The organism is Arthrobacter sp. 05T442, assembly GCF_056395945.1.
Genome location: NZ_JBFTKM010000015.1, coordinates 1 through 101,564, shown reverse-complemented (window position 1 = coordinate 101,564; position 101,564 = coordinate 1). Strand labels below are relative to the sequence as shown.

Annotated in this window: 94 protein-coding genes and 2 pseudogenes; 40 read left to right on the top strand and 56 right to left on the bottom strand. The window is 66.3% G+C overall.

Features of this window, described 5'->3' with window-relative positions:
* Positions 1-548: 548 nt before the first annotated feature.
* From rpsN to rpmB, 3 genes are read right to left on the bottom strand one after another with little or no spacing between them, the layout of a single operon-like run.
* Positions 549-854 (bottom strand): 30S ribosomal protein S14, encoded by a 306-nt coding sequence (gene rpsN / locus AC1DES_RS14550; RefSeq protein ID WP_268020102.1) that lies wholly within the window; start codon positions 852-854, stop codon positions 549-551.
* A gap of 4 nt (positions 855-858) precedes the next feature.
* Positions 859-1,026 (bottom strand): 50S ribosomal protein L33, encoded by a 168-nt coding sequence (gene rpmG / locus AC1DES_RS14545; RefSeq protein WP_013602737.1) that lies wholly within the window; start codon positions 1,024-1,026, stop codon positions 859-861.
* Complete coding sequence (gene rpmB, locus AC1DES_RS14540; RefSeq protein WP_011693744.1) at positions 1,026-1,262, bottom strand: 50S ribosomal protein L28; 237 nt, start codon at positions 1,260-1,262, stop codon at positions 1,026-1,028. The genes rpmG and rpmB overlap by 1 nt, the downstream gene beginning before the upstream one ends.
* A 481-nt stretch (positions 1,263-1,743) precedes the next feature.
* On the opposite strand from rpmB, the gene AC1DES_RS14535 reads away from it, so the two are divergent.
* The 3 genes from AC1DES_RS14535 to AC1DES_RS14525 are packed head-to-tail and all read left to right on the top strand — an operon-like array spanning position 1,744 to position 4,479.
* Entirely contained in the window at positions 1,744-3,180 is a 1,437-nt protein-coding gene (locus AC1DES_RS14535; RefSeq protein ID WP_476896418.1) for a ferredoxin reductase family protein, read from the top strand.
* Positions 3,177-3,707 (top strand): FMN-binding protein, encoded by a 531-nt coding sequence (locus tag AC1DES_RS14530; protein ID WP_476896417.1) that lies wholly within the window; start codon positions 3,177-3,179, stop codon positions 3,705-3,707. The genes AC1DES_RS14535 and AC1DES_RS14530 overlap by 4 nt, the downstream gene beginning before the upstream one ends.
* A 31-nt stretch (positions 3,708-3,738) precedes the next feature.
* Entirely contained in the window at positions 3,739-4,479 is a 741-nt protein-coding gene (locus AC1DES_RS14525) for an FAD:protein FMN transferase (protein WP_476896416.1), read from the top strand.
* 9 nt (positions 4,480-4,488) lie between these two features.
* On the opposite strand, the gene AC1DES_RS14520 is transcribed toward AC1DES_RS14525, so the two are convergent.
* Together AC1DES_RS14520 and AC1DES_RS14515 are read right to left on the bottom strand one after the other, a co-directional pair.
* On the bottom strand, positions 4,489-5,250 hold the full coding sequence (locus tag AC1DES_RS14520) for an SGNH/GDSL hydrolase family protein (protein WP_476896415.1): 762 nt from the start codon (positions 5,248-5,250) through the stop codon (positions 4,489-4,491).
* Between the two features lie 74 nt (positions 5,251-5,324).
* A complete protein-coding gene (locus tag AC1DES_RS14515) occupies positions 5,325-5,804 on the bottom strand; it encodes a MarR family winged helix-turn-helix transcriptional regulator (RefSeq protein ID WP_476896414.1) in 480 nt (159 codons plus the stop codon).
* 100 nt (positions 5,805-5,904) lie between these two features.
* On the opposite strand from AC1DES_RS14515, the gene AC1DES_RS14510 reads away from it, so the two are divergent.
* The gene (locus tag AC1DES_RS14510; protein ID WP_476896413.1) at positions 5,905-6,192 is read left to right on the top strand and encodes a YciI family protein; all 288 of its coding nucleotides are present in this window, start codon (positions 5,905-5,907) and stop codon (positions 6,190-6,192) included.
* A 13-nt stretch (positions 6,193-6,205) separates the two neighbouring features.
* On the opposite strand, the gene AC1DES_RS14505 is transcribed toward AC1DES_RS14510, so the two are convergent.
* The 4 genes from AC1DES_RS14505 to AC1DES_RS14490 all read right to left on the bottom strand — a co-directional run bounded on the left by AC1DES_RS14505 (position 6,206) and on the right by AC1DES_RS14490 (position 13,038).
* Positions 6,206-7,030 (bottom strand): SGNH/GDSL hydrolase family protein, encoded by an 825-nt coding sequence (locus tag AC1DES_RS14505; protein ID WP_476896412.1) that lies wholly within the window; start codon positions 7,028-7,030, stop codon positions 6,206-6,208.
* A gap of 124 nt (positions 7,031-7,154) precedes the next feature.
* Entirely contained in the window at positions 7,155-10,625 is a 3,471-nt protein-coding gene (locus tag AC1DES_RS14500; RefSeq protein WP_476896411.1) for an ATP-binding protein, read from the bottom strand.
* Entirely contained in the window at positions 10,622-11,563 is a 942-nt protein-coding gene (locus AC1DES_RS14495) for a DUF4194 domain-containing protein (RefSeq protein WP_476896410.1), read from the bottom strand. The genes AC1DES_RS14500 and AC1DES_RS14495 overlap by 4 nt, the downstream gene beginning before the upstream one ends.
* A gap of 2 nt (positions 11,564-11,565) precedes the next feature.
* Entirely contained in the window at positions 11,566-13,038 is a 1,473-nt protein-coding gene (locus AC1DES_RS14490) for a DUF3375 family protein (RefSeq protein WP_476896409.1), read from the bottom strand.
* Positions 13,039-13,191: 153 nt separating this feature from the next.
* On the opposite strand from AC1DES_RS14490, the gene AC1DES_RS14485 reads away from it, so the two are divergent.
* From AC1DES_RS14485 to AC1DES_RS14470, 4 genes are all read left to right on the top strand, one after another.
* The gene (locus tag AC1DES_RS14485; RefSeq protein ID WP_476896408.1) at positions 13,192-13,569 is read left to right on the top strand and encodes a PepSY domain-containing protein; all 378 of its coding nucleotides are present in this window, start codon (positions 13,192-13,194) and stop codon (positions 13,567-13,569) included.
* A gap of 188 nt (positions 13,570-13,757) precedes the next feature.
* Complete coding sequence (locus tag AC1DES_RS14480; protein WP_476896407.1) at positions 13,758-14,060, top strand: hypothetical protein; 303 nt, start codon at positions 13,758-13,760, stop codon at positions 14,058-14,060.
* Between the two features lie 63 nt (positions 14,061-14,123).
* Positions 14,124-16,124, top strand: a complete 2,001-nt coding sequence (locus tag AC1DES_RS14475) for an acyl-CoA dehydrogenase family protein (RefSeq protein WP_476896406.1) — start codon at positions 14,124-14,126, stop codon at positions 16,122-16,124.
* A gap of 208 nt (positions 16,125-16,332) precedes the next feature.
* On the top strand, positions 16,333-17,232 hold the full coding sequence (locus AC1DES_RS14470; RefSeq protein WP_476896405.1) for a hypothetical protein: 900 nt from the start codon (positions 16,333-16,335) through the stop codon (positions 17,230-17,232).
* A gap of 24 nt (positions 17,233-17,256) precedes the next feature.
* On the opposite strand, the gene AC1DES_RS14465 is transcribed toward AC1DES_RS14470, so the two are convergent.
* Entirely contained in the window at positions 17,257-17,697 is a 441-nt protein-coding gene (locus AC1DES_RS14465; protein WP_476896404.1) for a YchJ family protein, read from the bottom strand.
* Positions 17,698-17,925: 228 nt separating this feature from the next.
* Between AC1DES_RS14465 and AC1DES_RS14460 the strand changes: the two genes are divergently transcribed.
* The 4 genes from AC1DES_RS14460 to AC1DES_RS14445 all read left to right on the top strand — a co-directional run bounded on the left by AC1DES_RS14460 (position 17,926) and on the right by AC1DES_RS14445 (position 21,648).
* A complete protein-coding gene (locus tag AC1DES_RS14460) occupies positions 17,926-18,504 on the top strand; it encodes a hypothetical protein (RefSeq protein ID WP_476896403.1) in 579 nt (192 codons plus the stop codon).
* Positions 18,505-18,545: 41 nt separating this feature from the next.
* Positions 18,546-19,550 (top strand): aldo/keto reductase family protein, encoded by a 1,005-nt coding sequence (locus AC1DES_RS14455; RefSeq protein WP_476896402.1) that lies wholly within the window; start codon positions 18,546-18,548, stop codon positions 19,548-19,550.
* 5 nt (positions 19,551-19,555) lie between these two features.
* Positions 19,556-20,410, top strand: a complete 855-nt coding sequence (locus AC1DES_RS14450) for an SDR family oxidoreductase (RefSeq protein ID WP_476896401.1) — start codon at positions 19,556-19,558, stop codon at positions 20,408-20,410.
* A 122-nt stretch (positions 20,411-20,532) separates the two neighbouring features.
* Positions 20,533-21,648, top strand: coding sequence for a sulfite oxidase (locus tag AC1DES_RS14445; protein WP_476896400.1), 1,116 nt, complete (start codon positions 20,533-20,535; stop codon positions 21,646-21,648).
* Between the two features lie 3 nt (positions 21,649-21,651).
* Here AC1DES_RS14445 and AC1DES_RS14440 read toward each other — a convergent pair whose 3' ends face one another.
* The 6 genes from AC1DES_RS14440 to AC1DES_RS14415 all read right to left on the bottom strand — a co-directional run bounded on the left by AC1DES_RS14440 (position 21,652) and on the right by AC1DES_RS14415 (position 27,620).
* A complete protein-coding gene (locus AC1DES_RS14440; RefSeq protein WP_476896399.1) occupies positions 21,652-22,533 on the bottom strand; it encodes a cytochrome c oxidase assembly protein in 882 nt (293 codons plus the stop codon).
* A gap of 46 nt (positions 22,534-22,579) precedes the next feature.
* Positions 22,580-23,299: an SGNH/GDSL hydrolase family protein gene (locus AC1DES_RS14435; protein ID WP_476896398.1), complete on the bottom strand. Its 720-nt coding sequence runs from the start codon at positions 23,297-23,299 to the stop codon at positions 22,580-22,582.
* Positions 23,300-23,440: 141 nt separating this feature from the next.
* Positions 23,441-24,217 carry an SDR family NAD(P)-dependent oxidoreductase gene (locus tag AC1DES_RS14430; protein ID WP_476896397.1) on the bottom strand — a complete coding sequence of 259 codons (777 nt, stop codon included), beginning with the start codon at positions 24,215-24,217 and terminating at the stop codon, positions 23,441-23,443.
* Between the two features lie 82 nt (positions 24,218-24,299).
* Positions 24,300-26,126, bottom strand: coding sequence for a DUF4389 domain-containing protein (locus tag AC1DES_RS14425; RefSeq protein ID WP_476896396.1), 1,827 nt, complete (start codon positions 26,124-26,126; stop codon positions 24,300-24,302).
* A 112-nt stretch (positions 26,127-26,238) separates the two neighbouring features.
* Entirely contained in the window at positions 26,239-27,294 is a 1,056-nt protein-coding gene (locus AC1DES_RS14420; RefSeq protein ID WP_476896395.1) for a zinc-dependent alcohol dehydrogenase family protein, read from the bottom strand.
* Positions 27,291-27,620 (bottom strand): hypothetical protein, encoded by a 330-nt coding sequence (locus AC1DES_RS14415; RefSeq protein WP_476896394.1) that lies wholly within the window; start codon positions 27,618-27,620, stop codon positions 27,291-27,293. The genes AC1DES_RS14420 and AC1DES_RS14415 overlap by 4 nt, the downstream gene beginning before the upstream one ends.
* Positions 27,621-27,932: 312 nt before the next feature.
* Here AC1DES_RS14415 and AC1DES_RS14410 point away from each other — a divergent pair, with 312 nt between their 5' ends.
* Positions 27,933-29,453, top strand: coding sequence for an amidohydrolase (locus AC1DES_RS14410; protein WP_476896393.1), 1,521 nt, complete (start codon positions 27,933-27,935; stop codon positions 29,451-29,453).
* Here the strand turns inward: AC1DES_RS14410 and AC1DES_RS14405 are convergent.
* The gene (locus AC1DES_RS14405) at positions 29,440-29,949 is read right to left on the bottom strand and encodes a hypothetical protein (protein ID WP_476896392.1); all 510 of its coding nucleotides are present in this window, start codon (positions 29,947-29,949) and stop codon (positions 29,440-29,442) included. The two genes, AC1DES_RS14410 and AC1DES_RS14405, sit on opposite strands and share 14 nt — an antisense overlap.
* 518 nt (positions 29,950-30,467) lie before the next feature.
* On the opposite strand from AC1DES_RS14405, the gene AC1DES_RS14400 reads away from it, so the two are divergent.
* Entirely contained in the window at positions 30,468-31,085 is a 618-nt protein-coding gene (locus tag AC1DES_RS14400) for a uracil-DNA glycosylase family protein (RefSeq protein WP_476896391.1), read from the top strand.
* Positions 31,086-31,150: 65 nt separating this feature from the next.
* Here the strand turns inward: AC1DES_RS14400 and AC1DES_RS14395 are convergent, their stop codons facing one another.
* Both AC1DES_RS14395 and AC1DES_RS14390 read right to left on the bottom strand, forming a co-directional pair.
* Positions 31,151-32,392 (bottom strand): type II toxin-antitoxin system HipA family toxin, encoded by a 1,242-nt coding sequence (locus tag AC1DES_RS14395; protein WP_476896390.1) that lies wholly within the window; start codon positions 32,390-32,392, stop codon positions 31,151-31,153.
* Complete coding sequence (locus AC1DES_RS14390) at positions 32,389-32,658, bottom strand: type II toxin-antitoxin system Y4mF family antitoxin (RefSeq protein WP_476896389.1); 270 nt, start codon at positions 32,656-32,658, stop codon at positions 32,389-32,391. The genes AC1DES_RS14395 and AC1DES_RS14390 overlap by 4 nt, the downstream gene beginning before the upstream one ends.
* A 300-nt stretch (positions 32,659-32,958) precedes the next feature.
* Between AC1DES_RS14390 and AC1DES_RS14385 the strand changes: the two genes are divergently transcribed.
* The 7 genes from AC1DES_RS14385 (at position 32,959) to AC1DES_RS14355 (ending at position 40,899) form a co-directional block, all read left to right on the top strand.
* The gene (locus AC1DES_RS14385) at positions 32,959-33,915 is read left to right on the top strand and encodes an L-lactate dehydrogenase (RefSeq protein ID WP_476896388.1); all 957 of its coding nucleotides are present in this window, start codon (positions 32,959-32,961) and stop codon (positions 33,913-33,915) included.
* Positions 33,916-33,968: 53 nt separating this feature from the next.
* The gene (locus AC1DES_RS14380) at positions 33,969-34,664 is read left to right on the top strand and encodes a FadR/GntR family transcriptional regulator (protein ID WP_476896387.1); all 696 of its coding nucleotides are present in this window, start codon (positions 33,969-33,971) and stop codon (positions 34,662-34,664) included.
* Positions 34,665-34,720: 56 nt separating this feature from the next.
* Complete coding sequence (locus AC1DES_RS14375; protein WP_476896386.1) at positions 34,721-35,764, top strand: asparaginase; 1,044 nt, start codon at positions 34,721-34,723, stop codon at positions 35,762-35,764.
* Between the two features lie 8 nt (positions 35,765-35,772).
* Positions 35,773-37,188: an aspartate ammonia-lyase gene (locus tag AC1DES_RS14370; RefSeq protein ID WP_476896385.1), complete on the top strand. Its 1,416-nt coding sequence runs from the start codon at positions 35,773-35,775 to the stop codon at positions 37,186-37,188.
* Between the two features lie 13 nt (positions 37,189-37,201).
* Complete coding sequence (locus AC1DES_RS14365; protein ID WP_476896384.1) at positions 37,202-38,773, top strand: amino acid permease; 1,572 nt, start codon at positions 37,202-37,204, stop codon at positions 38,771-38,773.
* Between the two features lie 150 nt (positions 38,774-38,923).
* On the top strand, positions 38,924-40,240 hold the full coding sequence (locus AC1DES_RS14360; RefSeq protein ID WP_476896383.1) for an ATP-binding protein: 1,317 nt from the start codon (positions 38,924-38,926) through the stop codon (positions 40,238-40,240).
* 32 nt (positions 40,241-40,272) lie between these two features.
* Positions 40,273-40,899 (top strand): transmembrane-type terpene cyclase, encoded by a 627-nt coding sequence (locus AC1DES_RS14355; RefSeq protein ID WP_476896382.1) that lies wholly within the window; start codon positions 40,273-40,275, stop codon positions 40,897-40,899.
* Here AC1DES_RS14355 and AC1DES_RS14350 read toward each other — a convergent pair.
* Genes AC1DES_RS14350 through gluQRS form a run of 3 tightly spaced genes read right to left on the bottom strand, consistent with a single transcriptional unit; the run spans position 40,886 to position 43,452 of the window.
* A complete protein-coding gene (locus AC1DES_RS14350; protein ID WP_476896381.1) occupies positions 40,886-41,890 on the bottom strand; it encodes an NADP-dependent oxidoreductase in 1,005 nt (334 codons plus the stop codon). The two genes, AC1DES_RS14355 and AC1DES_RS14350, sit on opposite strands and share 14 nt — an antisense overlap.
* Before the next feature lie 2 nt (positions 41,891-41,892).
* Positions 41,893-42,546 (bottom strand): HD domain-containing protein, encoded by a 654-nt coding sequence (locus tag AC1DES_RS14345; protein WP_476896380.1) that lies wholly within the window; start codon positions 42,544-42,546, stop codon positions 41,893-41,895.
* A 9-nt stretch (positions 42,547-42,555) separates the two neighbouring features.
* Entirely contained in the window at positions 42,556-43,452 is an 897-nt protein-coding gene (gluQRS, locus tag AC1DES_RS14340) for a tRNA glutamyl-Q(34) synthetase GluQRS (RefSeq protein WP_476896379.1), read from the bottom strand.
* 325 nt (positions 43,453-43,777) lie between these two features.
* On the opposite strand from gluQRS, the gene AC1DES_RS14335 reads away from it, so the two are divergent.
* The gene (locus tag AC1DES_RS14335) at positions 43,778-44,236 is read left to right on the top strand and encodes an Lrp/AsnC family transcriptional regulator (protein WP_476896419.1); all 459 of its coding nucleotides are present in this window, start codon (positions 43,778-43,780) and stop codon (positions 44,234-44,236) included.
* A 30-nt stretch (positions 44,237-44,266) separates the two neighbouring features.
* On the opposite strand, the gene AC1DES_RS14330 is transcribed toward AC1DES_RS14335, so the two are convergent.
* Complete coding sequence (locus tag AC1DES_RS14330; RefSeq protein ID WP_476896378.1) at positions 44,267-44,722, bottom strand: Lrp/AsnC family transcriptional regulator; 456 nt, start codon at positions 44,720-44,722, stop codon at positions 44,267-44,269.
* A gap of 117 nt (positions 44,723-44,839) precedes the next feature.
* Between AC1DES_RS14330 and AC1DES_RS14325 the strand changes: the two genes are divergently transcribed.
* Positions 44,840-45,502: a LysE family translocator gene (locus AC1DES_RS14325; RefSeq protein WP_476896377.1), complete on the top strand. Its 663-nt coding sequence runs from the start codon at positions 44,840-44,842 to the stop codon at positions 45,500-45,502.
* A gap of 31 nt (positions 45,503-45,533) precedes the next feature.
* Here AC1DES_RS14325 and AC1DES_RS14320 read toward each other — a convergent pair whose 3' ends face one another.
* Together AC1DES_RS14320 and AC1DES_RS14315 are read right to left on the bottom strand one after the other, a co-directional pair.
* Positions 45,534-45,890 carry a nuclear transport factor 2 family protein gene (locus AC1DES_RS14320; protein ID WP_476896376.1) on the bottom strand — a complete coding sequence of 119 codons (357 nt, stop codon included), beginning with the start codon at positions 45,888-45,890 and terminating at the stop codon, positions 45,534-45,536.
* 95 nt (positions 45,891-45,985) lie between these two features.
* Entirely contained in the window at positions 45,986-46,978 is a 993-nt protein-coding gene (locus AC1DES_RS14315) for a tetratricopeptide repeat protein (protein ID WP_476896375.1), read from the bottom strand.
* Between the two features lie 25 nt (positions 46,979-47,003).
* Here AC1DES_RS14315 and AC1DES_RS14310 point away from each other — a divergent pair, with 25 nt between their 5' ends.
* Positions 47,004-48,527 carry a S10 family peptidase gene (locus tag AC1DES_RS14310; RefSeq protein ID WP_476896374.1) on the top strand — a complete coding sequence of 508 codons (1,524 nt, stop codon included), beginning with the start codon at positions 47,004-47,006 and terminating at the stop codon, positions 48,525-48,527.
* 15 nt (positions 48,528-48,542) lie between these two features.
* On the opposite strand, the gene AC1DES_RS14305 is transcribed toward AC1DES_RS14310, so the two are convergent.
* From AC1DES_RS14305 to AC1DES_RS14255, 11 genes are all read right to left on the bottom strand, one after another.
* Positions 48,543-49,037 carry a DUF456 domain-containing protein gene (locus tag AC1DES_RS14305; RefSeq protein ID WP_476896373.1) on the bottom strand — a complete coding sequence of 165 codons (495 nt, stop codon included), beginning with the start codon at positions 49,035-49,037 and terminating at the stop codon, positions 48,543-48,545.
* Between the two features lie 106 nt (positions 49,038-49,143).
* A complete protein-coding gene (locus AC1DES_RS14300; RefSeq protein WP_476896372.1) occupies positions 49,144-50,355 on the bottom strand; it encodes an NAD(P)-dependent malic enzyme in 1,212 nt (403 codons plus the stop codon).
* A 294-nt stretch (positions 50,356-50,649) separates the two neighbouring features.
* On the bottom strand, positions 50,650-51,237 hold the full coding sequence (locus AC1DES_RS14295) for a TetR/AcrR family transcriptional regulator (RefSeq protein WP_476896371.1): 588 nt from the start codon (positions 51,235-51,237) through the stop codon (positions 50,650-50,652).
* Between the two features lie 151 nt (positions 51,238-51,388).
* The gene (locus tag AC1DES_RS14290) at positions 51,389-52,747 is read right to left on the bottom strand and encodes an MFS transporter (RefSeq protein WP_476896370.1); all 1,359 of its coding nucleotides are present in this window, start codon (positions 52,745-52,747) and stop codon (positions 51,389-51,391) included.
* 340 nt (positions 52,748-53,087) lie between these two features.
* A complete protein-coding gene (locus tag AC1DES_RS14285) occupies positions 53,088-54,152 on the bottom strand; it encodes an Lrp/AsnC family transcriptional regulator (protein WP_476896369.1) in 1,065 nt (354 codons plus the stop codon).
* Positions 54,152-55,078 carry an alpha/beta fold hydrolase gene (locus AC1DES_RS14280; RefSeq protein WP_476896368.1) on the bottom strand — a complete coding sequence of 309 codons (927 nt, stop codon included), beginning with the start codon at positions 55,076-55,078 and terminating at the stop codon, positions 54,152-54,154. Before AC1DES_RS14280 ends, AC1DES_RS14285 begins: the two co-directional genes overlap by 1 nt.
* Positions 55,079-55,096: 18 nt before the next feature.
* On the bottom strand, positions 55,097-56,293 hold the full coding sequence (locus AC1DES_RS14275) for a M24 family metallopeptidase (protein WP_476896367.1): 1,197 nt from the start codon (positions 56,291-56,293) through the stop codon (positions 55,097-55,099).
* 12 nt (positions 56,294-56,305) lie between these two features.
* Positions 56,306-57,202, bottom strand: a complete 897-nt coding sequence (locus AC1DES_RS14270; RefSeq protein WP_476896366.1) for an ABC transporter permease — start codon at positions 57,200-57,202, stop codon at positions 56,306-56,308.
* Positions 57,199-58,161, bottom strand: a complete 963-nt coding sequence (locus AC1DES_RS14265; protein ID WP_476896365.1) for an ABC transporter permease — start codon at positions 58,159-58,161, stop codon at positions 57,199-57,201. The genes AC1DES_RS14270 and AC1DES_RS14265 overlap by 4 nt, the downstream gene beginning before the upstream one ends.
* A 50-nt stretch (positions 58,162-58,211) precedes the next feature.
* Positions 58,212-59,828: an ABC transporter substrate-binding protein gene (locus tag AC1DES_RS14260; RefSeq protein WP_476896364.1), complete on the bottom strand. Its 1,617-nt coding sequence runs from the start codon at positions 59,826-59,828 to the stop codon at positions 58,212-58,214.
* Positions 59,828-61,036: a dipeptidase gene (locus AC1DES_RS14255; RefSeq protein ID WP_476896363.1), complete on the bottom strand. Its 1,209-nt coding sequence runs from the start codon at positions 61,034-61,036 to the stop codon at positions 59,828-59,830. Before AC1DES_RS14255 ends, AC1DES_RS14260 begins: the two co-directional genes overlap by 1 nt.
* Before the next feature lie 171 nt (positions 61,037-61,207).
* Here AC1DES_RS14255 and AC1DES_RS14250 point away from each other — a divergent pair, with 171 nt between their 5' ends.
* Together AC1DES_RS14250 and AC1DES_RS14245 are read left to right on the top strand one after the other, a co-directional pair.
* Complete coding sequence (locus tag AC1DES_RS14250) at positions 61,208-62,218, top strand: ABC transporter ATP-binding protein (protein ID WP_476896362.1); 1,011 nt, start codon at positions 61,208-61,210, stop codon at positions 62,216-62,218.
* Positions 62,202-63,251, top strand: a complete 1,050-nt coding sequence (locus AC1DES_RS14245) for an ABC transporter ATP-binding protein (RefSeq protein WP_476896361.1) — start codon at positions 62,202-62,204, stop codon at positions 63,249-63,251. The genes AC1DES_RS14250 and AC1DES_RS14245 overlap by 17 nt, the downstream gene beginning before the upstream one ends.
* A 256-nt stretch (positions 63,252-63,507) precedes the next feature.
* On the opposite strand, the pseudogene AC1DES_RS14240 reads toward AC1DES_RS14245, so the two are convergent.
* A pseudogene (locus AC1DES_RS14240) lies at positions 63,508-63,582 on the bottom strand (DUF4193 family protein); the annotation flags it as partial.
* Between the two features lie 2 nt (positions 63,583-63,584).
* On the opposite strand from AC1DES_RS14240, the pseudogene AC1DES_RS14235 reads away from it, so the two are divergent.
* The 3 genes and pseudogenes from AC1DES_RS14235 to AC1DES_RS14225 all read left to right on the top strand — a co-directional run.
* Positions 63,585-63,731: pseudogene (locus AC1DES_RS14235) on the top strand (RraA family protein); the annotation flags it as partial.
* A 102-nt stretch (positions 63,732-63,833) separates the two neighbouring features.
* Positions 63,834-65,498, top strand: a complete 1,665-nt coding sequence (locus AC1DES_RS14230) for an MDR family MFS transporter (protein WP_476896360.1) — start codon at positions 63,834-63,836, stop codon at positions 65,496-65,498.
* A 223-nt stretch (positions 65,499-65,721) separates the two neighbouring features.
* Positions 65,722-67,173, top strand: a complete 1,452-nt coding sequence (locus AC1DES_RS14225) for a sugar porter family MFS transporter (RefSeq protein WP_476896359.1) — start codon at positions 65,722-65,724, stop codon at positions 67,171-67,173.
* A 102-nt stretch (positions 67,174-67,275) separates the two neighbouring features.
* Here the strand turns inward: AC1DES_RS14225 and AC1DES_RS14220 are convergent, their stop codons facing one another.
* The 5 genes from AC1DES_RS14220 to AC1DES_RS14200 all read right to left on the bottom strand — a co-directional run bounded on the left by AC1DES_RS14220 (position 67,276) and on the right by AC1DES_RS14200 (position 73,153).
* Positions 67,276-68,502 (bottom strand): MFS transporter, encoded by a 1,227-nt coding sequence (locus AC1DES_RS14220; RefSeq protein ID WP_476896358.1) that lies wholly within the window; start codon positions 68,500-68,502, stop codon positions 67,276-67,278.
* Between the two features lie 109 nt (positions 68,503-68,611).
* The gene (locus AC1DES_RS14215; RefSeq protein ID WP_476896357.1) at positions 68,612-69,058 is read right to left on the bottom strand and encodes a MarR family winged helix-turn-helix transcriptional regulator; all 447 of its coding nucleotides are present in this window, start codon (positions 69,056-69,058) and stop codon (positions 68,612-68,614) included.
* 182 nt (positions 69,059-69,240) lie between these two features.
* Positions 69,241-70,389, bottom strand: a complete 1,149-nt coding sequence (locus tag AC1DES_RS14210) for a mannitol-1-phosphate 5-dehydrogenase (protein WP_476896356.1) — start codon at positions 70,387-70,389, stop codon at positions 69,241-69,243.
* On the bottom strand, positions 70,389-72,365 hold the full coding sequence (locus AC1DES_RS14205) for a PTS mannitol transporter subunit IICBA (protein WP_476896355.1): 1,977 nt from the start codon (positions 72,363-72,365) through the stop codon (positions 70,389-70,391). The genes AC1DES_RS14210 and AC1DES_RS14205 overlap by 1 nt, the downstream gene beginning before the upstream one ends.
* Positions 72,366-72,424: 59 nt before the next feature.
* A complete protein-coding gene (locus tag AC1DES_RS14200) occupies positions 72,425-73,153 on the bottom strand; it encodes a TetR/AcrR family transcriptional regulator (protein ID WP_476896354.1) in 729 nt (242 codons plus the stop codon).
* Between the two features lie 173 nt (positions 73,154-73,326).
* Here AC1DES_RS14200 and ptsP point away from each other — a divergent pair, with 173 nt between their 5' ends.
* The 3 genes from ptsP to AC1DES_RS14185 all read left to right on the top strand — a co-directional run bounded on the left by ptsP (position 73,327) and on the right by AC1DES_RS14185 (position 75,845).
* Complete coding sequence (gene ptsP / locus AC1DES_RS14195; protein WP_476896353.1) at positions 73,327-75,012, top strand: phosphoenolpyruvate--protein phosphotransferase; 1,686 nt, start codon at positions 73,327-73,329, stop codon at positions 75,010-75,012.
* A gap of 63 nt (positions 75,013-75,075) precedes the next feature.
* Positions 75,076-75,498 carry a helix-turn-helix domain-containing protein gene (locus AC1DES_RS14190; RefSeq protein WP_476896352.1) on the top strand — a complete coding sequence of 141 codons (423 nt, stop codon included), beginning with the start codon at positions 75,076-75,078 and terminating at the stop codon, positions 75,496-75,498.
* A gap of 74 nt (positions 75,499-75,572) precedes the next feature.
* Positions 75,573-75,845, top strand: a complete 273-nt coding sequence (locus AC1DES_RS14185) for a hypothetical protein (RefSeq protein ID WP_476896351.1) — start codon at positions 75,573-75,575, stop codon at positions 75,843-75,845.
* A gap of 18 nt (positions 75,846-75,863) precedes the next feature.
* Here AC1DES_RS14185 and AC1DES_RS14180 read toward each other — a convergent pair whose 3' ends face one another.
* On the bottom strand, positions 75,864-77,084 hold the full coding sequence (locus AC1DES_RS14180; protein ID WP_476896350.1) for a PucR family transcriptional regulator: 1,221 nt from the start codon (positions 77,082-77,084) through the stop codon (positions 75,864-75,866).
* A 234-nt stretch (positions 77,085-77,318) separates the two neighbouring features.
* Here AC1DES_RS14180 and ald point away from each other — a divergent pair, with 234 nt between their 5' ends.
* A complete protein-coding gene (ald, locus tag AC1DES_RS14175) occupies positions 77,319-78,437 on the top strand; it encodes an alanine dehydrogenase (RefSeq protein ID WP_476896349.1) in 1,119 nt (372 codons plus the stop codon).
* A 103-nt stretch (positions 78,438-78,540) separates the two neighbouring features.
* Here ald and AC1DES_RS14170 read toward each other — a convergent pair whose 3' ends face one another.
* The 6 genes from AC1DES_RS14170 to AC1DES_RS14145 form a co-directional block, all read right to left on the bottom strand.
* Complete coding sequence (locus tag AC1DES_RS14170) at positions 78,541-79,596, bottom strand: Gfo/Idh/MocA family protein (RefSeq protein ID WP_476896348.1); 1,056 nt, start codon at positions 79,594-79,596, stop codon at positions 78,541-78,543.
* A 138-nt stretch (positions 79,597-79,734) separates the two neighbouring features.
* The gene (locus tag AC1DES_RS14165; RefSeq protein ID WP_476896347.1) at positions 79,735-81,441 is read right to left on the bottom strand and encodes an ABC transporter family substrate-binding protein; all 1,707 of its coding nucleotides are present in this window, start codon (positions 81,439-81,441) and stop codon (positions 79,735-79,737) included.
* Positions 81,442-81,483: 42 nt separating this feature from the next.
* Positions 81,484-83,754, bottom strand: a complete 2,271-nt coding sequence (locus AC1DES_RS14160) for an ABC transporter ATP-binding protein (protein WP_476896346.1) — start codon at positions 83,752-83,754, stop codon at positions 81,484-81,486.
* A complete protein-coding gene (locus tag AC1DES_RS14155; protein WP_476896345.1) occupies positions 83,751-84,725 on the bottom strand; it encodes an ABC transporter permease in 975 nt (324 codons plus the stop codon). Before AC1DES_RS14155 ends, AC1DES_RS14160 begins: the two co-directional genes overlap by 4 nt.
* A gap of 2 nt (positions 84,726-84,727) precedes the next feature.
* Positions 84,728-85,714, bottom strand: a complete 987-nt coding sequence (locus tag AC1DES_RS14150; protein ID WP_476896344.1) for an ABC transporter permease — start codon at positions 85,712-85,714, stop codon at positions 84,728-84,730.
* A 176-nt stretch (positions 85,715-85,890) separates the two neighbouring features.
* Complete coding sequence (locus AC1DES_RS14145) at positions 85,891-86,583, bottom strand: TetR/AcrR family transcriptional regulator (RefSeq protein ID WP_476896343.1); 693 nt, start codon at positions 86,581-86,583, stop codon at positions 85,891-85,893.
* Between the two features lie 126 nt (positions 86,584-86,709).
* Here AC1DES_RS14145 and AC1DES_RS14140 point away from each other — a divergent pair, with 126 nt between their 5' ends.
* From AC1DES_RS14140 to AC1DES_RS14130, 3 genes are all read left to right on the top strand, one after another.
* Positions 86,710-87,273 (top strand): NAD(P)H-dependent oxidoreductase, encoded by a 564-nt coding sequence (locus AC1DES_RS14140; protein WP_476896342.1) that lies wholly within the window; start codon positions 86,710-86,712, stop codon positions 87,271-87,273.
* Positions 87,274-87,425: 152 nt separating this feature from the next.
* Positions 87,426-88,718 (top strand): aminotransferase-like domain-containing protein, encoded by a 1,293-nt coding sequence (locus AC1DES_RS14135; RefSeq protein ID WP_476896341.1) that lies wholly within the window; start codon positions 87,426-87,428, stop codon positions 88,716-88,718.
* 73 nt (positions 88,719-88,791) lie between these two features.
* Complete coding sequence (locus AC1DES_RS14130; protein ID WP_476896340.1) at positions 88,792-89,223, top strand: universal stress protein; 432 nt, start codon at positions 88,792-88,794, stop codon at positions 89,221-89,223.
* On the opposite strand, the gene AC1DES_RS14125 is transcribed toward AC1DES_RS14130, so the two are convergent.
* Positions 89,220-90,836, bottom strand: a complete 1,617-nt coding sequence (locus AC1DES_RS14125) for an AMP-binding protein (protein ID WP_476896339.1) — start codon at positions 90,834-90,836, stop codon at positions 89,220-89,222. The genes AC1DES_RS14130 and AC1DES_RS14125 overlap by 4 nt on opposite strands.
* Before the next feature lie 220 nt (positions 90,837-91,056).
* On the opposite strand from AC1DES_RS14125, the gene AC1DES_RS14120 reads away from it, so the two are divergent.
* Positions 91,057-91,395: a hypothetical protein gene (locus AC1DES_RS14120; RefSeq protein WP_476896338.1), complete on the top strand. Its 339-nt coding sequence runs from the start codon at positions 91,057-91,059 to the stop codon at positions 91,393-91,395.
* A gap of 255 nt (positions 91,396-91,650) precedes the next feature.
* Here AC1DES_RS14120 and AC1DES_RS14115 read toward each other — a convergent pair whose 3' ends face one another.
* From AC1DES_RS14115 to AC1DES_RS14100, 4 genes are all read right to left on the bottom strand, one after another.
* Positions 91,651-93,177: a dihydrolipoamide acetyltransferase family protein gene (locus AC1DES_RS14115; protein ID WP_476896337.1), complete on the bottom strand. Its 1,527-nt coding sequence runs from the start codon at positions 93,175-93,177 to the stop codon at positions 91,651-91,653.
* A gap of 43 nt (positions 93,178-93,220) precedes the next feature.
* Positions 93,221-94,201, bottom strand: coding sequence for an alpha-ketoacid dehydrogenase subunit beta (locus AC1DES_RS14110; RefSeq protein WP_476896336.1), 981 nt, complete (start codon positions 94,199-94,201; stop codon positions 93,221-93,223).
* Positions 94,201-95,469 (bottom strand): pyruvate dehydrogenase (acetyl-transferring) E1 component subunit alpha, encoded by a 1,269-nt coding sequence (gene pdhA, locus AC1DES_RS14105; protein WP_476896335.1) that lies wholly within the window; start codon positions 95,467-95,469, stop codon positions 94,201-94,203. The genes AC1DES_RS14110 and pdhA overlap by 1 nt, the downstream gene beginning before the upstream one ends.
* A gap of 147 nt (positions 95,470-95,616) precedes the next feature.
* Positions 95,617-96,735: a histidinol-phosphate transaminase gene (locus AC1DES_RS14100; protein ID WP_476896334.1), complete on the bottom strand. Its 1,119-nt coding sequence runs from the start codon at positions 96,733-96,735 to the stop codon at positions 95,617-95,619.
* Positions 96,736-96,794: 59 nt separating this feature from the next.
* Between AC1DES_RS14100 and AC1DES_RS14095 the strand changes: the two genes are divergently transcribed.
* A complete protein-coding gene (locus tag AC1DES_RS14095; protein ID WP_476896333.1) occupies positions 96,795-97,223 on the top strand; it encodes a phage holin family protein in 429 nt (142 codons plus the stop codon).
* A gap of 10 nt (positions 97,224-97,233) precedes the next feature.
* Here AC1DES_RS14095 and AC1DES_RS14090 read toward each other — a convergent pair whose 3' ends face one another.
* Entirely contained in the window at positions 97,234-98,688 is a 1,455-nt protein-coding gene (locus tag AC1DES_RS14090; RefSeq protein WP_476896332.1) for a hypothetical protein, read from the bottom strand.
* Entirely contained in the window at positions 98,688-99,071 is a 384-nt protein-coding gene (locus AC1DES_RS14085; RefSeq protein ID WP_476896331.1) for a hypothetical protein, read from the bottom strand. Before AC1DES_RS14085 ends, AC1DES_RS14090 begins: the two co-directional genes overlap by 1 nt.
* A gap of 157 nt (positions 99,072-99,228) precedes the next feature.
* On the opposite strand from AC1DES_RS14085, the gene purB reads away from it, so the two are divergent.
* Together purB and AC1DES_RS14075 are read left to right on the top strand one after the other, a co-directional pair.
* A complete protein-coding gene (gene purB / locus AC1DES_RS14080) occupies positions 99,229-100,671 on the top strand; it encodes an adenylosuccinate lyase (protein ID WP_476896330.1) in 1,443 nt (480 codons plus the stop codon).
* The gene (locus AC1DES_RS14075) at positions 100,668-101,339 is read left to right on the top strand and encodes a histidine phosphatase family protein (protein WP_476896329.1); all 672 of its coding nucleotides are present in this window, start codon (positions 100,668-100,670) and stop codon (positions 101,337-101,339) included. The genes purB and AC1DES_RS14075 overlap by 4 nt, the downstream gene beginning before the upstream one ends.
* Positions 101,340-101,564 lie beyond the last annotated feature (225 nt).

The following is a 101,564-nucleotide window of genomic DNA, read 5'->3' as shown; positions in this document are numbered from 1 at the left end:
AACCTGGCCAATCCAACCAATTCAATACAATAAATTGGTATCAACAAACTTGGCACACTATTGAGTTCTCAAACAACAGACACACCCGGCACCACCACAACCACACGGTCGCGGATCGCTCCGGAGCAACTTCCCAAACTTACCCGGCCCCGGAAGTCTTTGCAAATCCGCATTCCTGCGCCTCACATTCCCCCGGGAAGGCCCCCACCCGGTAAACCGCACACACAAAGTGGGCCATTTTCCAGGCTGTTCAGAAGGGGGTCGGTCGCTATCTTTCCGCATCAGCGGCGGCGACTCGAATTACTTTACACGCGCCCGGCACCCCACGCAAATCCACCCCGGAAGGGGGCAAGATCCCCGGAAATCCGGGCCAAACCGCACCGCTAAGGGAGAAGGTGGCCCGCCGGCGTCGTAGTTGGTTTCTGTGTGGTGCGTCACCCTGCGGCGGGGAGCCAGCCGCTGCGCCTGAACGGCGGCTTAACGCAAGAAAAGCCGGCAACCATGTGGTTGCCGGCCCTTCTCAATCCGCTGGTTTCAGGAGTGCCGAATTACCAGGAAGACTTCGTGATGCCCGGGAGCTCACCGCGGTGAGCCATGTCGCGGAAGCGAACACGGGAGATACCGAACTTCTGGAACGTACCGCGGGGGCGGCCGTCGATGATGTCGCGGTTACGCAGACGGACGGGCGATGCGTTACGGGGCAGCTTCTGCAGGCCGAGGCGTGCAGCTTCGCGTGCTTCGTCGGTTGAGTTGGGGTCAACCAGGGCCTTCTTCAGCTCGAGGCGCTTTGCAGCATAACGCTCGACGATGATTTTACGCTGTTCGTTCTTAGCGATCATTGACTTCTTAGCCATGTGTTTAGCGCTCCTCTCGGAATTCGACGTGCTGGCGGATTTTGGGGTCGTACTTCTTCAGGACCATACGGTCCGGGTCGTTACGACGGTTCTTGCGCGTCACGTAGGTGTAACCCGTGCCCGCGGTCGACTTGAGCTTGATGATCGGACGTACGTCCTTGTCCTTTGCCACTAGAGCTTCACTCCTCGTGCCAGGATGGCGGCTACGACTACGTCGATGCCACGCACGTCGATGGTCTTGATGCCACGCGCAGAGACCTGCAGCGTGACGTTACGGCGCAGGGACGGAACCCAGTAGCGCTTCTTCTGGATGTTCGGGTCGAACCGGCGCTTGTTGCGTCGGTGCGAGTGCGAAATGCTGTGTCCAAAGCCCGGCTCGGCTCCGGTCACCTGGCAGTGTGCTGCCATGACGACTCTCCTCAAAATAAATGAAACGGTTGGCAGAGTTCCCGCTTAACCGTGCGTTAGGCAGCGTCCGCATCCGGTCCCACCCACCTCCGGTAAGTCCGCAGGAATCAGGCAGACGGCCAAAGACCGGTTGCTTTCCTCACTGCGGCGAAGATTGTGGGCCACGGGCACCGGGGAGCGGCTAGCTTGGGGCAAGCCACTACGAAGTGCCGGGATGCTGGGCGAATACAGGAGTGCACGCAACTTGAGCCCCTAACTACCGGCCGCCGGTACCGTCGATTTCTCAGACAGCTTCCGTCAACCGGAGCAATTGCGCATGCTCCGCGCCACCTAGCGCCTACCAAGTCTACGAGCTTGGCGAATTAAAGACCAATCCTGTAGCCCCGGGGTGTATAAGGCTTTCAGGACCCGACGGGAATGTCATACTCCCGCCGTAGCATTTTCACAGCGAAATAATAGGCAACCGGGACAGTCTAGAGCCATGAACACACAACTCCTGGCGGCCCGGCCCGCGGCTCCCCGCCGCGCTCCCGGAGCCAAGAACCCTTTCAGGGGGCAGCACCGCAGGCGGCTTTTGCGAGCCGATCTGCTCACGGTAGTTGCGTGGGCATCCGTGGCTGCAGCCCTCGCGCTGTGGCTGGCCGACGGCGGTGCCAGCGGCTTTTCGACGCCGGCAGGCGCCGTCACCGCGCTGGGAATCGTCGCCGGCCTGACGGGCATGGACCTCGTACTCCTCATGCTGCTTCTGGCCGCTCGCCTTCCGTTCATTGACGGGGCAGTCGGCCATGACCGCGCCTTGGAGTTCCACCGCAAGCTGGGCAAACCGGCGCTCTACCTCCTGCTGGCGCACGGTATTCTCATCGCCATCGGCTACGGCATGACCGATGGAATCAACCCCGTCAGCGAGGCCGTGAACTTGTGGGTCCAAGTCCCCGACATGTGGCTGGCCTACGTGGGAATGGCCCTATTCATCGCCGTCGTCGTGACTTCGCTGGTGGCCGTCCGGCGTCGATTCGCCTACGAATTCTGGTATGCCGTCCACCTGCTCACCTATGCTGTCGTGGTGACCTCCATTCCGCACCAGTTCAGCGTCGGAGGCCTCTTCGCCGAGGGCACATGGCAGCGCTGGTACTGGCTGGCTGCCTGCATCGGCACCGGCGCAGCACTCCTGCACTACCGGGTCCTGGAACCGATCGTGGCCACGACCCGGCACAAACTGACCGTCAGCCGCGTCGTGCAGGAAGCTCCCGGCGTCGTCAGTATTGAGATGACAGGGCACCACCTTGACGAACTCGCGGGAACCGGCGGCAGGTTCTTCATCTGGCGGTTCCTCGCCCCCGGCATGTGGTGGCACCCGCACCCTTTCAGCCTCTCCGCAGAGCCCCTCCAATACAGCGCCAGTGGCTCCCTGCGGATCACCGTCCGCAACCTCGGTAAGGGCTCGTCCCAGTTGGCCCGGCTGAAACGCGGCACAAAGGTAGCCATTGAGGGCCCCTACGGACTCTTCAGCACTGCGGCCCGGAGCCGGAACCACGTCGTGATGATTGGTGCCGGCATTGGGATCACCCCCATCCGGGCGCTGCTGGAAAGCACCCCCATCACCCCGGGCAACGCCACCGTGATTCTGCGTGGCCACAGCGAAAAAGAACTGTACTTGGGCAAGGAGATCCTGGACCTTTGCCAACGCCGCGGCGCAACGCTGTTCCACCTCACCGGGCGCCGCCCGGCGGGCGTCCAGACTTGGCTGCCCGCCGATGCCGCCCGCTCGGGATACCGGCTGGCGAGCTACGCACCAGACATCGCCGAGGCCGACGTCTACGTCTGTGGACCGGCAGCCTGGGCCCAAAACGTCCTCCACGACGCACGCGCGGCCGGCGTGCGGGAAGATCAGCTTCACTACGAAAGGTTTGACTGGTGAGAATCCGCGCAGCAGTTTCAGCAACCCTGGCTTCCGCCGGCATCCTCCTGGTCGGATGGCAGTCCGGCAGCCACGTGACTCCGGCGGCAGGTTCCTCCGTCGGCACCTCTGCCGGAACGAACGGCGCGTCCGCCGCGGCGGGTGGCACGTCCGGGGGTACTTCCACCGGCAGCACCTCGGGAGCGGCATCAGGAACCGGGACGGCCGGTTCGACGGGAACCACGAGCTCAACGGCCGCCTCCGGGAGTGGGGGCAGGACCTTCGCCGGCTCCGTGTCCCAGACCCGGTTCGGGAATGTCCAGGTGCAGATCACGGTCAGTTCAGGAAAGATCACCGATGTAACGGCCCTCCAGCTCACGGATGAAGACCGACGGTCCGTCTCCATCAGCAACCGGGCGGCGCCCTTGCTGAGGTCGGAAGTCCTCCAAGCCCAGTCTGCGAATGTGCAATCCATCAGCGGTGCCACTGTCACGAGCGACGGATACCTCACATCCCTCCAGTCGGCCCTCGATGCAGCGCATCTCTGAGCCTGCACTCCGGTCCCGGACTTTCGGCAGCATGGGAACGGCCGTCAGCCTCACCGTGCCGGCCGACCCACAATCCGGGGACGGCGTCGCGTTGGAGGCGGCAGCGGTTATCGTCGAACAGGTTTTCACGGCACTCGACCAGAGATTTAGCCTGTACCGCCCCGATTCCGAGGCCAGCAGGCTGGCGCGCGGTGAAGCCACGCTCCGGAACGCGTCGGCGGACATGCGGAACCGGTATGCGGAGGCCGCCAGCTGGCGGCTCCTGACCGAAGGTGCCTTCTCTCCCGAGCGGCCTGACGGTGTACTGGACCTGTCCGGAATCATCAAGGGCTTCGCGATCCAGCAGGCAGGCGACGCACTACTGGCACTGGGGATCGAGGACTGGTGCCTGAACGCCGGCGGTGACGTGCTGGTCGGCGGTTCGCCGATGCCGGGCTCCGGGGACCCCTGGCAGGCCGGAATCGTGGACCCCGGGGACCGCGAAGCGCTGCTGGCCGGACACCCGCTGGGCGGTTCCGGCTCTAAGCGGGCCCTGGCCACCTCCGGCTCCGCCGAACGGGGTGATCACATCTGGACCGTCAGCACCGGCGGCTCCGAGTTCCGCCAGGTGTCCGTTGCAGCGGCGGAGATTGTCACCGCAGACGTGCTGGCGACGGCGATCGTCGCTGGCGGCACTGCCATGTTGAACCGGGCTACAGCAAGGTGGGACATCGACGTGCTCGCCGTCCGCTGCGGCGGCGAACTGCTCGCTACGCCGGGATTCCGGGCCTAGCTTTCCGGCCTAAAGGTGTGTGAGCTGGCCGTACCGTGGCTGGAGTCCGTCGCCTGAGGACTTGCCGGTGACGCGCCGCACGACCCATGGGCCGGCGAATTCGCGCACCCAGCGGGCATTCGCGCGGATGGAGTCGGCCCGGCCCAGCTCCGGGACCGGAGTCATGGGCGGTACGTCGATCGAGTGCTCGTGTTCCAGGACCGTGAGGACGCGCTTGGCCATGTTGGCATGGCCGGCTGCGGACATGTGCATCCTGTCCGTGGCCCACATACCCCAGTCGTAGTACTCGCTGAAACGCCAGTAGTCCACGACGAGGGCGCCGTGGTCGCCCGCGATGCCCCGCACGAGTTCGTTGTAGATTGCGGTGCGGCCGCGCATGGTTCCGAAGATCTTGGAGCTCCGGGCGTCGAAGCCCGTGAACATCACCACGGTGGCGCCGGTGTCCTTGAGCTTGCGGATGGCGGCGTCATAGTCCACCAGCACGTCGTCGATGTCGATCCTGGGGCGGAGGATGTCATTGGCCCCCGCGTAAATGGTCACCAGGGTGGGTTTGAGTGCGACGGCGGCATCCACCTGCTCTGCCATGATCTGGCGCAACTTCTTGCCGCGGATGGCGAGGTTGGCGTAGCCGAAGGTCGGATCCGCCGCTCCCAGCTGCTCTGCCACCCGGTCTGCCCAACCGCGGACACCGTTGGGGCGGGCCGGATCGTCGTCGCCGACGCCTTCCGTGAAGGAATCGCCAAGGGCCACGAAGCGGGAAGTGAAATCCATGCACCAAGTCTGCCAGCAGTTGCCGCGGGCAACAAAGGCGGTCCGTGACGGCGGCCGGCGGGCCGTGACGGGGCTCAGCTGTCGCGCAGGATCCAGTGATCCTCGTCCAGGCGGCCCACGATCTTCTCGCTAATGCGCGCCAGGTCCGCGACGTCAGCCGGGCTCAAGGCGTCGAGAAACAGGGACCGCACCGCTTCGACATGGCCGGGGGCGAGTTTTTCGATGGTGGCCATTCCCGCGTCAGTGAGGTGTGCCGTGGTTACGCGCGCGTCGCCGGGGTGGGGCTGCCGTTCGAGCCATCCGCGGTTCTGCAGCTTGGTGACCACGTGCGACAGCCGGGACAGGGAGGCGCTCGTGCGCGCAGCGAGTTCGCTCATGGGCAGGAACCGGCCCTCGGCCTCGGAAAGCATCGCCAGGACGTTGTAGTCGAACAAGGAGAGCTTGCCAGCAGCGTGCAGCTGGGTGTCCAGGGCTGCCGGCAAGAGGGTGTTGATGCTCAGCTGTGCCAGCCAGGCGCGGCGTTCGTCGGCATTGAGCCAGCGCGGTTCAGTCATGGCATCATTCTAGGAGACTTGAAGCTTGACGGTTCAACTTCGCGCTTCATCCCCGGGAAGATTCCCTCTGTCCGCCGCGGGCTACCGGTAGGCTGACCGTATGTACGTTGTCTCCCTGACCTACAAGGTCCCCGAAGAGATCGTGGACTTCCACCTCCCCGCGCACGTGACGTGGCTGCAGGACGCCTTCGAGGCCGGTGTCTTCCTGGTCGCAGGGCGGAAAATCCCCCGCACGGGCGGGTTGCTGCTGTCCAACGCGGACCGGGCCAGCCTGGACGCAGCCCTGTCCAAGGACCCGTTTTACATCAACGGGGTGGCCGATTTCGAGGTCATGGAATTCCACGCCAATCGGGTGGCGCCGGGCTACGAGAACCTGCTGGACAGCTGATTCCTGACCGGCGTCAGTCTGTAGGCAGTTTCTTGAGGCCGCCCTTGCGCGGGACCCGTACCGGTTCAGGCCAGCGCGGCCCGAGCCGGTCACCGAGCGTGACACCGCGCACCTTGCGGCCGAAGAGCGGCAGCACCCAATCGTGCACCCACCGCCGCTGACGGCGCTCCCACTCCCTGAGACCGGCCCTGGCGGGCGGATCCCATTCCTTGGGCCGGATCGTATGCGGCACCCCGAGGTGATCAAGGACCTGCGCCGCGAGATATTTGTGGCCCGCCTTGGACATGTGCAGACGGTCCGAGTCCCACATCCGGGGGTCGTGGAAGGCTTCGAAGCACCAGTAATCCACCAGGACGGCCCCGTAGCTGTCGGCAATCTCACGGACGCGCCGGTTGTAGAAGGCGTTCCGCTTCTTCAGCGGCTCCAGGAGCACCGATACCTTGACGTCGAACCCGGTGAACAGCACCAGCGTCGCTCCGCTGCCGGCTAGAGCAGCCACGAGGGCCTCGTAGCGGGACATGAGCTGGTCCATGTCGGTGCCGAAATCCATGATGTCGTTACCGCCGGCATACAGCGTGATCAACGTCGGCTCCATGGCGAGTGCCGGCTCCAGCTGTTCATCGATGACGTGGCGCAGCCTTTTGCTGCGGATGGCGAGGTTGGCGTACTCCCAGCCAGGCTGCGACTTGGCCAGCTTCTCCGCGACCCGGTCCGCCCAACCCCGCACTCCGTTCGGCAGGCGCTTGTTGTAGTCGCCAACGCCTTCGGTGAACGAATCGCCCAACGCGACGAAGCGCCGTCGTCCGTCCCTGTCAGGAAGTAAAGGATTGTCGGCCACCCCGGCACGCTACAGAGCCCAAACGGCTGGCAGGCAACGGCAGGGTAAACACGGGGTCGCTTTCGGCCCATCCCGGCGGGGATTTCGGGCGCAAGATGACCCCGCGTTGTTGTGGTTTGGCCGGTCAGCGGAGGACTATGTCCACCGGATTCGCCTCGGACCGCCAGTTGCCCTCGGTGCCCGGGCGCGGACCGATCACCGGCGCCGTGAGGACGCCGGAGCGGTTGGTGCGCTTGTCGCGCAGGATCTCCGTGACGGAGCCGAGGTGCCGGCTGAGGTCGATCACGTTCTCCGGCGCGGCCAGCAGCAGCTGGAAGCCGAACTCGTGCAGCGCCTTGATGCCCGCGCCGGCGAATTCCTCGGAGGCCAGCACGAACGCCTCGTCCATCATCACGGTGCCGTATGTGGTGAATCCCTGCTCCGCGATGCCCAGCTGGTAACTCAGCGCCGCGGCCATGATGAAGGCGGTGAAGCGCTGCCGCTCGCCGCCGGACATGGAGCCGGTGTCCGCGTGCATGAAGACTTCAGCCTTCCGGGAGCCCTTCTTCGGCCCCGGCACTTCACGATGTTCCTTGCACTGGATGAACAGGTGCCCGCGGACGTCCAGGACCTCCGCACGCCAGCGCCGGTCCTCCGGTGTTTGCGAGCCGAGCCGCTTCACCAGCGTTTCAAGGGACTTGTAGCGGTTGGTGAGTTCGGCGTCGTCGCCTGTCTCCGCCTCGGACGCCCCCGCGGCCTTCCCGGGCCGCGCATGCCGGACCTTGAGCGCGTTCTGGATGGCGTCTTTGAACTGCTTCGCCGTGGCGGGGAGCGTCTGTTTGATGTCGAGTTCCAGGAAGCTGCCTTCGTGGAAATTTACCGCGGACAGGATGCCGTTGAGTGGCAGGATGCGGCTCGTGATCGAGCGGCGTTCCTCGTCCAGCAGGTGCAGCAGCGTGCTGAAGGATTCGTGCGTGCGCTGATTGAAGAATTGCCGGAACTCGGCCTCCTGGGCGGGTAGCCCGTCGCTGACGATGGCGTGGTAGCGGGATTCGAACTCCCCCGCGGCGCCGATCGAGGTGCCGTGGTCCGCGGAGATTGCCGTGCCCCATTCCCGGACAAAGCCCTCGAAGATGCGAGTCAGCCGCTCCGAGGTGGCCTGCCCGCGGGACTCGGCCGCATGGAGCTCGGCCAGGAGCCGGGTGCGCACCTGGTTGGCAAGGTTGTCGAGCTCGTGCATTTGAAGGACATCGCCGAAGGCGGCGAAGTACGGCGCCAGGGCAGCGGCGGTGGATTCCGACGGCGGCGACTGCTCCAGGCGGGCGCGCGCGGCGTCCAGCAGGGAATCGGCAGCCATCAGCTGGGAATCGAGGGACTTGTATTCGCTTTGCAGCACTGCCGCGGCCTCGGTGCTCGACTGGTGCTTCTGCCGGGCGGCCTCGATGTTGGCGCGCAGTGGCTCAAGGTCCGCCTGCGCCGCGAGGGCATCCTTGAGCCGCTGCCCGATCTTCGCGAGCTCGTCCGCCGCGACCGCCGCCGAAACCTGTTCCCAGGGGCGGTGGTCCTCGGCGACCCTGCGCAGGGCCTCCAGCTGCCGGGTCATGCCCTGGTGCGATTCTTCGCGGCTTCGGGCGAGTTCGGCCGCCTTGGCCAGTTCCTGCTCCAGGTCCGCCACCTGCGCCGCCACAAGGTCGAGTTTCGCGGCGTTGTCGAACCCGAGCACATAGTCCTGGCGGCCCGTGAAACGGTCGTCTTTTTCCACCGTGTGACGGTTGCGCTTGACCACACCGCCCAGGCTGAGGCCCTTGTCCAGACGAGCGAGCTCGTCCGGGTCCTCCACGCAGGGGTAGGCGAAATCGAGGGCAATCCGCTCGCGGATCCAGGTGCTGGCCTCGGCCAGCGCGTCCGCGTGGGGGGCGACGTCGGCGAGGAAGCTCAGTTTGGTCAGCAGTTCGCCGTCGGCGGCGTCCTCCACTGCCAGGGCGCCGCCGGACAGCGTCTTGGACACGTCCACCGCGCGCAGCGCCCCCCGGACGGAATGGTCGTTGAGGTAGCGGGTGACGGCGGCGAAGTGCTCGCCAGGGACCAGCAACGTCGTGGCCAGGCTGCGCAGCGCGCGCTCTGCGGCGGGGCGCCACTGCTCCTGGCCTTCGGCGAGGTCGATCAGCTCACCGCCGAAAGGCATGTGCTCCTCAGGCACGCCGGTGGCCGCCGCGATCGCGGCCCGGTTGTCAATGCTCGACGGCGGCAGCAGGGACTTGCGCGTCTTCAGCGAGACGAGCTCCTGCTGGGCCGCGGCAAGCTCCCGCTTTCTGGTCGCATGGCCGTCGAACGCCTCGAAGCGGAGCTCCTTAAGCGCGTCCGAATCATCCTTCAGTTCGGCAGATCGTGCCGCCGCGTGTTCGTGGGCCTGGTCCCAGCCGGCCGCCGACCATTGGAGTTCCAGCCCCGCGTCCGAGAGCGCCTTGCGTGCCGATTCCTCCACTTGCTGGCGAAGCTTGAGCCCCACCTTGGCGTTTTCGAGCGACTGTTCGATCGCCGAAATCGCGTTCCCGCCCTGGTTGTTGTAGTCCGCCTCGAGCTGGCGGACTTCCTTGGCGAGACCGTCACGGACGCTTCGTTCCGCGCCAAGTTCCTTGGCCTTGGCCTGGGCGAGCCCGCGGAAGCGCTCCAGCGTTTTCTCGTGGACGGTGACGGCCAGCTGTTGCCTGTAGGCTTCAAATTCCTCGCCGCCCAGGTCCCGCAGCCGGTTGGCATCCAGCAGGGACCGGGCATATTCCCGGTTCAGCCCGGGGACCGGCGCCAGCTGGTCGCGCTGTTGCCTGACGTCCTCGAGGCGCTGCCGGATGGACATGAGGTTGCTGAATTCCTCCACCACGTCATCGGCGGCGGCCAGGGTGGCGGGCGCATCGAGGACCTGGTCGCGGAAGAAAGTATTGACGCTGCCGCCGAGGCCCTTGCCTGCCTGGATCACCCGAAGCAGCGGGAGGGCCTGGTCCGAGTTGATCCCGAGCAGGCGCCGGAAGCGTTCGGCGAAGGCTTTGTGGACGTCGAAGACCTGGGCGTCAGGGAAGAGCGTGTCCAGGGCGGACTTGGTGAACCGCTTATCCGCGAGGCCCTCGATGGCCGGGAGGTCCAGCGGCTTGTTGTCGATCAGGTAGTAGCGGCCGACGCTGGACTCCGTGCCGTTCTTGGGGAGGTCGAACAGTGCCGAAACGGTCACCTTCGTGCCCGCGGCGTTGTCGAAGGTCAGCGCGACGGCGGACCAGGTGGCGCCGGGGCGCTGGAAGGCACTGGCCGAGCCCTCGCCGACGGCCTTGTCCCCCACCTTGCCGCGCATGTACGTGAACGTGGTGCGCTTGTCCTCCACCGCACCCCCGGCCCGCTGGGCGGCAGCCTCGTTGGAACGCGGCCGGGCGTCGAACACCCGCAGCATGGCGTCGAACAGCGTGGACTTGCCGACGCCGGAATTGCCGGTCAGCAGGGTGCCGTTGCGGTCCACGTGCATCGTGTGGGCGCCGTGGAATGTGCCCCAGTTGACCACTTGGACGAGGGCGAGGCGCATTTGGCCGGGGTTCGTGAGCTCGCCCATCGGGAGCATGGTCGCGATGCTCATTCGGCGGCCTCTGCTTCCTCAGTGTGGTCGCCTTCAGCGCTCAGGCGCGACGACGCCGGTGCCGCCCAGGGAGTGGCATCGGGCCTGTCGGAGCCGGGCGGCTCGCTGCTTGCAGCGGGGCCGCCCGGCGGAGGGGCGGGGGCGGCATCGGCGTCGTCGCCGTCCTCTTCCGCAGAACTGTCGCCGTCGAACTCCAACAAGGGCTCTGTGCCTGACTGGTCGGTGCTGGCGGCGACCAGGGCTTCGATCTGGGCCGGGATGTCGCCGATGTTCTCGAACGGGAGGGCCAGGGGGAGGGCGTTGGAGATTGTGTAGACCTCGTCCAGTCCGGTGGTGATGAGCAACTGGCGGGCCAGGAGCTTGGTGATGGCACGGGTGACGGCGTCGGAATCGCGCAGGGCGTCCTGCTGGCCGGACGGCTGGTAATGGGCCACGAGCTCGGCGATTTCCTCGCGCGTGATGGTGGGGTCGGTCTGGGCTGTGACATGGCGGTCCAGAAGCAGCCGGAGTCGGAGCAGCACGATGGTTTCGACACGGCTCAGGGCACGCTGTTGGCGCAGGATGCTGGACCGGGTGCTGCCGCCGATCGCCTCGGGGTCCACCGGACGGAGCACGGCGACTTTGCGTTCGTGGTCCAGCTGGAGGGTCAGGAACAGCTCGGAGAGACGGCTGCGGAGGATGAGCTGGTTGTCCAGCAGCGTGGTCCACAGCTTCTCGTCGCGGCCGCCGTCGATGTACGGGCCTTTGAGCAGCTTCACGAGCGCCTGGCGGACCTTCATCGGGAGCACCCCGGTGTCACCGGGGAACAGTGCGGCACCGTCCACGAAAGTGTCCCGCGGGGTGACAGTGAAGGGGTCGGCGTGCGCGTGGGCAGCCTCGCCAGCGGATGCCTCGCCAGTGTGCAACGCGCCGCGCGCTTCTTCGGAAAGTTCAGTCATGTTCAGTCCTTCTTCAGCGTGACCACCGGCAGGTACGCCGTGCGGGTGGTGCCGTCTATCTGTTCGAAGTCGAGGGGGCCCCAGGCGTCGCGGTCGAAGCCGGCGCCATCGTGGAGGGCATGGGAGAGCAGCGCCCGGATGGAATTGATGTGGCGTTCCTCGGCCGGCAGCTGCCCCCACGCCTCGGTGAGGGACGAGGCGCCCGCGAGCGCAGCCCGGAGGAGCTCCGGCTTGGCTTTGCCGGTCCGCGGCGAGCGCGCGCGGTCCGAGTCGGAGAATGCGATCGGGTCTGCGAGCTTGGGTGGCGCCGCGAATTCGTCCGGATCGAACAGCTTCACCATCGCCAGGGATTCGAAGCCTGCGTTGAAGAGGACAGGGCCGCGGACCAGGCCGGGGCGTTCGCGCTCGTACGGCAGGGACCGGATCGCTTGTTCGGCTTCGCGAAGCACCTTGCGGAGCCGAACGGACTGGCGGAAGTCGTCGCTCTGGACGTAGGTGTTCAAGCTTTCGCTGAGCTTGCCGTAGATCCTCTGGATCTGGCTGTGCTGGGTTCGGAGCTCCGCGACGAGGTTCTTCAGCGTTTCGCGGTCCTCGTGGGTGAGCTCGTCCGCGAACTGCCGCCCCAGGACCTCGCCGATCGCGGACCGGAACCGGAGCTGCTGCTGCGGGTCCTCCAGGAACGCGGTGAAGGAGCGGAATGTCCTGCCCTCGGGGCTTTGCCGGAGCCGCTTGTCCGCCTCGAGCACCTGTGCCATCGTGGCGCCCTTGCTGAGGGACTCCTCGATGATCTGGTTGCGGAGCTCCCCCACGAGCTCTTCGATCCGGTCACGCATCTTCTTGTAGTCGGCCGGCAGGCTCGCGGCGAGGTCGAGAATGTTGCCGGCGGCCTCAACGGCCTCCTCGTCGTCAAGCAAGCCGTCGAAGTCACCGGCGCTGATGTCCTCGATCAGCTGGCGCCGTTCGCCGATCTCCTCTTCGAGGGACTCGAGCCGGGCGCTCTGGTCCGGGTTCGTCTCATTGGCGAGTTTTTCGACGTCGCCCAGCAGGGTCCCGAGCCGGGAGCCGTTGAGGGTGGACCGTTCGCTGGAAAGACTGTCGAGGAAGGCGAGGACGCGGGCCGCGGGCTCGGTGACTTCGTAGACGATCTGGCCCGACTGGTTGCGACGGGTCAGGAAGTTCTTGCGGGTCCATTCGTCCGCGTATTTCTTTCCGGAGGGTGCGCCGCTGGCCGACCCGCCCTGCTGCTCTCCCGCGCCGGGGGCATGGCGGCGGAGCTGCTCAAGGAAGGCGTCGACGTCGGCGTGGAACTGCTCCAGCGGCAACTGCGGCCGGGTGCGGGTGAAGGAGGCCTGGAGCACGGCAATCACCCACGGCGCGGAGCGGGTGAGCGCCCAGGCCGGTCCCTTGGTGAGGAGTTCGAGATCGCGGAGACGGGCACTGATGGCGTCGGCCGAGGACACAGCGGAACGGGACACGCGCTCTCCTTCAGCTGCCTTGGGGATGTTGGTGGGCAGCGGATTCGAAGAAAACTGCCAGCTACAAGGTTAACGCAGGCTCAGTCCGCATTAGTCGTTGTCTGCACCCCGGTTCCCGAGCACACTGGAACCATAACGGGAGCGGAGGCCGCCATGCGCAGAAAAATGGAGTGGGTCACCGGGGCGGCGTCGGCAGCCGTGGTGCTGGGCGCTGCCTGGGTCGCGGTCGCCGCCGTCCAACCGCCCGCGCGCGATCGGCTAAGCCCAAACGCGCTCGTCGTCACGGTGGGCGGCTTCGAACTGGAAGACTACGTTGACGGCTCCGACCAGCTCGGCAGGGGTGACCGGGAGAAGGCGACTAGGGCCGCGCTGGCCACGGTCGGCCCGGGACGCGTCACCGAGGTCGAACGGGACGGGGACTCGGGCTCCACCTACCAAGTGGAGGTACGGCTGCCCGACGGGTCAGAAATCGACGTGGCGCTTGGAGCCGACTTCCAGATCCTGAACGCCGGCGCCTCCGTACGCGACTGACGCCGTCATTCTCCTGTGACGCACGTGGTTGGTGAGGTTTCCGCAACCGCTCCGTGACCTACGCTCCGGTAGCATTTCGATCCCATATCAAGAGCCCCGGCGCGCCCCTTGGACTCTGGCTGAGCCTGCCTCCGGCACCCTACGCTCGGGCTACTGAATCAGCCGAAGCAATGGTGCCAGGGGGAAGAATGCAGCTCGACCTAAGCGCAGTGGAAACGGGAACCATGGTGTTCATCGGAACTCTCGTGTTCGGCTTGGTGATAACCCTTTTCATGACGACAGCGGCCGTCGGGGCGCTGCTGCTGGTGGGCGCCGCCCGGCTCGCGTGGCTCGTCGTGGCGCGCAGCCTCGTGGGGCTGGTGCACGGTATCAATCATGCGTGGGACCGGCTGGTCCACCACGCGTCCACGGTGGAGCTTCCGGGCGACTTTTCAGGGCAGCCGTCCCCTAGTACAGGCACCTACCCGCGGGTAGTATTGCGGGACAGCTGAAGGGTTCTCCACCCACGGCGGACCCAGGGCTCGAACCGGCTAACCGGTTAGAGGAGATGCCCGATGAGCTCCGCCATTGAAGATCCAGCCACCGATAATCCAGCCGCGGCCGTTCCGGCGACATCGGAACACTTCGGCCACGACGCCACCGCCGCCGATGCCCGGGCCGTCGCCGAGGCCGCCCGTGAGACCGTGTGGGACCGGCCCAGCTTCGCCAAGGGGCTCTACCTTGGCAGCTTCGATCTGACGCTGATCCACCCCTGGCCCGAAGCCCCCGCGGACGACGTCGAACGCGGCGAGGCTTTCCTGGCCCGGCTGACTGAACTCTGCCGCACGATGTCGGGGCGCACGATCGAACGGGACGCCCGGATTCCCGACAAATACCTCCAGGGGCTCGCGGCGCTTGGCACGTTTGGGATGAAGATTCCCCGGGAATATGGTGGCCTGGGCCTCTCGCTGGTGTACTACGGCCGCGCGCTGGCCCTCCTGGGTTCCGTCCATCCAAGCCTCGGCGCCCTCCTGTCCGCGCACCAGTCCATCGGCGTTCCGGAGCCCGTCAAAGTCTTCGGCACGCCGGCCCAGAAGCAGGAGTACTTGCCGCGCTGCGCCGCAGGCGCCATCACCGCGTTCCTCCTCACCGAGCCCGACGTCGGCAGCGACCCCGCTCGGATGGGCAGCACCGCAGTCCCTGCAGACGACGGCGAATCGTATGTCCTGGACGGTGTGAAGCTCTGGACCACGAATGGAGTGATCGCGGAACTCGTCGTCGTCATGGCCCTGGTCCCGGCACACACCGGCGCCGACGGCACGGTCCACAAGGGCGGCATCAGTGCGTTTGTGGTGGAAATGGACTCCCCCGGTATCACGGTGGAGAACCGCAATGCGTTCATGGGGCTCCGCGGCATCGAAAACGGCGTGACCCGCTTCCACCAGGTCAGGGTCCCGGCGGCCAACCGGCTCGGGCGGGAGGGCCAGGGCCTCAAGATTGCCCTCACCACGCTCAACACCGGCCGGCTCTCGATTCCCGCCCTCTGCGTCGCCTCCGGACGGTGGAGCCTGAAGATCGCCCGCGAATGGTCCAACGCCCGAACCCAGTGGGGCCGCCCTATCGGCGAGCACGAGGCCGTTGGCAAGAAAATCGCCTTCATCGCGGCCAGCGCCTTCGCCCTGGACGCCGTGTTTGAGCTGTCTGCTGAAATGGCCGACGCCGGGCAGAAAGACGTCCGGATCGAGGCGGCGCTCGCCAAGTTATGGTCCACGGAGATCAGCTGCCGGATTGCCGATGAGCTGGTGCAGATCCGCGGTGGCCGCGGCTTTGAAACGGCGGACTCCCTCGAGGCCCGCGGAGAGCGCGCGGTCCCGGCCGAGCAACAGCTCCGCGATCTGCGGATCAACCGGATCTTTGAGGGGTCCTCGGAAATCATGAAGCTGCTGATCGCCAGGGAGGCCGTGGACGCCCACTTGGCAGTCGCGGGCGATCTTGCCTCAGAGGACGCCAGCCTGTCGGACAAGGCCAAGGCCGCGCTCGGCGCGTCCGGTTTCTACGCGAAGTGGCTGCCTAAGCTTGTGGCCGGGGCCGGCATGGATCCGCGTTCCTACGGTGACTTCGGCCGGTTGGCCAGGCAGTTGCGGTTCGTCGAACGCTCGTCCCGCCGGCTCGCCCGGCAGACCTTTTACGGCATGGGACGCTGGCAGGCCAAGCTCGAGCACAAGCAGGCGTTCCTGGGCCGGATCGTGGACATCGGCGCCGAGCTGTTCGCCATGGCGGCCTGTTGCTCGCGGGCAGAGATGCTGCTGCGGACCGCGCCTGAACAGGGCGCGTCGGCCTTCGAGCTCGCCGAGGCGTACTGCGAACAGGCCCGCGTCCGCGTGGAGGAATATTTCGACCAGCTCTGGAGGAACACCGACGACGGCGACCACGTCCTCACCCGCAAGGTCCTGGCGGGCGAGTACGAATGGCTTGAAGCCGGCGTGCTGGACCAGTCGGAAGGTACCGGTCCGTGGATTGCCGACACCAGTCCCAGGGCATCGGTGAAGGAGGACCTGCACCGGAATTACCGCTGACCGGCCGCCCAGGGAGTCCCGCCCCTACCGGATCGGCACCCACGCCGACCGATCCGGCGCCGGCAGGGCACGGAATGGATAGTAAGCATCCTTGCTAACCGCGTTCAGGCCGTGGTTAGGTGGACGCGAGGCCGGCATGCTGGTCTCCGTCTTGCGGTGCCCGGCTCAGACAATGAGTTCGGGTCATTCAGTGAAAGTGAGCAGTTCCATGAGCAGCACAACAGGCCCCGAAGACCGCACACCCCGACGCGCCCCCGACGAGGAGGGGACTGCCGCCCAGAAGGCCCGCATCCACGACGCACGCCAGGACGCAGCGCGGGAGCCGGTGCGCGGTCACCGGGCGGACGAAACGCGTGCCATGCCGGCCGCGACCACTGAAGTCCCGGCCACCGGGGTTCCGGCGACTGAGGGACCGGCGGCGACCCGGGCCCACGCCCACGTCACCAACGAGGCGCCCGTAACAGCTGTGCGCCACGGCGAGCCGGTCAACGCGCCCGTCCGCGAGAGCGTCGTTGACGAGGTCCCCACCCGCGAATCCGTGGTGGCCCGCGAGAAGGAGCAGTTCGGCGGCATCAAAATCGGTTCCGCCTTCTTCGGCTGGCTCGCAGCTACCGGCACCGCTGTCCTGTTGACCGCGCTGGTCGCGGCCGCCGGCACGGCCGTGGGACTCGCCACCAACACCGATGTCAACGCGGCGGTGAACCAGGCGTCCAACAACCAGACGGTGGGACTCGTCGGCGTGATCGTGTTGCTCGTCATCTTGTTCGTCGCCTACTACTGCGGCGGCTACGTCGCCGGGCGGATGGCCCGCTTCAACGGCGCCCGCCAGGGTTTCATGGTCTGGATCTGGGCGATCATCGCTGCGATCGTCGTCGCCGTCCTCGGCCTGGTCGCCGGACAGCGCTACAACATCCTCGCGAACCTGAACAGCTTCCCGCGCATCCCGGTCAATGAGGGTCAGCTGAATACCATGAGCATCATCGCAGCCGTCGTGGTGGCTGTCGTCGCCCTGATCGGCGCTGTGCTTGGCGGCCTCGCCGGCATGCACTTCCACCGCAAGGTGGACCGCGCCGGATTCACACCGGTCGAAACTGTCGATGAACGCTAGGCCGGAGAACCCAAGAACGGCTGGCTAGCCCGGCACGACGGCGTCAAGGTAGTACCAGCGGCGGTCCTGGCGCAGGAATCGACTGGTTTCGTGATGGACGCCGCGTTCGCCGTCGTGCCGGAAATGCGCCGCGAATTCGACAATTCCCTCGCTGTCCAGCGGACCGCCCCTGCTCATCGAGAGGATGTCCAGGCGGCGCCACTGCATGGCCGGATCGAGCTCCAGCACCGGCGGCCGGGTGTCCGGATGCCACGTCCGAAGCAGGTAGCCGGCGTCCAGCACCACGAAGGCGCTGTACCGGGAGCGCATGAGTTGCTCCGCCGTCGGCGCCTGCGCATCACCGCGGTGGAACCGGCCGCAGCAGTCGGCGTACTGCTCACCCGAGAGGCACGGGCACCGTCCCTCATATGCCGTGCCGGACGGATCGTCTTCGGGCTCAAAATCGGCTGCTGCGGCGTGCGTCACTCTGTGTCCTTCCGGCGGGCCGGACGGCGCCGGCGGGGCTGCTTCCGACTATAGACGGCTGCCTCCGCAGCGCTGACGCGTGCTGCGCGGTAACAGCTTTGACACATCTTCCCCGGGGCCGCCGATGCCTGCGTGTCCGCGCCGAAAAGTCCGTATTGTTAAGAAGGTTCCCGCCGGCCAAGATCATTGCGGCAGGGACCCCGCTGCAGGCTGGCCAGGAGAGGTGAAATGGAAGATCCGACAACCATCGCGCTGAACCTGACCTTTTTCGGGACCCTGGGAGTGGCGCTCGTCATGTTCCTCGGGCTCTTCGTCGTTTTTGTCGCCACCCTCGTGATCGCAGGGGTCGGGCGACTGGTGGCCGTCACGGCCATGGCCCTCGCCCGGGTCATCGGCAAGAGTCCCGAGCGCCAGCCGGAAAAGACCCCCAAACCGGCGAAGCCCGCCCGCGCCGGCAAGGCCGCCAGGAACGAACCCGCGCTCGCCCCGGAATGGGCCGCTGCCGTGGCCCGGGCAGACGCACGCGCGGCCGCGAAGGCCAAAGCCGAAGCAGCACCGCCCGTCAAGGTCTCCGTCCGGAACCTGCCGAGCCCCAAGGCTCCGGTGCAGGACATCAAAGAGGTGTCACCACTCGTGGAGTCGGCCACGGACCAGAACGGCAAGCCCGGCACCCCCGCCCGTGCCTTCCAGAAACCCCCGATGCCTGCAGCGAAGTCCCTGCTTGACACCGGATCGCTTGTTTCACTGCCCGGGCGGCTGCCGCTCGTGAAGGACAAACCGCAGGTCCAGGAACGCAAAGCCGGCTGAGGCCCTTACTCCGGGCAGGCAAGTCCGCTACGGTGAAACCCATGGAATTCAGATACCTCGGGAACAGCGGCTTTAAGATTTCGGAAATCACGTTCGGCAACTGGCTGACCCATGGTTCGCAAGTGGAGAACGACGTCGCCACCCAGTGTGTCCGGGCAGCACTCGACGCCGGCATCAGCACCTTTGACACTGCGGATGTCTACGCGAACACGGCGGCGGAAACGGTCCTCGGCGAAGCCCTGAAAGGTGAGCGCCGGCAGTCGCTGGAAATTTTCACCAAGGTCTTCGGCCCCACCGGGCCCAAGGGACACAACGATCTCGGGCTGTCCCGCAAGCACATCATGGAGTCCATCGACGGCTCCCTGACCCGGCTCCAGACCGACTACGTGGATCTGTACCAGGCCCACCGCTACGACTTCGAGACACCGCTGGAAGAGACCATGCAGGCCTTCGCGGACATCGTCCGGCAGGGCAAGGCGCTCTACATCGGCGTCAGCGAGTGGACGGCCAACCAGATCCGCGAAGGCCATGCCCTCGCCGGGGAACTGGGCTTCCAGCTGATCTCCAACCAGCCGCAGTACTCCATGCTGTGGCGGGTCATTGAGGCCGAGGTGGTTCCGACGTCCGAAGAGTTGGGCCTGTCCCAGATCGTCTGGTCCCCGATGGCGCAGGGCGTCCTGAGCGGCAAGTACCACCCGGGTAAGCCGGCCCCGGAGGGCAGCCGCGCGACGGATGCCAAGGGCGGTTCGAAAATGATCGAGCGCTGGATGTCCAGCGAAGTCCTCACCGGGGTCCAGCAGCTCAAGCCGATCGCGGAGGAGGCCGGGCTGACCATGGCCCAGCTGAGCATCGCGTGGGTGCTGCAGAACAAGAACGTGGCCTCGGCCATCATGGGCGCGTCCCGCCCCGAGCAGATCGCCGGCAACGTGGCCGCTGCGGGCGTGAAGCTGGACGAAGTCATCATGGACAAGATCGATGCGGCCATCGGCTCCTTGGCCGAGCGCGACCCCGGGCAGACCAAATCGCCCGCAGCGCGGGAGGCGTAGGGCCCATGGCAGCCGGGCCCGAGCTCGCCGTCACCGGTTCCACCGGGTACCTGGGCGGGCTGGTGGCCGGCCTGCTGGCCAACGCAGGCAGTCCGCAGCGGCTCCTGGTCCGGGACGCCGGCCGCGCTCCGGAGCTCCCGGGCGCGGTTCCAGTGGTTGTCAGCTATGGCGACCCCGTGCTGGCGCGGTCCTCCGTGGACGGGGTGAAGACGCTGTTCATGGTCTCCGCCGCGGAGGCCGAGGACCGCCGGCAGCAGCATTACACTTTCGTTGATGCCGCGGCCGAAGCCGGCGTCCAGCACATTGTGTACACCTCGTTTTTCGGGGCCGCGCCGGACGCGACGTTCACGCTGGCACGCGACCACTTCGCCACGGAGGAACGCATCAAGGCCTCCGGCATGGACTACACCTTCCTGCGGGACAACTTTTATCTGGACTTCCTGCCGCTTCTGGCCGGCGCGGACGGCGTCATCCGCGGGCCGGCAGGGGACGGTGTGATGGCCGCAGTGGCGCGGGCGGACATTGCCCGCTCCGCGGTCGTGGTGCTTCGCGATCCGGTCCTTCATGTCGGGAAGACCTACGACCTGACCGGGCCGGAGGACATTTCGCTGGTCCGGGCAGCGGAGCTCCTGACCGCCGGGACCGGGCGGACCATCAGATTCGAGAACGAGACGCTCCAGGAGGCCTACGCGTCCCGGGCATCCTATGGCGCACCCTCATGGCAGGTTGACGCGTGGGTAAGCACGTACACGGCAATCGCCGCCGGCGAGTTCTCCGGGCCGACCTCGGCGGTGCACGATTTGACCGGCCGCGAGCCGCTGGGCCTGGCGGAGTTCCTGGCGGAGGCGCATCGGCTGTAGCGGCGGCTGGCCCGGCAGGCCCGGTATTGACGGTCTGCGGGCTGCGGCGTAGACCTAAACGCAGGGAAACCGGCCACATCCGGCCTGGTTTGGAGCAGAACGGCAGCGCCATGCCAAAGCAAATGTCAAAACGTACCCCCGGTGTCCTGCGCCGGCAGACGCAGCGGCTCACGGCACACCCCGGCGAGCCGAGCCACGGTCCGCTCACGGCCGAGGAACTCCAGCTCGCCGTGCGGAACCACTCGATGCCGCTGGAAGCCCTGCAGCGTGAGACCACGCCGCCCGGATTGCATTATGTGCTCAACCACTTCGACATCCCGTTCATCGACGCGGACCACTGGCATCTGCGGATCGGCGGCGCCGTCCAGCGGTCCCTGGAGCTGAACCTCCGTGCCCTGCGACGGGCTCCGGTCATCAGCGTGCCCGTCACCCTGGAATGCGCCGGCAACGGGCGGTCCCTGCTACGTCCCCGGCCGCTGAGCCAGCCGTGGATGCTGGAGGGCATCGGCACGGCGACGTGGACCGGCGTTCCGCTGGCCTACCTGCTGACCCAGGCGGGAGTCGAGGCTGACGCCGTCGAGGTGGTGTTCACGGGCGCCGATGCCGGGATCCAGGGCGAGGTAAGCCAGCAGTTCGCCCGGAGCCTGCCGGTCTCCGAGGCGCTGCGGCCCGACGTCGTGCTGGCCTACCAGATGAACGGTGCCGACCTTCCGCCACAGCATGGCTACCCGCTCCGTCTCGTGGTCCCCGGCTGGTACGGCATGGCCAGCGTGAAGTGGCTGTCCTCGATCAAGGTGGTGACCAAGCCGTTCGACGGCTTCCAGCAGGCGGTCGCGTACCGTTACCAGCAGGACGCGGACGACGCCGGCACGCCGGTCACGTGGATGAAGGTCCGCTCGCTCATGGTCCCGCCGGGTGTCCCGGACTTCTTCACCAGGCGCCGGGTCCTGCCCGCCGGACCGGTAATGCTGACTGGGCGCGCGTGGTCCGGGGAAGGCGCGGTGCAGCGGGTCGAGGTGGGGATCGACGGCAAGTGGGCGCCGGCCCATCTGGAGCAACCGGCCGCTCCCTTCGCCTGGTGTGCCTGGTCGTTGCCGTGGGTGGCCGATCCCGGCGAACACGAGCTGGCGTGCCGTGCCGCGGATGCCAGCGGCGCCGCCCAGCCCCTGGAGCAGGCCTGGAACTACCAGGGCATGGGCAACAATGTGGTGCAGCGGGTGAAAGTCAGCGTCGAATAGACGCTAGCGGGCCCGCCGCAGGTGCTCCGCGTTCAGTTCGTCGAGTTGATCGTCCGTGAGGTCATCAAAGCCGCGGGCCTCGCGTTTGTCGCTCCGGGAAAAGCGCATGAACATCAGGATGATCAGGGGCAGGTCGACGATTTCGCAGATGAACCACAGGACGTCTCCCGCCAGTTGCTGGTCGCGCAGGGCATCCGGGAACCAGGCCACGGCCGACTGCCGCGTTGTCACGTGATCGAGGACCTGGCCGTTGAGGCGCAACAGGATTCCGGGTACCGCGTCGATGAGCAGCTCAATGAAGACGAAGACGAATTCCAGCGTGATGAACGCGCTGGAACGGTGGAAGTCCGCTTCTTCGATGATTGGAAGCGCCATGAGCATGCCGAGCAGGGGTATGCCGATGGTCAGGAGCGCTTCGGCCACTGGGTCCGTGCGCAGCGTGTAGAACGCCGGGGTGAGGAACGTGGAGAAGAGAGCCAGCCCCAGCAGCGGGGCTGCCATGGAGTTGCTCACAAACCGCACCATGCGGTTGGAGAGCACGCCGTCCAGCCGTGCGATGCCCCGTTCCGCGAGCGCCGCGCGGGCAAGGGAAATGGGCTTCCCCAGGCCGATCAGCAGCGGCACCACGAAGAGCATCAGCGTAATCTTCAGGGTGAAGGCCCACCGGAGCTGGGAGCTGTAGGCGCCGGGGAATCCGCACGTGAGGACAGCCAGGGATCCGAGGCCAAGGACGTAGAAAGCCACGGTCCTCCACACGGGCCAGCGGTGCTCCTTGGCCGCCGCAGCTTTGAGTCCGAGGCCGTACAGCACGCCAGAGGCAATGATGATGGCTAAGGCGGTCCAGTCAATCTGCCAGGCAGTGATAACGACGTCGAGAGGCGGCACCGGCTCATGATAGCCGCTCTTCCTTGGAGGGCGCTCGGCCGGCGGGTCACTCCGCAGCCCGTTCCCATTCGGCGGCGGGCTCCGGCGACGCCTGCTCGATGACGGCGGCGATGTGCTCGAGGAGGTACTGCTGCCCGGCGACGGTGGGATGGTCGCCGTCGGGGCCGATCAGGTCCCCGACGTCGTTGCTGATCCATCCTTCCGCGATCGGATCGACAAACTCGGCGCCTGTCGCATGGGCCGCGGACTTTAGTTGCCCACGGATGTCCAGAAGTCCAGGATCAGGGTCGGCCGAATACGACGGCGGGCCAACCACGATGATCTTCGCAGCGGGGGCCAGAGCCTCCGCGCGGGTGATCGCCGCCGAGGCCGCGTCGCCGACGGCACTCGCGGCGTAGCCGAGGTCGTTCTCGGAGCCGAAGAAGACCACCACGCCAGTGTCTCCGGTGACAAACTGGTCCACCTGGGTGCCGAAGGTGCCGTCAAGATCGCCGGGCCTGAGGTAGCCGCTGCCGTTCTCGGCGGCGTTGAGCACCTGGAATCCGGCGAGGACGGGGTCCGTCCGGATCAGGGCAGGCCAGGCGTGCGCGGGTGAAGTGCCGTGCCCGGTGCTCAGCGAATCTCCGACAACCACCACTCGAACTGCCGGGGCTGCAGTGACAACCGGCTGCGCCGCGCTGGCCGCTGCTGCCGCCAGGAGGCAGGTCACGACTCCCGCCGCGGCAAGCCGGCTGTGGCGCTGTCGTGGCGGCGGGCTGATCCGCATGGCTGCCGCCTCCTGCCTAGGATTCGCAGGCGCCGGGTCCGGCGCCTGCTCCAGCCATTGTCCTCTTTCGAGTGTTTCATCGGTATTGCCGGGGACCGGCTGGTTGGCTGTCCCGGACCGCGCCGACCCTGCTGGTGCCTCCTAGTAGTCCACGATCGCTCCGCTGGAGATGTTGATGGTGGCGTCAGTGATGGCGGCCGCCTTGTCCGACACGATGAACGACGCCACGTTCCCGACGTCGGCCAGGGTGGCGGTACGGTTCAGGTGCGCGGCCTTGGCGATCTCCACCACAATCTCCTCCCGCCCCTCGGTCTGCCAGGGAATGGTCTCGACAATGCCGCCGGTCACCATGGTGACCACCCGGATACCGTTCTTCCCAAGCTCAAGCGCCCACTGACGGCGCAGGCCCTCCATCGCGTCCAGTGCGACCTTGAACCCGCCAAGTCCGGGCAGCGTCTGCGGACCCGAACCGCCGAACATCAGCACGACGCCGGAGCGTTGCTTGATCATGTGCGCGGCCGCCGCACGGGTGGTGAGGAAATGGGTGCGCGCGGCCAAGGCGATGGGGCGGGTGAAGTCATCGACGTCGATTTTCATTAACGGCTCCTGCACGTCGCCAAAGGAGATCACGTTGAAGGAGATATCGATCCGGTTCTTCTTCGCTACCCGGTCCACGAAGGCATCCACCTGTTCTTCGTCCAGGGCATCGACGACAGCGGTCACGGCTTTGCCGCCTGCCTTTTGGATGTCCCGGGCTACCTTCTCCAGCCGGGACTCCGTCCGTCCCGCGAGGTGGACGAGCGCACCTTCGGCCGCGAACGCCCTAGCCACGGCCCCGCCGATCGCGCCGCCCCCGCCGTAGATCAGTGCGGTCTTGCCGGCCAGCAGGCCGTTGTCCGGGATTCCGTTATTCAGCATGGTCGCCTGCCTCCTGCCGAGGAGTCGTGAATTCCCTCAACTATGTTCTTGCGGAGGGCAGGTGGCAAGAGGGCACGAGGCCCTAGGGGCGCGGCGAGGCGCCCGGTTCCGGCTCAGGTGGACCACCCGTGTCTTCGTGGCTTTCGGGGGTGATGGAAGCGGCCGGGCCGCCGATGCCGTAGAAGCCTGCCGGACCGCCAGGCTCGCCCGGTGAGGCTGACGGGAGGTCCCCGGCAGGACCGCCGTCGAGCGGGCCACCGCCGGGCGGCGGGTACGCAGGAGATGCAGTCGCCGCTTCGGGCGGCGGGTACGCAGGAGATGCAGTCGCCGCTTCGGGCGGCGGAGGGCCACCGTAGGCGATCGCCGGTGCGTCCCCGGGGTCGCTCGGCCCCATGTCCAGATGGAACGGCGGGTATTCGTCGCGCATCAGGGACACGTAGGTGATCACCCGGTAGATCCAGCGGTTCAGGCCGAGCAGGAAGTCGAACAGGCCTTGCCAGTACCGGCCGGTGAACAGCAGGACGACTCCGGCAATGAATACCAGCAGCCCTATGAGGGAAACGCCCACCCCTTCCTGCACCCAGTTACCGTCGCGCATGGTCCAGGTCCGCGCCGTACCGGTCAGCACGCCGATGATGAGCAGGTGGGGAATGGCCAGCAGCCAGGACTTCACGAGCACCAGCCCGTGGGAGAGCCTCTCGGGATAGTCGACGTCGAAGTCCGCCGGGTAGTCCGTCCGGGCCAGCGTGAAGGGCGGGTAGATGTCCGTGCCGAGAGCGCTGTAGGAGTAGAAGGCCACCCGCCAGTTCCAGCGGATCACCCCGACGTTGAAGTTGAACAGCGAGCGCGGATAGTGTCCCGTGAACAGGATCGCGAACCCGGCCACGATGGTGGTGACGACGAAGGCGAACCACAGGAAGAACAAGATGATGTAGTGCGGAATAGCCAGGAGCCACTTCACCAGCCACAGCCAGCGGGACAGGTTGGGGTCCAGATAGCCGCTGAGCCGGGCCGGGTAGGCTCTGCCGCCGCCCGGAGGCGCCCCCGCCCAGGCAGGATGGTTCCCCGGAGGGTACGGCGTCGCGCCATACGGCGGGGCCGCATAAGGTTGCGGCGGGCCGGGTAGCCCGGGGTAGGCCGGGGCAGCCTGGGCCTGCATGGGATAGGGCTGGCTTCCGTACGGCTGGTCTCCGTAGGGCTGGCCGGGGTGACGGGGCGGGGACGACGGCGGGCCACCGCGGCCGAGTCCCGCGGCCCCGGCCACGATCAGGGGCACGCCGACCGCCAGGAGGACAAGGCCGCCGATCAGCAGCCCGACGAAGATCGGCCAGAGCAGATCGGAGCGGGCGCCGGCCTGCAGATCAACGGCTACGGGAGTGCTGGCATCGGCATTCATGATGACCACGGCCCAGTTTCCGGAGCGCAGGTCCCACTTGAGCTCCTGCTGCCCGGGACCTGTCGCGGACGCTACCCAGAAACCCTGTTGCTCCGGCCGCGCAGGGGCCTTGGTGCCGGCGATCTCGCCGTACTGCGCCCGGAAGGGATCAAACCTGACGTCGATGATCTCGGTGTGCTTGACGCCTGCCAGGTACGCTGCCGCGTCGTCGCGGGGGGCGATCCCTATGAAGATATTCTTCCCGGGGTCGGCGGCGGAGCCGCGGAGCACAACGCTCCCGGGTATGTCCACGGGAGTCCCCTCGGGCATGCCGCGTCCGGTCATGATGTCCAGGCGCGGGGACGTCAGGGCGTAGGAATCCCCCGAGAAACGCTCCAACGGCGAAGTGAAGTACCCGCCGTCGCGCTGCTGGTAGTTGGCCCACCCCGTCGCGCCCGCGCCCGCCAGCAGCCCCAGGCCCACGAGGGCGCCCAGCGTACCCAGCACCAGCATGACAATCCGGCCTGGTTTCATGGCCGCCGTCCTTTCAGATGGTCCATTTCAAGACTCCGGTCCAGCGCGCGTGCGTGGACCTGCCGTTCACCGGCCCACCGATCTCAGCAGGGTTTCGCCCGGCTTCCGGCTTTCACGCAGTGATCACTACTTTGAGCGCTTTCGTTTCCGCAGCCCGGGCGAAGGTGTCGTAGGCCTCCATAAACTCATCGAAGCTGAAGTGGTGGGTGGCGAAGGTGTCAGCCGGCACTTTCTGCTGCGCCACGAGCTTGAGCAGCATGGGGGTGGTGTTGGTGTTGACCAGGCCCATGCTGATGTTGATGTTCTGGATCCAGAGGTCCTCCACATGAAGTTCCACGGACTTGCCGTGCACGCCTACGTTGGCCACGTTGCCGCCGGGCCGGACGATGTTGGTGCACATGTCGAAGGTCGCGGGGATACCGACGGCTTCGATGGCCACATCCACGCCCTGCCCGTCGGTCAGGGCCAGCACCTGCTCCTTCCAGTCCGCGGCGCTGGACAAGACGACGTCCGTGGCACCAAATTCGCGGGATTTCTCCAGCCGGTTCGCGTCGAGGTCTATGGCGATGATCGTGGCGGCGCCGTAGAGGCCCGCGGTGGCGATCGCGGCCAGGCCGACTGGCCCGGCACCGATGACGGCGACCGTGTCGCCGGGCTTGACCCGGCCGTACTGCACGCCGATCTCAAATCCGGTGGGGAGGATGTCGGAGAGCATCACCGCCTGCTCGTCACTGACGCCGTCCGGCAGCAGGTGGAGGGAGTTTTCGGCGTACGGGACGCGGACGTACTCGGCCTGGGTGCCGTCGATCAGGTGCCCGAAGACCCAGCCAATGCCGGACTTGCCTTCGTCGCCCAGGCAGTGGGAGTAGAGGCCGGTCTTGCAGTTGGCGCAGTGCCCGCACGACTTGATGCAGGAGATGATGACGCGGTCCCCGACTTTGAGGCTGGTCACGGATGAGCCGATCTCCGTGATGGTTCCAACGCCTTCGTGACCCAGGATCCTGCCTTTTGTCACGGCGGGAACGTCGCCTTTGAGGATGTGGAGGTCCGTCCCGCAGATGGTGGTGGTGTCCACTTTGACGATGACGTCGCTGGGAGTCTGGATCTTGGGATCGGGGACGTCCGTCCAGGATTTTTCTCCGGGACCGCCGTAGACGAGGGCTTTCATGCGTGCTCCTTGGTTTTGAGGATGACTAGCGGGTCCACGAGGCGCAGCCGGCACGGGGTCTCTGAGGCATCGATCCCCGAGTACAGCGACGAGAGTTGCGCACGTTCGCGGAGTTCGTTGATGGCGGCGGCTGACACGCGGGCGTGGGCCAAGTCGATGACGATTTCGTGCCCGGGCAACTTGGCGCTTACCCGGCGCGCGACCACGTAAAGGGCCCGGACGTTTGCCGCTGTGACAACGCCCCGGACTTCGACGCGGGTGGATTCGGCGTCGGCGTCGATGCGGATAAGGACTTTGAGTCGGGGGTCCGGAACGTGGTGATGCATGGACCCGTCAGAGCTCCCTGACGGGTGTCGGGAGTGAGTGGATTCCAATAACTGGGCTGAATTTGCTCATACGGCCGTGGTCTCCTGCCTTTTCCTGCGGAAGCTGAAAAGTGCAAAGTGCCATTTCCTTCCCCAATGCTGAGCGAGACCGGTGTTGAGTTCCTTGACGCAGTTCATCTCCCCAAAGCCGTGCGGGAACCGCCCCAAATACAGCTTGGCGAGTGCATGATTCGGGGGTAAGGGGCGAAAGTCCCTGGTAGCGCTGGCGGGCCCGGATTGTTGCTTGGCCATTCCGCCCCTAGCCTGTTTCCTATGCCTGCAACAGATAATCCCCCGGCTGCGCCTAACCTCGTGCTGGCCTCCGTTAGGCAGCCCGGTGATGCGGCCCTTTATGACATCCACCTGGCCGACGGCGCGGTCTCCCGGATCACTCCGGCGGGGGCCGCGTCCGCTGGCGTCCCGGGCGTCCCTGTAGCTGACCTTGCGGGACGCTACGTTATTCCCGGCCTGTGGGATGAGCATGTCCACATGACCCAGTGGGCGTTGGCCGCCAACCGGGTTGACCTCTCGCGTGCAGCCTCTGCGCAGGACGCAGCCGACGCCGTCCGCGCCCACCTTGCCGACGCTGGCGTGGGCGGCGCGGCCGGCGGCGGCCGGACACTGGTGGGAGTGGGGTTCCGGGACGCCGTCTGGCCGGACGTGCCCGCCCTGGACATGCTTGACGCCGCGACGCTCGGACTGCCGGCTGCCCTCCTAAGCCACGATCTTCACTGCGTCTGGCTGAACAGCGCGGCGGCGGAACGGTACGGCGTATCCGTGGACCGGAGCGGACTCCTCCGGGAGGAGCCGGCCTTCAACCTGACCCGCGAGCTCGGCAGGCTGCCGGACGCCATCGTCGATGGCTGGGTGCGGGAGGCCGGCCGCGCGGCCGCAGTGCGCGGCGTCGTGGGAATTGTCGACTTCGAGATGACGTGGAACCGGGACGTCTGGCAGCGCCGGATCGCCGGTGGATTTGATGCCCTCCGGGTGGACGCGGGGGTCTACCCCCAGGATTTGGACCGTGCGGCTGCCGAGGGGATGCGCACAGGGCTGGCGCTCGACGGCGGGGCCGGACTCCTCAGGGTGGGGCCCCTCAAAGTCCTTATCGATGGATCGCTGAACACCCGCACGGCATACTGTGTCGATCCGTATCCGCACGGCGGACGGGGCCTACTCACCGTGAGCGAGGACGAGCTGCTGGACCTGCTGGCTCGGGCCCGGGAGGCCGGCTTTGTTCCGGCCGTCCACGCGATCGGCGACGGCGCCAACGAGGTGGCGCTGAACGCGTTTGCGGCGGCCGGAATCTCCGGAAGGATCGAGCATGCCCAGTTTGTCCGTCGGCAGGACTTCGCCCGCTTCGGCCAGCTCGGCCTGACGGCGAGCGTCCAGCCGGCGCATGCCCTCGACGACCGCGATGCCGCCGACGCGAACTGGGCCGGGCGCACCGACCGGGCCTTCCCGCTGCGGTCCCTGCTGGCCGCCGGGGCCACCCTGGCGCTGGGCTCCGATGCGCCGGTGGCGCCGCTGGAACCCTGGACCGCGATGTCGGCCGCCACCACGCGGTCGCGGCAGGACGGCCGCGGCCCCTGGCATCCGGAGCAGGCGCTTACCCGGCAGGAGGCCCTGGCGGCTTCGGCCCGGGGGCGCGGCCGGATCCGCGTCGGCGACCCGGCAGATATCGCGGTGCTCGACGGCGACCCGTTCACGGCCCCAGACGGCGCCTTCGCCGCGATGCCGGTGGCGGCCACCCTGGTGGGCGGGAGATTCACGCACGACGGCGTCAGTCGCCTCTGACCCGCGCCCGGACGAGGTTGGCGTACGGCAGCCGGCCGTACACTTCCACGAACGCGGTGTGATACCCGGCTTCGGCTGCGTTAAGCTGCTCCACGGGCAGCTCCTTCCACGCGATGACCAGCGACCCTGCCGCGGCGAGCTGCCAGACGAGCCGGCCGTCCCAGTGGCCCGGCGGTTTGCCTTTGCCGAAATCGACGAACTCCTGGATCTGCCGGCGCAGCCCGCGGTTGCCTTTGCTCCCGGGGCCGGCCTTGCCCAGGTAGAGGACGTCGGCGCCGTCGACCCATTCGGCGGCCAGGGCGGTCGCCGCCAGGGAGGGATCCTTCTTCTTGAAGACTCCCGCCGTACTCTTGGACAGAAACCGCGGTTCGAAGCCCTCGGGACGCAGTACCGCAAAGATTCCGGTGCGTTGCGGGACCCGGTTGGTGTCAAGGTCCGCGAGCGGCCGGAACCCGGTGAACCCGTCCTGCTTCAGTGTCTGTCTGTTGAGCGGCATAGGTTCCTTGGATCGGGGCGTTCCGTCGAAGCCTACGAAACCGCAGGTTCCGCGGCCGCTTTCATGTCGGTGGTCGCCGGGACACTTAAAGTATGGACGGCGGGCAGGCGCCCTGAGCGGCTTCGCAAGCAGCGGTTAGCGTCGCGGCTACGGAGATGGTCCGTAACCTGGCTTGGCCAGGGCGTTCGCCGCCGAGATGCTCAAACGCGGCAAGCGCAGGGCAGGGGCCGCGGGAGCGTCCGCGGCGGAAGCGGCGTCGGCGGTCGTGGACACAAAGACCTGCAGGTACCTTCGCGATCTCGCTATGAGATGGCTCGGACATTTGCATGTCCTGAACGACCCGGCGTACATCAGATGGTTACCTGCAGGCGCTTTAAGCGTACGTCCGGCCGCCGGCCGTGACTAGGGGTCGAGGGCCTCTGGCCACAAACCGACCTCCAAGAAAGCGGCACCTCCGCCAAACGCGTAGAGTGGAACAAGACGCCTGATTCTGGACGCCGTGTGCCGAGGGAGAAATCGTGACGATTGACTGGGACGAAAAAAAGGCCCTGCTGCAGGAACCGAACATCGCCGCTGTGACGCAGCTTTGCGACGAACTCATGGAGAAGAAGCCGGGGTCCGTGGTCCCCTACATCGATCCGGTCCATGACGAGGACGAGTGCCGGATTGTCAGCCTCCATGTCAGCCCGGGCAAGGGCACCGAGTCGGGCTTCGTCTCCCATTTCAATGACGACGAAGCCGCCCGCCGTGCCACGTCCATCTACGAAGCCGCGGAGCTCGATCCCCGTTACGTGATGCCGTGGAATGCCTACCCGTGGGTCCGCGATCCCGAGCTTCCCTCCGCCCTCAACGTCCAGGAGAAGACGGACGGCCTCCGGCCCTTCCGCCAGTTCCTGAAGATCAACAAGCGCGTTTCCGCTGTGATCGCCCACGGCGCCGACGCTAATGCTTTCCTGACGCTCTTCGAGAAGACCTACCACTCCTCGCTGAAGAACCACGGCGTCAAAATCTACAAGGCCACTGCCCTTGGGGGCCGCGCTTTCGCCGTCTCGGCAGCGAAGCAGGACGAACTCCTCGCCAAGAACGTGGACGTCTACAAGGACGCCATGCAGCGGGCGGGCATCCAGCACCTCTGACCCTCGGCCGGTGATAAAACCCTCCTGCGGAACACCCGACGCCGGCACCTGCCGACGGCGCGATCTCACCCCTCCAGCAGCCTCCGCCGGTGCTTGAGTTCCTTGACCCAGTTCCTGGTCACCATCGCCGGGAACGGTGAGGCGCCGTCCTCGTTCGTGGCACCGAATGCCGTACCCGCCTCCAGGTCCGCCAGCAGCGGTCCGGACGCCTTCAGCCCGAGCTCCAGGACCTGGACCGCGGCCCGCTCGGTCAATCCCAGCCCGGCGGCCCACCCCAGGAAATGCCTCCGTGAGATCCCGGTGCGCTTGCCATCCAGCATGAGGGCGAGCGTTCTGTCCCCGTACACCACTGTGGAGGGGATGTCGTATACCGGGGCGATAGACCACTCCCCCGACGACTGTTGCACCATGGACACATTCTTGGCGTGCAGGTCGCCGTTTCCGCTGAGCCACGCGAACGCCGCCTGGATGGCCAGGTTCCGAAGCGCCGGCAGCCGCGCCGCACAATAAGCCGCCAGCGCCTGGCACACCCGCCCGTAGCCGACGTTGTATTTATCAGCGGGGTACAGCCCCAGCACTTGGGCCCCGTCCTCGACGGCGAGCCGCCGTACCGCGTTTGGCGCCCCTCCCGGATCGTATTCCGCAAGGGGAATACGATCAAAGCGCTCCACGAGCAGCCCCGGCCGGCCCGCGACGTCGCGAATAAGGTGCACACGGCTCAAGGGAATCCGCAGCCGGGCCGCGTAGCGGAACATTACGAACTCGTTCTCCACCACATGCGGGAACTCTGGCGCGTTGAGCTTGAGGATGTACCGCCGGCCCGCACTCGCCACCGGCATCGAAATCATACCGGCGGACAGCTTGTCCTGGACGCCCGCGAGCGCCACCGGGTCGATCAACCCCGAGTCTCCCAGCAGCGCGTCAAAGTCCACCGGCGTCTGCGCATCGAGCTCGACGGCGTGCTCGACCGGGTCCAGTTTTTCCCCGTGCCCGACGATCTGCACGTCGCCCACCGGGTTCGCCCCGGCGGCGATGAGCAGCGACAGTTCGTCATCCACGCTGGTCTTGACCGACCGGCGGAGCGCGTTCAGTCGTCGGCCTTCGGGCAACAGACCGGTGAAATACGGCGGGGCGGCGCCTGCGGCGCACAGCACCGGCTCCGCGGACAGCGGCAGGGAGCTCGCGACGGCGGGTCCGCCGGACGCCAGATAGTCCGGCAGGTAGGTGAACCTCGTGCCGCCGCCGTGCCGCTCCAGTCGCGCCGCCAGCACGCCGGCCTTGTAGATGTCCGCGATCCGGTGCCTCATGGCCGGGGTTCCTGGCTGTGTTCGGGTGCGCCGGCGAGTGCCCGGGCGGCCGGGCTCGTCCGGGTCCCCAGCTGGAGTTCGAGCCCGAGCGTCCCCAGGAGCGCAATCAACGAGTCCAGCTGCACGCTGCGCTTGCCCTGCTCAACGAACCGCACAAAGCGTTCAGAGACCCCGGCGAGCTCGGCCACGTCCCGTTGGCTCAGCCGAAGTGCCCCGCGGCGCGCGCGCACGCCGGCGGCCAGTTGATCCGCGAAAGACTCCGACATGGGGACCCCTTGGGATAGGAACGATCGTGCCGTTTTACGCCACTATCCAGTCTAGCCCCGCGGACGGGCGGTGAAAAAGGCAGATTCGGTACGTTCGTGCCGGGTTTGTCATGCCGGCATAGGGTCCAACGGCCCTCCACATACCGGCGACCCGCAACGAAGCTTGAGGGGACACCGGATCCGACGTCATCATCCCCTCGCGGGCCGCTGACCAGGCAGGGTGCTACAGCCCGTGCCGAAGGATCCGGGGCAACACAGTGAGCGGGGCCCTGCCAGCGGGGTCCGGGGAAGAGGAAGACCATGTCGGAGAACCGGGGCTCGAAATTGGCGATCATCGGCGCCGGCAGCGTCGGAACCTCCCTCGCCTACGCGGCACTTATCCGCGGATCGGCCGGGCACGTCGCCCTGTTCGACGTCAACGCGATCAAGGCGGAGGCCGAAGTGCTGGATCTCGCCCACGGGACTCAGTTTGCGGCCGCGGCCGCAACTGTCACAGGCGGCGGGGACATCTCTGCGACGGAAGGCGCCGACGTCGTCGTCATCACGGCCGGGGCAAAACAGGCGCCCGGCCAGACGCGCCTGGATCTTGCCGGCACGAACGTCCGCATCCTCGAAGCGCTCATGCCGCAACTGCTGATGCATGCCCCCGACGCCGTTTATGTGCTGGTCACTAACCCCTGCGATGTCCTGACGGTCGCCGCGCAGAAGATTTCCGGGCTGCCGCCGCAACGCATTTTCTCTTCGGGCACCGTGCTGGACACTTCCCGGCTCCGCTGGCTGCTGGCACGGCGTGCCGGCGTTTCGCTCGCTAGCGTCCACGCCAGCATGGTGGGCGAGCACGGCGACACCGAGTTCCCCGTCTGGTCCGGCGCCACCATCGGCCCGGTCCCCATCCGCAGCTGGCAGGCGGAGGGCGAACGGATCTTTACGCCCGGCTACCTGGCCGAGACCGCCAGGGAAGTGACGCAGGCAGCTTACAAGGTGATTGCCGGCAAGGGCGCGACCAACTACGCCATCGGGCTCTCCGGGGCGCGTATCGTCGAGGCCCTGCTGCGAGCGGAAAACGCGGTACTCCCGGTTTCCACCGTGCTGGACGGCCAATATGGAATCTCCGGTGTGGCGCTGTCCCTGCCGAGCATCGTGGGGAACGGCGGCGTCAGCAAAGTACTGGACACCCCGATGGACGAAGGCGAGCTGGCCTCCCTGCACCGCTCGGCGGAAACGCTGCAGCAGAGCCTGGCAACGCTGGGGATCTGAACAGGCGCCGTCACAGTTGACACTCAAGTGTGACCCGTGCCATGTTTTAAGGCATGAACCTGTCAGACAGCCGGACAGCCGGACAGCCTCTCGTCCGCCTCAGCGCGGCCGAGGCAGTATTCAATGTCCTTCGGTCCGACATCGAATCCGGCAAGCTCGGCGTCGGCGCCAAGCTGAGCTCCGAGGCCACGCTCGCACAGCAGTATGGCGTGAGCCGCTCCGTGGTCCGCGAGGCCTTGCGTTCGTGCACCGCGCTGGGCCTGACCGTCACGAGGACCGGGCGGGGCACGTTTGTCGTCGCCAACCACGTGGCCAAGGACCTGGTCCTTGGCCAGTACTCCGCACGCGACCTCACCGAGGCACGTCCCCACATCGAGGTTCCTGCCGCGGGGCTGGCCGCGGAGCGCCGTTCGCCCGAGGAACTGGAGACCATGCGGGACATCGTCGCCGCGATGACTGCCGAGGACGACCCCGAAGTGTGGGTGGGCCTGGACTCCAGTTTCCATGCATTGATCGCGCGGGCCAGCCGCAACAAAGTGTTTGAAAACGTCGTCGCGGACATCCGCGAGGCCCTGGCCCACCAGTCCGAGACCCTGAACATGGTGGCAGACCGCCAGCACGCCTCGGACGAGGAGCACCGGCGCATCCTGGCCGCCATCGAAGCCGGCGACGCGGCGACGGCGGGCATCGCCATGAGCCAGCACCTCCACGCCGTTGGTGTGGCCCTCGACTCGATTCTTAGCCCTTGACGGCAGGCGCCCTATGCCCCTGTCAGCAGCAGCCAACACCACCGCCAAAGGACGCAATGATTTTTCCTGCCCCCGCGCACATCCCGGCCCCGCTGGCCCCGGATCGGTTCCCGGCCCATGTACCGCTCGCGGTCCAGACCCGCGACGGCCTGGTGGAGAGTGTCCACTACGGCTCGGCAATCGCCACGGCAGCGGACGGCCGGATCCTCCTGGCCGCCGGCGAGCCCCTCGCCCCGTTCTACCCGCGCTCCGCCCTGAAGCCCCTGCAGGCCGTCGCCATGGTCCGCGCCGGTCTGGACCTTCCGGAGGAGCTCCTCGCCCTCGCGGCCGCCAGCCATTCCGGCGGCGCCGGCCACCGTGAGGGTGCGCGGCGCATCCTGGACCTGCATGGGCTGACCCCGGAGGATCTGGAGAACAGCACCGACCTCCCCTACGGCGCCCGTGAGCGCGAGGAATGGCTTGGCGGCGGCGGGCGGGCCAGCCAGCTGGCCCAGAACTGCTCGGGGAAACACGCCGCGATGGCTGCCACCTGCGTCGTCAACGGCTGGCCGGTGCGTGGTTACCTGGATCCGGCGCATCCGCTGCAGCAGCTGGTGGCGCGAACCGTCGTGGAGCTGACGGGCGAGGAACCGGAACGCACCTCCACTGACGGCTGCGGCACCCCACTCTTCGCCCTCACGCTGCGCGGCATGGCCCATGCGTTCGGCAACCTGGCCGCGGCGGCTGAATCCGGAAGCGGTGCAGAAGCGGCCGTCGCACGCGCCATGCGCCGGCACCCGCAGATGGTTGCGGGCGAGAACCGGGATGTCACTGAGCTGATGCGTCTGGTCCCGGGATTGCTGGCCAAGGACGGCTTCGAGGGCGTCCAGCTCGTGGGACTCCCCGATGGCCGCGCCGTCGCCGTGAAGATCTCCGACGGCGGGGACCGCGCCCGCATGCCCGTCACCGTGCGGTTGCTGGCCGCGCTCGACGTCGGCACCCCGCCCCTGGCGGGCCTCGCGGCGGCCCCTGTGCTGGGCGGCGGCCGGCCCGTCGGGCTGCTGCGGCCCACCGATTTCCTCGCTGCCGCCGAGACCTCCAACGCCCCCGACGCCCTGTAAGGACAGCCATGACCCCGATCGGCGAACACGCAGACTTCCGCACCGAACACGACCTCCTGGGCGACAGGGATGTTCCTGCCGCCGCGTACTGGGGCGTCCACACCCTCCGGGCAGTGGAGAACTTCCCCATCACCGGCCAGCCGCTCTCCTCGAACCTGTACCTGGTCCGCGGACTGGCCGCCGTGAAGCTGGCGGCCGCCCGCACCAACCGCGACCTCGGGCTCCTGGACAACGAGCGTGCGCAGGCCATCGAGGATGCGTGTGCGGACGTTCTGAACGGCAAGCTCAGCGATCAGTTCGTGGTGGACGTCATCCAGGGCGGCGCCGGAACGTCGTCGAACATGAACGCGAACGAAGTCATCGCCAACCGTGCGCTGGAGATCCTGGGCCGGCCCAAGGGTGATTACGCCAGCCTTCACCCGAATGACCACGTGAATCTCAGCCAGTCCACCAACGATGTCTACCCCACCGCCGTGAAGCTGGGCACCATCTTCGCCGCTCGGGAACTCCTGGCAGCCCTCGCCGAGCTGGAGGAGGCCTTCGCCGCCAAGGCCCTTGAGTTCCGGACCGTGGTGAAAATGGGCCGCACCCAGCTTCAGGACGCCGTCCCCATGACCCTGGGCCAGGAATTCGGCACCTACGCCGTCACCATCGGCGAGGACCGGCTCCGTCTTGCCGAGGCGGACCTGCTCATCCATGAAATCAACCTCGGCGCCACGGCAATCGGCACCGGCCTGAACGCCCCCGCCGGATACGCCGGGGCTGCGTGCCGGCACCTGGCCGAGATCACGGGCCTGCCGCTGGTCACCGCCGCCGACCTCATCGAGGCCACCCAGGACGTGGGCGCCTTCGTGCACCTCTCCGGCGTGCTCAAGCGCGTGGCCGTCAAGCTCTCCAAGATCTGCAACGACCTCCGGCTGCTCTCCTCCGGCCCGCGTGCGGGCTTCGGCGAAATAAACCTCCCCGCGGTGCAGTCGGGTTCCTCCATCATGCCCGGCAAGATCAACCCGGTGATCCCGGAAGTGGTCAGCCAAGTCGCCTACGAGGTCATCGGCAACGATGTCACCATCACCATGGCCGCCGAAGCCGGGCAGCTGCAGCTCAACGCCTTCGAACCCATTATCGTCCACACCCTTCACAAGAGCATCTCCCACCTGGAAGCTGCCTGCCGCACCCTCACGGCACGCTGCGTCCGGGGCATCACCGCCAACACCGAACGGCTCCGCCTCACCGTGGAGCAGTCAATCGGCCTGGTCACTGCCCTGAATCCCCACCTTGGCTACGCCACCGCAACCGCCATCGCCCAGGAAGCCCTCGCCACCGGCAAGGGCGTCGCCGAACTTGTGCTGGAACACGGACTGCTCACCGCTGAGCAGCTCGAGGACCTTCTCAGCCCGCAGCGCCTCGCGAACCTGAGCAAGTAAACAAAGGACTCTCATGACACAGCCCCAGCAGGACACTGCCCAAAAACAGGCACCCGCACAGACACCATCCATCACCGACCACACCATTCCGGCGCATGCGCATGCCTCGGAAGCAACGCTCCACCGGGAGGACCAGGGCTACCACAAGGGCCTCAAGCCACGGCAGGTCCAGATGATCGCCATCGGAGGCGCAATCGGCACCGGGCTCTTCATGGGCGCCGGCGGGCGCCTCGCCACGGCCGGCCCCGCGCTGATCATCAGCTACGCCATCTGCGGTTTCTTCGCCTTCATGATCCTTCGCGCGCTGGGCGAACTGGTGATGCACCGCCCGTCCTCAGGTTCGTTCGTCTCCTACGCCCGCGAATTCTTTGGTGAGAAGGCCGCCTTCGTCACCGGCTGGCTGTACTGGCTGAACTGGGCCATGACGGCGATCGTGGACATCACGGCCGTCGCGCTTTACATGAACTTCTTCAAGAAATACTGGGCCCCCATCGCGGATGTGCCGCAGTGGACGTGGGCGCTGACAGCCCTGATCCTGGTCCTCGGGCTGAACCTGGTCTCCGTCAGGGTCTTCGGTGAACTGGAGTTCTGGTTCGCGCTCATCAAAGTAGCGGCCCTGGTGACCTTCCTGCTGGTCGGCGTTTACTTCGTCATCTTCGGCACCCCCGTGGCTGGCCAGGAAGCGGGCTTCAGCCTGATCGCCGACAACGGCGGCATGTTCCCCAACGGTCTCCTGCCTGCCGTCGTGGTGATGCAGGGCGTGGTGTTCGCCTACGCCTCGATTGAATTGATCGGCACCGCAGCCGGCGAAACCGAAAACCCGGAAAAGATCATGCCCAAGGCCATCAACACGGTGATCGTGCGGATCGCTGTGTTCTACGTCGGCTCCCTGGTCCTGCTCTCCCTGCTCCTGCCGTACACCTCCTACAAGGCCGGCGAGAGCCCGTTCGTCACGTTCTTCGGCTCGATCGGGGTTGACGGGGTGGATGCCATCATGAACCTGGTGGTCCTGACCGCGGCACTGTCCTCGCTCAATGCCGGCCTGTACTCCACCGGCCGCATCATGCGGTCCATGTCCGTCACCGGCTCAGCCCCGAAGTTCGCGGCACACATGAACAAGGCCGGCGTCCCCTACGGCGGCATCGCGCTCACTGCGGCTGTGGCAGTCCTGGGGGTCGTGCTTAATGCCCTGGTCCCGGCCGAAGCGTTCGAAATCGTGCTAAACGTCGCCTCCCTTGGCATCATCAGCACCTGGGCAATGATCGTAATGTGCCAGATGCAGCTGGCACGGCTGGCCGCCCGCGGCGAACTGCTGCGTCCGGCGTTCCGGATGCCCGGGGCACCCGTCACCGGTTGGATCACGCTCGCGTTCCTGCTGACGGTCGTGGTCCTGATGGCCTTCGACTCCCCTGTCGGCACCTGGACCGTTGCCTCCCTGGTGGTGGTTATCCCGGCGCTGATGTTGGGCTGGCGCCTCTGCCGTGAGCGCGTCCTGGAGCTGGCCGCGGTCCGTGAGGGATACACCGGCCCCTCGCCGCTGGTAGCCAACCGCGCGGTACGGGCCGCCGCAGGTGACGAGGACTAGCTGTATTGACCGGGGAGGTTCCGTCCGTTGCGCTATGGCGGCGCCCCCGCCGTAACGCAACGTCCCCGCGCCCCCACGACCGGGCGGTTCGCATATGCTCAGCACACAAGCTCACACTGGCTCAGCGACGAACCACCCGGGAGAGACCACATGACCAACTGGCGGATCAGGGATTTCCACTCGGCCGATCTGGACGGCATCCTGCACCTGTGGGAATCTCTCAAGGCGACCAACGTGGAGCCCGTCTACGCGCTCTCCGAGGTCCTCGCCTCCTGCGAGAAGGACCACGCCGTCGTCGCTGTGCAGGGGGAACAGGTGGTGGGCGCAGCCGTCGGACGGGCCGCGCACGACCAGGGCTGGATTGTCTTCCTCGCCACCCTCCCCGAGTACCGCGGCCGGGGGATCGGCACCGCACTGCTGGCCGCCGTCGAGAACCGGATGGCCCCGCACGGGCTCAACAAGCTCTCCGCACTCATGCCGGAATCCGAGACCCGCGTGGAGGCCTTCCTCAGCCGCGGGTTCGTGCTCAAGAAGAACCTGCGCTACTTCGAACGTAAAATCCCGGTCCAGCGCCAGGAGCTTGAACCCCTGAGCCAGCTCGGCGGCCGCATCCTTGCCCGCGACCTCTGGGAAAACGTCGCGGGCATGCGCAACGAGAAGGAGCTCCTCGAACGGCGCCTCGTGCTCCCCCTGGCCGAGGCCGACCTTGCCGACGAGTACGGCGTGGTGCCCCCGCGCGCCGTCGTCCTGTTCGGTCCTCCCGGGACCGGCAAGACGACGTTCGCGAAGGCGATCGCGTCGCGCCTCGAGTGGCCGTTCGTTGAGGTTTTCCCGTCCCGCCTGGCCTCCGACCCGAAAGGCCTGGCGGGGGCGCTCCGCGAGACCTTCCTGGAGATCGCCGAGCTGGAGCACGCCGTTGTGTTCATCGACGAGGTCGAGGAGATCGCCTCCCAACGCTCGGGCGAACCGCCGTCGCCGCTGCAGGGCGTCACCAACGAGCTCCTCAAGATCATCCCCGCCTTCCGCGAACAGCCCGGCCGTCTCCTGGTCTGTGCCACCAACTTCATCCGCGCCCTGGATTCGGCCTTCCTGCGGCACGGACGGTTCGACTACGTCATCCCCATCGGCCTGCCCGACCGCCAGGCGCGCGAGGCCATGTGGCAGCGCTTCATCCCGGCCGCCGTGGTGGACGACGTCGACGTCGAGCTCCTGGTGGACCGCACCGAGGGATTCTCCCCCGCGGACATCGAGTACGCGGCCCGCCGCGCCTCCCAGCGGGCGCTGGAGAAGGCGGTCTACGACGACGGCGGAGCGGCCTCCGGGGGCGATGCCGCGCTCCGCGATGCCGTCCGGAAGGGCCCCGGGACCGATGATTACCTGGATGCCATCCGGGACACCCGGACGACGGTGAGCGAGGAAGTCCATCAGGAGTTCCTCGAGGACATCGACGCACTCGGCCGCGTCTAGCGTTGCCTGGATGCTGACGCGGGGAGGAAACTGTGGTCCTGTTCCTGACGATCGTGAGCGGCGTTGCCTGGACGGCGGTCTACGTCGACGCCATCCGGATCGGGTTCAGGGACAAGAGCTACGCCATTCCTGCCGCCGCGCTCGGCCTGAACTTCGGGTGGGAAACCATCTATGCCGCACGCTCGGTCGCCACCGGAATTACCGCCCAGGGCATCTTCAACATCACATGGGGCCTGGCCGACGTCGTGATTGTGTACACATTCCTGAAGTTCGGCAGATCCGAACTGCCGGCCTGGGTGACGCGGTCACACTTTATCGGCTGGGCGCTCCTGCTCGGAGTCACGTCCTTCGCCGTGCAGCTGCTGTTCGTTGGAGAGTTCGGCTGGGATAACGCGGCCCGCTATTCGGCCTTCCTCCAGAACCTCCTGATGTCCGGGCTGTTCATCGCCATGTTCGCAGCCCGCGGCGGAATGCGTGGGCAGTCCCTCCTGATCGGCCTGGCCAAGTGGATCGGGACCCTGGCTCCCATCATCGTCTTCGGCGTTTACCGGAATTCGCCGCTCATCCTGGGCATCGGGGTCCTTTGCAGCGTCTTCGATCTTTGCTATGTCGGGCTGCTGTGGCGGGCGCGAAGGTCCCGCGCGGCTACGCGAGAGTGACGACGATCTTGCCCTTGGCGCGGCCCTGTTCGAGCGCTGCGAAGGCCTCGGCGATTCTTTCAAACGGGAAGATGCTGTCCACGATCGGTTCCAGCTGCCCGTCCTCCACCAGGCCCCCGAGGATGCGCAAATCATCGCCGCTGGGGTGCATGAACAGGTACCGGTAGCCCGCGCGCGCCCTCCGGGCCCGGCGTCGGAGGCCCAGGCTCATCGCCCAGAAAACCGCTGTGATCCACGGCGGCGAACCCAGATCCTTCTTCGCCGTCAGCGGCTCCGGCACACCAGCGATCGAGACCACCCGACCGCCCGGTTTGATGATGCGGAAACAAGCCTTGAGCGTGGCGCCCCCAACCAGATCCAGCACGGCGTCATAGTCCTTCAGGACCCGGGTGAAATCTTCCCGGGTGTAGTCGACGACGTGATCCGCCCCCAGCCTCCGCACGAGAGCCTCCCCGCGGGGCGAGGCCGTCGTGGCCACCTCCGCCCCCAAATGCCTCGCGAGCTGGATCGCCAGCGTGCCCACGCCGCCGGCGCCGCCGGAAATGAACAACCGCGTGCCCTTGTGGACGCCAAGCTCATCGCGCAGCGACTGCAAGGCTGTCAGCCCGGCCAGCGGCAGCCCTGCTGCTTCGGCGAAGCCCAGCGACGCCGGCATCACTGCCGCCAGTTCCTGCTGCACGCACACGAACTCGGCGAACGCGCCGAGCCTGGCCTTGTCCACCCGGGCATAGACGCGGTCGCCGATGGCGAACCGGCTGGGCCCGGGGCCGACGGCGTCAACCGTGCCGGCGACTTCACTGCCGGCAACCACGGGCAGGCGGAACGGGTTGATGGCCCGGAGCGCGCCCTGGCGGATCTTGTAGTCCACCGGGTTCAGGCCTGCAGCTACCACCCGGATCCGGACCTCGCCTGGCCCGGGCTGCGGCTCGGGCACGTCCCGGAGTTCCAGGGCATCCGGGCCGCCGTAGCGGGTCAGCACAAAGGCGCGCACGGTCAGTCGTCCTGGGTCTCGACAGCCGCGACCACCGCGGACCCGCCCGCCTCGGACCCGCCCTCCGGTGAGTCATAGGACAGGTTCTCGTAGTCGGTGTCGTCGGCTTCGTCGAGCATGTCGTCCAGCTCATCCAGCAGCCACGGGTTGACGCGGGCGAGAATTTTCCGGGTCTCTTCGACGGGGACGGCCGCGTACAAGACGGGCCGGGCATCGTCGTAGCGCGTGACAGGCGGCTTGTCCGGCCACTTCTCTGCCAGCGCTTTGACGCGTTCCGGCAGGGAATTGTGCGCGTTGTCGGCAATTTTGACCAAGGTAGCGTCATGGTCCCCGGCGATGTACCGGATGCCGGCCTGGTAGTCGTCCGGGTTCTCGTGCAGGCGCTTCGTGACGCGCTCAATGATGTCCGCGGCCCGCTCGGAAACACCCATGTCCAGAAGCGCCTGCCGCGTCATGGGGGTGTCTTCGGCGATGTCGTGCAGGTAGCCGGCGATCCGGATGTCGTCGTCGAAATCCGCCAGGGCATCCCCGACGGCGAGCACGTGCTCGCGGTACGGCCGCTTGAGCTTGTCCTTCTGGCGGTTGTGGGCCACCTCGGCCAGGACCTTGGCTGTCTCCACGGTGAATCGGGGCTGGGGGCGTGCTGGTTCTGACATGGTTCCAGCCTACGCGCCGGGCGCGCCCAGGCCCGGCCAGACCCAGGGCTCCCGCGGCAGCGAGGCGGGGTCAAAGACGGCGATCGCATCAGCCAGCGGCCCGCCGGGCAGTCCGAGGGACGCCAGCAGCGCATCGCGCACGTGCTCCACAGACACGCCGGCCAGCGCCAGGTCCGCGAGCGTCACGGCGCCGTCGCGCTTCGCCAGCCGGGCACCCCGGGTGTTCACCACGAGCGGTACGTGGGCATATTCCGGCAATGGAATATCCAACAGCGACGCCAGATGGGCCTGCCGGGGCGTGGAGGGTAAGAGGTCGTCGCCACGGACCACCTGGTCTACGCCCTGCGCGGCGTCGTCGACCACCACCGCCAGGTTGTAGGCGGCGACGCCGTCGTTGCGGCGGAGCACGAAGTCGTCCACCACTCCGGTGTAGCTTCCGTGCAGCACGTCCTGCACAGTGGCCTCCTGCACGGAGGCGCGAAGCCGGATCGCTGCGGGACGGACGGACCGTTTGGCCTCGCGCTCGGCGGGGGTCAGCGTCCGGCACGTCCCCGGATACGCACCCTGCGGGGCGTGCGGCGCAGACGGTGCCTCCTGGATTTCGCGGCGGGTACAGAAACAGTCGTAGGTCAGGCCTGCTTCTCTCAGGCCGGCGATCGCCGCCGAATAGAGTGGCTCACGGTCCGTCTGGCGGACGACGCCGCCGTCCCAGTTCACGCCGATCGCCGCGAGATCGCGGAGCTGCTCCGCCTCGGCACCGGCCCGGGCGCGGTCCAGGTCCTCCACGCGCATCAGGAACCGCCGCCCCGTGGATCGGGCAAAGAGCCAGGCCAGGATGGCCGTCCGGAGGTTGCCCACGTGCAGTTCGCCGGAGGGACTGGGGGCGAAGCGGCCTGCTGACGTCATGGGACCAGCCTATGCGGCAGACAACAAGAGCCCCTCAGCTACCGATGACTTCGGAATCCGACGTCGGTGGCTCAGGGGCTCTTATCGTGTTTGCGGAGTGACGATGCGTGAACAAGTGCCAATCAGCGGCGGGTTCCGTGCGGGGAGCCTCATCCAGGGTCCGGGTGGTGTGCCGGGGTGCCTGTAGCCTTCGGGATCCGGCGGTAGCCTTTGTCCCTTTGTTGTCATCATTTGAGCAGAAGTCCTACAGTTGGTGCAACGCGCGCCCTTTACGCTGGTCAGTCTGACCAATCCCGGGCGTCCAGATAAACAGGAAGTGGTCATTTTGCAGGAACTCGACGCGACGGACCGGCGGATCCTCGCCGCGCTGGATGAAGACCCCCGGGTGCCGATCATGGTGCTGGCCCAGAAGTTGGGGCTGGCCCGCGGCACCGTGCAGTCGCGCCTGGAGCGGATGTCGGCGTCGGGCGCGCTCCGGCCAAACAGCAGCCGCGTGCTGCCGTCCGCCCTGGGCCGGGGGGTGGCCGCGTCGGTGAGCGCCGAGCTGGACCAGAGCCACCTCAATGAGGCCATCGCGGCCTTGCGGAACATCCCGGAAGTGCTCGAGTGCCATGCCCCGGCGGGCGACACGGACCTGCTGATCCGTGTGGTTGCCAGGAGCCCGGACGATCTCTACCGCGTCTCAGAGGAAATCAGGCTGTGCCCGGGGATTGTGCGCACGTCCACCAGCATGTTCCTGCGCGAGGTCATCCCTTACCGGACCACCGGACTGCTGGGCGCCTGAACGACGGGCCGGCACCGCCGTGCGCCACACTCAGACGGGCGGGCCGGCGTTCGCCTTCAGATTCTTCATCACCAGCGTCGACGTCAGCCGCTCCACGCCGGGCAGGGACGTCAGTTCGCTGTCGTAGAAGCGCTGGTAGGCCGGGAGGTCCTCGGCGATGACCTTCAGCAGGTAGTCCGGCGAGCCGAAGAGCCGCTGGGCCTCCACGATGTTCGGATTGTCCGCCACTCGGTTTTCGAAGATCTCCATGGTGGAGCGGTCAACCTGCCGCAAAGTCACGAACACGATCGCCTCAAACCCCAGCCCGACGGCGGCCGGATCGATGTCGGCCCGGTATCCCCGGATGACCCCGGAGGCTTCCAGATCCCGCAGCCTGCGGTGGCACGGAGCCACCGTCAGCCCGACCTTCGCCGCCAGGGCAGTGGCCGTCATGCGTCCGTCGATTTTGAGGTGGCGCAAAATATTCCTGTCAATGTGGTCTATCACGCAATAATCTTACCGACCTTTGGCGATTCTTCAGTAAATCAGGGAACACCTACCGCGCGGATTTGCATAGAGTTTCCCCTGTACCCGCCTGGAGGTACCGCATGTCAGGAGCCCGCCGTGAACCCCCAGCTTTTTGTCGCCTTCATGGTCGTTGCCGTCGCCCTGGCCTGCACCCCCGGCGTTGACTGGGCGTATTCGATTGCGGCCGGACTGAGGCAGCGCAGCTTCGTCCCCGCCGTCGCCGGACTTTGTGGCGGCTACGTCATCCACACCGCGCTCCTGGTCCTTGGCCTGGCCGCCCTGATTACCGGGGTGCCCGGTGTGCTCGGCTGGCTGACCGCTGCCGGCGCCCTCTACCTGCTCTGGCTCGGCTTCGGAACAGTCCGTTCGTGGCGCGGGGCCAGCTTCGACACCAGCACCGGTGACATCCCGGCCCCGGCGGCCGCCAGCCAGTTCCGGGCCTTCCTCCAGGGCATGGGGATCAGCGGGATAAACCCGAAGGGCCTGCTCTTCTTCATGGCCCTGGTGCCGCAGTTTGTCAGCCCCGAGGCGGCCCTTCCCGTTCCGGTCCAGTCCGGGCTGCTGGGTCTGACCTTTGTCCTGCTGGTGGCGGTCATCTACAGCTGCGTGGCGCTCCTGGCCCGGAAACTTCTCCATTCCCGGCCCGGGGCCGCCCGCCGGGTCACGCTTGCCAGCGGGATCATCATGCTCGTCCTGGGCACCGTGCTGCTCTCCGAACAGCTCGTTCCTGTCCTGGGCGCAGTCATCACCCACAGCTAGGGCCAAAACCTGCCTGCACCGGCTGCGTGGCCTACTTGCGCTGCATGTACCACTCGGTGAAGGACGAGGCCCGGCCGTCGGCCGTCAACTGGATGATCCACAGGTTGTCATAGCTGCGGCTATTGCCGCGGTAGGTGGTCAGGCCCTGCACGAAGGCACGTCCGCCGTCGACCCCCAGCAGCTTCCATTCGAAGGTCCAGTCATCGGGGTCGTCGCGCCCTGCCAGCCAGTGCTCAACGATTTGTTCGCGCCCGTTCCACGGTTCGGGCTCCTGCGGGCTCGTGGCGTAGACGGCGTCCTCAGTGAACAGCGCCCGGATGTCCTCCGGTTCGTTCGACCTCCACGCCGTGATGTAGTGCTGCATCCAGCGGGCTGCTGCATCTCTCATGCCTCGTTTGTACCCCTTGCGCCGGGGGCCCGCAAGGGTAGTGGATACGTGTATTGGCCCGCTGAGCTGGGACGGGAGTTCATCGGCCCAGGCCGTCAGCCGCCGTCGGCGCGGCCGTACTCGCGGTCCCACAATTCGTGCATTTCCGCATCCTTCCGGATGGCCTTCACCGTTTCCAATTCCGCAGGCTTCCGCCGCTGCCATTCCCTCGGGTTCAGGTTTTTGCGGCCCGCGTCCAGCAGGAGCAGTGCACGGTCCGTCAGGGCGTCGTTGCGCAGCGAATAGTCCGTCTTCCGGCGGCGCAGGACCTCCTGCAGCGCGGCGCGAGCGGTGCCGTAGTCCCCGAGTTTCCGCAGCGAGCGGGCGCGCACCAGCAACAGGGCCGCTGAGAGGTCGTCGGCGTTCAGCAGTCCGTCGGTGTCCGCCACCACCTCCGCGTCCCGTCCCAGCGCGGCCGCCAGGGAGCAGTGCGCCAGGGCCATGGGCAGCGACGGCGGCAAGCCGGTCAACGCCGCCAGCGCGGCCTCCGTCTGGCCGGTCTCCCGCAGCGAGTGGGACAGGGCCAGGAACACGGCCTCCTCGCTGAACAGGACCGGAACCTCGATCCGTTCGGCCACCTCCACCCGGGTGATCACGCCGGCAAGGTAGTCGGCGGCATAACGGTTGGCATCGTCGTCGTTCCGGAGGGACAGACCGCGCTGCAGCAGCTCGGAGGCCCGCAGGTGGCCGCCCTGCGAGTACGCCAGGAGCCCGGCCATGAGGGAGCAGAGCCCGGCCCAGCCGGGGTTCGCACGCGCCAGGGTGATCAGCCGGTCCGGATCGGTGGAGCCGAAAACGGCGCCATGCACGGCTTTGGCCGTCTTGCCGGGCATCCTGCCGGCCACTCTTCCGAGCTTGGGCACGCTGCCCTCCGCGGCAAGCGTGCCCCGGCTACGTCCGGCCAGCACTCCGGCAACCAGGCCGCCCACGCCCTCCGCGACTCCGCGCACGGGCGTCCGGACCACCACCTTGCGAAACGGAGTCAGGTCGCGGGTGTCGCGGTACAGGAGTCGGCGCGGGGATGCCGATTCTGGGGGTCCGGCGTTCATCCACCCATGCTAGTAGGCTCTGGGAATGGCTGACCTCAATGACGACTCGTCCTCCTCGAACACCTCAACCCCTTCAGGCGCCGGCCGCCCCGACGCGAAGGCGGCCGAGGTCAGCGACGACTTCATCCACCGGCGCCACGTGCTGGCGTCCGGACTTGAGTACACGACGACGACCGGTCGGCTCGTACTGCGCCGGGAGGAAGTGAAGGACGGGAAGGCGGACGGATTCAAGGCCAAGGCCGAGATCTTCGTGGTCAGCTACGTGGCGGACCCGGCGGCGCCAGCAGACGGCGCCGCCGAGAAGCCGGGCAGGGCCGCGGCGAGCCCGCGTCCGGTGGTATTCGCGTTCAACGGCGGCCCGGGCTCCTCCAGCGTGTGGCTGCACATGGGCCTGCTCGGGCCTCGGATGGTGGACAGCGGGGATATCGGCAACCTGACTCCGGCGCCTTACGGCGTCGTCGACAATCCGGAGACCATCCTGGAACACGCGGACCTCGTGATGATCGATCCGGTCAACACCGGCTTCTCCCGCGTCGTGGAGGGCGGCCCCGCGGAGGAGTTCCATGCTTTCGTCGAGGACCGGGACCTGGTGGCCGAGGTCATCCGGCTCTGGACCACCCGCAACAACCGCTGGCTCGCCCCCAAGTACCTTGTGGGCGAGTCCTACGGCACGCTGCGGGCAGTCGCTGTGGCCAAACGGCTGTTCGATGCCTACGGCATGTCGGTCAACGGCCTGGGCCTGATCTCCACCGTACTGAACCTGTCCACGCTGTACTTCCAGCCCGGCAATGACACCCCTTATGCCCTTCACATCCCCACCTACGCCGCGATTGCGCACTACCACGGACGCCATCCGGGCCGGGCACTCGCCGAGGTCGTCGCGGAAGCGGAGGCGTTCGCGGGGCGGGACCTTGGCTATGCGCTGAGCCAGGGGTCACGGCTCACTGCCGGGGAGCTCGACGGCGTCGTGGCCCGCCTCAGCGCCATCACCACCCTGGACGAGGGGTTCATCCGCCGGACCAACTTGCGCTGGACCTACGGCGAGTTCGCCGCGGAACTGCTGCGCGCGGAGGGCCTGACCGTGGGCAGGATCGACGGCCGGTTCACCCAGCGGCCGGACAACCGGCAGCTCTCCGAGGACTGGGACGACCCCTCGCTCAGGGCAATTAACGGGCCGTACGCCGCCGCGATCAACCACTACGTCCGGGCCGAACTCGGTTACGAGAACGATCTGCCCTACGAAATCCTGACAGGGCGGGTCCAGCCCTGGAGCTACAAGACCTTCGAAGGCGCCCCGGTGGACGTCAGCGCGGACCTGGAACGCCTGCTCGCGTACAACCCGGAGCTGCGCGTCCACGTGGATTACGGCTACCACGACGGGGCCACGCCGCACTTCGCGGCGGAGTATGTCTGGGCGCACATGGACCTGCCCCCGGAGGCGCTGGCACGCTTCACGCATCACTACCACGAGGCCGGCCACATGATGTACCTGAACCCGGAGGCGCGGCGGGCGCAACTGGGCGCACTGGCGGAGTTTGTGAGCGTCTAGGACCGGAGCGCATTCCTAGGCGGCAGCCCCCACCCAGAGGCCGATCACCCAGGTGCTCGCAGCGAGGCAAGCCAGCCCGAACTCGGCGATCATGCCCAGTCCGGTCGCCTTCAGCGCGGCCCAGCTGGAGGCCGCGGCGGTGCGCAGGACGCGGGTGCGCTGGAACTCGCTGAGCAGAAGCCCTGCGGCAAACCCTGCAAACAGCCCCACCACAGGGACGATGAACATGCCCACCACCCCCAGGACCAGTCCTGCGACGACGGAGCGGCCGGGGATGCTGTGTTGTTTGAGCTTCCGGCCGGTCAGGACGGCCCCGGCCGTCATCCCGGCAAGGACAAAGAGCATGCCGGTCCCGAACACCACCCAGCCGGTAATCCCGGCGCCGCCCCAGATGGCCCACGCCAGCAGGCTCAGCCCGATCAGGATGCTGCCCGGCAGGACGGGGAGGATGGTTCCCGCCACACCCGTCAGGATCGCCAGGCCGCAGAGCACCGTCACGACTGGATTCATGGCCCCAGTCTAGGGCGATCCCGAAACGGCGGCGGCGGCGTTCCCCCAAGGAAGCGCCGCCGCCGTCGTTCGGACCGGCCGACCAGCCGGCCGGCCGGTGGAGAGGCTACCCCGCTTCAACCGCCGCGGCGACGGCGGCGGAGACTGCCGGAGCCACGCGCGGGTCCAGCGGGCTGGGCACGATGTAGTCGGCGGACAGCTCGTCCTCGGCCAGCGCGGCGATGGCGCGGGCGGCTGCCAGCTTCATGGCCGGGGTGATCCGCCGGGCGCCGGCGTCGAGGGCGCCGCGGAAGATGCCGGGGAACGCCAGGACATTGTTGATCTGGTTCGGGAAGTCGCTGCGCCCGGTGGCGACGACGGCCGCGTACTTGCGCGCGACCTCCGGCAGGACTTCCGGGTCCGGGTTGGACAAGGCGAAGACGATGGAGCTGTGGTTCATGAGCTTGAGGTGTTCCTCCTCCAGCTTGGAGGAGGAGACCCCGATGAACACATCCGCCCCCAGCAGGGCCTCGCCCGGGCCGCCGCCGAGGCCGCGCGGGTTGCTGCGCTGGGCCATCTGGGCCTTCTTGCTGGCCGGGTCGGCGGCGATGTCCGCGCGGTCCCGGTTGATTACGCCGCGGGAGTCCAGCAGCACGACATCCCTGATGCCGGCGGTGAGGAGGATTTCCGCGACGGCGATGCCGGCCGCGCCGGCGCCGGAGATCACCACGCGCAGGCTTTCGAGGTCACGCCCGGTCACCTTGGCGGCCCCGGTCAGGGCAGCGAGGACCACGACGGCGGTGCCGTGCTGGTCGTCGTGCATGACCGGGCAGTCGAGCGCCTCGATGAGCTTTTCCTCCAGCTCGAAGCAGCGCGGGGCCGAGACGTCCTCCAGGTTGACGGCGCCGAAGCTCGGGCGGAGCCGGACCAGGGTCTCGACGATCTCGTCGACATCTTTGGTGTTGAGCACGAGCGGGATGGAGTCGAGCTCCCCGAAGGCCTTGAACAGCGCGGACTTGCCTTCCATCACGGGCAGCGAGGCGCTGGGGCCGATGTCGCCGAGGCCCAGGACGGCTGTGCCGTCGCTGACGACGACGACGAGGCGCTGGGCCCAGGTAAGGGTGCGGGCAAGCTCCGGGTTGGCGTGGATCGCGCGGCTGACCTGGGCCACACCCGGCGTGTACGCGATGGAAAGATCGCGCTTGCTGGCGAGCGGAACGGTGCCGGAAACCGAAAGCTTGCCGCCCTGGTGGGAGGCGAAGATTTCCTCGTCGCTGAGCACGGTTAGCGGCTCCGCGGGGGAGTTGGTGTCGGCGGGAATGATCGTTTCAGTGGACACGTCGTTGTCTCCTGGGGTTCGCCGTGGGCACACGGCTCATGGAAGCTCAAGCACGTCAGATGCTCAAGATGGTCTGGCGGGAACGTCGGTGGCGGCCCAAGGGTGGCGGGCCGGCGGTGAAGCTCCCGGAGGTGCTGGCTGCAGGCCGCTCCGGTTCTGCCATGGTAAGCAACGCTGATTGCCGGTTACGTTCCGGATGACACAAGCCGGGCGCAGGTAAAACGTTTCATCAGGTATCTAAGTGACACAGGTCACCGGAATTTCACGATGAAGGCTCCCGCCGGTCTAGACCAGTTACGCGGGTTGCCGCGCCCGCTGGAGCAGGGAGCAGGCCTTCTTGAGGTCCTCTTCCGCTTCAAACAGCGATAGCCGGCGGCAGCGGACCGCCTGGACCAGACCGGTAACTGTCAGCAGCAGGACGCGGGAGATGGCGGCGTCGCCGCTCACGCCCGTTACTGCCTTCTCCGCAGCGGAGTCGATCTCGCGCAGCAGCCGCGTCGTGTCCGTGTCCTTGGCGTAAACCGCGCGGTTCAGGCATTGCTCGACGGCGGGCTGCATGAGGCGCATGTGGAAGATCTCCATGACGACGCCGACCAGCGCGTGGGCCGGAACTTTGCCGGCGGCCGGCGAGCTGCCCGCGTGCAGTTCCCCCAACTGCTTGCGGTACAGCGCCAGCACCAGCTGGGTGGCCGAGGGAAAGTAGCGGTACAGCGTCCCCAGCGGGACATCGGCCTTGGCCGCCACCTCGGAGAGCACCACCGAGTCCAGGCCTTTACGGGCGAATCCGGCGGCAACCTCGAGGATCCGCGCGTAACGGAGCCGTTGCCGGGGCAGCGTGGGCGGAGGGGCCATCGGTGGAAGATCTGAGTAAAATTCAGGCATCAGCAGCGTTCCGGGGGTCGTTTTTCTCGGCAGCCGGGAGAGATCCCCCACAGCGCTGCCGCGGCAATTCCCGTCCACTATACGCCACGGGGTTGGGCGCTCCGCCAGTCAAAAGGGGACCCCGAAGCCGCCCGCCCAGGACCGCAGCAGCTCAGTCGACGGCCTTGATTTTGACCACGAAGACGGCGCCAAGGAGTCCGATGGCGGCGGCTGCCACATACAGCGACACGTAGCCTCCCCACAGGGTCACGAACGGGAACGCGATGAGCGGCGCGAGCACCTGGGGCAGGGAATTGGCGACGTTGATGACGCCCAGGTCCTTGCCACGGTTCAGCGCGGTGGGCAACACTTCCGTGATGAGCGCGAAGTCCACCGCGAGGTAGCAGCCGAAGCCGATGCCGAGCACCGAGGCGCCAATCAGGGCACCCGCCCAGGTCGGGGCGAAGGCGAGAATGAGCGAGGCCGCGGCGATGACGGCGGAGGAGAGGATGACCAGCGGTTTCCGCCTGCCCATGCGGTCACTTAGCGGGCCGCCGATCACGCTGGTGATGATCACCATGACCGCGTACAGGCCCGTAAGGATCAGCACCCCGAACTCGGGCTCGATCCCCTGGGTCTCATGAATATGGACTGCGTCCTTGAGAAAGAACAGGAGGTACAGGGTCACCATGTGGTTGCCGATGTTCACCAGCAGCCGGGTCAGCCAGGCCCACGCGAAGTCCGGATGGAGCGCCGGGGAAATCCAGAAGCCCTTCACCATGGCGGCCAGGCTGAACGGCGGACGCGCGTCCGGGGGCAGCGGGACGTCGTCGTTCCTGAAGAAATAGAGTACGACTCCGGCGAGCAGCGCCGCGGCGCAGACCAGGTAGCCGGCGGCGAAATTCCCTGTGACGGCGGCGGCGATCACCGCGCCTATCAGGATCCCGGCCGTCTGGCCCATGGCTGCGAGACCCCCCACTGTGCCGCGCTGCCGCACCGGCACCCGGTCCGGTATGGCGGCGGTGATGGCCGCGTACGCGCCGTTGCAGCCTGCCTGCACAATGCACCAGAGCAGCGTCATGACGGCGACATTCGGCGCCCCGGCCAGCGCGATCAGGGCCGCCGCACCAAGGACGGCACCGAAGAGCACCCACGGCACCCTCCGGCCGTGGCGCGATGTGGTCCGGTCGCTGAACGCACCGAACACGGGGTTGGCCACCAGCGAGACGGCGGCGCCCGCGCCGGTCACGAGGGCGAGGATGGCCTCCTTGTCCGGTTCGCTGAAGGCGGCTGCCTGCTGGCCGAGGAGGACCTGGATCGGGCCGAAGAACGCCGCATTGATACCGACGTTGACCAGCACCACCCCCGCGGTCCAGACCGGACGGACGCTGCGTTGCGGTTCGGCGAGCGCAGGCTCATGCGCTTCGGAACCCGCGCCCAGTCCGACGGCGGCTGGTCCAGTGCGTTCTCCGCCGTGCCTCCCGCTGATGTCAGGGTCCGGCGCTGCGGCGGGCGTATCGGGCAGGCTCATGTGGTTCCCCCGGAACGGACGGTCAGGCAGATGGATCAGAGTGTGGCCAGACTATCGTGGGATTTCCTCTTCAGTGCCATGGCCCAGTCTCCTGATACGAGACAGGATGCCCCGGGCATTGCAGCTGCCGGCCAAGCGGAGCGGTTCTTTCCGTTTTTGTTTCGCCATCTGATGATGGGCGATGGCCAGCTTTCTCGGGCGCGACTCGTAAGGCCCGGAGAGACGTAAAACGTCAAAGGGGTGAGTGCGCACCGCGCTTAGCGAAACGGCCCAAAGGCCGTTAAGCACCGAAACACCCTCTCCGCCGGCTGTTTCACCCGATAACGGATAATACGTCAAGCTAGGGCACGCCAGGGCTAAGCGGAAGTGAAGCGTCCGGCCGCAACTGGTTCTCCGAAGAGTAGCCGACCTGGGCCCGCCACCAGGGGGTCTCCACGAAGCCACGTTTGAGGAACAATAGTTCCATCGACGCGCTCCATCCCTGCACGCCATCTAAAGTGGAAAGAGTAGACGTGATGAACTTGTAGAGGTCCGCTGTCGAGGGCGTAATTATTTCACAGAACAGTGAGTTGTCATCGAGGGTGGCTGCCAGATAGCGGACGGCAGGGTATTTGCAAAGCTCTTCGGCTACCGCTTCCAGCCGGGACGGGTCCGCCTTGACGATCAGCAGTGTCTCGGCGCCCATTCCGAGGGCGGGCGCCGGAACCAACGTGAGAATGTCGAGGCAGCGGTTGGCCCGCATTTTTTCAAAGCGCCGCCGCACGCTGCTCTCATTCATACCTAAACCGTCGGCGACAGACTGAAAGGTCAGGCGCCCGTCGTCACGCAGCCCCGCGAGGATATCCCAATCCGCGGCGTCGAAATGGCCGGGCTCGCACAAATCGGGATCCACGAGGGCCATTGACCCTACTTCCTCCACCGGAAGATCCATCGTCTCTGCGAAAAGCTGCCGACCCCAATCATGCCTGACCTTGTAGACGTGAAGGATCAGATCGCTGCGCCACCGCTTGATGCCTTCGATCGACTGCAGCTGCTGGATCAGTTGCGGATAGTGCGTCGCTCCGCCCCGTACCGTCAGCTCCGCAATGATGTCGAAGCGGCCTGTCACCAAGGTTACGAACCGTACATCCTGGTGCCTGACCAAGGTGGCCGCGACTGCCAGCTGGGTTCCCGGTTTGCAGTTGATCCGGATCAGGAAGGAATCCACCTCGCCGGCGCTACCTAGAGCAGGAACGACGGCGACCCGTACGACACCGTCGGCAAGGAGCTGCTGTCCTCGCCTAGCGACGGTAGCGACGGAACTCTGGACGATGTCAGCGATGGCCGTCCAGCTCGCCCGGCCATCGCGTTGCATGGCCACGATAATTCGCCGATCCAGATCATCGAGGGCGTCAAGGTTCCTCATCAATGGTTCTCTGTCTGGGTCCGGCCCTGAGGAGGACAAACTTCGTGTAGGAAGTCCCGCACCGTTGCCGTCCACGCTTCCGCCTCCTCGATCTGGGGTGAGTGTCCCGACTTCTCGAAAACAGCAAGCGTGGAATTGGGTATGAGCTCCGCGATGATTTCACTGCATGCCACTGGCGTTATCCAGTCCACCCTTCCTACAGTGATAAGAGTGGGAGCCGTCACCTTAGGAAGGTCGGCCTTTAAGTCGTACTTGGGCAAATTTTGCGAGAAGGCATAATTATGTGCCTGGAAACGGTACGGGGTTGCGGCCACCTTCTTTTCGACCGCCGACGGGTCGTAGTTGAAGTCATAAAGGGGCAGGATCTCGCGCCAACAGTCACGGAGGTCCCCGTCGTCCCAGACGCGTCCCTGGTCGATCCGGTCGAATTTTTCCATGTCGACCCTGACGCGGTCGGAAGCCAGGGCATTTTTCCGGGCTACCCCTGCGTTGGAGTTATCGGGCGAGGTGTCGCGGAGAACCAGGGCACTGACCCGTTCCGGATACCGGACTGCGTACTCCATGGACATAAAGCCGCCGTACGAGCCACCAGCCATGATGATTGTCTGCGCACCAATCCACTCCCGCAGTCCATCTATATCGGCTGCCCATTGTTCGTGGCTCATGGGGCCGTTTCCTTCACTTTGGCCGGATCCTCGAGCATCGAACACCACGACGCAGTATTCATCAGCCAGCCGGCCGAAGCTCGCCCTCGGCTCGGCGCGTGAGCCCAGCCCTGGCGCGCCGTGGTGGGTGATGATCACGGGGGCGCCTTCGGGCCCAAGCACTTCAACCGCCAGCCGGTTTCCGTTGATCTCCACCATCTGGGCGGGTGACGTCGCAGCCGAAAATTCCGGCGAAACTTCCAACGCTGAGCTCTCGGACATTCTTCTCCTCCATGGTGGTTAGAGCGGGACTATGCAGGCGTCCAGCCCGCGTTCAAATGATGTCAGGGGCTTAGCCCCGTCGGCCGTGACCAACACGCTGTCACTGATCCTGTAGCCCGCGTGGCCCGGGATGTAGATGCCCGGTTCGTTGGAGACAATCATCCCCTCCTGCAGGATGGTGGCATCACCGCTTTCCAGCCACGGTGGCTCGTGCATGCCGAGTCCAATTCCATGGCCCTGGCGGTGGCGCAGATACTGGCCCAAGCCGGCATCATGGATGACCCCAAGGCAGACTTCGTTCGCCTGCCGGCATTCGGTTCCGGGCCTGATGGCTTCCCCGCCAATCCGCTGCGCCAGCTGAACCGCATCATGGTAGAGCCGCTGCTCAGCTGTCGGCTCGCCAAGAATGAAGGTGCGCTCTCCTTCGACGAAACGGCCCCCGACGGCACATCCGAGTGAGAGCATGAAAGTATCTCCGGGCCGAAGCCTGTAGGCGGAAGGCAACCCGTGCGGATAGGCAGAGTTTGCGCCTGCGTAGACTAGTCCCCCGGCCAGGGGCGAGACCACAACAACGTTGTCGTGCTCGGAATACATCGTCTGCACCCCGACACCGGTGACGTAAGCTGCGAGTTCAGCCTCGGACGGCAGCTTGCCACCTGCCACAACGGCCTCTGCCACCAGATCAGCCCCCGCCTGAAGCATTACGTCTGTGATCTGCGCTGCTTCGGCGTGGAGGGCGATTTCCTCGGGAAGCTTGACATAGCGCGTACGGCTGACGAGCTCAGATGCCAGGATTTCGTCGCCGGGGAATTCCGCTTGAGCGCTCACAAGCCTGGCGTAGCTCATCGACGTGGCGTGGCCAATGCGTCGGCCCTTGCCCGGCACATGGTTCGATAGCGCGGAAAAGGGGCTTCGCAGACCCGGGTACTCCGGATAGGTCACGATCCCGGCCCTGGCGTGTTGGGATTCGGCGTGGGCCACTTCCAGCTCCGGCAGCAGCAAGTAGCAGTCGCCGCCGGCCTCAAGCCAGACAGCGACAGGGCGTTCGCAGGGGTGGTGGAAAAACCCCGTTAGGTATGCAACGTCTTCCGGTGAGTCGGTCAGGACGGCGTCCAGACCAGCCTGAATCATCTGTTCCCGCACGTTGTTCTGGATTGCGTCGAAAACATGTGGAGCGAGGCGCTGGTCAAACCGCACCGCGGTGGCTCTTGTCATTTGTTTCCCTGTTCAGCGGTGGCGGGAGCGTGGATTGCGGGCGTCGCTGTAGGCAATGGAGAGCAGCGTCGCTGATAGGACCAGTAACAGAATGGCAATGGACGGAAACAGCGTCAGCCACCAGGCGCTGGACATTGCCCCGGACTGCTGGGCCTCGTAGAGGATCCTGCCCCATGACCAAGTGTTCGGGTCTCCCAAGCCTAGGAAAGCAAGGCCCGCCGCCGAGAGCACGGCCCTGGATGCGGTGACTACGACGGAGACTACGACAACGGGGGTGACCGCTGGAATTACATGTTTGGCTATGATCCAGGCTGGTGATGTTGTCATGAGCCGCGCTGCGTCTACGTAGGGAAGGTGGACGATCGTCAGGGCTTGGGATCGTACCAAGCGGGTGACCTCGGGCCAGGAGAACGCGGCCACCACCAGGATGATCGTCGTGGTGCTTGGTCCTACGAGGGCAGCGACGAGGATCATGAGCGGGAGCACGGGCAGTGACAGCGTTAGGTCGACAACTACGCTGATGATGCTGTCGAGGCGGCGGAAGTAGGCTCCGGTCACGGCGACCAGGGTGCCGATGGCGATGGCGATGGCCGACGCGGCGAAGGCGACAAGGATGCTCTGCTGGGCTCCCCACACCACCTCGCCGTAGAGGTCCCTGCCAAGGCTGTCCGTTCCGAAGAGGTAGGTCCCGCCCGGCGGATTAAGCACATCGGTGCCGTAGCTGGGCGGGTACGGGGCCAGGAGTGGGGCAGCAACAGCTGCCAGTGCAAGGACCAGCAAGATGGCCAAAGAGACCAGACCGAGAGGTTCCCGGCGAAAGGTGTGCCAGGTCTGCAGTCCCGGTCGCCCCCGCTCGGTGGCCACCGGTTCTGCGTCCACCTGAGTGGTTACTACAGGAACAACGGTCATGATGTTCTAACCCTTGGATCGAGGAAACCGTAGACGATGTCTGTGATCATGTTGGCGATAACCACTGTCGCAGCCAGCATGACGAAAGCTCCCTGCAGCACGGGGAAGTCCAGCTGAGTAACGGCCTCGTAAATTCCGCGGCCGATACCCGGATACGCGAAGACCGTTTCAGTCAGGACGGCGCCCCCAACCAAAAATCCGAGCTGCAGGCCGATGAGAGTCGTGGTCGGGAGGAGAGCATTCCGCAACGCGTGCCTCCAAAGTATGCGCCGGTACGGCAGTCCGTTCGCTCGGGCCAGGACCGTGTAATCCTCCCCCAATGCGTCGATGAGCGTGGACCTCAGGGTCAGTACATAGGAGCCGAGCTGGATCAGCATGAGCGACAGTGCCGGGAGGATGAGGTGGAGTAGCACGCTTCCGTACCATTCCATGCCATACGATCCCGTTGAGTAGGCCCCGCCGATTGGAAGCCACCTGAGCGTGAGCCCGAACGTGAACAGGAGAAACACCCCTATGCTCGGAACGAACAGCGACTGTCCCGTGACACCGACGATTTGGACCATCTTGTCCAAAAAGCGACCACGCCTGGCGGCCGCCAGCACCCCCAGCGGGATGCCGACGACCACCGTCGCAACAAGCGCGGTGCCTGTCAGTAACAAGGTCCATGGCAGCCGTTGCATAAGCACATCCAGCACCGGTATGGACTGCGTGAAGGATGTGCCCAGATTGCCCCTGAGCAACTGCTCGAGGTACAGCCAGTACTGCACGATCAGCGGTTGATTGAGACCGTACTGCTCGAGCAGGGCAGCCCTCGCACTTTCCGTCATGTTTGGACTCGCCACCGCCAGTGCCGGGTCTCCCGGCAGCAGCCGGAGGAGGAGGAATGTCACGGTCACGGCGAACCAGATCGTGAGCACTCCCCTGCCGAGGCGCGGAAGCATGAATTTCAGGCGCGACATGGGTACGTTCTCCTCCTTACCTGTTACTGGGACTTGTAAGCGTTGGCTAGTTACCGGGACTTGTGAGCGTTGGCGAGTGAAATCGGATTAACGATTGAAAGAAGCTCGCTGGGTTTACTGACAAATCCGGTCCACTTGTCGCTGTGGGCAAAATACAGGTTCTGCGTGTACATGATGTTGTCGTAAACGTTCGCCTGCACAATCTTTGCCGCCTGGCGCATCAGATCAATCTTTGCACCCTGATCTGTCGTTGTCTGGCCTTGAGTGATGAGGCCATTTAACTTCGCGTCGTCGACGTAGGTGTAGTTGATCGCTCCGCCCGGAAGGTACGCAAGCGTCATATTGGTGACTGGGTCATCCATGATTGCGAAGTTCCCGGCATAGATGTCGAAATCGCCGGCAGCAGTCTTCGCAAGATACGTGTTGCGCTCCATTCCCTGGGGTTCAATCGAGATTCCGGCCTTCGCCGCGCTGTCCTTCACCAAAGCCACCCACTGGCTTGTGACACTGTCCTGGAGTGAGTAGATCAGGCGGAAGCTCCCGGGAAACATACCGTTCGCGTCGGCTTGGAAACCGGCCTTCTGCATAAGTGAACGTGCCAGGTCAGTGTCAAAGGCGTATTCCTTGATCGAGTCATCAAAGTAAGTCTTTAGGACCGGCATGAGCGGGCTGGAACTGGACGACACCGACTGTCCCTGCAAAACCACGCTGCGGATGGCGTTGTAGTCGACAGCATGAGCGAGCGCCTGGCGAACCTCAAGCTTGGCGAGAGCCGGATTCTTCATGTTGTAAGTCATGTGGGCATACCCTAGACCGGAGGCTTCTTCCACTGCGATGCCGCTCGTGCTCTTGAGTTTTGCCACCTGGGCTGGTGGCAGCGCATTTGCGATCACGTCCACCTCGCTGCTTTGCAGGGCCAGGATCTCCGTGTTGATATCCGGGAAGACGCGGAAGACGACCTTCGCCGAATTTGGAGTGCCGCCGTCGGCGAGGGGATAGTCTTTGACGCGGTCCATGGAGTAGCTCTGCCCCACCTGGACCGTGGTCAGCACATACGGTCCGGCGCTGACCCAGCCGCCGTCTTTGCCGTCGTTCGCGAACTTGGCCACCGATGTAGCCTTTTCGAAGACGTGCTTAGGAACCACGTTTCCCCAGAACCCAATCTCTTCAACAATCGATGAATCCGGCTTGGAGAGCGACATCTCGACGCGGGTTGCGGAAACGGCCTTGGCTGACGCAAGGTTTGTCAGCTGGCCATAGAACGTTCCCGCGGGTTTGTCTTTCTTGACAGCGTTGATGGTCCAGGCAACGTCTTCGGCCGTTAACGGCTGTCCGTCACTCCACTTCAGATCGCTGCGGATCTCGTAAAACCCTGTTGTGTCGTTGACGTAGCCCCATTTGGTGGCTACCTCGGGCTTCTTGGATCCGTCGCTGGCGATGGTCATCAGGTGCGGATACATCAGGTTCGTGATCCAGTAGTCGCTGCGGCTGTTGCCGATCAGGGGGTTGTAGTTCACGACGTCCGTGGTCGTAGCCAGCGTTAAGGTGTCGTTCCCGGGGACGGCGCCGGCGCCCGCAGGCGTCGGCGGGGCGCTTGGCGCACAGGCGCTGAGGATCATCGCCAGTGCGGCCGCAGCTGCGGCCGCAGCTATTTTTCGAGTTTGCATCAGACCCACACCTGATTCAGCACACGCAGAGTGTTGCCGCCGATTACGGCCCGGATCTCGTCGTCCGAATAGTCATGTTTGACCAACCAGCCAATGATGTTGTGGAACTCTTCGGCCGGATTTTCGAGGCCTTCGACGTACGGAACCTTTTCGTATTCGACCTTGCCGTGGGCCTGGCCGAGGGAGAGGTTGGACGAAAAGGCGTCGTGCAGGCCGACGTGGTCACCGAACAAAGTGTCGGGGCCGAAGCTGACGTGCTCGATGCCGACCAAATCCACGCAGTACTTGAAATGGTCCATCACAGACTCAAGGGAGTGCCTCGGATGTGCCGGCGACAGGGTCGTATGCGGTGCGGCCTCAAGGCCAATGACACCGCCGCGGGCCGCGCATTCCTTGATAGTTTCGTCCGTCTTCATGCGGTTCGTCGGCCACACAGCGCGGGCACCTGCGTGTGTGATAAATACCGGAACTTTTGAAGCCCTGATCACGTCGACCGATGTGCGGTCCCCACTGTGCGATACATCGATGGCGATGCCCAATTTGTTCATTCGCTCGACGGCGCGCTCACCAAAATATGTAAGGCCACCATCGCCGCGTTCCTTCAGCCCGCTGCCGAGAGTGTTCGCCTCCGAATAGGCGATGCCCATCTGCCGGACTCCAAATCCGTATAGTACGTCGAGGCGGTCCACTTCATTCTCGATCATGGTGGCCGCTTCAAGAGCGAAAACGTGGGCGATGCGTCCGGTTGCCGCTGCGTACTCGATGTCCTTCACCGTCTCGCCCTTGATCACAAAATCCTGGTGCGCCAGGTCAGCCATGCGCACCCCTAGGTCGAAGAGGACATCCTGGTATTTCCAGCCGGCGTCGCTGCTGATGCAGCATGTGCCGTCCATGCCGTTGTCAAAGACAGCGGTCAGGCCGGAACGCGATAGTCCCTCGTACCCGGTGGGTTCGCGCCCCTGCCGGATGTGGTCGCGCAACTGGGTCATGTCTTCGGGAAACACCTGAACGTGGTCGTGCAGGGAGATCACTGTCTCCTGCTCGAGCAACCGCTGGGTGCGCTCTGCCTGGGAGTCGCTCAACTCCAGTCCCGAGTATTCGGGAACGCGGTTGATTTGTTTTGCGTAGTCGAAATGGCGGTAGTCCTTGCCGGCTTCGAGGTAGTCGTACGCCGTGTATCCGGTGTAGCGCTTAGCGGGTTCAAGCACGCTCTGTCTCCTTCTGCGAGAGTAAATGGCGCGGTGTTGTCCTCAGGGAAAAGGTTCAACAGGACCAGTTCGCCGTGATTCGGCGGAAATGTCAATGGTCTTGGCGAAAATCGGCAAAAATAATTCATTCGCGATATGTTCCGGTGGTGTTTCCTGTGGCAGGATGGCTGCGTGGACACCGTAACCAAGATCACAAAAACCCCTGCACTGCAGGTCCGTAACCTTTCAGTCACTTTTCTGGGTGGAGAGCGGGATATAAGAGCCGTGAATGGTGTCGACCTGGACGTCGGACATGGCGAGTTTGTCGCCCTCCTCGGAGAATCAGGGTCGGGCAAGTCCGTTACAGCCAGGGCCATCATGGGGCTCACGGACGATTACATGCGGGTCCAGGCGGACGAATTGCGCCTTGGGAAAATTGATCTTCGGGCACTGGATGAAGATGCCCGGCGCAGACTGCGCGGGGAACAAATGAGCATGGTGCTCCAGGACGCCCTATCGTCCCTGAACCCTGTCATGACCATCGGCGCGCAGATCGGTGAGCTGTTCCGGGTCCACCGGGGCGAGACCCGCCGCCAGGGGCGCGCACGCGCCATCGAACTCCTGGGACTTGTTGGGATTCCTGCCCCGGAAGCCAGGGTGGACGATTACCCGCATCAGTTTTCCGGCGGCATGCGCCAGCGCATTCTCATCGCCATGGCTATCGCACTTGAACCGGCAATGCTTATCGCGGACGAACCCACCACAGCACTGGACGTTACGGTCCAGGCTCAGATCCTCGATCTGTTGAACAGATTGCGGGAACAACTGGGAATGGGCGTTCTGTTGATTACCCACGATCTCGGGGTGGTGATGGAAGTAGCCGACCGCCTCTTCGTCATGTATGCCGGACGGATCGTTGAACGCGGCGACGCCGATTCGGTGCTGCACACGCCGGCACATCCTTACACGGATGCCCTGCTTCGGTCCGTGCCACAGGCCGCCATGCGCGGCGCCGACCTACTGACAATTCCCGGATCCCCGCCAAACCCGGCCCAGGTTCCGATCGGCTGCCCTTTCCACCCTCGATGCCATATGCGCATAGATAAATGCCAGACCATCCGGCCCGACCTTATTGACGTCGCACCGGGTCGAGGGTCCGCCTGCCATCGCTCCGAGGAGCTGCTGCATGAATTCGCAAATTAGTACCGCGCCATACGTGTCCGGCGCCGCCACTGGCCCCGAGACCGTGCTTGACGCAGCCGGCCTAGTCAAGACATTCCCCAACGGTTCGCGATTACGCCCGGGCCGGGTGTCCGCCGTCGATGGAATCAGCCTCCAGCTTCACGCGGGCGAGGTCCTCGGTATTGTGGGTGAGTCCGGCTGCGGGAAATCCACTCTGGCCAGGATGCTCGTCGGGCTCGACCGCCCGGATGCGGGTATTCTCAGCTACCGCGGGAAGGACGTCACGGCGGGCCGGCTTGCCGATCGGCGCCTGTTGCGATCTGGTGTGCAGATGATCTTCCAGGATCCATACACATCACTCGACCCGAGGATGACTGTCCTGGACATTATTACGGAGCCCATGGCTGCAACCCACCGCTTTACGGCATCGCAGCGAAAGGAACGGGCCGTGGAGTTGCTTGGCCTGGTGGGGTTGGCGCCCGACATGTTGGGCAGGTATCCACACCAGTTCTCCGGCGGTCAGCGCCAGCGCATTGGGATTGCACGCGCCCTATCCCTCGAACCCGATGTGCTTATTTGTGATGAGCCGGTCTCAGCCCTTGATGTTTCAGTCCAAGCGCAGGTCATCAATCTTCTCGGAGATATCCAGCACCGGCTTGGTGTCGCCATTCTTTTCATCGCCCACGACCTCTCCGTCGTGCGCCACATTGCAGACCGGGTTGCCGTCATGTACCTGGGCCGCATCGCAGAAATCGGTGACACCACGACCCTGTTCGAAACGCCCTCTCATCCGTATACCCAGGCTCTGCTCTCAGCCACGCCGTCCACCAGTAGGGCTGATCGGGGCAAACTGGGGCAACGTCGTATTCTTAGCGGAGAGCCGCCCTCGCCCAACAACCCTCCGGCAGGATGTCGCTTTAATCCGCGCTGCTGGATGGCCACCGATGATTGCCGCACGATTGTGCCGCCGCTACGAAACCTTTCTCTAGCCAATCTCTCCAACACTGCGGTGGCGTGCCACCATGGCGAACAGGCGGTCATTGCGAGTCGATGAGAGAGTCGGCGGTTTCAGACCTTCACTGCGGCCCCGGGGGCACCGCGCCAGAGCCAGCTCGTGCATTTCGGCCGCCTGACAGGGCCGCACTGATGCGATCCAGGTCCTAATGGCGAGCCTGAGTTCGGCCCGGGTTTCCAATCGTTCCCCCTTCAAGACGTTGAGGACGCTTTTTTTAGGGCATCGGGAGCGGGATCGTCTTAGCCCAACGCACTCATTGCAGTAAAAGGCTGGTTCTTTGCACGGGCGAGTCGGGACACGAGCGGCACGTGAATTCATCCTTGGCTTGTGGGATCACCTGAACTACCAGTTGTTCGGCGACAAACTCGCCGCGGCGTGAAGGCGCTCGGCAGCAACCCGCGCAAGAGCGCCAAGAACGGCGCGGGGGAGCTGGATGGGGAGCTGGAGATCGACGGCGTGACGATCCGCCCCGGCGCAATGATCTGGTGCGACCCGGACGGAATCCTGGTCGAGCGCTGAAGCTGCCGGAGGAAACATGTGGCCGCGGGAACAAATGAGCAAGTAACATAGTTACTGAAAGCAACTATCAGCTTGATCCCAAAACTTCCCCCTGGAGCAGTCATGTCCAAAACCACCTCCGTGCGCGCGGCAGGAGAGGTCCTGACCCACCGTCAGACCATCACCGTCATGGTGGGCCTCATGCTCGGCATGTTCCTGTCCTCGCTGGATCAGACGATCGTGTCCACCTCGATCTACACCATTGCCAACGACCTCGACGGGCTTTCCCTGCAGGCCTGGGCCACCACGGCCTACCTCATCACGTCCACGGTGACCACCCCGCTCTATGGAAAGCTCAGCGACATCTTCGGGCGGCGCCCGCTGTACCTCGCCGCGATCCTCATCTTCCTGGCCGGTTCCCTCTACGCGGGTTCAGTCCACTCAATGACCGAACTTGCCATTGCCCGCGGCATCCAGGGCATGGGCGCCGGCGGCCTGCTGGCCCTCGCCCTGACCATCATCGGCGACATCGTGGCCCTAAAGGACCGCGCGAAGTTCCAGGGCTACTTCATGTCGGTCTTCGGCATCTCCTCCGTCCTGGGCCCGGTGATCGGCGGCGCGTTCGCCGGTTCCGCCAACATCCTGGGCTTCGACGGCTGGCGCTGGGTATTCTTCATCAACCTGCCGATCGGCCTCGCGGCCCTTGCCGTCGTGTTCCTCTACCTGCACCTGCCGGCCAAGCACGCGAAGCAGAAGATCGACTATTGGGGTGCCGCCGCCATCACGCTGGCGATCGTGCCGCTGTTGCTCGTGGCCGAACAGGGCCGCAGCTGGGGCTGGACCTCGGCGAATTCCTTCCTCTGCTACGGGCTCGGCGTGCTGGGCATCGTGACCTTCCTGCTGGCTGAGAAGCGCGCCGGCGACTACGCGCTGATCCCGCTCCGGCTCTTCCAGAACATCACCTTCGGCCTGTCCTCGCTGCTGAACTTCATCATCGGCATCGGCATGTTCGGGGCGATCGCGATGCTCCCCATGTACCTGCAGCTGGTCAAGGGCCTCACCCCCACCGAGGCCGGCCTGATGATGATTACCTTCACCGTGGGCATTCTCACCGGCTCCATCACGGCCGGCCGCACCATCTCGTCCTCGGGCACGTACCGGATCTTCCCCATCCTGGGCACTGGGGTCCTGACCACGGCCGCCGTCGTGATGGGTCTCTCCCTGGGCGTGGACACGCCCCTCTGGGTCCCCGGCCTGATCGCGGTGTTCTTCGGCCTGGGGCTGGGCTTCTGCATGCAGCCGCTTACCCTGGCCATGCAGGTTTCCGTGCCGGCGAAGGACATGGGCGTGGGGACATCCTCCGCCGCGTTCTTCCGCTCGATGGGCGGCGCCGTGGGTACCGCCGTGTTCATTTCCATGCTGTTCAGCCTGGCTGCAGACAAGATCGCCAGCGGCATGAAGGACGCCATGCAGAACGCCGACTACCTCAAAGTCCTGAAGGACCCGGCCGTCGCCTCTGATCCGGCCAATGCCAAGCTCTACGGATTCTTCAAGAACGGCGCCACCAACGACTCCCTCAACGACACGAGCTGGCTGCACACGGCCAACTCCGCCTTGACCCGGCCCATCACGGAGGGCTTCGCCCAGGCGATCGACACCGTCATGCTCACCGCCGCCGTACTGACCGGCATCGCGTTCCTGATCACGTTCGCCCTGCCGAACAAGAAACTCACGGACCCGAAGGCGGCAGCGCAGAAGGCCGACGCAGCAGCCGTCGCCGCCCACTAGGGCGCTGCTTCGGGCGTTGTCTGGGCAGTTTGCGGGGACCCCCGCGAAACGGCAGCCAGTCTTTTAGACTGGCTGCCGTTTCGCTTCCTGCTGCCGCCGCGGGGCGCCCGGAGTGTAATTTTTCTCTCACTTTCAGGCCCTGTGGCAGGAAATGATCAGTATGCGATGCAACACTTGGTAGTTGCGCCGCAGGCCGCGGACCGCGAATTGCCGAGGGAGCCCTATGACCACCACCCAAGACCAGTCCGTCGCCAAGATCCCCAAGCGGGTCATCTGGCTGGCCGTGGCGGGGGCCGTCGGCGGCTTTCTCTTCGGCTTCGACTCCTCCGTCGTCAACGGCGCGGTCGACGCCATCAAACAGGAGTTTGGGCTGAGCGAGGCCGTGACCGGCTTCGCCGTGGCCGTCGCCCTGCTCGGCTGCGCGGCCGGCGCCTACCTGGCAGGCAAGGTCGCAGACCGCTACGGCCGCATCCCCGCCATGAAGCTGGGCGCCCTGCTGTTCCTGGTCAGCGCCATCGGCACGGGCTTCTCGTTCGGCATCTGGGACCTCATCTTCTGGCGGCTGATCGGCGGCCTGGGTATCGGCCTGGCATCCGTGATCGCCCCGGCCTACATCTCCGAGATTTCGCCGCGTCACGTCCGCGGGCGGCTGGCCTCGCTGCAGCAGCTCGCCATCACCGCCGGCATCTTCGCCGCACTGCTCTCGGACGCCGTGTTTGCCAACACGGCCGGGGGCGCAGACCAGAACCTGTGGTTCGGCCTTGGGGCCTGGCGCTGGATGTTCCTGGCGGGTGCCGTGCCCGCCGTCGTCTACGGCTGGATCGCTTTCACCCTGCCCGAGTCCCCGCGCTTCCTGGTCTTCAAGGGCAAGGACGAGGAAGCCCTCAAGGTCTTCAAGTCAATTGCCCCGGGCGAGGACACCGACCGCCACCTCCGCGACATCAAGAAGGCCATCGACGAGGACAAGCTGGCAGGGAAGAAGGGATCGATGCGCGGCAAGGCCCTTGGCCTGCAGCCGGTCGTCTGGGTCGGCATCATTCTGTCCGTGCTGCAGCAGTTCGTCGGCATCAACGTGATCTTCTACTACTCCACCACGTTGTGGAAGGCCGTCGGTTTCCAGGAGAAGGACTCGCTCACGATCTCGGTGGCCACGGCCATCACCAACATCCTGGTGACGCTGGTGGCCATCGCCCTGGTGGACAGGATCGGCCGCCGCCCCATCATGCTGGCAGGCTCCATCGGCATGGCCCTCTCGCTCGGCACCATGGCCCTGGCCTTCAGCTCGGCCACCGGCTCCGGGGACGCGATCTCGCTGCCAGGCGCATGGGGTCCGGCCGCGCTGGTCGCCGCCAACGTCTTCGTCATCAGCTTCGGCGCCTCGTGGGGCCCGCTTGTGTGGGTGCTCCTGGGCGAGATCTTCCCGTCCCGGATCCGTGCCCGCGCCCTGGGCCTGGCCGCCGCCGCGCAGTGGATCGCCAACTTCGCCATCACCCTGAGCTTCCCCGTCATGGCCGCGGCATCCCTGCCCCTGACGTACGCCATGTATGCGCTGTTCGCCGCGGCGTCGTTCTTCTTCGTCATGTTCAAGGTGCCGGAGACCAACGGCATGTCCCTCGAACAGGCCGAGACCCTGTTCGTCCCCAAGGGCTCCGCGAAGGGCTCCGCGAAGGCCTGAGCCGCCCGCCCTTCACTGTTTCGAGACGACAGCTAACCCCCATGCTCAGGAAGCATGGGGGTTAGCTGTCACCTTGGCGGGTGGAAGGAGGGGCTGGAAGCCTCAGACCACGTGCGGCTCGTGCGAAGCCAGGTACCGGCGGCCGCCGAACACCACGGCGATCGCGATCACCATGGCCGCGGCCGCGGCGAAGAACGGCACCTGCGCACCGAAGTGCTCGCCGAGCTGCGCGGCCGCGAACGGCGCGAGGGCACCGCCCATCCAGCGCACGAAGTTGTACCCGGCGGACGCGACCGGCCGCGGCGAATCGGAGACACCCATGGCCAGTTCCGTGTAGATCGTGTTGTTGACGCCCAGCAGGGCCCCTGAGATCACCACGAGTGCGACAACGGCAGGCACCGAGTGCCCGGCGGCAAGACCCAGTCCCACGAGGTCGAGCATCAGCAGGGCCAGGGTGCCGCCGAGGACCCGGACAGCGCCGAACCGGTTCTGCAGGACGGGCGCGACAAACACCGAGAAGACCGCGACAGCGACGCCCCAGCCGAAGAACACCCCGCCGATCCCGTAGGCATCCATGCCCAGGATGAACGGCGTGAAGGCCAGGATCGTGAAGAACCCGTAGTTGTAGAACAGGCCGCTGGCCGCCGTCGTCCGCAGCCCCTTGTGACCCAGGGCGAGCAGCGGGTCCCGGAGCCGGACCTTCCGCTCCGGCAGCGGGGTCTTGGGAAGGAGCGCAATGAGGGCGATGAATGCGGACGCCATCAGCACGGCGGTGCCGAAGAACGGTGCGCGCCACTGCCAGCCGCCCAGGAGGGCGCCCAGGAGCGGACCGAGGGAAATGCCCAGTCCAAGTGCGGCCTCGTACAGGATGATCGCGGTGCCGGCTCCGCCACTCGCGACGCCGACGATGACGGCCAGGGCCGTGGCGACGAACAGGGCGTTGCCCAGGCCCCAGCCGGCCCGGAAACCGATGAGTTCACCCACGCTTGTGGAGGTGCCCGACAGCGACGCGAACACGACGATGATCGCGAGGCCGATCAGCAGCGTCTTCTTGCCGCCGATCCGGGACGAGACGAAGCCGGTGATCAGCATGGCGACGGCGGTCACCAGGAAATAGCTGGTGAAAAGCAGCGACACTTCACTGGGCGTCGCGGCCAGGTTCTTGGCGATCGCGGGCAGGATCGGATCCACCAGCCCGATCCCCATGAACGCGAACACCGCCGCGAGGGCTGTCGCCCAGACCGCCTTGGGCTGCTTGAGCAAGGAGGCTTTTTCGGCTTCGAGGGTTTGTTCTGCTGCCGGCAGTGTGTCGGCGGGCTGGCCGTTCATGGAGGGCACTCCTAAGTGTTGGTTGTTCGGTGTGTGGTTGAGCGCTGAGGCTGAACGCTGCGGTTGAGCGCTGCGGGGTGACGGGGTTTGCGGTGTACGGCCGGGTCTGTCAGGCCTGAAGCGTCGCGTTGATCTTCCCGATCACAGGCAGCGCGGCCGCCAGCGCGGCCCGGTCGCTCCCGGAGAGCGAGGCGAGAATACCGGCCATGACGGCGTTGCGGCGCGCATTGGCGGAGTCGACGGCGGCACGGCCTTCCTTGGTGACGGTCACCCGGACGGCTCGTGAATCATCCGGGTCCTGTTCCCGCCTCGCGAGGCCGGCGCGCTCGAGTTTGATGATCTGTTCGGTGGCGCTCGGAACCTTGACCCCGAGGTTCCGGGCGATTTCCCCCACGCGCACGCCGTCGTCCAGCAGCATCTTCAGCGTGCTGAGCTGGGCGGCACTGAGTTCGCCGTCGGCGTCGAGGCGGCGCACCAGATAGATGCTGTGGCGGAGCGCCTCGCGGAAGTCCTGGGCGAGAGTGACAAGGCCGGCGTCCGGCTCGATGGCGTTCATAGTTAGGTAGCCTAACAGTTAGGCAGCCTAATGGTCAAGAGCCAAACCCTCCCTCACTTTTCGCCCCAAACACACAGACCCTCCCTCACTTTTCGCCCCAAAGACACAGACCCTCCCTCACTAGAAGTGAGGGAGGGTCTGTGTGGGAGCGTCAGCTGAGGGAGGGTCGTTGGGGTTGGGGGCTAGACGACCGCCTTGGCCTCTTCCACCAGTGCGCAGACAGCCTGGAACAGCGGGTGCCCTGAAGTCAGTCCCGTGATCTTTTCCGTTGCTTCCTCCGGGGTGGAGGCGGCCAGGATCCTGGCGAGCTCCACGGCTTCGGCGTCGGCCGGATCGGTGAAGCGCAGGGCCGCGGCGATTGCACCGAGAAGGGCCTCCGGGACGATCCCGCGTTCGGCCAGCTCGGCGGCCGGCCCGATGAAACGTTCGTGCCGGCTGAGCTTCCGCAATGGCGCCCGGCCCACCCGGTTCACGGTGTCCGGCAGGTAAGGGTTGGTGAAACGGCCCAGGATCTTCTGGACGTAGGCCTCCTGCTCGTCACGGTTGAAGCCGTGCTTGGCCACCAGCAGCTCCTTGGTCTCGTCCAGGACAGCGCGCACATCGGCCGCAACATCCTGATCGGCCATGGCATCGGAGATCTTCTCCAGGCCGGCCTCGAAGCCGAAGTAGGCAGCCGAGGCATGCCCGGTGTTCACCGTGAACAGCTTCCGCTCGATGTATGGCTCCAGGTTGTCCACGAACGTCGCGCTCGGAATTACCGGTTCCGTGCCGGCGAACGGGGTCCGGTCGATGACCCATTCGTAGAACGTCTCCACGGTGACGTCCAGGCCCTGTCCGGCCTCCTGGTTGGGCACGATCCGGTCCACCGCCGTGTTCGCGAACACGGCGGCAGCATCGAGCGGGCCCGCGGCAGGATCCCACTGGTCCGCCACTTCCGATTTCAGGACGTCCGTCGCGTTGATGGCGTTTTCGCATGCCATCACCTGCAGCGGCGGCAGTCCGGGAGCCCGCGCGGCGATCCCCCTGGCAATCACCGGCGCCACGAACTTGAGGATGTGCGGTCCCACCGCGGTGGTGACGATGTCCGCCGTCGCGACTTCAGCGATGACGTCCGCCTCCTGCGTGCTGGAGTTCAAGGCGCGGAAGTTGTCCACGGTGCGGACGGTGGGGTTCTCCCCCACCTCGTGGACCTGGTAGCTGTCGGCTGCCGCGAGCTGGGTGATCAGGGCCTCCGCGACGTCCGCGAACACCACCTCGTACCCCGCATCGTGCAGCAGCAGACCCACGAATCCGCGGCCGATATTTCCGGCTCCGAAATGGACAGCTTTCACTAGGAGTTGACCTTTCCGAACAGGTCCAGCACTTCTTCGACCGTGGTGGCCGCCTCAAGCTGCGCGACCTGCGCCTTGTTCGTGAAGACCTTGGCGATCGAGGACAGGATGTGCAGGTGCTCGTTGTTGATGCCGGCGACTCCGACGACGAACTTGACCTCCTTGCCGTTCCAGTCGATGCCGTCCGGGTAGCGGACCACGGAGACCGCGGACTTCATGATGTGGTCCTTGGCCGCGTTGGTGCCGTGCGGGATGGCGAGGAAGCTGCCCATGTACGTGGACACGGATTCCTCGCGTTCGTGCATGGCGTCCAGGTAGCCGGTGTCGACGGCGCCCCGGTCCAGGAGGAGCCGGCCGGCCTCGTCGATCGCGGCGTCGCGGGTGGTTGCCGTGCCGCTCAGGACGACGCTTTCGGCCATCAGGATGCCGGCGGGGCCGGTTTCGGATTCCGCCTCGAATGTCTCGACGGCGGCCGGCGCGGCATCCGCGCCACCGACGGCGGCACCCGCCTCCGGCACGGTCTCGGTGTTGCTGGTTTTGACGAGCTCAACGATTTCGTCGTAGCGCGGGCTGTTCATGAAGTTGTCCACCGAGACGTGCACGGCGCTGGCCGTCGCGGGCCGGGCCCGCTCGGTCAGGTCCTGGTGGGTGATGACGACGTCGTACGTGTCGCTGAGGTTGGCGATGGCGGAATTGGTGACCTTGACGCCCGGGAAGCCGGCGGCCTTGATCTTGTTCCGCAGCACGGACGCGCCCATGGCACTCGAACCCATGCCGGCGTCGCACGCAAAGACGATGTTCCGGACCGGACCGGCGAGAACGGCAACTCCGCCGGCACCTGCACCGGCTCCGGCGAGGGCCGACGAGACGGAGCTCTTCTTGCCCTTCATGGTTTCCATCCGGGAGGTTGCCGCGCCGAGGTCGTCTTCCTCCGTGGCCTTGCTGGACTTGAGGATCACCGAGGCGATCAGGAAGGACACCGTGGCGGCCAGGAGGACGGAGAGTGCCACGCCGAAGTAGCTGTCTTTCGCCGTCGCGGCAAAGACGGCGATGATGCTGCCCGGAGCGGCCGGCGAGCGCAGGCCCGCACCTGTCACCACCAGGGTGAAGATGCCGGTCATGCCGCCGCCGATTGCGGCGAGGATGATGATGGGCTTCATGAGCACGAACGGGAAGTAGATCTCGTGGATGCCGCCGACAAACTGGATCAGTGCGGCGCCCGGCGCGGACGCCTTGGCCAGGCCCTTGCCGAAGAGCATGTAGGCAAGCAGGATCCCGACGCCCGGGCCGGGGTTGGCCTCGAGCAGGAACAGGATGGACTTGCCCTGGGACAGCGCCTGCTCGGTTCCCAGCGGCGTCAGGATGCCATGGTTCACGGCGTTGTTAAGGAACAGGACCTTCGCGGGTTCGATGAAGATGCTGGTGAAGGGCAGGAGGCCGTTGTTGACCAGGAATTCGACGACGGAGCTGGCACCGTTGCTGAAGGTCTTCACGACCGGGCCGATCACCAGCATGCCGAAGATGGCCATGGCCGCGGCGACGATGCCCGCAGTGAAGTTATCGATCAGCATCTCGAAGCCGGGCTTGACCTTGTTTTCCCAGAGACTTTCCAGCTTCATCATGATCCACGCGGTCAGCGGGCCCATGATCATGGCGCCGATGAACATTGGGATGTCCGTACCGACGATCACGCCCATGGTGGCCGCGGCACCCACCACGCCGCCGCGCACCCCATAGACCATCCGGCCGCCGGTGTAGCCGATCAGGAGCGGCAACAGGAAGGTGATCATCGGTCCAACGAGCTTGGCCAGGTCCGCATTGGGCGTGAAGCCTGCCGGAATGAAGAAAGCCGTAATGATGCCCCACGCGATGAATGCGCCGATATTGGGCATGATCATGCCGGAGAGGAACGTCCCGAATTTCTGGACGCCCACCCGCATGCTGGTACGGGGTTTCGCAACTGTCTCTGTTGCCATGTGATTTCCTAACCGTCATTCCTGCTGCACCGCAGGATGGTCCGATAATTTCGCGAAAGCTAGCTGGTTGCGCTGGTGGAGATTCGGTGGAGCCATTCAAGGAACAGCTTGAGTTCCGAGCTGGAGAGTTGGTCCGAGTGCGACGCCTGGAGCGCTGCATTCAAGGCGATCGCGGCCACGACCACTGAGGATTTCCCGGTGTCCTCAGGGCCGTTGTTCCGGGCCTGCTCCGTGGAAACCGCAAAGATCATGGCATCGCGGGTCATGGCGGAGAGCTCGAGGTTTCGCTCGGGCGCCTTCTCCGTGATCAGCATGAGTGTCACGCCCACGTTGGCCGCCAGGATGGACCTGGCCGCTTCCCTGGGAGGGACGTTGAGTTGGCCCGCGACCGCCGCCTTGTTCAGCAGCTCCTCCATGAGGGCCTCGGCATCGGCGACGATGGCGGGGCGGCTCTCGGGGCGGATATTGCCGAACATGACCAAGTACAGTTCCGGCTGCTTGAGGCCGAACCGCACGTGCTTGTCCCACATCCGCCGGATATCTTCCAGCGGCTGTCCTGACGGCGCGAAGTCGCGTTCGTCCGCCACGTATTCCTCAAAACCGGCCGCGACGACGGCGTCGAACAACCCCTCTTTGTCACCGAAGTGGTGATACAGGGTGGGGGCTGTCACTCCCGCCAGCTTGGTGATCTGGCGGGTGGAGACCGCGGCTCCGCCTGAGTTGGCCAGCAGCTCGGCAGCTGCACGGAGCAGTCGCATTTTTGGCGGAAGCTGGCCATCGAAACTCATAACCGCTACCCTAGCACCTATAGCAACGCTATATGAAGTGCATCACATACAATTTTTTCAGGTACCGCGATCCGCCGACTGACGTAGCCGTCAGCCGCGGGCACAAATGATCAGCCGGATCAGCGGCGGCACCCGAACCGGCTTCCGGCCACGGCAGAGAATGAGGACCTTCAGTGCAGAACTTCCCAGGAGTAGGCGTCAGCCCCGGCCGCATCATCGGCACCATCCGCCAGATGCCCAAACCGATCAGCGAACCGCCGTCCGGCGAGCAACTCCCGGCCGGCGTCACGGCGGACGAGGCCACCGCGGCGCTGAAGGCGGCCGCGAAGGAGGTCCACGACGAGCTCAAGGCCCGGTCCGAGACCGTCAGCGGCGACGGCAAGGCGGTCCTGGAAGCGACGGCCCTCATGGCCACCGACACGATGCTGCTGAAGTCCGCCACGAAGCTGATCGGCCGCGGCACGTCCGCCCAGCGGGCCATCTGGGAAGCCGGCGCCTCCGTCTCGGAAATGCTGCACAACCTCGGCGGCTACATGGCCGAACGCGCCACCGACGTCCTTGACGTGCGGGCCCGGATCGTGGCCGAGCTGCGCGGCGTTCCCGCGCCGGGCATCCCCGCCTCCGCCACCCCGTTCGTCCTCATCGCCGAAGACCTTGCCCCGGCGGACACCGCCACCCTGGATCCGGAGAAGATCCTCGCCTTGGTCACGGCCGGCGGCGGCCCGCAGTCCCACACCGCCATCATCGCCCGCTCGCTCGGGCTGCCCGCCGTGGTGGCCGCGGCCGGCGTGGACGAACTCGCGGACGGCACCGAAGTCTACGTCGACGGCGCCGCCGGCACCATTTCCGCGGACCCCGACGAATCCCAGCGCGCCGCCGCAGCCCACTGGGCCGCCACCGCGTCGCTGCTGTCCGCGTTTGACGGCACGGGCACGACAGCGGACGGCCACCTCGTTCCGCTCCTGGCAAACGTCGGCGGAGCCAAGGACGCCGCGGCGGCCGCGGGCCTGAATGCCCAGGGCGTCGGACTGTTCCGCACCGAATTCTGCTTCCTGGAAAGGGACACCGAACCCACCGTGGAGGAACAGGCCGCGGCCTACCAGGGCGTCTTCGATGCCTTCCCGGGCAAGAAAGTGGTGCTACGGACCCTCGACGCCGGGGCGGACAAGCCGCTGCCCTTCCTGACCGATGCAACTGAACCCAATCCTGCCTTGGGTGTCCGCGGCTACCGGACGGACTGGACCACCCCGGGCGTGCTGGAACGCCAGCTGCAGGCAATCGCCCTGGCCGAACAGGCCTCCGAGGCCGACGTGTGGGTCATGGCGCCGATGATCTCGACGGCGGAGGAAGCCGCCCGCTTTGCATCGCTCTGCGCCGAGGCCGGGATCAAGACCCCCGGCGTCATGGTGGAGGTGCCGTCCGCGGCACTCACCGCCGAGGCCATCCTCCGGGAAGTTGACTTCGCAAGCCTGGGCACCAACGACCTCACCCAGTACGCCATGGCCGCCGACCGCCAGCTCGGCCCGCTCGCTGCCCTGAACACGCCCTGGCAGCCGGCCGTCCTGCGGCTCGTTGGCCTGACGGTTGAAGGCTCGCTTGCTGAAGGCCACAACAAGCCGGTGGGCGTGTGCGGGGAGGCCGCGGCGGACCCGGCCCTCGCCGTCGTCCTGACCGGACTGGGCGTCACCACCTTGTCCATGACGGCCCGTTCCATCGCGGCCGTGGCCGCCGTGCTGAAGACCGTGACGCTGGCCGAGACGCAGGAACTGGCCAAGCTGGCACTTTCCGCGCCAAGCGCCACCGAGGCGCGGGCCTGGGTCCGGGAGAAGCTCCCCATTCTTGAGGAGCTCGGCCTCTAACGCGCGGACCGACCCGCGGGGCGTTTCCCCAGGGCCGGGGCGCCGCTCAGCTAGGATGCACCCATGGCATTGATAGCTCCCCGGGTGACGGCCGGTTTGTCCGCCGAGGACGCGCAGAAACTCCTCTACGCCCTCAGCGGCAGCAACGACATCACCGTGTTCGTCGACGGCACGGTGCACCGGCTGCCGCCCGCGGCGAGGGACGCCGTCGTGGACCTGCTGGGCCGGTTCGGCCGGGGCGAGGCGGTGACGGTCAGCAGCGTCGAGGAGATGCTGACCACCTCCCGGGCAGCGGAGCTGGCCGGAATCTCGCACACCTACCTGCGGAACTTGACCGACCGGGGCGAGATCCCGGTGGAATACCGGGGCACGCACCGGCGGATCCGGCTCGCGGACATCATGGCATGGCTCGAAACGCAGAAGAAGGCCACAACGGCAGAGGGCTCCACGGCGCACCAGGATGACGGCGGCACGGGTGCTTCATGACGCAGTGATAAGGATCAAGCAACGATCCCGGTCCCGCGCGGAGACGCGGATCAGCCGGGGGTTACGCTTGAATTGTGGGTAAGTTCAGAGGGTGGCACATTGTGGCAGGCATCGCCGCCATGGTGCTCACTGGCATTCTCGGAACGGCCATGGGGCTGAACAACACGGCAGCCTTCATGTCCAGCTGCGTCGCGTTCGTGGCGGTCTCCATGTGGATGGACAGCCGGACCGCCCGCCGACGCCGGAGCGGCGCACGCCGGCCCGACGGCGAGTCCCTCGTCCGCGGCGAGGACACGCGCCTCGCCTTCGATCCCGACACCGCCAAGCGCGAAGGCCGCGGAAAGTAGGGCCCGGACCCGCCGGTACTAGATCCTGGGCCGGGCGGCCCAGCGCCGGGCCTTGAGCGCGGCATGGAGTTCCAGCCGCACCATTCCTTTGAGCGGATCGACGCCGAGCACCTGGCGGATCCTGCCCAGCCGGTTGTAAATACTGCTCCGGTGCAGGTGCAGCTTGGTCGCGACCTCCTGGACCGAACTGTCGTTGTCGTAGAACAGTTCCAGCACCGGCAGCAGCTCGTCGTTGCGGTCATGGTCTTCCAGGAGGCGGAAATACACGGATCCCGAGTCCGCCCACGCCCCGGCACCCCCGCCAGCTGAGGCCAGGAGCTGGTATACGCCGGTGGCGCGGCAGTCAACGAGTTCCCCGAGCTGGGGATCCACCGCCGCCGCCTGGGCCGCCTGCCGGGACTGCCGGTAGGCCTCGGCCATCTCCCTGGGCTTGGAGAAACCTTCGCTCGTACCGAGGATGATTCGCCGGACTGTCCGTCCGGCGCGTTTGGCCAGTTCCAGCTGGTAGTGGACCAGCACCTGGGCGTGGTCCGCACGCCCGGTGGATTCCTTGAACAGCACCACGGCGTGGGTTTCAGTGCCGGCGCTGAAGAGGGCCGCGTCCACCCCGATCGTGGCCTGCAGCGCCGCAGAGCGGTGGATCAGCGTGGCGGCGATGGGGTCCGAGCCTTCTGCCCAGCCGTCGGCATCCAGGACGGTCACAAGCTGCCAGGGCCCGCGGCCCTGCACTTCCTTCCAGCCCGCCACCGCGGCCACCGCGTTCGCTTCCCCGGCGCAGGCGGCGAGGAACACCTGTTCGCGGCGACGACGGAACTCCGATTCCGCCGTGTTCGAATCCAGCAGCAGGGCGGACAACTGTTCCAGCTCGCGCGCCACCTCCGGCAGTTCGGCGAGAACCGTCGCCCCGCCGGGCTCTTCCGCGTCCAGCTGGACCCACAGGTACCCGACCCGGAAGCCGCGCACCAGCAGCGGCACGCAGACCCGCCCCAGCATCCCGAGGTCCTCGTTGGCGGGAACGACGACCGGGCGCACCGCCGTCGCGATCCCGTGGGAGAGCTGCCAGGCAATGACATCGGCTGGCACCCGCTTGCTGAGCAGGAAGTTCACCCGGACCCGGTCGGCGTGGGATTGATTGGAGCTGTACGCCAGGAGCAGCCCGTCAAGATCCTCGAGCGAGAGCCCGCGGCCCAGCCTCAGTGCCACCCGCTCCACGAGCTGCTCCACATCCTGCTGCTGCATGCTGCCAGACTACTGCCCGGCAGCGTCCGGGAGCGAACCAACACCAGCCGACACCTGACGCTTGCCCTCGCGACATATGTCTACCTGACGATTTCAAAAACCCCGGAAAGACCCGGGTGCCGGCGCACACCCGGGGCCGGAGCCTGTCGCCTGCCTCACAGCCGGACCTATTCTGGAAGAACGAACTCCCCGCACACCCAGGCCGATAACGCCGCCACAAATGGAGCCCAAAAAATGATCATCGGTGTCCCCAAAGAGATCAAGAACAACGAATTCCGCGTCGCCATCACGGCCGCCGGCGTCCACGAATTCCGCACGCACGGCCACGAAGTCCTCGTAGAGCGCGGCGCAGGCCTGGGCTCGGGCATCACGGACGAGGAATACGCCATCGCCGGCGCCGAAATCGTTGCCGAAGCCGACGACGTGTGGTCGCGTGCGGACATGGTCATGAAGGTCAAGGAGCCGGTCAAGGCCGAATACCACCGGTTCCGCAAGGGCCTGATCCTCTTCACCTACCTGCACCTGGCCGCCGAGCCGGAACTGACGCAGGAGCTGATCAACACCGGCGTCACCGCCATCGCCTACGAGACTGTCCAGGAGGGCCGCACGCTGCCGCTGCTGGCCCCGATGTCCGAGGTTGCCGGCCGTCTCTCCGTGCAGGTCGGCGCCACCTCGCTGATGGCCCCGGCCGGCGGCAAGGGCGTGCTGCTCGGCGGCGTCCCGGGCGTGCGTCCGGCGAAGGTCGTTGTCCTGGGCGCCGGCGTTGCCGGCACCAACGCGGCCGCGATGGCCCTGGGCCTCGGCGCCGACGTCACCATCCTGGATATCAACATCAACCGCCTCCGCGAACTCGATGCCCAGTACCAGGGCCGCCTGAAGACCGTGGCCTCCAACGCCTACGAGATCGAGAAGTCCGTGGTCGACGCGGACCTTGTGATCGGTTCGGTCCTGATCCCCGGCGCCAAGGCGCCCAAGCTCGTCACCAACGAGCTCGTGTCCCGGATGAAGCCCGGCTCCGTGCTCGTGGACATCGCCGTGGACCAGGGCGGCTGCTTCGAGGACACCCACCCCACCACGCACCAGGAGCCGACGTACAAGGTCCACAACACGATCTTCTACTGCGTCGCCAACATGCCCGGCGCGGTGCCGAACACCTCCACCTATGCGCTGACCAACGTCACGCTGCGCTACGCCGTGTCGCTGGCGAACCTGGGCGTCAAGGCTGCCTTCGAGCGCGACGCCGCTCTTGCCGCCGGCCTGAACATCGCCGCCGGCAAGGTCGCCCACCGTTCCGTGTCCGAGGCGCACAACCTGCCTCTCGTGGCTGACTGGCACCAGCTGGTCTCCGCGTAGCAACTTCCTCGCCGTGAGCATCGGCTGCTCCGTAGCCGCCCTTTTGGTCCCCCAAAACGGCAGTTACGGAGCAGTCGATTGCTGTTTAAGCCCGTGGCCCCCGTCAGGTCAGGGACCGGGCCTGCTCGATCAGCCGCAGCACCTCCACGGGCCCCGCCGGATCCACCGGGACCGGCAGCGTCGACGCCGCCCCGCCGTCGGCGATCTTGGCCGCGAGGATCCGGTAAAACTCAGGGTAGGCACCGCGCTCGGTGGGCAGCAGGTCCAGGTGCCCGTCCCGGCCGATCAACCCGGCCCAGTCCGGGTCCTCGATGCCGTACTCGGCGTCCAGCGGGCTGCCGCCGGCCACGATGTACGGTTCCTGCGGATCGACGCCATGCTTGGTGTAACCGCCCGCGCTGCCCAGCAGGCGGTACCGCGGGCCCTGCTGGGCGCACAGCATGTTCATCCACAGGTGGCTGATGGTCCCGGAATCGTGCCGCAGCGCCAGGAAGACGTCGTCGTCGACGCGCTCCCCCGGACGCCGCGCGCGGAGCTCCGCGTAGCTGACGGTCGCCGGGCCGAAGAGCTGCACGGCCTGGTCCAGCAAGTGGGTGCCGAGGTCGAAGAGGACGCCGCCGCCGTCATCCGCCGTCGCGGCCGCCTTCCAGGCCTTCGCGACCTCCGGCGACCAGCGCTCGAAGCGTGATTCGAACCGGGTGACGGTGCCGAGGACGCCGCCGGCGAGCAGCCCCTTGACCGTGAGGAAGTCCCCGTCCCAGCGCCGGTTCTGGAACACCGTGAGGACCCGGCCCAGCCGCGCGGCGAGCGCGATCAGCTCCTGGCCTTCGGCGCTGTGAACGGTGAAGGGCTTGTCCACCACGACGTCGAGCCCGGCTTCCAGCGCGGCCTTCGCGAGCGGGTAGTGGGTGGCCGGCGGGGTCCCGAGCACCACGACGTCGAGGTCACCGGCAAGCTCCACGATGTCCCCCGGCGTGTCCACGATCCTGGTGCCCGGGTAGCGGGTGGCCGCCGCCGACTTCCTGGCGGCGTCGGACGTGGCGATCACCTCGAGTGAGAATGCGGGGTTCGCGGCGATCAGCGGCGCATGGAAGACGCTGCCGGAGAGGCCGAATCCGGCCACGGCGGTGCGGATGGGCCCGGCGGAATCTGTGGTCATGGCTCCTAGGCTACCCCCGCGCACCCAGCCGACGCTCCCTCAGATTTCGCAACAATTCGGGCGACGCTTCCTCGAAAGGTGAGGGAGCGTCGCCCAAAAAGCTGCTACAGGTGAGGGAGCGTCGGAAGGAGTGTTGGGCTACTTCTTTTCCCAGCCGATGGTGGTCCAGTCCGGAACCTGGGAGAGGCTCTTGAACAGGGACGGGCCGTAGTTGGCCAGTCCCGTGCGCACGAAGGAGATCTGCGGACCGTTCATCACGACGCCCATGGAGAAGTACCTGGCCATGTGCTTCTTTTCAACGTCCATCGCGGCCTTGTTGCGCTCGGTGTTGTCCGCAATCGTGGAGAGCTTCTTGATGGCGGCATCCAGCTCGGCGTCGCCCAGCTGGTTCTCGTTCGTCCTGGAATCGTAGAACTGCTTGACGGAATCCGTCGCGTCGGGGCCCACGGTGTAGCCGGAGACGCTCAGGTAGAAGTCACGGCTGCCCATGACCTTGCCGAAGTCGGCGGAACCGCGCTGGTCGATTCCGACGTCCATGCCGCCGGCCTGCAGCTGCTTCTGCAGGGTCTGCGTGAAGGCCAGGGTGGTGGGATCGTCGCCGAAGTTGCTGATCTTGAAGGCGGCGGGAACGCCGTCCTTCTCCATGATGCCGGCAGCGTTGGGCTTGTAGCCCGCGTCGGTCAGGACTTTTTTGGCGGCGTCCGGGCCGGTTTCCTTGACGGGGTAGTTGTCCTGGTAGTACTTGGAGAACGGCAGCAGCATCATCGATCCGGAGCTGGGCTCTTCCCAGTTCAGACCGTTGAAACGGACCTTGCGCAGCGCTTCGCGGTCGACGGCGGTGAAGATCGCCTTGCGGACGGCGACGTCGGTCATCGGCGCCTTCCGGGCGTTGAGGTTCAGGCCGCCGGCGAACAGGCGCTGGCCACGGCGGACTTCGGCGTTCTTGGTGCCGTCGAGCTGCTTGTAGAGGGAGATCGTGTTGGCCGAGACGGCGTCGATTTCACCGTTCTTGAAGGCGGCGACCGCGGCGCTGGTCTCCAGCTGGCGGAAGACGACCTTGCTCAGGACCGGCTTGGCGCCCCACCACTTCTCGTTCGGGGCCATCGTGACCGTCTTAGCTGCGCTGTCGTACTGGTCCACCTTGAACGGGCCCGCCATCCACTCCGGGTGCATGTCACCGGTGAAGCCCGTGTTGAAGAGTTCCGGCGTGTTGACCTTGGGGTGGATGAAGCCGGTGAAGAGCGAATCCAGCGGGTAGACAGGCTGGGTGGTGGTGACGATGACTTCCTTGTCGCTCGCGCCGGCCTTGACGGAATCGACGAACTCGTAGGCACCCGAGGTGACGATGTCGATGTCCTTGTTGTCACCCTTGAGCATTTTCCAGGTGTTCTCGAAGGTCTTGACGTCGATCGGCGTGCCGTCGTTGAAAGTGGCCTTGTCGTTGACCTTGATGGTGATGGTCTGCTTGCCATCCTTGACGTCGCTCTTGACGTCCTCGCAGAAGTCCTTGTTCGGCGTGGCCGTGCCGTCGAAGTCGAAGTTCCAGCAGCCCCAGGTGCCGGCCTCGTCGATCGGGCGGTGCAGCGCCGTGTTGTCCGCACTGTTGCCGGTGTTGGAGAATCCGTTGAAATCCGGCCCGATGCCGCCCAGCGGCAGGGTCAGGGTGCCACCGGGCTGCAGGTCTTTGGCGTCTTTGGCGTTGACGCTGACGAGCTTGGCAAGATCGCCGCCCGATTCCTGGCCCCTGCCGGCCGCGGGGCCGGTGGCCGCGCCGCCGCCACAAGCGGTCAGCGCAAGCGCCGCCACCACGGCGGTGACGCCGCCGATCCTGGTCAGGTTCTTCATGGCGTTCCCTTCATTTGGTGCGGGGTACAGTGCTGGTGCGGATCAGGAAAGTCGGTGGGCTTCGTGGACGACCAGAAGCTCGGCGTCGAGTTCGCCGTCGGGGTAGAAGCAGGCGAATCGCTGGTCCGGGTGCCTGGCGGGTATCCCGGCGACCGCGGACACCGCCTCCCCTTCCAACGGCGGTTCGAGCGTCAGGCACTTCTCCTGCTTGGCGGGAGGCAGCGCCGCGAAGACCGGGCAGCGGGAGGCGAAGTTGCAGCCCGCGGGCGCATCCAGCGGCGACGGCAGGTCCCCCTTGAGGATGATGCGTTCGCGGGTGCGTTCCAGCTGCGGGTCCGGGACGGGAATGGCGGACAGCAGCGCCCGGGTATACGGGTGGCGGGGGTTATCGAAGACGCTGTCCACATCCCCGATCTCCACGATTTTGCCGAGATACATCACGGCCACGCGGTTGGAGATGTGGCGTACCACAGACAGGTCGTGGGCCACCATGAGGTAACTCAGTCCGAGTTCGGCGCGGAGCTGGTCCAGCAGGTTGATGACGCCGGCCCGGACCGAGACGTCCAGGGCTGACACGGGCTCGTCAAGGCCCACCAGCCTGGGGTTCACCGCCAGGGCGCGGGCGATTCCGATGCGCTGGCGCTGTCCGCCGGAGAACTGGTTGGGGAAGCGGTTGACGTGGTCCGGCTGGAGGCCCACGAGCTCCATGAGCTCCATGATCCGCTTCCGGACGGCCGGCTTCGCCATTCCGGCGTTTTCCAGCGGCTCGGCGAGGACCTCATAGACGGTAAAGCGCGGGTCCAGTGCGCCGGCGGGGTCCTGGAACACCATCTGGAGTTCCTTCCGCATGGCCGCCTTGGTCTTGCCGTCGGCGGCCGCCTTGTTGCTCAGCCCGCCGATAACCACCTCGCCGTCCTGGTCCTTGTTGAACTCCATGATTTCCAGCAGCGTGGTGGTCTTCCCGCACCCCGACTCGCCCACGATCGAGAAGCACTCACCCTCGCGGATGTCGAAGCTCAGCCCGTCAACGGCCTTGACGGTGCCGATCCGGCGTTTGATCAGCGAGCCTTTCATCAGCGGAAAGTACTTCCTGACATCCCTGAGCTCCAGCACAGCTTTCCGCTCTACCCGTGGGATGGCGTCGAAGCGGGAGACCGGGACGGCGGGGGCGACATAGATGTCGTGGACATCCACCCCTGCCAGCGAGTCCGTCTTGATACAGGCAGCCTTGTGGCCGCCGGGCCGCCCTACGCCGGGCACCGGGGAGCGGTGCTTGCCGGGGGCCGGCTCCCCGATGCCGGGCACCGGCCAAAGCGGCGGCTCGCCCGCCAGGCAGGCGTCGCCGGCCAGCGGGCACCGCGGTGCGAAGGCGCAGCCGGTAGGGGCGTGGACCAGGTTCGGGGGGACGCCCTCGATGGGCACCAGGGACGTCTTCTCCGCCGTGTCCACGCGCGGCACCGCCCCGAGCAGCCCCATGGTGTACGGCATGCGGGGGTTGTAGTAGATCTCGTCCACCGTGCCGGTCTCCACCGGTTTGCCGGCGTACATCACCATGATGTCGTCCGCCATCCCGGCGACCACGCCGAGGTCGTGCGTGATCATGACGACGGCGGCGCCGGTTTCCTCCTGCGCCGTATGCAGCACCTCAAGCACCTGCGCCTGGATGGTGACGTCCAGCGCCGTCGTCGGCTCATCAGCGATGAGCACCCGGGGATTGTTGGCGATCGCGATGGCGATCATGACGCGCTGGCGCATGCCGCCGGAGAACTCGTGCGGGAAAGCCTTGAGCCGGTCCCTCGGGCTGGGGATGCCCACCATGCCCAGAAGCTCGACGGCGCGCGCCTCCTTGGCCTGTTTGCTCATGGCGGGGTTGTGGATCGTCAGGGCCTCGATGATCTGGTTTCCCACCGTGAAGACGGGAGTCAGCGAGGACAGCGGATCCTGGAACACCATGGCGATGTCGCTGCCGCGGTACCGGCACATGGCCTTATCGCTGAGGCCCAGCAGTTCGTTGCCCAGCAGCCGGACGGAGCCGTTGACCTCCGCCGTGGAGGGCAGCAGGCCCATGATGGCCATGGACGTGACGGACTTGCCGGAGCCGGATTCACCCACAATGCCCAGAGTCTTGCCCGGCATCAGGTCGAAGTCGACGCCACGGACGGCGTGCAGCACGCCGTTCTCCGTGTTGAATCGGACGTTCAAGTCCCGGACGGAAAGCACGGCGTCGGTAGGTGCGTGAAGTCCGCGCACGTGCAGGCGCTCCACGGCTGCCCTGGCGGCCGCGCCGGTGCTGGCGGTGATGTCGCTGCTCATTTGTTCTTCTTGTTAGCGCTTTTCGTCCTGGCGCTGCCAATGGAGCTGGAGCTGGGATCGAATGCATCACGCAGGCCGTCGTTCATCATGGCCAGCGAGCCGGTCAAGAGGAACATGACGACCAGCGGGACCCAGAACATCCAGGGGAACGTCGAGACCTGGGAGGTGGCCTGGCCGATCAGGACACCGAGGCTGACATCCGGGACCTTGATGCCGATGCCGATGAAGGAGAACGCAACCTCTGCGAGGATCGCGCCGGTGACCCCGCGGGTGATGTCCAGGACCAGCAGCGAACCGATGTTGGGGACGAGGTGTCGCCACACGATCCGGCGCGCCGGGATCCCCATGTATTGGGCGGCCTTGACGAAGTCGCGCTGCATGAGGGACATCGAGAGGGAGCGGATGAGGCGGGCAGTGCCCATCCAGCTGAAGACCAGCAGGACGATGATCAGTAGCAGCCAGCTGGGGAGGGTGTTCTTCAGTCCGTTACCGCCCCCGCTTGTTGCCACAGCCACGACCAGCAGCGCCGGCATCATGATCAGGGCCTCGAGGACGAACAGCATGACCTTGTCCACTTTGCCGCCGAAATAGGCCATGGTGCAGCCGTAGATCGCGGCGATCAGGACCGACACCAGGCCCACGACGAGGCCGATGAGGATCGAGACCCTGGTGCCCTCCACGGTCAGGGCGTAGAGGTCGATCCCGGCCTGGGAGGTGCCCAGCAGGTGGTCCGCGGACGGTCCCATGCCGATGTTGAACGGGTCGATGGTTTCCTTGTCCCAGCTGCTGAATGCGCCGCCGACAAAGGACACGGTGGTCAGGGCCAGGAAGATGACGAGGCCTGCGACGGCCGTCTTGTTGCGCAGGAAGCGCCGCAGGATGATCCTCGACTTGGCGATGACGACGCCGTCGTTCTCTATTTTGGCTTCGTCGACGACGGCGGCCGGGTCGATGGCGTTCAGGTTCGTCATGGCTACCGCACCCTCACCCTGGGGTCGACAAGCGTGGTGGCGAAGTCCGCAAGGATGGCCCCGATCGCGAATATCACGGAGCCGTAGGCGAGGGTTGCCGTCGCCGCATTGACGTCCTGCAGGGCGATCGAGTCGATGGACCAGGAGCCGACGCCATGCCAGGCGAAGATCTTCTCCGCGAAGAAGCCGCCGGCAAAGATGGCCGGGATCGTGAACGCAATGCTCTGCGCCACGGGGATGAAGGACACGCGCAAGGCGTGGCGCGCAATCGCCTGGTTGCGGGTCAGGCCCTTGGCCCGCGCCGTCCGGACGAAGTCCGCGTTGACGTTGTCCAGGAGGTACTGGCGTTGAGCGATCTGGTAGGCGCCCCAGCCCACGATCGTAATGGCGAAGGTCGGCACCGCATAGTGGGCCAGCATGTCGACGAACTGGGCCCAGCCGCCACCGTCCAGGCCCGGGGTGGAGATGCCGGTGACGAAGAAGATGCGGCCGCCCACGGTCTCGTTGATGCTGATGGCTCCGAGCTGAACCAGGAAGTAGGCGATGGGCGCGGGCACGATGTACATCAGGTAGCTGTATGAGGTGATCACCCGGTCCGAGGCCTTGTATTGCCGCGCGGCGGTGTACACGCCGAGGGCGATCCCGATGACCAGGGTCAGGATGATCGCCGCCAGGAATAAACGCGTCGATATCAGCACGCGGTCGCCGAACTCTGCGTTGATGAAGGCCCCGTTGGGGCTCCGTCCCCAGTCCCACCGGGTGAGGACCCCCGTGAGCCAGTCGACGTACCGCTGCCACGGGCTGAGGGTTGGATCGAGGCCCTTGAGCCGGAAGGAATTGACGACCTGTTCGGGGGTGGGCCGCGGAATTCGCTCCTGCTCCAGCAGCGCTGGCTGCAGCGTGCTCACAGCCAGGAGATACCCGGCACTTGTGGTCAGGAAGATCATGAATACGTACGTGACGGCACGTTTTGCGAGATATCGGAGCATGAGTCGACTAGTTCTGAATTGCCGTTGTCTGCGCGGTTCCGGGCGGCGGGTGCCGGGCTGGAGGGGCCTGGCTGCACGCCCGGATGATTAAATTATTCACAACTTCGGTCCTGGCGACACCCCGTCTCCCGGGCTAATCTGCGCTTCGCGCGCTACCGCGTGCTTGCCGGGACAATTTACGCCCCGCGCACTATCCGTGTGACAAGTTCACGCCAGCTCTGCGCGAGCCGCTCCGAGGCTATCCCCCGCACTCCGACGGCGTGCAACAGCCGCTCCGGCTCCAGTGTCGCGCTCAGGGCCGACGCCATGAGGGACTGGTCCGCCGTGACCCCGGCTTCGCCCAGCAACATCGCCAGATGGCGGTGCCAGAGGACGGCAGCCGGCACGTCGAAGCGGTTGTGGACGGACTGATCAGCGGCCCGGGCCAGCTCACCGAATTCCAGGATCCAGTCGATGCGCTCCGCGCCCACCGCGATCAGCCGGTCCAACGCGGCGGCTCCGGGACCGAGCGGCGGAGGGCCGAACATGAAACGGCGCTGGAAGTCGGCCTCTGCATTGCTGAGCAGCGTCATCATGAGCCCGGCGCGGCTGCCGAACCGCCGGAAGACCGTGCCCTTGCCGACACCCGCGCGCTGCGCCACCGCGTCCATGGTCAGCCCTGCCGCCCCGGATTCCTCGACGATGGCGCGGGCAGCGCACAGCAGGAGTTCGCGGTTCCGAGCCGCATCGCGGCGTTCGGTCTCGGCGCCGGCCTGGACGCCGCCGGGCGCGCCCCCCAGCGCCCTCCCCGGCGCGCCGGGCAGCGACGCATGCATGGGAACGGACCGGGGACCGCCCGGCGCAGCGGAGTGAATTGGCGTGAGGCTCACACGGCTTATTGTAGCCCCGGGGAATAATAACCGGACCGTAGTCCGTTTAGACTTGGTGAAGGCCCCAGAGGCCTCCAAGACCATCCGGCCGCCGGAACGTCCGCGGCTCGAAGCACAGGAGTTCACATGTCCAAGAACACCGTTCTCACCCTGGTCGGCAGCCTGCGCGCCGGCTCCACCAACTTCCAGCTCGCCGAGGCCATCGCCCTTAATGCGCCGGAGCACGTTGAAGTACTCATCCACGACAGCCTCGGCAACATCCCGTTCTACAACGAGGACATCGACGTCGAGGGCCAGGTCCCCGCGGCGGCGGTAGCCCTGCGCGCCGCAGCCAACGCGGCCGACACCCTCCTCCTGGTCACGCCGGAGCACAACGGCACCGTTCCGGCTTCCCTCAAGAACGCCATCGACTGGCTGTCCCGCCCCTTCGGCGCCGGCGCCCTCAACGGAAAGCCGACCGCCGTCGTCGGCACCGCGTTCGGCCAGTTCGGCGGGGTCTGGGCACAGGACGAGGCCCGCAAGGCGGTCGGCATCGCCGGCGCCCGGGTGCTCGAGGACGTCAAGCTGGCAGTCCCCGGCTCCATGGTCCGATTCGCCGAGACCCACCCCAAGGACGATGCTGAAGTCGTTGAGCAGATCAAGGGCGTGTTCGAGGCGCTGGCAGCGGCACGGACGGCGGAGGCAGCCTAGCACTCCCGCCCTTCCGGTCCCCGCTTTCCGCCCCCGCCAGCATCCGCTGCCGGGGGCGGCGCGGTTCCGGGCGGGACGCCGCGGGCGCGGGCGCGACACAATTCGTGAACAAAAGTTTCCCCCGCGGCAACCTGGCCTGTATTCTTGGGAATGTGACCCACGAAACACTTGATGCCGCCGCAGATGTTCTCCCGGCCGAGGCAATAGATGCAATTGAACGTGCGGCTACGTCCGCCCACCGCCACGAGATCCTGTTCTCGGAGCGCGCAGCAAATATCAAGCAATCGGCAGTCCGCGACGTCTTCGACATCTCGATGCGACCCGGCCTTGTCTCCCTTGCTGGCGGGAGCCCGTACCTTCAGTCACTCCCGCTGGAACGGCTCGGACAGACAGCGGCACGGATCATCGCCGAGCAGGGATTGACCGCCCTGCAGTACGGCGGCGGCCAGGGCACCGAGGAACTCCGGACCCAGATCTGCGAGGTCATGGCGGCGGAAGGGATCCTCGACGCCGACCCTGCGAACGTTGTGATCACCGCGGGCTCGCAGTCCGCCCAGGATGTGGCCACGAAGGTCTTCTGCAACCCGGGGGACGTCGTCCTCGTGGAGAATCCCACCTACGTAGGGGCGCTCAACACGTTCGAGGCCTACCAGGTGGAGGTCGGGACCGTGCCGATGGACCAGGACGGCATCATTCCGGATCTGCTGGAGGCCAAGATCGCCGCGCTCCGGACTGCGGGCAAGAACGTCAAGTTCCTGTACACGATCCCGAGCTTCAACAACCCGTCCGGCATCACCCTGTCCGCGGAGCGACGGCAGCAGGTCGTGGATATATGCCGCCGGGCGAATATTTTGGTGCTGGAGGACAACCCCTACGGCCTGCTTCGCTTTGACGGCAAGCCCTTGACCCCGCTGCGGGCAGCCAACCCGGCCGATGTCATCTACATGGGGTCGTTCTCCAAGATCTTCGCCCCGGGCCTGCGGATCGGCTGGGCGCTGGTTCCTGCGCACCTTCAGCGCCGCTACTACCTTGCCTCGGAGGCGGTGACCCTGTGCCCGCCGACTCTCAACCAGATGCTCGTGTCTGCCTATCTGCGTGACTACGACTGGCGCGGCCAGATCGAGACCTATCGGGGCCTGTATAAAGAACGCTGCGATGCGATGCTCGCGGCCCTGGCGGAGCACATGCCCGAAGGCCTGAGCTGGACGCGCCCGGAGGGCGGGTTTTTCGTCTGGGTCACGCTGCCCGAAGGCGTGGACACCTACCCCCTGCTCAAGAAGGCCATCGACGCCGGGGTCGTCTTCATTCCCGGCGCGGCATTCACCCACTCGGATGAACCGTCCAACAAGATCCGGCTGGCGTTCAGCGCCGTGCCGCCTGAATCCATCCGCGAAGGTGTTCGGCGTTTGGCGCCGGTCCTGCGCGACGCCATCGCCGCCCTGTAGCGTGCAGGCTGTAGCCTGAATGATGGCTGGAGCAAGGCCAAAGACGTTCGTTGACCCAGAGGAGCAGTTTCATATGACCGGAATTATCGTTGTAGGTGTCGACGGCAGTGGGACTGCCCTGAAGGCAGCCCACACCGCGCGGGACCTCGCAGTCTCTCTTGGCGCCACCCTTCATGTCGTCAGCGCCTTCGACAGCGATAGGACCGAAGTCTTCAGCAGCGGCGGGGACAAGTGGATCCTGTCGGACGCCAGCAACGCGGAAACGGTCGCGAAGTCCGTCGCGGACGCCCTGCGCTCGGCCGACATCGACGTCACCTATGCGGCCGCGCGCGGGAAGCCCGCCGAGGCCCTCATCAAGGAAGCCGAGCGCACGGGCGCGCAGATGATCGTGGTCGGCAACCGGCGCATGAGCGGAATCGGCCGGGTCCTCGGGAGCGTTGCGAACAGCGTCGCCCACAACGCTCCCTGCGACGTCTACATCGCCAAGACCGACATCGCCGACTAGGCGGGGAAGCCCTCGGGCTGAACGGCCGGCACCGCCGTCTTCAGCATCCGGCGCAGGATCTTGCCGGAGGAGGATTTGGGCACGGCGTCGATGAACTCCACGCGCCGGATCTTCTTGAACGGCGCCACCTTGGAGGCCACGAAGTCCATCACCGCGGTTTCATCCAGCGCGTCCCCGTCGGGGCCGGCCTGGCGTACCACGAACGCCATCGGCACTTCCTGGCCGTCGGCGTCGAGCGTGCCGATCACCGCGGCATCGGCGATACCGGAATGGGTGAGGAGCAGCGCCTCGAGCTCTGCCGGGGCGATCTGGTAGCCCTTGTACTTGATCAGTTCCTTGAGCCGGTCCACGATCGTTACGACACCGTCCGCCCGCACCGTCGCAATGTCCCCGGTGTGCAGGAAGCCGTCAGCATCCAGCGTGTCCGCGGTTTCCTCGGGCCGGTTGAGGTAGGCGAGCATCACGTTGGGACCGCGGCACAGTAAGTGGCCCGGCGCGCTGGTCCCTTCGGCGGGAACGTCGATGTCTTCCCCCGTGGCCGGATCCACCAGCCGGCACTCCATGTTCGGCACGGTGTAGCCGACCGAACTGACGGGCACGTCGGTGGCATCCCGCGGTATCAAGTGCGATACCGGGCTCATCTCCGTCATGCCGTAGCCCTGCAGCACCCGGCAGCCGAGGCGCTCGGCGAGCCTGGCCCCGAGTTCCCCGTCGAGGGGAGCCGCGCCGGACAGCGTCGTGTGGACCGAGCTGAGGTCGTAGTCGGCGACCATAGGGTGCTTGGACAAGGCCACGGCCACGGGCGGAGCGATGAACAGATAACTGCATTTGTGGTCCTGGATGATCCGCAGGAACTCGGCAAGATCGAACCTGGGCATCGTGACCAGCCGCGCCCGCTGGCGGAGGGCCAGGTTCAGCAGGACGGTCAGGCCGTAGATGTGAAAGAACGGCAGGAGGGCCAGGAGCCGGTCCTCGGGGCCCACACCGAGCAGGCCGCGGGACTGCTCGGTGTTCGCCACGAGGTTCCGGTGGCTGAGCATGACGCCTTTGGGCCGGCCCGTCGTTCCCGAGGAGTACGGCAGCACGGCCACATGCGTGGCCGGATCGAATCTGACCTGCGGGGCCGGCACGCCAGCGCCCAGCAACTCCCGCAGCGAAGGGTGGCCGTCGGCGCCGTCGAGCACCACCAGCCGCTCGGAAGAGATGCCGTTCCGGGCGGCGGCTTCGCGGGCGGCAGGAAGGAGCGCGGAGATGGTGAAGAGCCAGTCCGCTCCGGCATCGTCGAGCTGGTGCGCGATTTCATCCGCCGTGTACAGCGAGTTGACCGTGGTCACGGTGGCACCGGCCCGCAGCAGGCCGTGGAAGACCACCGCGAAGGCGGGGATGTTCGGGCACAGGATCGCCGCAACGCCGCGGACCCCCAGCCCCCGGGCCGCCACGGCGCCGGCAAAGGCATTGATCTGTTGGAGCAGTTCCCGGTAGCTCATCTCCGCACCGCTTGTGCCGTCGACGACGGCGATACGGTCCAAGTCCTCCTCCCGCAAGTCACCGAACAGGTAGTCGTAAATGCTGAGATCGGGAACATCGACGTCGGGGAAGGGGCTCGAGAACACGCAACATCTCCTTTGATCCGCGTCCGCCGGACTGGCGGCGGCTGGTGCCACTCTAATCCCGTCCGGAGCGCGGAAGCCCGGAAGGCGCGGATTTGACGCGCGTCACCACCCCTGGTGCGCAGCCTCACCTGCGATTTCGCCGTGCAGGAGGTCCGCCCAACGGTAAAATTGGAGTTGCCTGCGATGGAGCGGACATTCGAAAATCTACCGATCGGATACTGTGCCCACTCTTCAGCGCCGCCAGCTCGTTGGCCATGACATCCTGTTGGCCCGTCACGGCAACCACATCAGCACTATGCGCGTGGATCGAAGCGCGGGCCGGGTGGTCGCGCTCCTGGACGACGGCTCCATTGACAGCGCCCCCAACATGATCGCGCCCGGCCTGCGCATGCCCGAGACCGTTCGGAGCGTTCTGCGTGAGGACTGGAAGTTCCTCACCGCTTTGACGGCAGGCAGCATGGGACTCGCCGGCGTGATGTTTGCCGCCGCGGCCGCCCTCGCGGGCCTCAGCGGGAATGCAGGGCTGGCCGACATGCTCTCCATCTATACGGCGAACTGAGCCCATTCCCGCAACCTGACGAGACCCCGCCCTTGAGATTCTCAGTGGCGGGGTCTTTTTTTGCCTTGCGGCCGGGTCCGACGTTCTATCGCGGTTGCAGAGCCTTCTACCGGGCCGCCGTCCTACGCTCCCTCCCGGTTGCCCGCCGCGGGACGACGCGGCGGCCGCGGAATTCCGCGGAATCCCGCGGGCGCGGGGCGGCGGCAACGGAAGCAACCGGGAAGGAACGCTGGCGGCGGCGTCCCGCGGGCCGTGTCAGTCGAGCAGGAGGGCCGGTTCCTCGAGGATGGCGGCGACGTCGGCCATGAAGCGGGCGGAGAGGTCCCCGTCCACAACGCGGTGGTCGAACGAACCACCCAGCGTGGTGATCCAGCGCGGGATGACTTCGCCGTCGAGGACCCAGGGCTTCTGCTTGATCGTGCCGAACGCCACGATTGCAACCTCGCCCGGGTTGATGATGGGCGTGCCGGTGTCGATCCCGAGGGCCCCGATGTTGGTGACGGTCAGGGTTCCGCCCTGCATCTGGGCCGGTTGGGTCTTGCCCGCCCGTGCCGTGGACGCCAGCTCGTTCAGTGCCAGGGCCAGTTCCTTGAGTGAGAGGTCCTGAGCGTTCTTGATATTGGGCACCATCAGGCCCCGCGGGGTGGCGGCCGCGATGCCCAGGTTCATGAAGTGCTTGACGTGGATTTCGGCGGAGTCGCTGCCGTCCGGGTTGTCCACCCAGGTGGCATTGACGCTGGGGTTGCGCGCCGCGGCCCAGATGACGGCCTTGGCGAGTATCAGCAGCGGGGAGATCCTGATGCCCTCGAAGTCGCGGGAGGCCTTGAGCCGCTTGACGAACTCCATGGTCCGGCTGGCGTCGACGTCCACGAAGATGCTCACGTGCGGAGCCGCGAAAGCTGACTCCACCATGGCCTTGGCCGTGGCCTTGCGGACCCCCTTGACCGGGATCCGCTCGATCCGCTGATCCTGCGGCCGGCCGGATTTCCCCCAGAACGTGTCCGCCTTGTCCACCTCGGCGTCCCGCTGCGCCTGGTAACTGACCAAGTCCTCGCGGGTCACCTCGCCGCGGGCCCCGGTCGGGACGACGTCGGCGAGGTCGATGCCGAGGTCCCTGGCAATCTTGCGCACCGGCGGCTTGGCAAGCACCTTGTTGACCAGTCCGGTGATGGCACCGCCCAGGGTGGGGCGCGAGTCGACGCCTTCGGCCGGGAGGGGATGCCCCGCCTGGGCGACAGCCTGCGGACTGATCCAGATGTCGTGGCTCTCCACCGGTTCTGCGGTGGCTGGGCCCGACGCAACGGCCGGCTTGATGGCCGCGGAGACCCGCCGGCGGCGCTTGACGGCGTCGGCCTTGGGGCCGGACCCCACGAGCGGGCCGCCGGCCGGGCGACCGGCCGATTCGCCGGCGTCGGAGCCGGCGTCGGAGTCGGAGTCGGAGTCATCCACTGTCAGCGTCCCGTACATGGGCGCCGCCGGCGCGGATCCGGCAGGGGCCGCCGGGGCGGGGGCTTCGGCCGGGGCGGGTGCTTCGGCCACCACGGCGTCGCTCACGCTGATGATGGGGGTCCCGACGTCGATCGTCACACCCTCTGCAACGAGCAGCTCGGTGACGGTGCCGGCGAACGGCGAGGGCAGTTCCACCAATGATTTGGCGGTCTCGATCTCGCACAGGACGTCGTTGATGGCCACCGTGTCTCCGGCTTTGACCTTCCACGCGACGATCTCCGCCTCGGTCAGCCCTTCGCCGACGTCAGGGAGGTTGAACTTGTTAAGCGTCATGGGGTCCTCGGTTTTCGGAAATCGTCGTCAGTGCCCTGGGTCATCAGTAGGCGAGGGCACGGTCAAGCGCCTCAAGGATGCGGTCAATGTCCGGCAGGTAGTCCTCTTCGACCTTGGCCACGGGGTAGGGCATGTGGAAACCGCCCACCCGGATGACCGGCGCCTCGAGCGAGTGGAAGGCCCGTTCGCTGATCCGGGCCGCAATTTCGCCGCCGATCCCGCCGAAAGTGGGGGCCTCGTGGGCCACGATCAGGCGGCCGGTCTTCATGACGGAGGCCGTGACGGTATCGAAGTCGATCGGCGAGATGGAGCGCAGGTCGATCACTTCGACGCTGTGGCCGTCCTCGGCGGCAGCGTTGGCTGCGGCGAGGGCCACCGGGACCAACGGCCCGTAAACCACCACGGTGGCGTCCGTTCCCTCGCGCAGCACGTGCGCCTTGAAAGGGTCCGCGGACGCTCCGGGGGAGTCCGTGTCCACCTCCCCCTTGAGCCAGTAGCGGCGCTTGGGCTCGAAGACGATCACGGGGTCCTGGCAATCGACGGCCTGCTGGATCATCCAGTAGGCATCGTGCGGGTTGGACGGGGTGATAATGCGCAGGCCGGCCGTGTGGGCGAACAGCGCCTCCGGCGACTCCGAGTGGTGTTCGATCGAGCCGATGCCGCCGCCGTATGGGATCCTGATGACGACGGGCACGGTGAGGTTGCCGTTGCTGCGCGAGTGCATTTTGGCCAGTTGCGTTGTGATCTGGTTGAACCCCGGGAACACGAAGCCGTCGAACTGGATCTCGCAGATGGGCAGGTAACCGCGCAGGGAAAGCCCGATCGCGGTGCCGATGATGCCGGACTCCGCCAGCGGGGTGTCGACCACACGGTCCGCGCCAAACTCGGCGATGAGGCCGTCCGTGACGCGGTAAACACCGCCGAGCGGGCCAATATCTTCGCCCATGAGCAGGGAACGCGGGTTGTCGTTCAGCGTTGCCCGCAGGCCCTCGTTGATGGCCTTGGCAATGGTCATGGTGGTCATCAGTTGGCCGCCCCTGTCTCTGCTGCTGTGGCCTCGTCGTCGGTCGCGTCTCCAGCGAAGCCGGCGCTGTACTCCTCAAACCAGGCCAGCTCTTCGGCCACCAGCGGGTGGGCCTCCACATAGGTGTTGGCGAAGGCGGTCCGGATGTCCGGGGTTTCAAGGTCGTGGGTCGTCTTGCGGACGTAGGCGGCGAGTTCGTCGCCGTCGGCCCTGATCTGCTCGAAGAAGGCGTCGTCGGCCAGGCCCTGGGCGCGGAGATACTTTTCCAGGCGTTCGAGCGGATCCTTCGCCCGCCACCGGCCTTCCTCGGCGGATTCGCGGTATTTCGTGGGATCGTCTGCCGTGGTGTGCGCGCCGACACGGTAGGTGAACGCCTCGATCAGCACCGGACCGTTGCCCTCCCTGGCCTGCTCGAGGGCCCACTCGGTAACTGCGTGGACGGCGATCACGTCGTTGCCGTCCACCCGGATGCCGGGGAAGCCGTAGCCCTTGGCGCGGTTGGCCAGCGGGATGCGCGTCTGCACGGAACTCGGCACGGAGATGGCCCAGTGGTTGTTCTGGCAGAAGAACACCACCGGGGCCTTGTAGGAGGATGCGAACACCATGGATTCGTGGACGTCGCCTTCGGAACTGGCCCCGTCACCGAAATAGACCACGACGGCGGCCTTCGGCTCCGCGGCCTGCCCGGCAGTTCCATCTCCGGCTGCGGCAGCGTTCGCAGCCGCGAGCTTCTGGTCCCGCTGGATCCCCATCGCGTAGCCGACGGCGTGCGGAGTCTGCGCTGCGAGGACCAGGGTGTAGAGGTGGAAGTTGGTGTCCTTGGGGTTCCAGCCGCCGTTGGACACGCCGCGGAACTGGCGGAGGAGCTCGGCCAGGTCGACGTTGCGGGTCAGCGCAACACCGTGCTCCCGGTAGGTGGGGAAGATATAGTCCTGCGGCTGGGAGGCCCGGCCGGAGCCGATCTGGGCGGCTTCCTGTCCGGTGAGCGGGACCCATAGTGCAAGCTGCCCCTGGCGCTGGAGCGCCGTGGCCTCGACGTCGAACCGGCGGACCTTGGCCATGTCGGCATAGAAGCCGCGCAGTTTCTCCGGATCAAGCCGCTCCGCGTATTCGGAGAACACCGGGTCGGTGCCGAGAGCCCCGTCGGGTGCCAGCAGCTGCACCATTGGCTCGGCCGGGTCGCCCAGCTGCGCCTCGGCTGCCGCCTCGAGCTGGTCATCCATATCGGTTCCGTCGAACTCGGTAGAGGGCAGATGTGTGTCGCCCATACCGTCTCCTTGCTTGCCGCATCCGAATGCGCTGCAATCGCTGGGATACATGCCAGACCGGAATGTATTCCTGATCCGGCATATATTTTGGCTTTACTCGTCCCTACTTTATCCGCAGCCCCGGCTTCGGGGCCGTCATGTTAAGCGCTAGGAACGCTGTGGCGGTTTTGTATAGATCGCACAGAGTTCCAGGAAGCGGGTGTTGGCCTCGGACTCGCCGATGCTGACCCGCACCCCCTCCGTGCCGAAGGCCCGGACGGACAGCGCCCGTTCGCCCGCCAGGGCGGCAAATTCAGCACTGTTGGCTCCCAGATTCAACCAGACGAAGTTCCCCTGCGCTTCCGGGATGAACCAGCCGAGCTCCCGAAGTCCGTGCGTGACCCGGTCGCGTTCGTCCACCAGGCTTTGTACCCTTTCTACAACCTCGCCGATGTGGTCCAACGAAGTGACGGCCGCGCTCTCGGCGATTTGGGACACTGAGAACGGCGTGGCGGCGACGCGCAGGTGCTGGGTGAGTTCCGGGCGGGAGACGCTGTAGCCCACCCGCAGCCCGGCCAGGCCGTGCGCCTTCGAGAACGTCCGCAACACGACGACGTTCGGGTATTTCCGGTACATTTCGATGCCGTCGACGGCGTTTTCGGCACGTACAAATTCCTGGTATGCCTCATCGATGACCACCACGACGCCGGAGGGCACGGCCTTGATGAAGCGCTCCGTTTCCTCCGTCGTCAGGATGGGTCCGGTGGGGTTGTTGGGGGTGCACAGCAGGATCATCTTGGTGCGCGCCGACACGGCAGCCGCCATGGCCTCGAGATCGTGGCGGCCGTCGCCGGTCAGCGGGATCCGGACGCTCTCCGCTCCGGCGAGGCCGACGGAGATGGGATAGGCCTCGAACGAGCGCCAGGCGTAGATGACTTCGTCGGCCTTGCCGTCATCGTTCTGGCCGGTGAAGGTGGCCAGCAGCTGGTTCAAGGCTCCGAGACTTCCGGCCCCTGTGACGATGTCCTCGGCGGGAACGCCAAGGAATTCGGCGAGCGCGGCGCGCAGCTTGCTGCTCAGGGGGTCCGGGTAACGGTTGAAGTCGGTCTGGGCCGCGATCGCCTGCTGCACTGCAGGGATCGGCGGCAAGGGGTTCTCGTTGGAAGAAAGCTTGTAGCTCGCAAGCCCCTCGACGGGCACTGGCGGCTTGCCGGCTGCGTAGCGGGGAAGGAGGTCTACCACCGGGCGCGGCCTGATTCCTCCGGCCGTGTTCTCTGATGAAGTCATGCGAACTAGCCTACTTCGCCCTTCCTGCGGCATGCGTGACGATATGACAGCATGAGGCCATGCGCTCTTTCATCGTGCGGGTAATCATCAATGGGCTGGCTCTCTGGGTCGCGAGCTGGATCCTTCCCGGGCTTGACATCTCCACGGGTGCCACGACCAATGCCGTGGCTAACAGCGGAGTCACGCAGGGCACCGACGCCATCGGGCTCGTCCTGGCGTATCTCTTCATCGGGCTGATCTTCGGCGTCGTCAACGCCTTCGTGCGCCCTCTGGTCAGCTTGCTGTCACTGCCGATCACCATCCTCACCCTGGGGTTGTTCACGATCGTCATCAATGCGGCGATGCTTTACCTGACGTCGTGGCTCAGCAGCTACACGCCCGTCCACTTCACCATCGACTCTTTCTTCTGGACCGCGGTCTTCGCGGCCATCATCATCTCCGTGATTTCCCTCGTGGCCAGCTGGCTGCCGGGCGCGCGGAGGCGCTAGGCCGTCAGCGCTAGCCCGCCGGGCCCTGCGGCCGTTGGGTTCCGGCCTGGTCGCGGCGCGGTCCCGGCGCCATGACCACGCCCCGCTGTGCCGGCATCGCGTCGCGCCGCAGGGAGAACCGGGTGACGGTTGCTGCTCCTCCCGCGCCGACGACTGCTGCCAGGGCCGCTGTGGACGCCTGCAGTGACGGATCCTTGCTTGCGACAACGGCTACGGCCCCGTCGGCGTAGTTTTCCAGGCGGTGTCCCGGGCCGAGGCCAAAATCCTTCCATTCGGGCATCTCCAGCTGGTTGGTGAGCGTCACGGTCACCCGGTCCTTGGTGTCCGGGTTGGGCAGCCCGTCCGCACCTGGCACCCAGTCCTGCTGGTGCTCGAGATGCAGGCTGCTGATCCCCGGGGCAGGTGCGATGCCGCCCACCGGAGAACCCGCGGTCAGCACGAACTTGAGATCGTATTCAGCGAGGAACGCCCGGTCCTGGCTGAGGTTCATGGCGTGGATGCCGCCTTGGCTGTAACCCACGGCGGCGATCTGCCCGCCCGCCCGCGCCCCCGCCTCGCGCAGCGCCTCCCGGATGGCCGCGTCCGTCTCCCGCGAGCCATAGCCCAGGCCCTCCGCGATGCCCGCGACATCAAAGGGGTTTGTGCCTGCGGGCGGTCCGTCCAGCTGCGTTCCGGGGATGATCACGACCCACGCCCGGTCCGCACCCTCGCCGATCCGGAGGACCTCGATGTCTCCGCTGGTACGGTCCACCTCCTGCGCCCGCAGCAGGAGTCCGGCCGGAGAGAGGTCGACGTCCTCAACGCGGGTTTCGCTGCCGGCGATCCGGACCGGGCGGGGTTTGAGGAACTCCAGACCCGGAGCGGCGGACAAATCCCGGACCATGCGGCGGACGTCCGCGGGTCCGCGGAGTGCTCCGATTGTCCCGGCCAGCGGCGCCGGCAGGCCCAGGAGCATGGCCAGCCGCGCGGGCACCGTGGCGATCCCGTCCTCCACAGAGTCGCGCACGTTGGCCGGGGGCAACCCGAACAGCGGCGAAAGGCCCAGCACCCCCGCCCCGAGCCAGGGTCCGGCACCGCCGATTCCCATCCGCAAGAGCAGGGCGTTCCGGGCTTCCGTGAACTCGTATTCCCGGTGGCTCGCCCTGACCTCCCTGGTGAGGCGCTCCAGGTCTGCCCGAACACGGCCGATCGACTGGCCGCCCTCCCCCACGGCGATGATCGCGCTGCTGCCGCTCGCGTAGGCGTCTGGCTGGAAGGGGAAGAGTGCATGCCGTACCGCGTCTGCTTCCGCTTCGACGGACCCCAACTGCCTCACGACCTCGTCGAGGGCCGCGGCGCCGGCCAGCAGCTCCTCAAACTGGAAGGTCAGGCCGCCCACACCGCCTCGGATCCGGAGCGTGCCGTCGGCAGGAGGCTCGGAGGGGCGGGGCGCCCCGCCTGAGCCCGCAGGGGTTGCCTTCGACATCAGTAGCCCGGACGGCCGGGGGCCAGCGCCACGTTCTGGGCGTGCCGCCGCACCGCGGCGACGGCGTCCTGCAGCGCGTCCCGGCTCCTGCGCAGCGAAGCGGCCTGCAGGGACAGCGCGGTGCGGTAGGCGCGCCCGGCCGGCGACTGCCAGGCCTGCAGCTCCAGCCGGGCCAGTCGGCCGAGCGCAGCGTCCGCCTGTTCGGCGCACGACGCGACCCGCCCAGCCAGCTGCTGGACCTCGTAGCTCCGCGAGGCGCAGGCCGCGGCGTCTGCCGGTAACACCGTGCCGGGGGACGCAACGCTAGTAAAAGCGGTGCCGGTAAAGGCCGTGCCGGCAAACCGAGTGCTGGTGTATGAAGTGCTGGTCATCCCGGTGGTCATGACACCCACGCTAGGGACTCCGCAAACCGTGCTGAAGCACCCCGCCCGGCTATGTGGAAACCCTGCACCGTGGACGCCCGGCGGCGTGGACCGCTGTCGAAAGTCATGAGGACGGGCGGGCTTAGGGCCCGGCAGGACTTCGTGGAAGAATCGGAGCATGCCTGAAACTGCCGCCACAGCCGCCACCCGCACGCCTTCCGGACGCCTGGCCCTCGCCGCGTCACCGCACCAGATCGCGCTCGGCCCGCTGGACGGCCGCTACCAGTCCGCCGTCGCGCCGCTGGTTGACTACCTGTCCGAGGCGGCCCTGAACCGCGACCGCGTGGCAGTGGAAGTTGAATGGCTGATCTACCTGACGGGCAATGAAGTCCTTCCGGGGGCAGGACCGCTGACCGCAGACCAGCAGGAGGAACTGCGCGCCATCGTCACCGGATTCGACGCCGATTCCGTCGCCGAACTGGCCGACATCGAGGCCGTCACGGTGCACGATGTCAAGGCCGTGGAGTACTACATCGGCCGCCGGCTCCCGGGCATCGGGATCGAACACCTCACGGCCATGGTGCACTTCGGCTGCACCTCGGAAGACATCAACAATCTCTCGTACGCCCTCGGCGTCAAGGGCGCGGTGGAGGACGTATGGCTGCCGGCCGCGCGCAACCTCGTGGCGCAGATCAGCGGGATGGCCGAGGATAACCGCGCCGTGCCGATGCTCTCGCGCACGCACGGGCAGCCTGCCACCCCCACGACGCTGGGCAAGGAACTGGCCGTCATCGCCCACCGGCTCACCCGCCAGCTGGACCGGATCGCCCGGACCGAATACCTCGGCAAGATCAACGGCGCCACCGGCACCTATGCCGCGCACGTCGCCTCCGTGCCAGGTGCCGACTGGCAGCATGTCTCAAAGACGTTCGTTGAAGGCCTCGGCCTGACGTGGAACCCGCTGACCACGCAGATCGAAAGCCACGACTGGCAGGCAGAGCTTTACGCCGACGTCGCGCGTTTCAACCGCATCCTGCACAACGTCTGCACCGACATCTGGAGCTACATCTCCATCGGCTACTTCGTGCAGATCCCTGTCGCAGGCGCCACCGGCTCCTCGACGATGCCGCACAAGGTCAACCCGATCCGCTTCGAAAACGCCGAGGCGAACCTCGAAATCTCCTCCGGCCTGCTGGACGTGCTGGGCTCCACCCTCGTCACGTCCCGCTGGCAGCGGGACCTCACCGATTCCTCCTCCCAGCGGAACATCGGCGTCGCCTTCGGCCACTCGCTGCTGGCAATCTCCAATGTGGCCAAGGGCCTCGAGCGCCTCAACGTCGCGCAGGACGTCCTGGCCGCGGACCTGGACACCAACTGGGAAGTCCTCGGCGAGGCCATCCAGATGGTCATGCGTGCCGAGGCCATCGCCGGCGTCGAAGGCATGGAAAACCCGTACGAGCGGCTCAAGGACCTGACCCGCGGCCAGCGCGTCGACGCCGCCCGGATGCAGGAGTTTGTCCAGAGCCTGGGCCTGTCCGCCGACGCCGAGGCCCGGCTGCTGGCCCTCACCCCCGGCAAGTACACCGGCATCGCAGACGAGCTGGTGGACCACCTCAAATGAGGCTCCTGCTCATCCGCCACGGCCAGACGCCCGGAAATGTCCTCGGGCAGCTGGACACGGCCCATCCCGGACCCGGGCTGACCGAGCTCGGCGAGCGGCAGGCCGCCGCCCTGGCGCGGACCCTGGCGAATGAGCAGATAGGCCTGCTCTACGCCTCCACGCTGGTGCGTACACAGATCACGGCCAGGCCGCTGGCGACCGTGCGGGGCCTGGGCATCGAGGTGCTGGAAGGGCTGCGGGAGATCGAGGCGGGGTCGCTGGAGAAACTCACCGACCGGGAATCCCACATGCGGTATCTGGGCACGGTGTTTGCCTGGTCGGCGGGGGAACTGGACCGGAGGATCCCTGCCGGGCCCAGCGGCCACGATTTCTTCGAACGCTTCGACGCCTCGATCGCCAAAATTGCCGCGGCCGCCGCAGGATCCGCAGACGCGGGCGCGGTGGCCGTGGTCAGCCATGGCGCGGCGATCAGGGTCTGGGCGGGTCTGCGGGCCGCCAACGTCGAACCCGGTTTTGCCGCACGGCATGTGCTCGCCAACACCGGCATCGTTGCCCTGGACGGCGATCCCGACGCCGGGTGGCGGCTGATCCACTGGGACGACAGCCCGGTGGATGGCCTGGTTCGGGCGGATCCGACGGCGGAGGACCCCACCGGCCGCCCGGTGTAGGACCGCAGGCCCGTTCCCACGCCAGCAGCAGTTCTCCGAATCCTTACGAGCAGGAAACATAGCGGAAACCGGCGCTGCCTAGCCCGGGGTTTTCATGGCGCAGCGTTTGGCGTGCGTGTTTAAGCAGGGAAAGGGTGCTCTGAGCTGGGAAAATAGTGGTTGTCGAGACCGTTATTTGCCTTGCGAAGGAGCACCCTTTCGATGCAGAAGTCTACCCGTGTTTTT

Coding starts and splice junctions, on each gene's coding strand:
- AC1DES_RS14165 (WP_476896347.1), bottom strand. CDS start 81,441: ATGAAGAACCTGACCAGGATCGGCGGCGTCACCGCCGTGGTGGCGGCG.
- pdhA (WP_476896335.1), bottom strand. CDS start 95,469: ATGGGCGACACACATCTGCCCTCTACCGAGTTCGACGGAACCGATATG.
- AC1DES_RS14205 (WP_476896355.1), bottom strand. CDS start 72,365: ATGGCAACAGAGACAGTTGCGAAACCCCGTACCAGCATGCGGGTGGGC.
- AC1DES_RS14375 (WP_476896386.1), top strand. CDS start 34,721: ATGATTTTTCCTGCCCCCGCGCACATCCCGGCCCCGCTGGCCCCGGAT.
- AC1DES_RS14170 (WP_476896348.1), bottom strand. CDS start 79,596: ATGACCACAGATTCCGCCGGGCCCATCCGCACCGCCGTGGCCGGATTC.
- AC1DES_RS14260 (WP_476896364.1), bottom strand. CDS start 59,828: ATGCAAACTCGAAAAATAGCTGCGGCCGCAGCTGCGGCCGCACTGGCG.
- AC1DES_RS14220 (WP_476896358.1), bottom strand. CDS start 68,502: ATGAACGGCCAGCCCGCCGACACACTGCCGGCAGCAGAACAAACCCTC.
- ald (WP_476896349.1), top strand. CDS start 77,319: ATGATCATCGGTGTCCCCAAAGAGATCAAGAACAACGAATTCCGCGTC.
- AC1DES_RS14275 (WP_476896367.1), bottom strand. CDS start 56,293: ATGACAAGAGCCACCGCGGTGCGGTTTGACCAGCGCCTCGCTCCACAT.
- AC1DES_RS14100 (WP_476896334.1), bottom strand. CDS start 96,735: ATGACTTCATCAGAGAACACGGCCGGAGGAATCAGGCCGCGCCCGGTG.
- AC1DES_RS14385 (WP_476896388.1), top strand. CDS start 32,959: ATGTCGGAGAACCGGGGCTCGAAATTGGCGATCATCGGCGCCGGCAGC.
- AC1DES_RS14140 (WP_476896342.1), top strand. CDS start 86,710: ATGTCCAAGAACACCGTTCTCACCCTGGTCGGCAGCCTGCGCGCCGGC.
- AC1DES_RS14320 (WP_476896376.1), bottom strand. CDS start 45,890: ATGAGAGATGCAGCAGCCCGCTGGATGCAGCACTACATCACGGCGTGG.
- AC1DES_RS14095 (WP_476896333.1), top strand. CDS start 96,795: ATGCGCTCTTTCATCGTGCGGGTAATCATCAATGGGCTGGCTCTCTGG.
- AC1DES_RS14315 (WP_476896375.1), bottom strand. CDS start 46,978: ATGAACGCCGGACCCCCAGAATCGGCATCCCCGCGCCGACTCCTGTAC.
- AC1DES_RS14155 (WP_476896345.1), bottom strand. CDS start 84,725: ATGACGAACCTGAACGCCATCGACCCGGCCGCCGTCGTCGACGAAGCC.
- AC1DES_RS14480 (WP_476896407.1), top strand. CDS start 13,758: ATGCAGCTCGACCTAAGCGCAGTGGAAACGGGAACCATGGTGTTCATC.
- gluQRS (WP_476896379.1), bottom strand. CDS start 43,452: ATGACGTCAGCAGGCCGCTTCGCCCCCAGTCCCTCCGGCGAACTGCAC.
- AC1DES_RS14455 (WP_476896402.1), top strand. CDS start 18,546: ATGGAATTCAGATACCTCGGGAACAGCGGCTTTAAGATTTCGGAAATC.
- AC1DES_RS14305 (WP_476896373.1), bottom strand. CDS start 49,037: ATGAATCCAGTCGTGACGGTGCTCTGCGGCCTGGCGATCCTGACGGGT.
- AC1DES_RS14190 (WP_476896352.1), top strand. CDS start 75,076: ATGGCATTGATAGCTCCCCGGGTGACGGCCGGTTTGTCCGCCGAGGAC.
- rpmB (WP_011693744.1), bottom strand. CDS start 1,262: ATGGCAGCACACTGCCAGGTGACCGGAGCCGAGCCGGGCTTTGGACAC.
- AC1DES_RS14495 (WP_476896410.1), bottom strand. CDS start 11,563: ATGACTGAACTTTCCGAAGAAGCGCGCGGCGCGTTGCACACTGGCGAG.
- AC1DES_RS14370 (WP_476896385.1), top strand. CDS start 35,773: ATGACCCCGATCGGCGAACACGCAGACTTCCGCACCGAACACGACCTC.
- AC1DES_RS14085 (WP_476896331.1), bottom strand. CDS start 99,071: ATGACCACCGGGATGACCAGCACTTCATACACCAGCACTCGGTTTGCC.
- purB (WP_476896330.1), top strand. CDS start 99,229: ATGCCTGAAACTGCCGCCACAGCCGCCACCCGCACGCCTTCCGGACGC.
- AC1DES_RS14115 (WP_476896337.1), bottom strand. CDS start 93,177: ATGACGCTTAACAAGTTCAACCTCCCTGACGTCGGCGAAGGGCTGACC.
- AC1DES_RS14485 (WP_476896408.1), top strand. CDS start 13,192: ATGCGCAGAAAAATGGAGTGGGTCACCGGGGCGGCGTCGGCAGCCGTG.
- AC1DES_RS14470 (WP_476896405.1), top strand. CDS start 16,333: ATGAGCAGCACAACAGGCCCCGAAGACCGCACACCCCGACGCGCCCCC.
- AC1DES_RS14245 (WP_476896361.1), top strand. CDS start 62,202: ATGAATTCGCAAATTAGTACCGCGCCATACGTGTCCGGCGCCGCCACT.
- AC1DES_RS14365 (WP_476896384.1), top strand. CDS start 37,202: ATGACACAGCCCCAGCAGGACACTGCCCAAAAACAGGCACCCGCACAG.
- AC1DES_RS14150 (WP_476896344.1), bottom strand. CDS start 85,714: ATGCTCCGATATCTCGCAAAACGTGCCGTCACGTACGTATTCATGATC.
- AC1DES_RS14405 (WP_476896392.1), bottom strand. CDS start 29,949: ATGCCGCTCAACAGACAGACACTGAAGCAGGACGGGTTCACCGGGTTC.
- AC1DES_RS14090 (WP_476896332.1), bottom strand. CDS start 98,688: ATGTCGAAGGCAACCCCTGCGGGCTCAGGCGGGGCGCCCCGCCCCTCC.
- AC1DES_RS14310 (WP_476896374.1), top strand. CDS start 47,004: ATGGCTGACCTCAATGACGACTCGTCCTCCTCGAACACCTCAACCCCT.
- AC1DES_RS14500 (WP_476896411.1), bottom strand. CDS start 10,625: ATGAGCATCGCGACCATGCTCCCGATGGGCGAGCTCACGAACCCCGGC.
- AC1DES_RS14460 (WP_476896403.1), top strand. CDS start 17,926: ATGGAAGATCCGACAACCATCGCGCTGAACCTGACCTTTTTCGGGACC.
- AC1DES_RS14410 (WP_476896393.1), top strand. CDS start 27,933: ATGCCTGCAACAGATAATCCCCCGGCTGCGCCTAACCTCGTGCTGGCC.
- AC1DES_RS14395 (WP_476896390.1), bottom strand. CDS start 32,392: ATGAGGCACCGGATCGCGGACATCTACAAGGCCGGCGTGCTGGCGGCG.
- AC1DES_RS14225 (WP_476896359.1), top strand. CDS start 65,722: ATGACCACCACCCAAGACCAGTCCGTCGCCAAGATCCCCAAGCGGGTC.
- AC1DES_RS14420 (WP_476896395.1), bottom strand. CDS start 27,294: ATGAAAGCCCTCGTCTACGGCGGTCCCGGAGAAAAATCCTGGACGGAC.
- AC1DES_RS14535 (WP_476896418.1), top strand. CDS start 1,744: ATGAACACACAACTCCTGGCGGCCCGGCCCGCGGCTCCCCGCCGCGCT.
- AC1DES_RS14270 (WP_476896366.1), bottom strand. CDS start 57,202: ATGACCGTTGTTCCTGTAGTAACCACTCAGGTGGACGCAGAACCGGTG.
- AC1DES_RS14345 (WP_476896380.1), bottom strand. CDS start 42,546: ATGTCAGAACCAGCACGCCCCCAGCCCCGATTCACCGTGGAGACAGCC.
- AC1DES_RS14475 (WP_476896406.1), top strand. CDS start 14,124: ATGAGCTCCGCCATTGAAGATCCAGCCACCGATAATCCAGCCGCGGCC.
- AC1DES_RS14415 (WP_476896394.1), bottom strand. CDS start 27,620: ATGCATCACCACGTTCCGGACCCCCGACTCAAAGTCCTTATCCGCATC.
- AC1DES_RS14445 (WP_476896400.1), top strand. CDS start 20,533: ATGTCAAAACGTACCCCCGGTGTCCTGCGCCGGCAGACGCAGCGGCTC.
- AC1DES_RS14425 (WP_476896396.1), bottom strand. CDS start 26,126: ATGAAACCAGGCCGGATTGTCATGCTGGTGCTGGGTACGCTGGGCGCC.
- AC1DES_RS14160 (WP_476896346.1), bottom strand. CDS start 83,754: ATGAGCAGCGACATCACCGCCAGCACCGGCGCGGCCGCCAGGGCAGCC.
- rpsN (WP_268020102.1), bottom strand. CDS start 854: ATGGCTAAGAAGTCAATGATCGCTAAGAACGAACAGCGTAAAATCATC.
- AC1DES_RS14510 (WP_476896413.1), top strand. CDS start 5,905: ATGTACGTTGTCTCCCTGACCTACAAGGTCCCCGAAGAGATCGTGGAC.
- AC1DES_RS14360 (WP_476896383.1), top strand. CDS start 38,924: ATGACCAACTGGCGGATCAGGGATTTCCACTCGGCCGATCTGGACGGC.
- AC1DES_RS14075 (WP_476896329.1), top strand. CDS start 100,668: ATGAGGCTCCTGCTCATCCGCCACGGCCAGACGCCCGGAAATGTCCTC.
- AC1DES_RS14280 (WP_476896368.1), bottom strand. CDS start 55,078: ATGTCCGAGAGCTCAGCGTTGGAAGTTTCGCCGGAATTTTCGGCTGCG.
- AC1DES_RS14435 (WP_476896398.1), bottom strand. CDS start 23,299: ATGCGGATCAGCCCGCCGCCACGACAGCGCCACAGCCGGCTTGCCGCG.
- AC1DES_RS14520 (WP_476896415.1), bottom strand. CDS start 5,250: ATGGATTTCACTTCCCGCTTCGTGGCCCTTGGCGATTCCTTCACGGAA.
- AC1DES_RS14200 (WP_476896354.1), bottom strand. CDS start 73,153: ATGAGTTTCGATGGCCAGCTTCCGCCAAAAATGCGACTGCTCCGTGCA.
- AC1DES_RS14285 (WP_476896369.1), bottom strand. CDS start 54,152: ATGAGGAACCTTGACGCCCTCGATGATCTGGATCGGCGAATTATCGTG.
- AC1DES_RS14380 (WP_476896387.1), top strand. CDS start 33,969: ATGAACCTGTCAGACAGCCGGACAGCCGGACAGCCTCTCGTCCGCCTC.
- AC1DES_RS14290 (WP_476896370.1), bottom strand. CDS start 52,747: ATGAGCCTGCCCGATACGCCCGCCGCAGCGCCGGACCCTGACATCAGC.
- AC1DES_RS14525 (WP_476896416.1), top strand. CDS start 3,739: ATGGGAACGGCCGTCAGCCTCACCGTGCCGGCCGACCCACAATCCGGG.
- AC1DES_RS14515 (WP_476896414.1), bottom strand. CDS start 5,804: ATGACTGAACCGCGCTGGCTCAATGCCGACGAACGCCGCGCCTGGCTG.
- AC1DES_RS14230 (WP_476896360.1), top strand. CDS start 63,834: ATGTCCAAAACCACCTCCGTGCGCGCGGCAGGAGAGGTCCTGACCCAC.
- AC1DES_RS14295 (WP_476896371.1), bottom strand. CDS start 51,237: ATGCCTGAATTTTACTCAGATCTTCCACCGATGGCCCCTCCGCCCACG.
- AC1DES_RS14130 (WP_476896340.1), top strand. CDS start 88,792: ATGACCGGAATTATCGTTGTAGGTGTCGACGGCAGTGGGACTGCCCTG.
- AC1DES_RS14265 (WP_476896365.1), bottom strand. CDS start 58,161: ATGTCGCGCCTGAAATTCATGCTTCCGCGCCTCGGCAGGGGAGTGCTC.
- AC1DES_RS14180 (WP_476896350.1), bottom strand. CDS start 77,084: ATGCAGCAGCAGGATGTGGAGCAGCTCGTGGAGCGGGTGGCACTGAGG.
- AC1DES_RS14110 (WP_476896336.1), bottom strand. CDS start 94,201: ATGACCACCATGACCATTGCCAAGGCCATCAACGAGGGCCTGCGGGCA.
- AC1DES_RS14450 (WP_476896401.1), top strand. CDS start 19,556: ATGGCAGCCGGGCCCGAGCTCGCCGTCACCGGTTCCACCGGGTACCTG.
- AC1DES_RS14215 (WP_476896357.1), bottom strand. CDS start 69,058: ATGAACGCCATCGAGCCGGACGCCGGCCTTGTCACTCTCGCCCAGGAC.
- AC1DES_RS14390 (WP_476896389.1), bottom strand. CDS start 32,658: ATGTCGGAGTCTTTCGCGGATCAACTGGCCGCCGGCGTGCGCGCGCGC.
- AC1DES_RS14430 (WP_476896397.1), bottom strand. CDS start 24,217: ATGCTGAATAACGGAATCCCGGACAACGGCCTGCTGGCCGGCAAGACC.